Source organism: Dysgonomonas sp. HGC4 (assembly GCF_001261715.1).
Lineage (GTDB): Bacteria > Bacteroidota > Bacteroidia > Bacteroidales > Dysgonomonadaceae > Dysgonomonas_A.
Map to the genome: position 1 here is coordinate 57,672 of NZ_CVRU01000079.1, position 81,607 is coordinate 139,278.

58 protein-coding genes (1 of these 58 running past the window's edge) are annotated in these 81,607 nt (G+C 36.7%); 28 read left to right on the top strand and 30 right to left on the bottom strand.

Features of this window, described 5'->3' with window-relative positions:
- A protein-coding gene (galK, locus tag HGC4_RS07515) for a galactokinase (protein WP_050709510.1) crosses the window boundary here: on the bottom strand, positions 1-1,061 show its 5' portion. 82 nt of this gene lie to the left of the window's left edge; 1,061 of the gene's 1,143 nt are visible here — the first part of the coding sequence; its start codon is at positions 1,059-1,061; its stop codon lies off the left edge, out of view.
- 67 nt (positions 1,062-1,128) lie between these two features.
- A complete protein-coding gene (locus tag HGC4_RS18635) occupies positions 1,129-1,275 on the bottom strand; it encodes a hypothetical protein (protein WP_157258188.1) in 147 nt (48 codons plus the stop codon).
- Between the two features lie 183 nt (positions 1,276-1,458).
- On the opposite strand from HGC4_RS18635, the gene HGC4_RS07520 reads away from it, so the two are divergent.
- The 5 genes from HGC4_RS07520 to cobU all read left to right on the top strand — a co-directional run bounded on the left by HGC4_RS07520 (position 1,459) and on the right by cobU (position 6,048).
- Positions 1,459-2,937 (top strand): cobyric acid synthase, encoded by a 1,479-nt coding sequence (locus tag HGC4_RS07520; protein ID WP_050709511.1) that lies wholly within the window; start codon positions 1,459-1,461, stop codon positions 2,935-2,937.
- 1 nt (position 2,938) lies between these two features.
- On the top strand, positions 2,939-3,949 hold the full coding sequence (locus HGC4_RS07525; RefSeq protein WP_050709512.1) for an aminotransferase class I/II-fold pyridoxal phosphate-dependent enzyme: 1,011 nt from the start codon (positions 2,939-2,941) through the stop codon (positions 3,947-3,949).
- Positions 3,928-4,890 carry an adenosylcobinamide-phosphate synthase CbiB gene (gene cbiB, locus HGC4_RS07530; protein WP_050709513.1) on the top strand — a complete coding sequence of 321 codons (963 nt, stop codon included), beginning with the start codon at positions 3,928-3,930 and terminating at the stop codon, positions 4,888-4,890. The genes HGC4_RS07525 and cbiB overlap by 22 nt, the downstream gene beginning before the upstream one ends.
- Positions 4,887-5,453, top strand: a complete 567-nt coding sequence (locus HGC4_RS07535) for a cob(I)yrinic acid a,c-diamide adenosyltransferase (RefSeq protein ID WP_050709514.1) — start codon at positions 4,887-4,889, stop codon at positions 5,451-5,453. Before cbiB ends, HGC4_RS07535 begins: the two co-directional genes overlap by 4 nt.
- A gap of 82 nt (positions 5,454-5,535) precedes the next feature.
- Complete coding sequence (cobU, locus tag HGC4_RS07540; protein ID WP_050709515.1) at positions 5,536-6,048, top strand: bifunctional adenosylcobinamide kinase/adenosylcobinamide-phosphate guanylyltransferase; 513 nt, start codon at positions 5,536-5,538, stop codon at positions 6,046-6,048.
- 10 nt (positions 6,049-6,058) lie between these two features.
- Here cobU and HGC4_RS07545 read toward each other — a convergent pair whose 3' ends face one another.
- The 13 genes from HGC4_RS07545 to HGC4_RS07605 all read right to left on the bottom strand — a co-directional run bounded on the left by HGC4_RS07545 (position 6,059) and on the right by HGC4_RS07605 (position 20,584).
- Complete coding sequence (locus HGC4_RS07545) at positions 6,059-6,547, bottom strand: hypothetical protein (protein ID WP_050709516.1); 489 nt, start codon at positions 6,545-6,547, stop codon at positions 6,059-6,061.
- A 136-nt stretch (positions 6,548-6,683) separates the two neighbouring features.
- Positions 6,684-7,781, bottom strand: coding sequence for an HU domain-containing protein (locus HGC4_RS07550; protein ID WP_050709517.1), 1,098 nt, complete (start codon positions 7,779-7,781; stop codon positions 6,684-6,686).
- Between the two features lie 223 nt (positions 7,782-8,004).
- A complete protein-coding gene (locus HGC4_RS07555; protein ID WP_050709518.1) occupies positions 8,005-9,108 on the bottom strand; it encodes a DUF1972 domain-containing protein in 1,104 nt (367 codons plus the stop codon).
- The gene (locus tag HGC4_RS07560) at positions 9,105-10,298 is read right to left on the bottom strand and encodes a glycosyltransferase (protein WP_050709519.1); all 1,194 of its coding nucleotides are present in this window, start codon (positions 10,296-10,298) and stop codon (positions 9,105-9,107) included. Before HGC4_RS07560 ends, HGC4_RS07555 begins: the two co-directional genes overlap by 4 nt.
- Positions 10,295-11,449 (bottom strand): glycosyltransferase family 4 protein, encoded by a 1,155-nt coding sequence (locus tag HGC4_RS07565; protein ID WP_050709520.1) that lies wholly within the window; start codon positions 11,447-11,449, stop codon positions 10,295-10,297. Before HGC4_RS07565 ends, HGC4_RS07560 begins: the two co-directional genes overlap by 4 nt.
- 15 nt (positions 11,450-11,464) lie before the next feature.
- Positions 11,465-12,586 carry a hypothetical protein gene (locus tag HGC4_RS07570; protein WP_050709521.1) on the bottom strand — a complete coding sequence of 374 codons (1,122 nt, stop codon included), beginning with the start codon at positions 12,584-12,586 and terminating at the stop codon, positions 11,465-11,467.
- Positions 12,586-13,989, bottom strand: coding sequence for an O-unit flippase-like protein (gene wzx, locus HGC4_RS07575; RefSeq protein WP_050709522.1), 1,404 nt, complete (start codon positions 13,987-13,989; stop codon positions 12,586-12,588). Before wzx ends, HGC4_RS07570 begins: the two co-directional genes overlap by 1 nt.
- A 12-nt stretch (positions 13,990-14,001) precedes the next feature.
- On the bottom strand, positions 14,002-16,311 hold the full coding sequence (locus tag HGC4_RS07580; protein ID WP_050709523.1) for a GumC family protein: 2,310 nt from the start codon (positions 16,309-16,311) through the stop codon (positions 14,002-14,004).
- A gap of 57 nt (positions 16,312-16,368) precedes the next feature.
- On the bottom strand, positions 16,369-17,160 hold the full coding sequence (locus HGC4_RS07585) for a polysaccharide biosynthesis/export family protein (RefSeq protein WP_050709524.1): 792 nt from the start codon (positions 17,158-17,160) through the stop codon (positions 16,369-16,371).
- 303 nt (positions 17,161-17,463) lie between these two features.
- Positions 17,464-18,237 carry a zinc ribbon domain-containing protein gene (locus HGC4_RS07590; protein WP_050709525.1) on the bottom strand — a complete coding sequence of 258 codons (774 nt, stop codon included), beginning with the start codon at positions 18,235-18,237 and terminating at the stop codon, positions 17,464-17,466.
- 222 nt (positions 18,238-18,459) lie between these two features.
- Complete coding sequence (locus HGC4_RS07595) at positions 18,460-18,873, bottom strand: DUF6157 family protein (protein ID WP_050709526.1); 414 nt, start codon at positions 18,871-18,873, stop codon at positions 18,460-18,462.
- Between the two features lie 18 nt (positions 18,874-18,891).
- Positions 18,892-19,986 (bottom strand): Nif3-like dinuclear metal center hexameric protein, encoded by a 1,095-nt coding sequence (locus HGC4_RS07600; RefSeq protein WP_050709527.1) that lies wholly within the window; start codon positions 19,984-19,986, stop codon positions 18,892-18,894.
- A gap of 133 nt (positions 19,987-20,119) precedes the next feature.
- A complete protein-coding gene (locus tag HGC4_RS07605) occupies positions 20,120-20,584 on the bottom strand; it encodes a MaoC family dehydratase (protein ID WP_050709565.1) in 465 nt (154 codons plus the stop codon).
- A 250-nt stretch (positions 20,585-20,834) separates the two neighbouring features.
- Here HGC4_RS07605 and ffh point away from each other — a divergent pair, with 250 nt between their 5' ends.
- On the top strand, positions 20,835-22,169 hold the full coding sequence (ffh, locus tag HGC4_RS07610) for a signal recognition particle protein (protein WP_050709528.1): 1,335 nt from the start codon (positions 20,835-20,837) through the stop codon (positions 22,167-22,169).
- 189 nt (positions 22,170-22,358) lie between these two features.
- Positions 22,359-23,240: a bifunctional methylenetetrahydrofolate dehydrogenase/methenyltetrahydrofolate cyclohydrolase FolD gene (gene folD / locus HGC4_RS07615; RefSeq protein ID WP_050709529.1), complete on the top strand. Its 882-nt coding sequence runs from the start codon at positions 22,359-22,361 to the stop codon at positions 23,238-23,240.
- A 103-nt stretch (positions 23,241-23,343) separates the two neighbouring features.
- Here the strand turns inward: folD and HGC4_RS07620 are convergent, their stop codons facing one another.
- Positions 23,344-23,643 (bottom strand): monooxygenase, encoded by a 300-nt coding sequence (locus HGC4_RS07620; protein WP_050709530.1) that lies wholly within the window; start codon positions 23,641-23,643, stop codon positions 23,344-23,346.
- A gap of 71 nt (positions 23,644-23,714) precedes the next feature.
- Complete coding sequence (locus HGC4_RS19055) at positions 23,715-23,846, bottom strand: hypothetical protein (protein ID WP_255349825.1); 132 nt, start codon at positions 23,844-23,846, stop codon at positions 23,715-23,717.
- Positions 23,847-24,564: 718 nt separating this feature from the next.
- Here HGC4_RS19055 and HGC4_RS07625 point away from each other — a divergent pair.
- The 4 genes from HGC4_RS07625 (at position 24,565) to HGC4_RS07640 (ending at position 28,813) form a co-directional block, all read left to right on the top strand.
- Positions 24,565-26,145, top strand: coding sequence for a peptide chain release factor 3 (locus HGC4_RS07625; RefSeq protein ID WP_050709531.1), 1,581 nt, complete (start codon positions 24,565-24,567; stop codon positions 26,143-26,145).
- Positions 26,146-26,399: 254 nt separating this feature from the next.
- Positions 26,400-27,065: a DsbA family oxidoreductase gene (locus tag HGC4_RS07630; RefSeq protein WP_050709532.1), complete on the top strand. Its 666-nt coding sequence runs from the start codon at positions 26,400-26,402 to the stop codon at positions 27,063-27,065.
- Between the two features lie 20 nt (positions 27,066-27,085).
- On the top strand, positions 27,086-27,667 hold the full coding sequence (locus tag HGC4_RS07635; protein WP_050709533.1) for a Crp/Fnr family transcriptional regulator: 582 nt from the start codon (positions 27,086-27,088) through the stop codon (positions 27,665-27,667).
- Between the two features lie 177 nt (positions 27,668-27,844).
- Complete coding sequence (locus tag HGC4_RS07640) at positions 27,845-28,813, top strand: ROK family protein (RefSeq protein WP_050709534.1); 969 nt, start codon at positions 27,845-27,847, stop codon at positions 28,811-28,813.
- Between the two features lie 138 nt (positions 28,814-28,951).
- Here HGC4_RS07640 and HGC4_RS07645 read toward each other — a convergent pair whose 3' ends face one another.
- Positions 28,952-29,161 carry a hypothetical protein gene (locus HGC4_RS07645; RefSeq protein ID WP_050709535.1) on the bottom strand — a complete coding sequence of 70 codons (210 nt, stop codon included), beginning with the start codon at positions 29,159-29,161 and terminating at the stop codon, positions 28,952-28,954.
- A 199-nt stretch (positions 29,162-29,360) separates the two neighbouring features.
- Between HGC4_RS07645 and HGC4_RS07650 the strand changes: the two genes are divergently transcribed.
- Positions 29,361-29,543 (top strand): hypothetical protein, encoded by a 183-nt coding sequence (locus HGC4_RS07650; RefSeq protein WP_050709536.1) that lies wholly within the window; start codon positions 29,361-29,363, stop codon positions 29,541-29,543.
- Between the two features lie 107 nt (positions 29,544-29,650).
- Here HGC4_RS07650 and HGC4_RS07655 read toward each other — a convergent pair whose 3' ends face one another.
- The 4 genes from HGC4_RS07655 to xrtK form a co-directional block, all read right to left on the bottom strand.
- Complete coding sequence (locus tag HGC4_RS07655) at positions 29,651-30,412, bottom strand: TIGR03915 family putative DNA repair protein (RefSeq protein ID WP_050709537.1); 762 nt, start codon at positions 30,410-30,412, stop codon at positions 29,651-29,653.
- Positions 30,413-30,530: 118 nt separating this feature from the next.
- Positions 30,531-31,799 (bottom strand): putative DNA modification/repair radical SAM protein, encoded by a 1,269-nt coding sequence (locus HGC4_RS07660; RefSeq protein WP_050709538.1) that lies wholly within the window; start codon positions 31,797-31,799, stop codon positions 30,531-30,533.
- 101 nt (positions 31,800-31,900) lie between these two features.
- Positions 31,901-34,720, bottom strand: coding sequence for an MSEP-CTERM sorting domain-containing protein (locus tag HGC4_RS07665; RefSeq protein ID WP_050709539.1), 2,820 nt, complete (start codon positions 34,718-34,720; stop codon positions 31,901-31,903).
- Complete coding sequence (gene xrtK, locus HGC4_RS07670) at positions 34,704-35,231, bottom strand: exosortase K (protein WP_050709540.1); 528 nt, start codon at positions 35,229-35,231, stop codon at positions 34,704-34,706. Before xrtK ends, HGC4_RS07665 begins: the two co-directional genes overlap by 17 nt.
- Before the next feature lie 253 nt (positions 35,232-35,484).
- Between xrtK and HGC4_RS07675 the strand changes: the two genes are divergently transcribed.
- Complete coding sequence (locus HGC4_RS07675; RefSeq protein ID WP_050709541.1) at positions 35,485-38,688, top strand: TonB-dependent receptor; 3,204 nt, start codon at positions 35,485-35,487, stop codon at positions 38,686-38,688.
- A gap of 120 nt (positions 38,689-38,808) precedes the next feature.
- On the top strand, positions 38,809-40,020 hold the full coding sequence (locus tag HGC4_RS07680; protein WP_050709542.1) for an alkaline phosphatase family protein: 1,212 nt from the start codon (positions 38,809-38,811) through the stop codon (positions 40,018-40,020).
- A gap of 316 nt (positions 40,021-40,336) precedes the next feature.
- Here HGC4_RS07680 and HGC4_RS07685 read toward each other — a convergent pair whose 3' ends face one another.
- Complete coding sequence (locus tag HGC4_RS07685; protein ID WP_050709543.1) at positions 40,337-40,639, bottom strand: antibiotic biosynthesis monooxygenase family protein; 303 nt, start codon at positions 40,637-40,639, stop codon at positions 40,337-40,339.
- Between the two features lie 216 nt (positions 40,640-40,855).
- Here HGC4_RS07685 and HGC4_RS07690 point away from each other — a divergent pair, with 216 nt between their 5' ends.
- Complete coding sequence (locus HGC4_RS07690; protein ID WP_050709544.1) at positions 40,856-41,788, top strand: Ppx/GppA phosphatase family protein; 933 nt, start codon at positions 40,856-40,858, stop codon at positions 41,786-41,788.
- On the opposite strand, the gene HGC4_RS07695 is transcribed toward HGC4_RS07690, so the two are convergent.
- Positions 41,770-42,153, bottom strand: coding sequence for a DUF3037 domain-containing protein (locus HGC4_RS07695; RefSeq protein ID WP_050709545.1), 384 nt, complete (start codon positions 42,151-42,153; stop codon positions 41,770-41,772). The genes HGC4_RS07690 and HGC4_RS07695 overlap by 19 nt on opposite strands.
- Positions 42,131-42,913, bottom strand: a complete 783-nt coding sequence (locus HGC4_RS07700) for a HipA family kinase (RefSeq protein ID WP_050709546.1) — start codon at positions 42,911-42,913, stop codon at positions 42,131-42,133. Before HGC4_RS07700 ends, HGC4_RS07695 begins: the two co-directional genes overlap by 23 nt.
- A gap of 239 nt (positions 42,914-43,152) precedes the next feature.
- Between HGC4_RS07700 and HGC4_RS07705 the strand changes: the two genes are divergently transcribed.
- Complete coding sequence (locus tag HGC4_RS07705) at positions 43,153-45,549, top strand: transglycosylase domain-containing protein (RefSeq protein WP_050709547.1); 2,397 nt, start codon at positions 43,153-43,155, stop codon at positions 45,547-45,549.
- Positions 45,550-45,621: 72 nt separating this feature from the next.
- Here the strand turns inward: HGC4_RS07705 and HGC4_RS07710 are convergent, their stop codons facing one another.
- The 5 genes from HGC4_RS07710 to HGC4_RS07730 form a co-directional block, all read right to left on the bottom strand.
- Positions 45,622-46,275, bottom strand: a complete 654-nt coding sequence (locus HGC4_RS07710) for a DUF1349 domain-containing protein (protein ID WP_050709548.1) — start codon at positions 46,273-46,275, stop codon at positions 45,622-45,624.
- A gap of 23 nt (positions 46,276-46,298) precedes the next feature.
- Positions 46,299-47,072: an IclR family transcriptional regulator gene (locus HGC4_RS18410; RefSeq protein WP_082204112.1), complete on the bottom strand. Its 774-nt coding sequence runs from the start codon at positions 47,070-47,072 to the stop codon at positions 46,299-46,301.
- 229 nt (positions 47,073-47,301) lie between these two features.
- Positions 47,302-50,388, bottom strand: coding sequence for an AAA family ATPase (locus HGC4_RS07720; protein ID WP_050709549.1), 3,087 nt, complete (start codon positions 50,386-50,388; stop codon positions 47,302-47,304).
- On the bottom strand, positions 50,385-51,596 hold the full coding sequence (locus tag HGC4_RS07725) for an exonuclease SbcCD subunit D (protein WP_050709550.1): 1,212 nt from the start codon (positions 51,594-51,596) through the stop codon (positions 50,385-50,387). The genes HGC4_RS07720 and HGC4_RS07725 overlap by 4 nt, the downstream gene beginning before the upstream one ends.
- Before the next feature lie 128 nt (positions 51,597-51,724).
- Positions 51,725-55,702, bottom strand: a complete 3,978-nt coding sequence (locus HGC4_RS07730; RefSeq protein WP_050709551.1) for a hybrid sensor histidine kinase/response regulator transcription factor — start codon at positions 55,700-55,702, stop codon at positions 51,725-51,727.
- Positions 55,703-56,101: 399 nt separating this feature from the next.
- Between HGC4_RS07730 and HGC4_RS07735 the strand changes: the two genes are divergently transcribed.
- The 12 genes from HGC4_RS07735 to HGC4_RS07790 all read left to right on the top strand — a co-directional run bounded on the left by HGC4_RS07735 (position 56,102) and on the right by HGC4_RS07790 (position 81,579).
- Complete coding sequence (locus tag HGC4_RS07735) at positions 56,102-59,167, top strand: SusC/RagA family TonB-linked outer membrane protein (protein ID WP_082204113.1); 3,066 nt, start codon at positions 56,102-56,104, stop codon at positions 59,165-59,167.
- Between the two features lie 33 nt (positions 59,168-59,200).
- Positions 59,201-60,829: a RagB/SusD family nutrient uptake outer membrane protein gene (locus tag HGC4_RS07740; RefSeq protein WP_082204114.1), complete on the top strand. Its 1,629-nt coding sequence runs from the start codon at positions 59,201-59,203 to the stop codon at positions 60,827-60,829.
- 12 nt (positions 60,830-60,841) lie between these two features.
- The gene (locus HGC4_RS07745) at positions 60,842-63,226 is read left to right on the top strand and encodes a hypothetical protein (protein ID WP_082204115.1); all 2,385 of its coding nucleotides are present in this window, start codon (positions 60,842-60,844) and stop codon (positions 63,224-63,226) included.
- 128 nt (positions 63,227-63,354) lie between these two features.
- Positions 63,355-65,559 carry an alpha-galactosidase gene (locus tag HGC4_RS07750; protein ID WP_050709554.1) on the top strand — a complete coding sequence of 735 codons (2,205 nt, stop codon included), beginning with the start codon at positions 63,355-63,357 and terminating at the stop codon, positions 65,557-65,559.
- 90 nt (positions 65,560-65,649) lie between these two features.
- Positions 65,650-68,232, top strand: coding sequence for a beta-mannosidase (locus HGC4_RS07755; RefSeq protein WP_050709555.1), 2,583 nt, complete (start codon positions 65,650-65,652; stop codon positions 68,230-68,232).
- Between the two features lie 12 nt (positions 68,233-68,244).
- Complete coding sequence (locus HGC4_RS07760) at positions 68,245-70,539, top strand: GH92 family glycosyl hydrolase (protein WP_050709556.1); 2,295 nt, start codon at positions 68,245-68,247, stop codon at positions 70,537-70,539.
- Positions 70,540-70,645: 106 nt separating this feature from the next.
- Positions 70,646-72,637: an alpha-galactosidase gene (locus tag HGC4_RS07765; RefSeq protein ID WP_050709557.1), complete on the top strand. Its 1,992-nt coding sequence runs from the start codon at positions 70,646-70,648 to the stop codon at positions 72,635-72,637.
- 100 nt (positions 72,638-72,737) lie between these two features.
- Positions 72,738-75,146, top strand: a complete 2,409-nt coding sequence (locus tag HGC4_RS07770; RefSeq protein WP_050709558.1) for a glycoside hydrolase family 95 protein — start codon at positions 72,738-72,740, stop codon at positions 75,144-75,146.
- Positions 75,147-75,280: 134 nt separating this feature from the next.
- The gene (locus HGC4_RS07775; protein ID WP_050709559.1) at positions 75,281-77,509 is read left to right on the top strand and encodes a glycoside hydrolase family 95 protein; all 2,229 of its coding nucleotides are present in this window, start codon (positions 75,281-75,283) and stop codon (positions 77,507-77,509) included.
- A gap of 61 nt (positions 77,510-77,570) precedes the next feature.
- Entirely contained in the window at positions 77,571-78,713 is a 1,143-nt protein-coding gene (gene galK / locus HGC4_RS07780; RefSeq protein WP_050709560.1) for a galactokinase, read from the top strand.
- Between the two features lie 95 nt (positions 78,714-78,808).
- The gene (locus HGC4_RS07785) at positions 78,809-79,711 is read left to right on the top strand and encodes a sugar phosphate nucleotidyltransferase (protein ID WP_050709561.1); all 903 of its coding nucleotides are present in this window, start codon (positions 78,809-78,811) and stop codon (positions 79,709-79,711) included.
- 44 nt (positions 79,712-79,755) lie between these two features.
- Complete coding sequence (locus HGC4_RS07790) at positions 79,756-81,579, top strand: alpha-1,3-galactosidase-related protein (protein ID WP_050709562.1); 1,824 nt, start codon at positions 79,756-79,758, stop codon at positions 81,577-81,579.
- The last annotated feature ends 28 nt before the right edge of the window (positions 81,580-81,607 follow it).

An 81,607-nucleotide genomic window follows, 5' to 3' on the forward strand; every position in this document is an offset into this window, starting at 1 on the left:
GCACGTTTGATAAAGCCATCGTGTAATTCATCTTTTACAAGGTTGATGGTACAGCCACCGAAGCCTCCGCCCATAACACGTGAGCCGGTTACTCCGCACTGACGGGCTACGTCGTTTAAGAAGTCCAGTTCCGGACAGCTTACTTCGTATTTACGGCTTAAACCGATATGGGTTTCATACATCTTTTTTCCTACTGTTTCGTAGTCTCCTTCTTTAAGGGCTTGGCAAGCATCTAACAGACGTTGAATTTCTTCGATTACAAATTCTGCTCGGATGTAGTCTTCGGCGCTTACTTCGTTGGCTACTTCTTTGAGCATATCAAGTGTTGCGTCTCTTAGAAACTCTACTTCGGGATGGTATTTACGGATGTATGAGGCTGCGTTTTCGCATGATTCTCTGCGCTTGTTGTAGGCTGATGAGGCTAGCTCGTGTTCTACGCAGGTATTGATGAGTACTAATCGATATCCTTTGGGATCGAATGGTACGTATTCGTATTCTAAGGAGCGACAGTCTAAACGGATGAGTGATCCTTCTTTTCCGAAGCAGGATGCGAATTGATCCATGATTCCGCATTTTACGCCTACGTAGTTATGTTCGGTGGCTTGTCCTATTTTGGCTAGTTCGAATCGGTCGAAACCTAAATTATACATATCGTTTAGTGCGAATCCGAAACAGCTTTCGAGTGCTGCTGAGGATGACATGCCTGCGCCTAGTGGTACGTCTCCTGCAAAGACTACATCAAAGCCTTGTATTTTGGCTCCTCGTTTGATCATTTCAAGGCATACTCCGAAGATGTATTTTGCCCATTGTTTGATGGGTACGTCGTCTAGTTGGAATTCGTCCATTTCTTCGAGGTCTAAAGCGTATGCTTTTACGGTGTCTGTTGTTCCGTTTGGTTTGATCATGCAGTACATGGCTTTGTCGATGGCGCCGGGTAGTACGAATCCGCCGTTATAGTCGGTATGTTCGCCGATCAGGTTGATACGTCCGGGAGCAGTGTAAAGTGCGCCGCCTTCACCAAAGAGTGACTGAAATTTTTCTGTAATAGCAGTAGTTTTCATGGTTTTGAAATATTTATTTATATGGTTAATTATAATTATTTATTGTATATAATCACACTAGATCACATCATAGTATAGTATCAAATCCGAGCGAAGTATCATCTACATAGTCAATCGACAAAAAGAATACACCTCCGAATTTATTAAGTGGTGTAAAATTAACATTTATTTCTGTACTCAATAACGTTTTTCGAACAAATGAGAACTTTTTCATTCTTTTAACTATGAGATAAGTACATCTACTATACAGAATGATAATATAAGATTCTCACTTCTTTACTTAGAACAGATGAGCATCAATTGAGGATATTTTTAGATACTTAAAAAGGATATTTATTAGAAAGGATGTGCACAAATTCATACCTTTGTATCTAAATTTAGATTAGTACTTTATCCCATGGAGAAACTCCGACCAATAATGTTTGCCGGCACAGGTAGCGATGTTGGCAAAAGTGTGATTGCTGCCGCTTTTTGCCGAATATTTTTACAAGACGGTTATCACCCCGCCCCTTTCAAAGCTCAAAATATGGCTCTCAACTCTTTTGCAACTCCCGAAGGATTGGAAATAGGACGAGCACAAGCCGTTCAGGCAGAAGCCGCAGGTATTCCCTGTCATACGGACATGAACCCTTTATTGTTAAAACCAACCACCGACAAAGTTGCTCAGGTTGTGCTAAACGGAAAACCTTATGGTAACCAAAGCGCTTATCAATATTTCAAAAAAGAAGGTCGTGACGTTCTGAGAAAAGCAGTAAATAATGCTTTTGATCGCCTAGAGAAGCGATTCAACCCCATAGTAATGGAAGGTGCAGGAAGTGTTTCAGAAATTAATCTGCGCGAAACTGATATTGTAAACCTCCCCATGGCTATACACGCAGGAGCTGATGTTATATTGGTAGCCGATATAGATAGAGGTGGCGTATTTGCCAGCGTTTACGGCTCAGTAATGCTAATGACCGAAGAAGAACGCAAACATACGAAAGGCATACTCATCAACAAATTCAGAGGTGATATGAGGCTTTTCGAATCGGGTGTAAAAATCATAGAAGACCTTTGTGGCATTCCTGTTATTGGAGTTGTGCCTTATTATAAAGACATTTACATAGAAGAGGAAGACTCGGTAATGCTTCAAACCAAAAACCTGCAAGCCTCTCATGACAAGGTAAATGTAGCAGTTGTACTACTGAGACACTTATCTAATTTCACCGATTTCAATATTCTGGAACGAGACCCTCGTGTCCACCTCTATTACACCAATAATACGGATGAAATAGAGAAAGCCGATATCATACTGATTCCCGGAAGCAAAAGTACTCTTGCCGATATGTATGAACTACGCCGCAATGGTGTAGCACAAAGCATCATTAAAGCACATAAAGAGGGAACTACAGTAATGGGCATCTGCGGAGGCTATCAAATGATGGGACAAGAGGTGTGCGACCCTTTACATGTAGAGGGATCAATTGAACGACTACCCGGATTAGGGCTACTCCCAATCTCCACAGAAATGCAGGGAGAGAAAGTGACTCGACAAGTACAATTCTCATTTCTTGATTCGAATGCTTCATGCGAAGGTTATGAAATTCATATGGGCACAACCACACCTCTCGATGGGACTGAATACAAAGCCCTAAACTATCTGAGTGATGGTACTAATGATGGTTTTTACTTGGATAGAAAATGCTTTGGCACATACATTCATGGTATTTTAGATAACGGAGCATTTATAGATTTTCTACTTGAGCCCTATGCCGAAAAGTTATCAAACGAACCATTCGATTTCAAAGCATATAAAGAAGAACAGTATAACAAGTTAGCCGACCATGTACGCAAAAACGTAAACATGGATTTGGTATATAAAATATTGACTACCTGAAATGATAACAGGACATGGCGATGACGCATATCAATTTGAACATAAAATTGTAAGTAATTTCAGTTCCAATGTATATAATAAATTCGATCTGAAAGATCTAAAGGAATTTCTATGGGCTAATATCTCATCTATACACTCGTATCCCGAACCCGATGCTCTCACTCTTCGAAAGCTAATTAGTCGCAAACTGAGTATATCGCCCGAAGAAATAGGCGTTACAAATGGAGCTACCGAGGCTATTTACCTAATTGCACAGGCTTTTAGAGGAAGCAAGACCGCTGTAGTAATTCCAACATTCAGAGAATACGAAGATGCTTGCGAAATACATGAGCATAGTTTATATTTTATAGAATCGCTAAAAGACATTGAGCCTGACACACAATTGGTATGGTTATGCAACCCTAATAATCCTACGGGAAAGATATACGATAAGGAATATCTCGAAAAAGTGATCTCAAACAATCCCAACACTTATTTCATTATAGATCAATCGTATGCAGCATTTACCAATACCAAGATTTGGAGTACGAATGAGGCTCTCAAACATAGCAATGTTATCTTACTACATTCTTTGACTAAGTGCTATGCTATACCAGGATTACGCTTGGGATACATTACAGCACAAAAAGATAAGATAGATAAGATCAAACATTATAGTATGCCTTGGTCTGTGAACCAATTAGCACAATTAGCAGGTCTATATTTATTAGAAAATGTATCTTACGATTTCTCAGATTACTTATTGGAATCTCAACGTGTACAAAAGCAACTTGCAAAGGTATCGGGAATCAAAGTATATGCTTCGGATATGCATTTCTTTCTTTGTCAGTTAGAAAAAGGTAAAGCTTCGGATTTAAAAAAATTCTTGATAGAGACAGAAGGTTTTCTAATTCGTGACGCTGCTAATTTCAGAGGATTAAACGAAAGCTATTTTCGCATAGCTGCACAAGATCAACCGAATAATAATTTATTAGTAAAAGCTATTGAAGAATGGATAAGACTCTCTTTCTGATAATACCGCTTATCATTGGATGGATTGCAGATCGACTATTGGGAGATCCGCTATCGATTCCCCATCCCGTTGTCGCTTTTGGTAAAATAATAGCAAAGGGTGAGAAATTGCTCAACAAGGGAAAATCTAAAAAGTACAAAGGGGGTATATTTTCTATATTTCTAATCATAGGATGCTTTATCCTTTTCTATTACATAGACAAAGGATTAATCTACATAAATCCATATATAGCCATAGCGTTTAATGCCGTAATGGTATTCTTTTGTCTGGCAGGAAAAACACTTGCTGATGAAGTGAGAGACGTTTTCATAGCCACAGATAAATCGACCGAAGACGGACGTAAACAAGTTGCCCGAATTGTAGGTAGAGACACCTCTCAATTGTCTCCTCAACAAATACGGACAGCAGCACTTGAAACCCTATCGGAGAACCTGAGTGATGGAGTTATTGCTCCTCTTTTTTGGTACTTATTATTAGGTGTTCCTGGAATGCTTGCATACAAAATGATTAACACGCTTGATTCGATGATCGGATATAAAAACGAACGTTATAAAGACTTCGGATGCTGGGCTGCTCATATTGATGACATTGTCAATTATATCCCTGCTCGATTCACCGCTTTATTAATGCTTCTTGTTAGTGGCAGGTTATCTTTATTATCTTTCGTATCTAAATACGGATCGCAACACGCCAGCCCCAATTCGGGCTACCCCGAATCTGCTTTAGCAGGAATCCTTGATTGTAGATTTGGAGGTCCAAATTATTATTTCGGGCAGCTAGTAGACAAACCATACATAGGAATTACAGACAGGGCTATCATCACTGAAGATATGCAACTAGCTGTCAGTATAAATCAACGAACAGAGATACTAATGATTTTAATAATCATTGTGCTAAGTATTACAAATATATTCCCTTTACTTAATTTAAATTTATCATGAAAATATATACTAAAGGCGGCGACAAAGGCAAGACCGGAATACATGGAGGTCAGCGCGTTGACAAAGACGATATTCGCATCGAAGCTAACGGATGCATTGACGAATTGAATTCGATGATTGGAGTTGTACGAGCTTATCTTACACGCGAACACGAATGGCAACCTATATTATTTAAGATTCAAACCGAATTAATGGTAATAATGTCTCATGTTGCAACTCCTTCTGAGATGCGAGAAAAGAATCCTAACAAACTTCCTGAAGATTTGGCTAAATTCTGCGAAGAGTGTATGGATAACATGACCGACAGAATGGGTGAAAGTAAAACCTTTGTTTTACCGGGTGGAACGCTAGTCTCGGCTCATTTACAATTAGCTAGAACTATTGCACGCAGAAGCGAACGCCGTTTATGGACATTGAATAAACAAGATGAAGTTCCTGCAAGTATCCTTCAATTTATAAACCGTTTATCCGATCTATTCTTCACAATGGCTCGTTTCGAAATGTTTCAAGAAGGAGCTGACGAGGAACGCTGGCACGACTTTTTATACAAGAGAAGATCATAAATCTCTTCTTATTGCTATCAATTAATACAACAGCAACAGATATTATAAAATAATATCCTCATTAATAATTTGCAAAGCTTCTATGAGTAAAAAAATCATATTAATCACTGGAGGACAACGATCGGGTAAAAGTGGTTATGCTCAACAATTGGCACTATCTTTATCCGATAACCCTGTATATTTGGCAACTTCCCGCATATGGGACGAAGAGCACCAAAAGCGTATAGAGCGCCACAAGGCAGATAGAGGTACTGAATGGACTAATATAGAAGAAGAGAAACAATTAAGCCTCCATCAGCTCGAGAACCGCACTATTCTTGTAGACTGTGTCACACTATGGGCTACAAATTTTTTCTTTGATAATGATTCTGATGTAGAGCTTTCTTTATCTATGCTAAAAGAAGAATTTGATAAACTGACTCAACAAGAAGCTCAATTCATCTTTGTAACCAATGAGATTGGACTCGGAGGTACTACCGAAAACAAAGTCCAAAGACTATTCACCGATCTGCAAGGATGGATCAATCAATACATTGCCTCCAAAGCAGATCAGGTATATTTTATGGTTTCGGGGATTCCTATGAAAGTAAAGTAGGTACTATATTTCACTGTACTTTACTTAGTTGAATGCCATTTTTAGCAGCATATGCCATTTGCGCTTCTTCTAAAACAATTTCCTTTTGACCCAGTACAGTAGAAAGAGAATCGAGTGAATCATAATGAGCCACAATTTCTTCTTCAGCTAAAGCTTCCGCTTTATCCCCCAATTGCTCATACACAGATAACACGTCCAAACATGTTCTCATATAGTCAACCAATGCGGTATTCATAGGCTCGTCCCTATTCGGCGAATTAAGATCTAGTACCTCTTCAATTGAATTATTGAGATAATTTTGCCCTGTTTTAACCCTGAATTTTAGAGAAGAAAAGTCTGATGGTGATTTCACTTGCTCAGCCCAACTATATACACTCTCCATTTGTGAAACTGTGGAATTCCATTTGCTCACGTTTACATTTAAAACTTTATCACTATCGCCACATGAAAAGAAAGTAGCAGCAAAAAAGACTAAGCTCAACAAATAATATTTTCCCATAAGTAGTTTTAGTTAGTAGTAATACAATAAATTGAAGAGTACAAATATCAGATTTAATATTTACACAACCTCACTTGAATAAAAAAAGCTGCCTTTATCAGACAGCTTTTTTTATTTCTTATATAATATATTTCTCTTAATTCCTTTTAGTAAACACCCAAGCATCATCCAACTTAGGATTATTCTTTCTGAATGAAGCCAGATACTTTTCAGCCTGAGTTTTATCTTCAAAAGAAGCAATATAAATTCGGTTTCTATCCCCTGCATTAACTATATTAGCATCCTTATATCCTTGACTTTTAAATCTACCTAAAGCTTTCTCCGCTTCAGACTTGCTACCAGCACTTCCTATAATTACAAAGAACTTAGGTTCTACTGCTTTTTTCACTTTAGGAGTCTCAGCTATGGGTGTAACCTTAGTTACTTTAGCCGTTTCAACTTTTTGACTTATCGCAGGAGTCGCTTTCTTCTCTATTTTGGGTTCTTCTTTCTTTACTTCTACCTCTACCGTTGGCTTTTCAGTTTCAACTTTAGTTTCAGTAATCAAAGCAGGCTCTTCCGAAGATATAGCTAACAAGTTCTCCACAGATGTAACTTCCGCTTCGGGCTTACTAGATATTGTAGCTGATGTAGAAATAAGATCTGCAAAGAATCCCGATTTCTGTATATTAGTATTTTCATTCTCCGAAATTGGAGTAGAAGTTACAAAAAACACCAAGATAGCTGCTACTGCCGCGCCAACGCCGGCAAAGGCTCTTCTATAAAGCGAACGCTTGGTTGTAATAACTGATATCTTCTGTATTTCCTGAATATCAACTAATCTCTTAATATCTAAGGTAGATAAACCAAATGTTTCAGGATGAAATGCAGATAAGTTACTATTTGATTCGAAATGCAGACGACTTTCGGCATCTAGCGAAAGTTTACCTAATTGCCCGATCTGAACAGGTTGTCTAAGACTCAAAATAGTATTAAGTCTCTTTACTACATCAGTCAATCGTTTGCAGGCAACATCATATGAAATAGAATATGCATTCATATAAGACTCTGCCAACAAACCATCATTATACTTCAATTCGGGATTAAAACCTACGCTAACTCTAGGTGCAATAATAGAACCATCGGAAGCCATTTTTGCCACCTCACGATTCAACACAAAACCTCCAAAATCGGGTATAATCACACAGTCATGTTTCTGTATCAGGTAATCTATATGTGATGTAAATTCTTTCATATTACAAATATAAGTTATAGTATTCGACTTACCATTCTTTTAAAACTTAAAAGCAGATAGATAATTTTTATATCTATTAATCGTCTGAAATCCAATACTGATAAAGAATAGCGCAAATTTAGGGCTTGCAAAAAACACAAATAATGCTTAATAACATATAAATATAGAACACTACAAATTGAAATATTGGCTAACATTGTAGTGTCGAACCTTGAATCTAATACTATTTACTTTTCAGCACCTCATTAAACACATTTTCATATCTTAAGACTATTGATTTCCAAGAATATTCACTTCTAACCTTAGCCACGTTGTCACTAATAGATAACAATCTTTTATCCTTATTTGTTTCTGGAAATTCGTTTATAATAGTACTTATTTCATTACTACCATTAAAATAAAAAGCATTTTGCTCCAATACGGCCTTATTAAAGGGATTGTTGTGTGCTACTATAAAACTTTGCGAAGCCATAGCTTCCAAGAGCGATGGATTAGTGCCACCAACAGAGTGTCCATGAAAATATAATGCTGAGTAATGGCGAAGATTGTCTAATACTTCTTTATTATATATCCCTCCAAGAAAATGCACATCTTTAGCCTTATACTTCTGTTGAAGGAACTTACCATATTTAGTTTCGACATTACCAATAACCAAGAACGGACGAGCGTCTTTCGCTAGTACATAGCCATCCAGAATCATCTCAATATTATTCTCCGGCTCAAGGCGAGCTACTAATAAAAAATACTGATGAGCAGCAATACTATAATCTGATAGAATATTTTCATCAAATTGATCTACAACATCTGCACCATAAGCAATACAAAATGAATCAGTATTAAACTCCGCCTTGTAATATTGTTGAATGGCTAAGTTATCGGAAACTAAGTAATCTGATTTTCTAACAGCCAGTTTTTCCAATCGCTTAATTAATTGTCTTGTAAAATAATTCCATTTACTTCTCTTCCACTCTATCCCATCCATATTTGTAATTACAATAGGTGAGTCTTTCTTCAACAAATAATATGAAGGTGCATTACTATGATAACCTGCTTCATAGATAATATCAAAGTCTTGCTTTAGAGCATCCTTTAAACATAAGTAATCATAAATAAAATTGGCTGCTGCTCCTATCTGCTTTTCGGGACTATAAATTTTCTTTATTACGACACCTTTAAAATCAGGTTGATTGTATTCATGAAAATGTACATTATATACTGTAACTGAGTGTCCAAGCTTTACCAACTCCACAGACAAATACTCTGCAAATTGTTCGAATCCTCCATAATTGTTGGGGATGCCTCTTGTTCCCAGTATTGCTATTTTCATTTATAGATCAATTCATTATAAACTGTCAATAATTGTTTCAGATACTTGTCTTCTGAAAACTTAGATAAGCTTTGATATCCATTTTCAGCCATTTCCGAATATTCTTCATTTGATAATACAATTGCTTTGAGAATTGTTTCTTTCAAGCTCTGTACATTTCCTGCTTCAAATAAAAAACCATTCTTACTATGTTGTACAATCTCTGGGATTGCTCCTATATCTGATGCTATAACAGGAGTACCCTGAGCCAAGCTTTCGGTACACGATAACCCGAATGTTTCATTCCATTCAGATGGCACAATAGTATATTGCGCGTTATAGATAATAGATTGCACCTCATCTTTACTCTTAAAACCCAGCAATTCTACATTAGGCGGAATTTCAGTCAGAGACAAATCCCCTACTCCTGCAATTTTAAGTTTTAGATCAGGCAATTGTTTCATTGCCGACAATAATGTTCTAATTCCCTTTTCGCGAGAGAGTCGCCCGAAATACAGCAAATAATCACCTTTCTTTATATCTTTTGGAGTATCTACTTTAACCGGATTATAAATCACAATCGACTTATCTGATATATCTTTATTAAAGTCCTCATGCTTCTTATAGACAAAATTACTGACACAGATAAATCGATCTACATATTTTTCTGTCTTATAAAACAATCGCCGATAATACATTTCCATTGTAAGAAGACTACTTTCCACAAAGCTACCTTTGGCACATCGGGTAAACATGCAATTTAAATAATTACCATTGATACACCTTTCGCAAATCTGCAAGGTCCTATCTAATAACAAATAAGAAGGACAAATCTGCCGATACTCGTGCAAAGTCATTACTATTGGAATATTATGTTTTTTAAGAACAGGCAATATAGAATTCGAAAAACTATTCTGATATAAATGGATATGTGCAATACCCGGTTTCTCCTTTTCTATGATCAATTCCACCATTTTAGCTGCGGAATGATTATAAAAAAAAGAAGGCAGATTATATATCTTTTCAATCAGAGAAGCACTCCTTTTCGGATATGATATAGTATAAGTAGGATTATAGGCCACCTCCCCCTCATCCGTTGATAAGAGAATCACATCATGTCCATCTGCTTTGAGTAAACCTATTGTATCGAACAATACAGTTTCGGTTCCTCCTTTCAGCGATGGATATTTATTGATCTGGAGTATTTTCATTTACTATTTCCCTTAATAACCTCATTAAATAAACTAATCCATTTGGGCATAATATACTCAGGAAGAAAACGCTGTGCATTTACTTTTGCCTTTTGTCCCATTTCTATTCTTAAATCCTCATTTTCAATTAGCAATATTATCTTTTGAGCTAATCCCTCTATATTTTCAGTCTCTACTAGAAACCCATCTTCTCCGTCTTTAATTATTTCGGATGGGCCACTTGGGCAATCGAAAGAGATACAAGGTAATCCACATGCCATAGCTTCTGTAAGAACCAACCCAAAGCCTTCGTAAATGGAAGACATTACATAGACAGAACTTTTCAGATACTCCTTCACTATATTATTTGTTGGAGGATATATAGATATGCTAGAAGTTAGGTCCGCTTCCCTAATCATTCTATTGAGCATCTCCTTATCTTCTCCCTCTCCAAAGATTATAAGTTTCCATTCAGGATATTTTTTAGCAACTATTTGCCACACCTCAATTAATAACGGATAGCCCTTTTGTCGTGTTAATCTCCCAACACTTATAATCCGCTTTTCGGTACAGAGACTTTGCTCTGATGGATAAAATGATAATGAATTGGGAATTACTTTCACATTTTTAATTTCACTCCACCTTTTTCGATCTTCTTCCGTTAGCACAACAAAAGCATCGTATTTATTGATGTATCTGTGCTTTCTTTTCTCCCCTACAATAGCAATAACTCTTTTGAGTAAAGGAATAGAGTTCGACTTATATTCGATCGATTTATAAGGTTTGCTAAAATGAATTTCCGCTATTCTTTTACTACCGTCTTTTATTTCCGATAGAATAGACAATTCGTGAGTATAAGTAGATATACTTATGTCGGGTTTTATTTCATTCAGTAGAGCTTCTAGACGCAGACAATGCAGTCGTCTCTTTTTCAACTGAGTAGGCAATGCTTTGTAAATAGGTAAAGACTCTAACTCATCATAATTTATCTCTAAATCTACAAACTTAATTCGAGAAGAGAAATCAAAAAAATTGGCTTTATACTTTCTGTCAGTTGTTACTATAGTCACATCATAGCCCATAACATCCGCAAGGTAATTAGCCTTACTGCAAATGCTACGTTCCATACCTCCCGATTGAGAAGAATCTATGAGACAATATACAATTTTCATTCGTCTTGAGTATTTTCAATCAAGCTGCTTGGGGTCTGTATCGAAAAGCTCCTCCTTGTTGTATCGGTATTTGTACAAGAGTACCCAAAACAGATTATTCCCTATAATTACACTGAATAAAAGCAAAGACTCCATAAGTCCATAAACCAGAAAACTTACAACAACAGCAATAATAATGATATTCTGCTGCTTCACAATATTCCTAATTGCAAAGAAGTATAAATATATGAAATATATGAACAGAAAAACGCCTGCTTCAAAAAGCAGATGCATATAACTACTATCAATTATAATATAGTCAAATGCGGTTGTACCTAACAGATATTGTATGGGGACTAAGCTATCGAGCAATTGTTTATATAAAGTAAGGCGAGTACTAACTAACATATTCAAAGCAGGATATTCTTCAACATTCTGAGCTAAATAGATAGTCAATGCAGTAAACAACAGAGGTAATATGTAAAGAATATACCGTGAATAACCGATTCGATAATTAGGCTTTAACTTCATCCTTAGAGAATAGTAAAACAGAACTACACAGAAAGTAATGATCGTCAATATAAAACTACGGGAAACCGTCTCAGTATAAAGATAGATGGATAATAACATTAAAACACTCAGTAGAATCCAAACAAAATTTCTATATCTGGATAAATAACAATACAACAACAAGGATGTGAATAATCCCCAATAATATATTGCAGCAATATTAGGATGTCCAAACCCAAAATCATATCGTACCCGAATAAGACTAAAAGTTTCGGACTGCATCATTCGTCCCGTTCCTACAAACAAAAACATTATGAAAACAGTAGTCCCCAATATGATTATATTGTATTTCAGATAGGTTTTCAGATTCAATGTAGATACGCACTGCATCAATATTATAGGCGTGAGTACGTTCAGTTTATAGGGTGTAAATTCGGCTAGAGAGATAATTACAAACAGACCTAAGCAATACAAATACTCACGTCTCATAGCAGCATAATCGAACGACAGGAGGAAAAAAACAACTGTGAGGACGGAGAGAATCTCCTGCCTTTCACCCAATACGACCGTAAAAAGGAATCTGAAATTGAGTATCAATAACAGAATAAATATACTAGGCTTCCGTATCTTTTCTAAAACCTCATTCATCACCTACTCCTTTCTTTCCCAATCCAGTTCGAAATTCCGTATTTTATTTGTTGCCAATAATTCATACCTATTCCTTCCGAAACAGTTAATTCCCATTTCCAATTCTGATAACAAAGTTGAACAATACCAATTGCTAAAATAGCTCCCAGAACTCCTAAGTCGAAATAAAGAATCAATATAGGCATCAATATAAAGATACCCAATGCCGACCACAAGGAAGATGCAAGATAGGGAACTTTATTCTCGGAAGATATAAGATTCAGAGCCAATGCCTGATTAGAATCGAACAAATATACTATAAACAGTACTGCTAAAGGCAAAGTTGGCAAAAACGTAGTACCACTACCAATAATTGCCAGACCCAAATCTCCAAACAGCAACACAGCAACACAGCCTAGTGTATACAGCAATAAGAAGAGCACTAAGCTTTTAGAATAGATACGTCTGATAACATCAAGATCTCTTGTTACCCAACTTTGCGATATATATGTAGAATAACTATAATAGTATAATAAAGAAACAGCTGTTAATACATTTACAACCTGTATACTCAGTCCATATTTAGCAATCGTAGCCAATGGGAGAAACAGAGATGCATAAAAGAGACTTCCTTTAGTTGAAAAGTATAATGCCATATTAGCCAATCCTAATTTATAGGTATTCTGCCAGATAACACTCATCAAATCTTTAGTCTGTATTTCAGTTTCTCTTAATTTTTGCCTCAAATCATCTTTGTAAGCAAAATAATCACCCAAAGCAAAATTAACCAGAGCCGATATACAGTTGGCTATCGCAATACCCAAAATACCATAACCCGAATACAATAAGCCGAAAGTCAAAAGCATGTAAACTCCACGATTTATAATAATCAATTGGTTGTATTCCTTTATATAACCACGCCCTTGCAGAATACAACTCAAATAGAGACAATAAAAGCTAAAGACAATACTCAATGAATAAAGTATCCACGAAGTAATTATAATATTTCGATCGGGCAGTCCATCAGATAAGTAACTGATATACCAAGAGCCTACAACTATCAACAAAAAAATCATACCAATAGAAACATACCCATAGAACCGACGCATGGCATGTATCAAACTTTTGACCAAAGGATAATTTGACTCTTTCAGAACTTCGGAAAAAGAGTCTACACCATCTTTTATCAAAGAAGTAGCACCTCCGAAAGCATACGAGATATTACGGGCAAAAGTGGTTTGAAAAGCCAATCCTATAAGTGTAGCAAACATCCCCAGATTGACGAAAATATACCAGACACCTAACGTATCGGATGGAAGGTAGCGAAAGATAGCAGGCAGTATGAAAATATTAGCGCCTATATTACAACCTTGTGCTACATATCCCCATATAACGTCTTTTCGGGTAATAACTATCTTGCTCAATATTTTGTGTTGTTATGCTTTGCCTTTGTTGGCTGCTCCATAACCATAACCGTAAGCGGCTTTGGTAGTAGTTCCATTGATAACTATCGATACATTTTTCAACTTTTGTTCCTCAACAATAGATTCCGCTAATTTGAGGTACGATTTATTTGTATAATTAGCTCTGAACAGATATACCGTTGTATCGGAAACTCTATCTAAACAGAAGGTGTCGGAAACCATTCCAACAGGAGCAGTGTCAACAATAATATAATCGAAATTCTCTCGCAGATATGCAAACATCTCCTCCAAACGGTCGTTTAATAACAGTTCCGCAGGATTAGGTGGTATAGGTCCCGCAGGAACTACATATACATTTGGATGCAAATCGGGACGATGTATAACAATCTCTTCTGGCTTCATATCATCCGAAGCCAAATACATAGTCATACCATCCTTTCGGCTTATGCTCAAATATTCAGAAAGCTTAGGGTTACGAATATCCAGACCGACCAAAGCTACTTTTTTATTTTTAATCAAAGCAAATGAAAGTGCAAGGTTAACTGTAAAAAACGATTTACCTTCGCCACTCACACTTGAAGTTACCAAAATAACCTTCTGATCTTTCTTCATCAAAAATTGCAGATTAGTTCTCACCAATCGGAACAACTCCGCTGTTGAAGTATTAATACCTTCTGCTACAGCAATATTTTCGGCTGTTTTGTCGAGACATATTTCACCCAAAACGGGTACAGATGTTGCCTCTTCCAGTTCTTCTTTCGATGCTATTTTTATTTTGAATATATCAATCAAATAAATAATCAACACAGGTATCAGTAGCGCAAACAAGAAAGAAATACCCAATGTAATTATTTTGCGAGGAGCAACAGGCTTCCATATATTATATGCACCATCAATAACTTTCGCTTTGGGTGTTGTAGAAGCCAACGTTAATTGCGTTTCTTCCATCTTGGTCAGGAGAAATACATAAAGGTCTGATTTTACTTTTCGTTGACGTTCTATTTCCAAATACTCACGTTCCTGTCTGGGCATCTCAGATATTCGCGATTGCATTTCGCCTTCAAGCCCTGCCCAATCTTTCTTTCGTATACTAATATCCCTGCGGGCATTACGAATACTTGTTTCAACATTTTTCCTTAGCAAATCGATCTGTTCGTTCATCGAAATCACAACCGGGTTTTGTTGAGTACTATTCTGCAACAAGTGTGTTCTTTCCAATAAAGCACTATTGTAAGCACGTATAGCCTCTAAAGTATTGTTTGAAACAGCAGTATTAGATGGAATCAGCTCATATTTATTCTTTGGATCGGAGATAAAACCCTCAAGCATATCTGCAATACTCAATTGTATATTTATCTCTGTACTTTTCTCTTGAAGATCATTGTACTTTTCAATAAACACGGTAGACTCCGAAGTCATATCCGTTATATTATTTTGTTTCTTGAAGTTTTCGAGATATTTTTCCAAATCACTCAGTTCATTAGAGAGTAAGTTGATCCGTTCCTTTATAAAATCAGCAGTATTTTCGGCCTCTCTATTTTTATCTACTTTGGCATCATCATTATATAATTCAATGAGCTTATTTAGAATATCTTTACCCCGATCTTTATTTACATCCCTTATGCTAAGAGTTATAATATCTGAACTATTAGAGCCTGAGCCAACCATTATTTTCTCACGAAATTTCTCAGCAGCATAATCTAATCCAGCTAAAACAACGTCTAATGTATAATCCTTTTTATCGATTGGTTTGCCTGAATAATTCAATGTAAAGCTGCCATAGGGAAGTTTTACTTCGGCAGGTAAAGAAGAGAACTCAAATTCGCCTATTTTATCTCCATCTGCTTTTACTCTTACTTTAACTGCCTTACCTTCTACACTTATTTTGAATTTCAGAGGCAGCGACAAAGTATCAACAATGCTCCGCTCCACAACCAAATTTAGAGGTGAAGTATTATACATCGATTTATCGAATGGAAATTTCTTTAAGTCATAAGTAGTGTACAAACCTAACTCATAAATCATATCGCGCATATGTGATTGAGACGACATCACCGCCGATTCGTCATCTATATTATCAGAACCTCCTAATCCACCCAAACCAAAACTGCGAACCAATGAAGATGCTATTTTAGCACCCTCCTCCTCTGTTCTCAGTTTCACATTCGAAACAATCAAAAAAGTAGGATCTACCGTTTTCAGATAAGCTATTGCTATAAATAAGCAAGCAATACCCGATACTAAAAACCATTTCCAATATCGTGTGTATTTGAGGATAACGTCTCCTACATTTACAAATTCGGATTTCTTATTTACACTCATATAAAAGTAGTTTCAACTATTTACTGCCATACCTATTACTAAGTTGTCTGACCTTAATCATTTATTAGACACAGCTATTATTAATGATACTGTGGCAATTACACTGGTGATGGCTGTAGTAATCAATGTCAAGTTAAACTGTTTTTGTTGACTCATCTGTGCATCTTTCTGATGCTCTTTGTTCGACTCTACATACACAATATCGTTTTGTTGCAAGTAGAAATATTTTGAAGAAAATACATCGCCGCTTTTAGTCAGATCAAATCGTATAAACTCTTTCTTTCCCTCATTCTCGCGGATCAGCAATACATTATCACGTCTTCCATAAAGGGTTAAATCCCGAGCATTTGCAATAGCATCCAATATAGATACCCGTTGACCGGTGAAATAGAAAGGACCCGGAGCATTTACCGACCCTAAGACAGATACTCTAAAATTCAAAATCTGGATATTTACAATAGGATCTTTTACATAATCCTCTAATCGAATCTGCAATAAACTAACAGCCTCTTCAAGAGACAAACCAGCTAATCTAATTTTTCCTAAGGTAGGGAAGTTGATCTCACCTTGGCTATCAACCAAATATGTAGGAAGCGGACTTTGAGTAGGATTAAGTTGTCCCGTTACAGGAAGATTAAAGGGCGTTACAGCCTGAGGATTAACAGATGATACTACAATAGCTAGCTGATCGTCAGGCTTTATTCTTATTTCTTGTATAGAATCAGACATTACAACTTCTTTCTGCAAGTATTCATCTAGATCTTGAAAATATGAGAAGTTCTTTGTTGTTCCACACGAACTACAAAAAATAATTATTCCGATGAATAGTAAAAAATGATACCTCTTCATTTATTATATATATTTTAATACCTATATACTCCTTACCTCGATTCGAGCAAAAATGATAATTGTAGCTTGCAATACTTTCTTAAAAAGCCAAACAAACAAAAAAAAGCCGAACTAACATTATAACGTCTGTCGGGAACAGAAATTATACACTAAATGACAAAGATACTTTTTTAATGAAAAGTTAGTCTTTTTAAAAGGCAGAAAAGTATTTTTCCCTAAAAACAAAGAGCCTCTTGAATAATTATCCAAGAGGCTCCCCTTTATTTTGCTGAGTTTTTTTTATTCAGAAAAAGGTCTTAAACCTTAATCTAAAGATAAAAATCCTACATTATTGATAAGTTCAGTGTCAACCATGATACGACCGCAATATTCACATACCAAGATTTTCTTTCCTAATTTAATATCCATTTGCTTTTGTGGTGGTATTTTATTGAAACAACCTCCACAAGCTCCACGCTCAATAGATACAATTGCCAAACCATTACGTGCACTTTTACGGATACGTTTGAATGCTTGAAGAAGGCGAGGCTCTACTTCTGCTTCAATGCCTTTTATCTCATCTCTTAAAACTTCTTCTTGTTGTTTAGTTTCAGAAACGATTTCATCTAATTCTTCTTTCTTTTGTGCTAAGTCAGCAGAACGATCTGTTAGATAAGCATGACTTGTTTCGATTTGCTCTTTCAAAGTTTTTACGTTTTGAGTAAATTCTTTGATACGCTTTTCTGACAATTCAATTTCTAATGTTTCGAATTCAATTTCCTTGCTCAGGTGATCGTATTCACGATTGTTACGTACATTATCAAGTTGTTCTTTATACTTCTCAACTTTCAATGTACAATCTTGAATTTTTTGCTTTTGCTGAGCAACAGCAGCTTCAAATTCTTTAAGATCCGACTCGTATTTTCCAACACGTGTTTTAAGACCTGCAATTTCATCATCTAAGTCAGATACCTCTAAAGGCAACTCACCACGAAGGATTTTGATTTTATCTACTTCCGACAATTTTTCTTGTAGATTATAAAGCGTTCTTAGCTTATCTTCTACTGCAATTTCTTTTTCAGCTGATTTCTTTGCCATTTTATATTTTGTTATTTATTAAGTCCAATACAACTATTCGCACATTATAAGAATAAAAAAATGCAGCAAACAAAAAGCATCATATTTCGCTTTTTTATTTACTACATTGCAATATTTCGGCGGGAGTATATCACCACGTCCATACACAGAATTGCTATTTATTCGTCACAATTCAAATACAAAGATACTATTTTCAGATGAAATTACCAAAAATAGCCCCATTCATTTACGAGATGAACGCATGGCTTTCAGATGTTTTAACTCTGCATCTACTTTCAGTTTACTATATTCATCCGATTCAATGGCATAAATAGCTATTTTGCCTTCTGCATTATAATGTATTCCCCATCCGTAACGCTTTGGCAATGGAGAACAGCGAAGACAAGGCTGTCCTTTAGAGAAAAACAAAGCTTTTTCTTTTTCAATATCATCACATTCTACCGCATTCTTACTTACATAGATATCAAATACAATATCATCTGATGAATACAGATAAGGATTCTCCTTTATTTTATAGAATTGTATTGTAGCAACTGTTTTTTTATTACCTCGTTCTATAGGAATTTCAGCTTTCGTCAATAAACAATCCTCTGCAACCTCTATAAACGTATTATAATAGTTGGTCGATTTTTCCATAAATCACACTATAATAGATTATAGATATTTAACCGGATTGACATCAAATTGAGATAAATTTAATTCCACTTCAGGATGCTTTTCTGAGATAAGATCATAAAATATATCTTTTGTACAGATCTCAGATTCATAATGACCAACAGTAGCCAATAAGATTTTGTCCTCTACATCATAGAAGTCATTATATTTAGCCTCCCCTGTTATAAAAATATCAGCACCATAACCAATAGCTTGAGGCAGAAGGAAAGCTCCACTACCACCACATAAAGCTACTTCGTGAATCATAGTTCCCCGATAAGTGGAATGCTGAATACTCGACAAATGAAGTGTATCTTTCAAATAGTACAGAAAATCTTCTTCTTCCATCGGATCAGGCAAAGTACCTACAATACCACTACCTGCTTGCGACCACGAATTTTGCAAAGTGTAAAAATCATAAGCTGGTTCTTCATAAGGATGCACTGCTAAAAGAGCATTCAGAACTTCTTTTTGTTTAAATGCAGGTAAGATAACCTCTATACGCATTTCGGCTTCACGGTGTAGCTCACCTTTCTCTCCGATAAAAGGAGTCGCGTTCTCCCCTGCTCTAAAAGTTCCTTCACCTATTATGTTATAACTACAAGCATCATAATTTCCAACACTTCCCGCTCCGGCATTGAATAAAACAGTACGTACACTATCCGCATGATCCATTGGCACAAATGTGACCAATTTCATCAGACTATTTTTTTGTGGTGCAAGTATCTTCACTTGTTGTAAGTCGAGTATTTTCGCCAATTGATAATTAACACCTCCAACAGCATTGTCTAAATTAGTATGAGCAGCATATACCACAATATCGTACTTACACGCTTTTATCATACAACGCTCAACATAATTTTTACCCGTAAGAGATTTAAAACTACGAAAAGCCAGAGGATGGTGCGATACTACAAGGTTACACCCCAATCGTATAGCTTCATCCATTACATCTTCGGTAACATCAATACACAGCAAAACAGCTTTCACTTCTTGGCTGACATCACCTACCTGCACACCGCAATTATCGAAACTCTCCTGTAAAGGCAGAGGAGCCAGATGTTCTATTGTTTGTAATATTTCTTTTATTTTCATGGTCTACGCGGATTATATAATAAAATACTCTATTGTTTTCTACCCCTAAAAGGTTACAACCCTTATATTACTTACAACTAATAACAACAAGAAAATGAAACAGTAGTAAGTTCTAAGTTATATTCAGCTTATTCTACAAAAAGTTATATAGAAAAAGGACAGTTGCTTCATAAGCGTTTTTAGTGGAATCTTTAATTTCCATTGTCACCTTCATTTCAGCTTTTATTGTACCTCTAAGATTTATCAGAGAAAGAAGTTTTACACGTATACGAACCTCACTATCAACCACAACTGCCTGACCAAACTTCAGCTTATCCATACCATAGTTGATCATCATTTTAAGATTACGCACATCAATTATCTGAGACCATAGATGAGGCAATAGTGACAATGTTAAATAACCATGAGCAATTGTATTATGAAATACGCTTTCCGTTTTAGCTTTCTCCACATCAACATGTATCCATTGATGATCAAGAGTCGCATCTGCAAATAAATTTATACGATCTTGTGTAATTTTCAGATAATCGGACACTCCGATTTCTTTACCAACATATTGTTCAAACTCTTCAAATGAGTTAATTATCACTTTATCCATAATGTCTTTAATCATGTGTATAACAATAGATATTACATCCAGAGAAGGACTATTTCTTTAGTTGTAACATCTTAAAATTTTATTTGTTGTAAGCAAAGATACTTATTTTGCTCATATATTATATATAGCAATCAGAGATACAACAAGTAAGGTATCAATTAATTCTCAATTGAGATCAAAAAACTTTATTATCTTTGTACTTCTTATCAGATTAGAGTAGAAAATATAACAATAGAAGACGCTATATCATATGTTTGAAAATTTAAGTGATAGATTAGACCGATCGTTTAAACTACTAAAAGGTGAAGGCAAAATAACGGAGATCAACGTTGCAGAAACGCTGAAAGATGTTCGTAGAGCATTGCTTGACGCCGACGTTAACTTTAAAACTGCTAAACAATTTACCGAAACAGTTAAGGAAAAGGCTTTAGGACAAAATGTACTTACAGCTGTTAAGCCTAGCCAGTTGATGGTAAAAATAGTACATGATGAGCTTGCCGAACTAATGGGAGGTACATCTGTAGATATTAGTCTGGATGGCAATCCGGCTATTATTCTTATGGCAGGACTACAAGGTTCGGGAAAAACAACTTTCTCGGGAAAGCTTGCCAACCTTCTTAAAACTAAAAAAGGAAAAAAACCTCTACTTGTTGCAGATGACATATACCGTCCTGCGGCTATAGAACAGTTGAGAATATTAGGAACTCAAATAGATGTTCCTGTGTATTCGGAAGACGGAAATAACAATCCTGTTGAAATTGCCCTAAACGCAATTAAACAAGCAAAAGCAAACGGTAATGATGTTGTAATTATAGATACAGCAGGTCGTTTAGCAATTGATGAAGCGATGATGAACGAAATCGCAGCAATCAAAACAGCCGTTAAACCTAGCGAAATATTGTTCGTTGTAGACTCTATGACAGGACAGGATGCAGTAAACACCGCTAAAGAATTCAACGACAGATTGAACTTTGACGGAGTTATCCTTACCAAATTAGATGGTGATACACGTGGTGGAGCTGCTCTATCGATTCGCTCGATAGTAAACAAGCCTATCAAGTATGTGGGTATGGGCGAAAAGATGGATGCACTAGACATTTTCCATCCCGAACGTATGGCTGACCGTATATTAGGAATGGGTGATATCGTTTCGTTAGTAGAACGTGCCCAAGAGCAATATGACGAAGAAGAAGCTCGCCGTCTTCAAAAGAAGATTGCAAAAAATCAATTTGACTTTAATGACTTCCTTTCTCAAATACACCAAATCAAGAAAATGGGTAACCTTAAAGATTTGGCTGCCATGATTCCCGGTGTAGGAAAAGCGATGAAAGATATAGATATCGATGATAATGCTTTCAAAAGTATTGAAGCGATTATCTACTCTATGAGTCCAAAAGAAAGAGTTAGTCCAGAGATTCTCAACGGAAGTCGCCGTCAGCGTATAGCTAAAGGTAGCGGAACATCTATTCAGGAGGTAAACAAACTAATCAAACAGTTTGATGAAACCCGAAAGATGATGAAAATGATGACTCAGATGAAAGGCGCAGGCAAATTGATGTCGAAGATGCCTGGAATGAAAAGATAAGATAAATTGAAAGAGGGGTCGTTGTGCCCCTCTTTTTATTATAAGTAGTTTCAACTATTTATCGCCTTGTATAAGATTACACATCTTGTGTACTTATTTACTTGCACAACTTGTTAACTACTTCACGAGATTTACCAACGCAAGAAAAAAGGTCTGTGACCTTACTAAAAAATTAAACACAGAATATCTATGCAACTTATCGACGGAAAGGCTATAGCCGCTCAAATAAAAAAAGAAATTGCCGAAGAGGTAACTATTATAAAAGCAAACGGAGGAAAAACACCACACCTCGTTGCTGTTCTTGTAGGACACGATGGAGGTAGCGAAACCTACGTTTCGAACAAAGTACGTACATGCGAAGAAGTAGGCTTCAAATCAACCCTTATCAGATATGAAAGCGACGTTACCGAAGAAGAAATTCTTGCGTGTGTAGAAAAATTGAATAAGGATGCAGATGTAGATGGTTTTATTGTACAGCTGCCCTTACCAAAACATATTTCTGAAGAAAAAGTAATAGAAGCAATCGACTACCGCAAAGATGTTGACGGATTTCATCCAATCAATGTAGGTCGTATGTCAATAGGTCTTCCCTGTTTTGTCTCTGCAACACCAGCCGGTATAGTTGAGCTACTTAAACGTTATAATATACCTACACAAGGCAAGAATTGTGTTGTACTGGGCAGAAGTAACATCGTAGGTAAACCGATAGCAGGTCTTATGATGCAAAAAGGTTATCCGGGAGACGCAACAGTAACAGTATGCCATAGCCGCACTCCTAATATCAAAGAGATATGTCTAGAAGCCGATATCATTATAGCAGCAATGGGCGTTCCTGAATTTCTGAAAGGAGATATGGTAAAAGAAGGCGTAACCGTAATTGATGTTGGAACTACAAGAGTGCCATCCACAGAAACAAAATCGGGCTTTAAATTAAAAGGAGATGTTGCTTTTGATGAAGTGGTAGCCAAAGCTGGATTCATTACTCCAGTTCCCGGAGGTGTAGGTCCCATGACTATTATTTCTTTGATGAGAAATACACTCCTTGCCGGAAAAAAGGAAATCTACAAATAGATAACTACTCTCTCTTTTAATTTTGAGGGATTTAAAAATAAAATATCAGGAGTAACATTAATATTACTCCTGATAATTCAAAACGAATGAATCTTGTCAGGAATTAAATCCCGTGATTTATTATAGAAAGAGTCTCGTTTACATTGAAAAACTTGCTAGTAATATTTTTTGCCCCCATTGCTTCAACACGTTTTACATGCATTTGAGCATATTTTTCAGCAGAAGCCATATCTTTAAATAGATATATACCTCCACTTTCTTCTGTTCGAGTATTTTCTATCCATATTTTAGAAATAAAGCCTTCTTCGTTATTAATGCTTTCTGCTAATTGTTTAGCTCCATTTGTTAGTGCATCTCCCATCATCTCGGCTGGAAAATCAAAATTAATTTGTATTAGTACCATAATCGGATATATTAATGTTATTTAGATTTATAAAACGAATCGAACCATTTTTTGAAACGCCACAAATTACCTTATCGAGAAACAATGGCTTCTAATGCATTCTCATTTTGCAAACGTAGTAATTCTTTTTCAGCTTGCTGCATACTTATTTCTTCCAATATAGAAAGCTCTTTAATAATTATAGTTATACTTGTATCAATCATATCAAAAGAGACTATACATAGAAAGTATATTATATAAAAAAGGAGAAATCTATGACTTCGATCTTCAAGCAAGACGATCGGATATTTTGCAAAGTATATTTTGAGGTTTAATTTCGATTTTAGGATTGAGTATAGTTATTGATAAATAGAAAGTCTTCGAATAAAAGGAAAAAGCACAAAAAACTCATCCCAAAACAATAAAAGATATTGTCATTATAACAGTCTGAACAGGTACAAATTCAAACTTGCATTAGTCTTCATTTTTCAGCCTATTTTACATGTTATAAAACATGAAGTGGGTACAAAAAAGAAGAGGTTGTCATCCCGACAACCTACTCCTCAATTATTAACCTTAAATCTAATACTATGAAAAACACGGTGCAAATATAGATATGAATTATGAATTTCAAAACTAAATAGAGTAAATTCTGCTTAAAAACACAATTATTTAACTTTGATTAGCAAGAATGCGTTAATTAACACATCTTGTTTTAAAAAAGTATATAATTAATTAACAGAAAAAAATCACTATCGAAAAAGGAGTTATTTAATTGCTTTCTCTCTATTAGTTTATATATTATCTTTGCACATTCAAATTGAGGCGATAAACCTTCATCAAATGCTTTTATCATTGTTATTAGTAAGACTATTGAGTTTCAATCGGATGGCAATATACTAGAGAAAGCATTTTTGACGACGAAAAAGTAGATATCATTATATGAGCGAATTAGAAAAAGAGATACAAAGACGACGTACGTTTGCAATTATTAGTCACCCCGATGCCGGTAAAACAACACTGACCGAAAAACTCCTTTTGTTTGGAGGTGCAATACACGTTGCCGGAGCTGTAAAATCCAATAAGATTAAAAAAACAGCAACCTCCGACTGGATGGAAATCGAAAAACAACGTGGGATTTCGGTGGCAACATCAGTTATGGGTTTTGAATACGACGGATATAAAATAAATATTCTCGACACACCCGGTCACCAGGATTTCGCTGAAGACACCTACCGCACGCTTACCGCAGTAGATAGTGTTATTATAGCTGTGGACGTAGCCAAAGGGGTAGAAGCACAAACACGAAAGCTTATGGAAGTTTGTAGAATGCGTAACACTCCGGTGATGATCTTTATCAATAAGATGGATAGAGATGGGAAAGACCCATTTGATCTTCTTGATGAATTGGAAGAAGAACTTAAAATAAAAGTACGCCCTCTAAGCTGGCCCATAGATAGTGGTCAACAATTTAAGGGTGTTTATAATATTTTCCAAAAGAAGCTCGATCTATATACTCCAAGTAAGCAAACAGTTACAGAGTCTATCGCCTTTAGCGACATCAACAATCCTGCATTGGAGGGTCACATTGGTAACTCTCTGGCTGAAAAACTTCGCGAAGACATAGAGCTAATAGAAGGTGTATATCCTGATTTGGATATGGATCGTTATTTGAAAGGGCAAGTTGCTCCCGTATTCTTCGGTTCAGCATTAAATAACTTTGGAGTAAAAGAGTTGCTAGATTGTTTCGTAAAAATAGCACCCTCACCCCGTCCTATTGAAGCTGTTGAAAGAGAAGTAAATCCGAACGAAGAAGCCTTCACCGGATTTATATTCAAGATACATGCTAATATGGATCCCAATCACAGATCGTGTATAGCTTTCGTTAAAATTTGCTCGGGGAAATTTGAACGTAATGTCAATTACAAGCACATGCGTTTCAACCGCTTGATGCGTTTCTCTTCTCCTACAGCTTTTATGGCTCAGAAGAAAGAAACTGTTGACGAAGCTTATGCAGGTGATATAGTTGGTTTACCTGATACTGGGAACTTCAAGATTGGAGATACTCTTACATCTGGGGAAAATCTACACTTTAAAGGCTTACCAAGCTTCTCGCCTGAGATGTTCAAATACATAGAGAATGCTGATCCAATGAAGACTAAACAGCTTCAAAAAGGTATCGATCAATTGATGGACGAAGGTGTAGCTCAGCTATTTACAAATCAGTTTAATGGACGTAAGATCATAGGTACTGTAGGACAGCTTCAATTTGAGGTTATCCAATACAGATTACTTCATGAGTATGGAGCACAATGTAAATGGGAAGCAATCAACTTACACAAGGCATGTTGGATTGAAAGTGATGATGCTGAAGAAATTGAAAACTTCAAGAAAAGAAAAGCTCAATATATGGCAAAGGATAAAGAAGGTAGAGATGTATTTCTTGCCGACTCTAACTATGTGCTGATGATGGCTCAACAAGATTTCAAAAACATTCGTTTCCATTTCACGTCTGAATTCTGATAATAAATTTCAGACCTGCAATGATTCTGAATTAAGAATATATAGAATTAGAGGAGTTCAGCAGAATTCCTCTTTCTTTTTTTAGTAGAGGCGAGAACAATTTTAGAAAAGATAAGATTAAAAAACACCATATACCCTCATCCAGTAATCTTTTTCAAGAGTTAGTTGTTGTAAGTATATTGTAACAAGAGATCATAAGCATAGATAAATATCTACCTATATTGTATATATTTGATCTCTATAAATTATTTTATATGTCATTTACTCTAGCAAGCAATTTAAAGATAGAAATATGGAGCGACATTGCATGTCCGTTCTGTTATATAGCTAAGCGTCATTTTGAAGAAGCTTTGGCACAATTTCCACACAAGGATAAGGTTGTAGTAGAATGGAAATCGTTTCAACTGAATCCAAATGTACCCGAAGATACGCATGGCAAGTCGTTGATAGATTCTTTTGTAAGAGAAAAAGGAATGTCTGCGCAACAAGCCGAAGGTCTATTTACAAATGTTGTAAATATGGCAAAACAAAGTGGACTTGATTTTCACATGGATAAAGTGGTGGTTGCAAATACCATCAATGCTCATCGTCTGAGCCATCTTGCAAAAACAAAAGGAAATCAAACTCAAAACGATATAGAAGAATTACTCTTCAAAGCATATTTCACCGAAGGAAAGAATGTAAATGATAAAAACATTCTAACCGAAATAGGTTTAAGCGTAGGATTAGGAAAAGATGAACTCGAGAATCTTTTCAATAGCCACGACTTTGCCGACAAGGTTAGCTATGATATTCAAGAGGCTGGTGTATTCGGGATAACAAGTGTTCCTTACTTTGTTCTCAATCGTAAATATGCAATTTCGGGAGCACAACCCAGTTCAGCATTTCTCGATATCCTAAACCAAGCCTATAACAATTAAGTATCGAGTAACGAAAATCTATGCAAGACAAAATAAAGATAGCCGAAAAAATATCCTTAAAGTATAAGCATCCACTTTCTCCACAGGATTTGGAAAGCTTTGCTTCGATACTCGAACGTAAAGAGTTATCGAAAGGAGAGCTATTTTTAAATAACAGCCAAGTAAGCAAGTACATTCAATATGTAGATAAAGGACTGGTTAGGCAATTCTATTACAAGAATGGTCGTGATGTAACCGAGCATTTTACTTGTGAAAACAACGTTGCCGTATGTATAGAAAGCTTCTTTCGTCAAGAACCAACACGTTTGCTTATAGAAGCTTTAGAAACTACCATTTTATACTGTATTCCTTATAGCGAAATAGAAATACTGGCTTACCATAAACCCGAGATAAGCATTTTATACCGTCGCTTTTTAGAAGCAACTCTTATCTTATCCCAACAGAAAGCCGACTCATGGCGTTTTGAAACCGTTCGCGAACGCTACGAACGGTTTATAAAAGAATATCCGCAAGCAGCTAAACGAGCACCCATAGCTCATATAGCATCTTACTTATTGATGACGCCCGAGTCATTAAGTCGCGTACGATCAGGACAATGGTAACTTATTTTTCAGACTTTTAAGAGTCTCAGAATCATTACTTGATATATATCATTTTTTATTTCCAGACTATTCTTGATCTTTGACCGTTATTTTTTCGAGACTCGTTATTCTTAATAAGCTCTCTAAAAATAACAAACCTGAATACCGGAAATAAGTACCAACTTTTATATTTCAACCATGACTAAAACATACGCCATAGGTATTGATATGGGCAATAGCATCACTTCGATAGGTATTGTAGATACACAAGGTAATATCATCAACAAGAGTTCTGTTAATTCTAGCCATCAGCACATCTCCGAATATATAGACTCAATATATAATCATCTCTCTATTTTAATTGAACAACAAGGAGGCATCGACAACATAAAAGGTGTAGGCATAAGCTCGCCCGACGGTAATTACTTTACCGGATGTGTAGAGTTTGCACCCGAACACTCATGGAGTGGTAACACACCTATTGCTCAAATATTAGCAGACAAATTACAACTACCCGTTACTTTAACCAATGGTGCAAATGCTGCCGCAATGGGAGAAATGGAATATGGTATAGCACAGGGAATGAAAGACTTCATCCTTATATCTCTTGACGATGAAGTATGCAGAGGCGCTGTTGCCAATGGTGAAATAATATACGGTCACAATATTTTCTCAGGAAAGTCGGGACATATAAACGTGCATAACGACAGAGGCAGAGTCTGTAAATGTGGTAGAAAAGACTGTTTAGAAGCATATTGCTCCGCAGATGGGATAATTACTACCGCTTTAGAACTTCTGACATCAAGCAAAGAAACCAGTACATTACGAAACATACCTCAAAACGAATTAACGTTTGAAAATATATACGAGGCATCTATACAAGGAGATTCTCTTGCTAAAGAAGCTTTTCGTTTTACGGGCGATATATTAGGACAGTTATTATCTGATCTTATTGCCTACTCAAGCCCAAAAGCATTTATACTTTCAGGAAAAGTGGCAAAGTCAAATGAACACTTCATACAAGCTATTGAGAAATCATTTAAAGATAATTTGTTGCAGATATACGCTGGTAAAACAAAAATACTGACATCTGATATTGAAAATTCAGAAGCCATCATTCTTGGAACAAGCTTATTGGCTTGCAACTCCAAACTAGTCGACGCATAATTAGTATTCCATAATATTCAACGCCGCAAAAGTCCTGTAAATGAAAATTTCGGGGCTTTTCCTTTTTATAGAAACAGCTCTAACTATTTTCATTTACACATATACTATAACCTGAAAATTACAATAGAACTTATTCAATCAGATACTATCCAGAAAATCTTTGTAAGCTTGTATTTGCCTTTCTGTTAACGGTGTTGCAGGATTATTTTCTGAGTTCTCTTTAAATAAAATACTATAGAAGTTCGGATCCTTATCAGCTTGCAACTCTACAAATTCTCTGAAAGTTATATCGTCTTCTATCTCAGTATATTTGTCTCTTAATATTTGTAATGCATTCCCTTTAATCATAACAGTAAGTTTTAAGTTCGTATTTTTCTTTATCTATATAAGTAAGATACTATCTTAATGAAGGTTCGCTTTTTACATATTTTTCGACTAGTAAATTCTATTTACTCATTACTTATTAAACAATTCACTATTCTATATTGTTCTAATTTATAGTCCGATCAATAAGAATGAGGCATTTATACCCTAAAACAATACGATTATGGCACAAGAGAATGATAATACATCAAAAGCTGACTTGGATCGCAGATTAGGAGCTCCCATGAAAAAAAGTGAAGGTCTGTGTAGTGATAAAAAAAGATCTGAATCTGAACATTTGCACGCTTATCGCGAAGATGTCAATATCAGTAATCTTGATGAGAAAGTAAAAACTGAAGACTTATAATCAGTTTACACCTATATGTCAGAACCGCTCTATTTTTCAAAGAATAGAACGGTTCTGATATTTTTCAAACATAGCATTGAGAAACAACACTAAACTTTAAACTATAACTATTGCTTTTCGGTAAGATATTTCCAAAAACGTTTTGGCATATGCTGGCGGTGCAGCTTCGGATTGATTCGTTCCTTTATAGTCATCGATTTAAAATAGCCTTTCCATAATTCCTGAAACAGCTTTTCGTCCTCAGCCATGAGCGCATCATTTAGCTTTCCACTTAATAAATGCTCATCATCACTTAATGTTATTTCAACAACGGTTTGAAGATCATAATAATATCCATATTTTCGTTTCAAATCATACACTACCCATCTTTGATCCGAGAATCGATCTTTCAAATGACTTATTGCTAAAGGCAAAGCATTATAAACAGGTGAGACGGGAGCAAAATAAATACCGTCAGCCGCTTTCTGAAAACGAATAAATTGCTTTAGATACTGCTCTTCCTTAGCTACCTTTTTTGCCAGTTGATGAATTTGAAGGACATCATCATCTCCAAAATTCATTTCAATAGAATGAGCATTATCAAATACTTTACGCACATATCGGAACAAAAGATCTTCGCTGCCCTCTTCTTCCGAAAGCCAAACATAATTAAGCATATTACAAGCCGTCTTCGACAACTTCTTTTGCAGAGAAGCCCATACACGGGCAGACCTGTCTTCCTGTGTAATGACAGTATAGCTTTCCTCCATAAACATAGGGGTGATACTCCCCTCCCCTAATAATTTATCAGGGAAAGTTTTCCTACTGTATGCATCAAAAACAGCAGAAAGAAAGCCTTCGAATGTTTTATCATAAAAGAATACAATCATAAGAGAAACATCTATAAGTTTACAACCTTAAGTAAATAAACGTATTTAATTATATACTTTCAAATAAGAATAGACCACTTCTATTGAACTTAGCAAAACAAAAGAAAGGGTTGCTATCTTAATCGGGGAAGATAATAGAAAGTTGCTGCTGATCTCCCTCTCCTTTTTTCTTTTTAGTTTCAGTCAGAATCTTTCGAAGAAACTCAGGTTTTACCTCGTTTATAGTATTCATGGGTAGCTCGTTACAGGTAATAAAATATTGAGCCTTCTTCATTACTATTCCCATCTTTTTCAACTGATAAGCATTTAATTTGCCATATCTTCGGGAAGTAACAATCAGCTTTGCAGACTTCACACCAATTCCCGGAATACGGAGAATTAACGAGTAATCAGCCTTATTTACATCAACAGGAAACATTTCGGGGTGACGCAATGCCCAAGATAATTTAGGATCAATTTCGAGATCGAGATCAGGATATGCATCATCTACAATTTCATCGGCTCTGAACTCATAAAAACGCATCAGCCAATCTGCTTGATACAGTCTGTTTTCGCGAACCAACGGAGCCTGTTTCAATGCAGGTAAACGTGTATCGTAACTGTTGACGGGAATAAAGCCCGAATAATAGACCCGTTTCATACTAGGACGTCTGTATAATGCCGAAGATAAGGTAAGAATATCTTTATCACTTTCATTCGTTGCACCTACAATCATTTGAGTACTCTGTCCCGCAGGCACAAACCGTGGAGCAGACCGAAACTTCTGACGTTCTTCGATACTTTGAAGCATACCTTGTTGGATATACTTCATGGGTTTGAATACACTTAGATGATCTTTTTCGGGAGCTAGTAATTGGAGATTTTTCTCGGTAGGTATCTCAATATTCACGCTCATACGGTCGGCATATAATCCGGCTGCATTAACTAATTCCTGACTAGCGCCGGGAATACTTTTCATATGAATATACCCATTGTATCGATGAACGGTTCGTAGTTCTTTAACAACTCTCACCATACGCTCCATAGTATAATCGGGATTATTTATTACTCCCGAGCTAAGAAATAGTCCTTCAATATAATTGCGACGATAAAACTCTATCGTTAGATCAACAAGTTCTTGCACCGTGAAAGTGGCACGTCTTATATCGTTGCTCCTGCGATTGATACAATAGGCACAATCGTAAATACAGTTGTTGGTAAGCATTATCTTTAACAACGATACGCACCTTCCATCTTCCGTAAAACTATGACAAATCCCCATACCTCCGACAGTATTTCCTATACCTCCCGCAACATTCTTACGGGGAGCACCACTTGATGAGCAAGACACATCGTATTTTGCAGATTCGGCTAGTGTTTTTAACTTTTCGAGTACGTTTTCGTTCATAGTACTACAAAGAAAATTATTTCAAATGAGAGATTAGCTCAAAAAACATTAAAAGAGTTCTCTTTGTTAAAAACACACACAATACACTAAATAATAACCAATTACATTTTATATTTACTCCTTCGTTTTTTATTGAATAAATAAAGTAAACCCAATAGCAATAACATAACAAAAAGGCTGGGCTCTGACATACGTTGCGTATCATCATTCAAATCTAACGATCTGTTTCCCGACAAAGCTTCTTCTTGCTTCTTTTTCAACATTTCCTTTTGGGCTTCATTTTCTACAACAATATATGCAGTAAGCGGTGTCAATATTTTAGATTTAAAACTATTCTGAATCAATGACAACCACTGCTCATCTGCTGTTTGAGGATACAAAACTTGTAACATCCATTGCCCTTGCATCAATAACCCCGATTCCCAATCTTTTTCTTTAATAGCAGAGAGATCACTCTTCAAGACCTTACTCTTAGTATTCAACACTATGGATGGTAAACTATCATTAGGCAAATAAGCTAAAGGTTTAACCATGGAGGGCCAGACTTTAACCTTACATTCGGGAAATGCAGTCAAACCCCTTTCTAAAATACTATTCACATCTTCAAATAACGAATAAGAAGATAGACTATCTTGGTTTAAAACATAAAATTTATCATGCTCCGGATATGTAAATCTTAAATCTGCAAAATCATCATATACAATGGCTTTCTGAATATTATCACTCACCACTACAATTATAGGATAAGTATCTTTTGGATTTATATACGATTCAAACAATATCTTTTTTATCGCCCTATCCAGAAAAAAGCCTCCTTCGGAATGTTGAGACTTCAGATAATCGTCCCATCCCTCAGCCATCATCTTGGTCTTCACATAAGTTCCCGTATAGGATATTTGAGCTTCTTGATTACTTATCAGATTCTTATTAAGCAATCTTTTCATATCAGAAATATATCGCTTTTGCTTATCAACAGTTGAATTAGATATGTCTACAATAAAATGATAATAAGGTTTTCTTGATACTGTTTGCAAATCTTGTTTTTCTTGAGATGAAATGTAGACAACCTTGCGCGCCTCATTCTCTATATCATTTATTATCCGGTTTTCGGCAAGTTTACCTTGCCCCACCTCAGAATCGTTCCCCAATGCAACGGAATATCCATCAATATCAATCACAACCGGATCTTTATGAATAAACTCAATACCCGTATATCGTACCTCACCGAGCCCAAAGGGAAATACCCGAAAGTCGACTTTATTGCCTGAAAGATAATGCAGCATCCCTGGATCACGATTTTCGTTACGTATTTGAGAGAATATCCATGTTGCAGCTTTTTTCTCAGCCAAGATACCCATCTCTTTCACATCGCCCACATACAAATAGTAATCGCTTATCCAACAACCGTCGGGCAAATCTATTTGTGTTATATATTCGGAACTTTGTAGAGAAGCATTCTTATTTTCTATCGATAAATCAATCCAACTCACCCATGCCGCTTTCTCTTTATCATAGTTGCTCCGATGCTGAATATCTATTATACTTATTTCTTTACTACCCACTTTGGCTAACTCTTTTGCTTGTGGATAAGGAGATTCATTATAAGAAAAAACGTTCCTTATCAATTCTTTTTTATTAAACGACAGATTCAGGTTATCAAGTACTAGCCACTTAAAGTAGCTTGATAAATAAGGTGTCGAATTATAGAAAAACTGACTCTGTTTGTTTTCGTCAACTACTTTCAGTGTTTTCAGCACTGAACCTGCATTCAAATCATACTCTTTTGTATAATCGGGACTATACAAATACTCCAATGTATCGAATAAGACCGATCTTTCATACTGATAGCTTAGCGAAACACCTATGGGCAGAGTAATAAAGCCAATAATCATTATCGGATACAATAATGCTTTACGGTATATTGTTTTCAGAAGTTTGAAATCTTTGTAAATCAGATCTAAATGAATAATAAACAACAAAAGAGGTGTAAGCATCAAAAAACCAGTACCGATAAGCAATATAGCAAAAACAGATAGAGGAAGAAAAGGCAAAAAGACCAAGAAGAAATAGAAAGTATATAGAAAAGTAGCACATCGACCAAAGAATACAAATAGCCTAACCTTGCGATTCTCGAAAGAAGGCAAACAAATCAAAACCCCATTCAATATAGCTAATATAGGAAATGCGTAACTCGAAAAATCGCCAAATAGATTATCTACAACACTATTAACAAATAGCCCCAGTAAAGGAAAGAGCAAAGCAACAGGTATTTTCCATAACAATTCGTATTCTTCTCTGATTGTTTTATCTGAAATCAGTATATACAGAAACCGAATCAAGAAAAATAAGAAGAAGGTGACCCCTATAATCATCATGCTGATCAATATATGATGCTCACCAGATGACTTTATACTCCACAAAGGAGCTAGTAAAATACCAAATACATAGAATGAGACAGGAATAAATATTACTGCTAAAATATTAGGCCAAGCTTTCAGTTGTTTTGTATGAGGTGTGAGAATTAATACCAAGCATAATAATGAATGGATGAGTGTAGGCATCAAGAAAGTACCGACATACAAGTAAATATTACCTGAGAAGAGCCAACGAGGCACATTCCAAGAAACAAAATCGTCTGAATAGTTGGCATACACATATAAATATGTAGCATATATAACTAATGATGCAATACTATATAGAATACAGATATGCTTCTTTCTTATACTCTGAATAGTCGCATACACAAACGACAGCGCCGACAAGCCTATAAGGCTCAAAGCAAAAACCTTCCACAATGATATTTCATCAGCAGAAAGAAAGCTTTCGATAATATGAAATTCGCCCCAACCTATAAAAATTAAAAGAATTACGGGCAGTGTGTTTACAATAAAAATCCATCTGGGATCAAGCAGTTTTTTCATTATCTTTTATTTTAGTGATAGTATAGTTTAGTGTGAGAAAAAACAATATTAAAAAAGAGAGGTATACAAAAATTCCCTCCATTTGATGCAGCCATGTACCATTGGAGTCGATATACTGTGGTAGTTTACCTTTCATCAAAAGAATATATCCTGCGATTCTGGAGACATTAGCCAATATGGTAACCATATAGGATATAACTAGAGTAAGGGGTATCGTCAATAAAAAGTTGATCTTTTGTGATTTGATAAGAACGAAAGAAGCCATAAGAAAACCTATCAGCCAGAAATTATATCCTGAACACGATTTATTTATCACAATATTCAATTGCGAATGAAAGTATCCTACCCCATCTATGTACTCCCCTTTCGATCCAACAATAACCTCTATTAACTTATTTGTTGGCATCAATAAAAATTGCATCATCTCTGTATCCAGAAATGAGAAAGCAAATCTCAGACATGCAAATATCACAAAACAAACTCCTATATATATAATATCTTTCTTAACCATAAAAGAACTTTGAAACACAAAGTAAACGATTTATTTTATATATATACTACATTTTACAAATAAGAGTCTCTATATTTTTCATTTTTTTTACAGATATTTGTATCACAACTACAACAAAAAAAGATCAAATAAATTCTCATACAGGCAGGTATGACTATAAAGTTAATTAACAGGAACGTAACGTTCTGTTCGCATTAACGAAATAGTTATACTATTCTTTTGTACTAACAAAATGTATAAATTAAATTAATGTATGAAAAAATTTATTCTTTTACTCATCGTGCTTTTAACAGGTATAAACTCTTTTGTATCTGCACAAGTAACAACAGCTTCATTATCGGGCAGAGTCTCAGATGATTCGGATATTCTTCCGGGAGCTGTAATTACTGCAACTCATACTCCTTCGGGAACTACTTATTACGGCACTGCAAACGAGAGTGGACGCTTCCTTATTCAAGGAATGAGAACAGGGGGTCCATATACTTTAGAGGTTTCGTTATTAGGATTCAATAAGTATGTTCAATCCGGAATTAATTTACGCTTGGGAGAAACTTTTGATGTTCAAATCAAACTTGAGCAGGACAATCAGATGCTCAACGAGGTAGTAATTACCGGAGTCTCTCAATTTAATGCAAGCAAAACAGGAGCTGCAAGCAACTTCAACAGACAACAGATCGAAAATATGCCAACTGTATCGCGAAGTATTTATGATGTGGCAAAACTTACACCTCAGGCAGTAGTATCGGGGTCTGGACTCTCTTTTGCAGGTAGCAACAACCGCTACAATAGCTTTCAAATCGACGGTGCTGTAAATAATGACGTTTTTGGACTAGCTTCAAGCGGAACCAACGGTGGACAATCAGGAGCAAATCCTATTTCTTTGGATGCGATTGAAGAAATTCAAGTAGTTATTGCACCTTTTGATGTACGCCAAAGCGGATTTACTGGTGGAGGTATCAATGCCATTACCAAATCGGGAACAAATACTGTACACGGATCACTTTATGGATATTTCAACAATCAGGATTTAGTTGGTAAAACTGCTGGAAAGGATATTGAAAACAGAACTAAACTTACCAATCAGTCGGAAAAAACATACGGTTTTACAATTGGTGGGCCTATTGTTAAAGATAAATTGTTCTTCTTCGCTAATGCTGAAAAAGTAGAAAAAACTTACCCATCGTCTTATAATGTTGGAGCCGGTTCTAATATAACCAAAGAGCAAGCCGATCAGGTAATTAATAAATTAACCTCACTGACTGGCGGATATAACGGTGGCGGATATGGACAACAAGATATCAACACCGAAGCTACTAAATTATTAGCAAGAATAGACTGGAATATCAACAAAGCGCACAAAGCAACTGTGAGGTACAGTTATGTAGAAGCTTCTCAGTTGAACTTCTCGAACTCGGCAAATGCACTCCGCTTGAATGACAACGGATATAATATGAACAATAAAACGAATTCGTTTGTCGGAGAATTGAACTCAAGATTATCTCAAGAATGGTTCAACGAATTCCGCGTAGGCTACACACGAGTACGCGACTTCCGCGAAATTACAGGGCAACCTTTACCATATATCAAAATAAATCTGGAGAATGCTCGAAGTATCGAATTAGGTACCGAACGCTATACACCAGCCAATTCTTTAGACCAAGATGTTTGGACATTAACGAATAATACTACTTGGTACAAAGGCAATCACACCATTACATTTGGTACCCATAACGAATTCTTCAAAATGAAGAACCTCTTCATCAGAGACAATTTTGGTTCTTATATATATGACTCAATGGATGACTTTTTATCGGTAGGCACAGCCAACGAAAAAGCTCCTTACGAGTACAATTATTCATTCTCTCGCGAAGATATAACCGGAAGTAAAAACTGGGCTCCTTCTTTCGGAGCTGCACAATTGGGTTTCTACGGACAAGATGATTGGGCAGTAACAGACAGATTCAACTTAACTTACGGTTTAAGAGTAGACATACCGGTATTTCTCGATAAACCAGGTAAGAATGAAGCATTCAACGCCTCAGCTATTGCACAAGAATATCAAGTAGCAACAGACCAAATGCCCAAAACTCAGATAATGATGTCTCCTCGTGTAGGTTTCAGATGGAACATAGACGAAAAGAAAAACACATTGTTACGAGGTGGACTAGGTATCTTCACCGGACGTGTTCCTTTTGTATGGATATCAAATAGCTTCTCTAATACAGGGGTTGAATATAGCCGCACCAGATTACAAAAAGCAGATATGGCTGCAGCAATGGCAGATGGATTCAAGTTTCAAATTGATCCGAGTAAACAATTTACGCCATCAAGTGCTATGACTTCAGAAATAGATGTAGTGGATAAAAAATTTAAATTTCCACAAGTATTCCGTGTAAATCTGGCAGTAGACCAAAACTTTGGTAATGGCTTTAGAGGGTCAATTGAAGGACTATACTCTAAAACAATGAACAACATAATGTACAAAAATCTTGTAGTACAAGAAAGTGGAAAATACCTGAACAATGGAGGAGACCAACGCCTTCTATATACAAACAGAATAAATCCGGCAACCAACCAAGCATACACCAAAGAATATACAGGTATTGTATACCTTACTAATACAAGCGAAGGATATACATATAGTGTGACCGGAAAATTAGAAAAAGATTTCGATTTCGGATTAAATACCATGGTTGCTTATACTTTCGGACGTTCTAAAGGAATAAATGATGGAACATCAAGCCAAGCTTTCTCTAACTGGTCTTACAACGAAAACTGGCAAGGGCCCAATAACCCTGAGTTATCATACTCAGATTTTGACACTCCTCATCGTATAATAGGAACAATTTCATACAGAAAGGAATATGCTAAAAACTTCGCTACTTCTGTCAGCTTGTTTTATAACGGTCAATCAGGTGCTAATTATTCTGTGACTTATAAGAATAATATCAATAATGATGGAGTATCAGGCAATGATGTATTATACATCCCAACAGATACAGAATTGGCAAATATGAAGTTTCAAGACATCACCAACAGCAATAAAGTTGTAACCAGTACTGCTGACCAACAACGTACAGCATTAGGTGAGTGGATCAACAACACTAAGGATATCAGAGAAAAGAAAGGACAATATGTTGAAAGAAATGGTCTTAGAACTCCCTTTGAACATCACTTCGATTTTCATATTGCTCAAGATTTCTACTTAAATGTTTCAGGTAGACGACACACTCTTCAAGTAAACTTTGACATTCTAAATGTAGGAAACCTACTGAATAGTGCTTGGGGACTATATAACAGCCCAGGATATTCTTACTCTCCAGTAACTGTAGCAAGTGTTAGCACAGAGGGCGTTCCAACATTCCAATTTACTAAACCTGCCGGAGAAAAATTATATAATATATCAGACTATAATTCACGCTGGCGTTCTCAAATAGGGGTGAAATATATTTTCTAAATAAAGAAACTTACCTATAATTAATTACATAAGACGGATTCCTATTCATTAACTTTGCAATAGGGTATTCATGTAGAGACGTAATCTATTACGTCTCTACTAATAAAAAACAAATCAGTTATGAACAGACTTCATTCCTTATTTATCACTCTTCTGATTATAGTTTTCAGTTCTAACCTCTATTCTCAGAATAAAGAAAGTTACACCATTATAGTTTCTTTAGATGGTTTTAGATGGGATTATCCTCAAATACATGGAACACCCAATTTAGATAAGATGGCTCAAAAAGGAGTAAGTGCGGTTATGAGGCCATCGTACCCTGCATCTACTTTCCCCAACCATTATACATTGATAACAGGGCTTGTTCCCGATCATCATGGTATTGTAAATAATATATTTTGGGATAGAGCAAACCACAGACAATACAGCATGGGGGATTCATTGACTCGCTACAATCCCGATTATTATAAAGGTGAACCTATCTGGACAACAGCTCAACGACAAGGTGTAAAAGCTGCCAGCATTTACTGGGTAGGATCGGATATAAATATCAAAAATTCATACCCAACCTATTATAAAGAATGGGCAGAACAACCTCGCCTCACTTTTGAGCAACGGGTTGATACTGCACTAGCCATGCTTAATAAAAAGGAAGAAGATAGACCCCGATTAATCACTCTTTATATGGACGAACCCGATGCTTCTGGACATCATTTTGGGCCTAATGGAAAGGAAACCAAAATAATGGTGAATTACATAGATAGCCTTATAGGTAAACTAATTGATGGCATAGAGTTGCTACCGTTTGCTGACAGAATAAATCTGATAGTAACAGCAGATCATGGAATGACTTATGTTTCGAAAGATCGGTTTATAAATATTAATGATTATTTGAAACCATCGTGGTACGAGCGGGCAGTAGGCAATAACCCTACATCTATATTTGCAAGTAAAGAGAATCAAGATTCTATATATAAAGCATTATCGAACATTGATAACATTAAAGTATATCGAAAAAATAAAGTGCCGAAAAGTCTTAAGTATGGAACAAATCCTAACATTGGAGATATCGTAGTTGTCCCTGCTTGCGGATGGCAATTTGGTTTTAAACCATCACCTAACATAGGTGCACACGGATATGACCCTGCTCATCCCGATATGCAAGTAATCTTTTTTGCAATTGGTCCCGATTTCAAAGAAAATTTCAAAGGAAAAACGTTCGATAATACAGCAATATATCCTCTTCTGGCACATTTATTAGGTGTAAAACCAGCTCATAATGATGGGAACTTTAAACAAGTAAAATCATTCTTGAATAAAAAGCAAAAATAAGGTTTCAAACCTTTTCATCACTAGGTAATCTCAATAACCACAAATAGTTATAGTGATAAAATATCGTATTAAATATTTAGAGTTACTTAATTAATCCAATAGTAACAAAATAGAGCGAATACTGTAATAATTAATCTGGACATTTGTAATAGAAGATCACAATTATCTATTCCGTGTTTTAGGTTATCGTTTATTCGCTGCTTTTTTTGAAAATAACAAATTACTACTTTTATAAAAAACAAGTGCCTAGTGATTAGTCGCTTGTTTTTGTTGTCTACCATCCATAAAACGGAATAGCCTATACTCAAAGGGACGATTATTTTTCATTCTCTATCAATAATTCATAATGTTCTACCACCGGAAATGGATCGTAATAATCATGTAAAAGTCTTTTCCATTCTAAATACTGAGCTGATTGTCTAAAACCAACAGTATGAGCTTCCAAACTTTCCCAATCTACCAGCAAAATATATTTATTATCTTGCTCCAAACATTTCCTTAGAGAATGTCTCATATAACCTTTGATAGCACTAATATATTGCCCGGCAAGGAGAAAGTCTCTTTCAAATTCCTTTTCTCTCCCTTCTTTCACGTTTAATATAGCAACCTCCAATATCATATGTCTCTATTTAAAAGAATAAAGAAATCAATTATGAACTCAAATATACTTAATTCTTCAACTTTCGCTAATTATAATTTCAACCTAACCTCCTGAAAATCTTAAATATCAAGAATTTTACATGAACCAAATTAACTTCATACACTTGCAATAAGAAAGTAACACAAATGTAACTTAAGAGAAGTAATTTTCGGCTGTAAAAAATTAAACATAAATATGGATACAAAACGTTTTGCAGCAATCGATATCGGATCAAATTCCGTACGACTTTTGATTACAGATGTAGTTGACTATAAAGGGAAACCTTACTTCAAAAAAAATCAATTAATCCGCATACCTTTAAAACTAGGGGAAGATACCTTCTCAACCGGATTTATTAGCGATGTAAAAAAAGAGAAACTAACTACATTAATGCAATCCTTACAAGGCTTGATAACAGTAAACGATGTAGAGGTATGGAGAGCTTGTGCAACTTCGGCAATAAGAGAGGCTGAAAATGCAACGGAAATACTTACTCATGTGGAAAACAAAACAGGCATTCACATCGAAATGATAGACCCAATAGAAGAAGCCCATTATATCAGGCTAAATAATATTGACGAATTTCAGGAAGAAGACAGAGCCTATATTTTTACTGATGTAGGTGGAGGAAGTACCGAATTGATTCTATTCTATAAGAATCAAGAGATAGCAACGGGTTCGTTCCGCTTAGGAACACTACGTACATTACCTACCGAAGAAGAGAAAAATGAATGGGAAGCTATGAAAGACTGGATGGAAGAACATTGTAAGAACTTTCCTAAAGTATCGCTCATAGGATCGGGAGGCAATATCAACAAACTAGACTCATTGCTTCGCCGATGCGGTCGCATTAAGCGTGAAGAACTTATAGCTTATTATCGTAAGCTTCGAACCATGAGTTACGAGGAGCGTGTAATTAATCTAAAAGTAAGCCTCGACAGAGCCGAGGTAATTATGCCAGCCATAAATATCTACCTCAGAATAATGAAGCTATCGAGAGCATTAGTTATAGAAACGCCCATTATAGGAGTAGCAGATGGTATAATAAAAGACTTATATATAAAAGACTATCAATACCAATCGGTATTAAGTGAAAAGAATAAAGCCTTTTACAGTACTAACTCTTGAAAAAGGCATTCAATAGTCTGATCTAAATCGGATGAAAAACCCGAGTGAGGTCTTGAAGTCTGAATACACGAACTTCTTACTGCTGTCAACCATCTGAACCGTTCCGGAATATCGAATGTGGCAATAACTCCGCCATCCTTCGAGCCGGAGCTAATTTTCGCAAAAGCTTCCAGAATAGAATTGATCTCTTCTACATCAGCCTCATCAGAGAATAACTTCAACTTGTTTTCGTCCACCTTATAAAGTACTTTTATATACTTAGCCCGTTTCGAGAACAAGATAATGCCCACATTAATAAACTCTTCGCGCTCAACCCTTGGCAAAACACGAATTACGGCATATTCATATAAGTGTTTTCCTTGCATCTTGAGCTTCTTTTACAAATATCTGAGAATTATTTACTCTTTCAATTAAAAATTGACGGTATATATTTTTTATATCACTTGGTGTTTCATCTTCATCTCCCCACTCTAACCATTCATCAGGGATAAGATCAACAATCTCACTGATCTTTTCAGGAGTCAGTATCTTTTTGAATTCAATATCAGCCTCATCTAACATACTTGCATTTGGCAATAAAACATGATCTTTTATCTGAGTAAACGGACTTACTGCATACTTCTCCCAATTGACCCACGAATGATGAAAATACAAGGTAGCACCATGATCTATAAGCCACAGCTCCTTGTGCCACATAAGCATATTCGTATTTCGTACAGTTCTATCAACATTAGTTAAGAAAGCATCCATCCAAACAATTTGAGAAGATAGCTTTGCATCAACCTGATTTACTACGGGATCGAATGTAAATGCACCCGACAGGAAATGCAATCCAAGATTTAGTCCTTTACTATTCTGTAATAAATCCTGAATTTCCTCATCTCCTTCCGTACGTCCAAAGGCCTCATCCAGATTTACAAATACAAGTTCAGGAATCCGAAATCCCAAGGTTTGAGCAACCACCCCTCCTATCAGTTCCGAAATCAAGGCTTTAGTACCATGCCCCGAGCCTCTGAATTTAACAACATATTTAAACCCATCATCCGCATCGGCAAGAGCAGGCAAAGAGCCGCCTTCTCGCAAAGGAGCAATATATCTTGTAACATTAACCGTCCGTAATTCCATAATTATAAAATATTTACTGCTGTATTTCTAATGATAACAGACTATTGCTATAATACTCACCAAAGCAATAAAAAAGTCTACAACCTTAAATAGTAAGTAAAGATACAACAAGTACAACATATCACGCTTATAAGTGTTTATCTAAAAACAGTTCATGTAATCAAGAAAATAAAAAAGCATGATTGTGACAAACTAAATTTTATTACATTTACACTCTCATTACTACGATCAAAAAATTCATGAAGAAAATTGATTTTCAAGAACTTACCAACAAAACGAAAGATATTCTTTCATCCACAAAAGACAAACTAAAAAAATGGGCAACAAATTACAAAGCCTATTACAAAAAATCGCGCTGGTATAAAAGAATAGCTATTCTTCTAGCAACATTTATTGCAGCCCTTTTCGGTTTTTTATTTTTAGTGGATATCAACTTCCTATGGCTGTTTGGTAAATCGCCCGGACTATCGGAGGTGAATGCCCCTATACAAAACGTAGCCTCTGAACTATATAGTTCAGATGGTAAAATACTTGGTAAATATTTCAGAGAAAACAGAACTCCTGTGAAATTCGAAGAAATATCTCCCATTCTGAGAGAATCTTTAATTTCAACAGAAGATGAACGTTTTTATCGACACTTCGGTATTGACGTACAAGGCTTATTTGCTGCTGTAAAAGACATGTTCAAAGGCAATGCCCGAGGAGCAAGTACCATTACTCAACAGTTAGCTAAAAATATGTTCAAAGTGAGATCGCAATACTCTACCGGATTATTAGGATATATACCGGGAGTAAAGATGATAATCATGAAATCCAAAGAATGGATTTTAGCAGTAAAGCTAGAAGCTTTTTATAGTAAAGACGAGATACTTACCATGTATTTCAACACCGTTGACTTTGGAAGTAATACATATGGTATAAAAACTGCGAGCAAAAGTTATTTCAACACTACGCCACAAGACATAACCATAGAGCAAGCTGCCACCTTAGTAGGTTTACTAAAGGCTACCACCACATACAATCCTCGCATTAATCCCGAGAATAGTATGGAACGTAGGAATGTGGTACTTAGCAATCTTTTGAAGAAAGACTATATCACCAAAGCCGAATTCGATTCATTAAAACAACTCCCTATTATTCTGGCAAATAATACAGAGACAAACACCAATGGAATGGCTCTTTATTTTAAAGATGCCGTTGCTAGTTTTTTGAGTGATTGGTGTAAAGAAAATGATATTGACTTATACGGTGATGGACTAAAAATATACACCACAGTTGATTATCAGATGCAGCAATATGCAGAAGAAGCCGTAGATAAGCAAATGCGTATTATACAACGTAATTTCAATAGTCATTGGGGAAATGAAAACCCATGGCAGGATGAGAATCATAAAGAGATTCCTAACTTCATCGAGAATATAGCCAAGAAGACTCCTGCTTATAAAGACTTGAAACTAAAATTTCCTGATCAGCCCGACTCTATTGACTATTATCTGAACAAACCACACCGTCTCAAAGTATTCGATTACGATACTGGCACACGCGATACCACTATCAGTATAATGGACTCTATCCGATATATGGAACATTTTATGCACACGGGCTTTGTGGCTATGGAGCCTCAAACAGGATTTGTAAAAGCATGGGTAGGCGATATTAATTTCGGATCATGGAAATATGACAAAGTGACTTCCGAACGTCAACCAGGATCTACATTCAAATTATTTGTATATGCTGCCGCATTCAATAACGGACTCTCGCCATGTGATACTCGCATCGATCAATATACCGATTGGGACGTTATAGACAAAGGTAAACCGACCAAATGGGTTCCTCGGAATGCAGATGCAACTTACACAGGTGACACCATGTATCTGAAAGCTGCCTTTGCGCGATCTATAAATACAATAGCAGTACAACTTGCCAAAGAAGTAGGAATAGATGCAGTTATTAAAACTGCTCATGCAATGGGGATAAAAACGCCATTGAACGAAACTCCGTCCGTATCGTTGGGAGCATCGGATGTTTCACTATTAGAATTAGTAAATTCTTATTGTACTGTTATAAACGATGGTATGACACACGATCCGGTATTGATTACCCGCATTGAAGACAGAAACGGAAAAGTAATATATAGTTACGACCCTAAACAAACTCAGGCAATACCTTACGAAACAGCTTTCTTAATGACTGAAATGTTACGGTCGGGACTTTCCGAACCGGGAGGAACATCGCAAGCTTTATGGGGTTTTAACCTCTTTAATTTCGATACCGATTTTGGAGGTAAAACAGGAACTTCGTCCAATCACTCCGATGCATGGTTTGTAGGAGTTACCCCCAAATTAGTGGGTGGTGCATGGGTAGGTGGCGAACACCGAAGCATCCATTTCAGAACTGGGGCTTTGGGTCAAGGCAGCAGAACGGCTCTTCCTATATTTGGTTACTTTATGGAAAAAGTTCTTGCCGACAAGAATCTGACGGCTTACAGAGGTCATTTTCCTAAACCAAAGCAACCGATAAGCCGCAATTATCAGTGCCAAACTCCTAAACGAGTAGAGATCGATTCAACAGCTGTTGACAGCCTTGCAATAGAGGGTGTGGATATTGATAACCTTATATTACCTGTAAAAGAATAGATTTATAATCGAAAGAAATAAAAAAGGTAGGGTGTTTCCCTACCTTTTCTGTTTATATAAACGAATTACTATTTATTGATTATTCTTCAACCATTCCTGACGACGCATGTCGGGTAATTGGGTCACTTTGAAATTCTCAAACTTCGCATTGAAACCATCGCCATCGGGGCTTGCAGCCATTAAACCGATCATCACAGGAATATTGTCCTGAAAGGGTGCATTACGTATCATAATATAATTCTTATCATCCAATGAATAGAAAAACTCTACTGCATCGAGTCTTCTTACAGCTTTAATCCAAACAAACGAAGGGGTTTTATCCAATTGAAGAACGCTCCAGTCACTTTTCTTATCGGTAACCACAGCACTTATATTGAATTTATTGTCTACAAATTCAACACCTGCTTTAATCCATCTCTCACTGTCGATACGAAGCATTAAGCCCATCTGATCGAATCGGGTTTTATAATTTCCCGTAATTTTCACTTTCACCTCAAATTCTCCTCCATACGTTGCATAATAAAACGGAGCATCGTCTACCGTAAACCCATAATGCGAAACTCTCCAGTAATCCGATTTAGGAGTTACCTGCATATTGAGAGTATTATTTTTAACCTCCCATTTCTCAGGCTCATTAAACCATTGCATTTTGTCTAAACTTTGAGCCAAAACCGATTGACCTGCTAATGCTACTAAGCATCCTAAAAGTGCGATTTTCTTTTTCATATTTTACGTGTTATATTTATTTATTATACTTTTCTATATCCAATGTTATGCGATATCAACAATCCACATTGTATGATTTGCTGAGCTATCGTTTCTATACTTTTCTTTGGCAAACGCCCCGCAGGACCCGATGTCCACACACAGGCAATAGCATTCTTGGTTTCATCCCAGATAGGAGCCGCAATACAATGCACACCTTCTACTGTTTCGTTGATATCTGCGGCATATCCTTGTTGACGAATAATCTCAAGTTCTTGCTTTAATAACGTCTTATCTGTGATTGTATATTCATTTATTGCTTCGAGTTGCAAATTATCTACAATCTCATTTTGCTTGCTTTTATCTAAAAAAGCCAATATTACCTTACCGGGTGCTGTTGAATAAAGATTGAATTTCATTCCTTGTTTCAATGTAAATACAAAGTCCAGCGATCCTGTTATTTGCTCCAACAACACAACCTCGTCATCAATAAGAGTGCCTATCATTACCGACTCGCCCACCTCATCACGTAAGAGTTTCATGTATTCTTTGGAACGTTCAATAATATTACTGCTATTGAAAGCAGTTACCCCCAAAGTCAGTAGTTTACGAGACAAAAAATAACGAGAGCTATCCATCTCCCTCCCCAGATAACCGAGTTCCTGAAGATTAGATACAATTTTGTAAAGTGACGACTTTGGATATTGTAATTGTGTAACAATCTCCTGCAAAGTCAGTCCATACGGATTCTTTGATAGTAATTCCAAGACTTCAAATGATTTTGTAATCATCGAAATTTGCTTTTCCTCTTCACGCATAAAATAGATTTTTCATGTTTCTATATGTGAACAAAACATCAATAAATTCACATATAAAAACCCAGTTCCCATACATAAACAAATATAAGATTAATTTTATATTTGTCAAATCAACACGAAGTATATAAATAAGATTTCAGATACGAGACACTACAAAAAAAGATGCAAACATCTAATATAGATCATTTTGCATCTCGATTTTATTATATAATACCTTTAGATTTTTTTTTTACCCTACCACACTTATTTTACTTCTGCCGTTAGCCGATTTTATAACTTGTACACGTGTAGTAATTCGTTCAGTCATTTCTGCAACGTGCGAAATTACCCCAATTTTCCGTCCCTGTGTTTGTAAATTTTCCAAAGCATCCATAGCAATACTCAAAGTATCTATATCTAATGAGCCAAAGCCTTCATCAATAAATAGGGATTCTATTTTCATCCGATTAGACGATAAGGACGACAAACCTAGTGCCAACGATAAAGAAATCAGAAACGATTCTCCTCCCGACAAAGAATGCACCGTGCGAATTTCGCCCAACATATCATTGTCTACCACCTGTAAAGCCAAAGTATCCGGAATGCGTTGCAACTTATACCGCTTGCTCAATTCCTCCAGATGCTTATTGGCATATACCAATAGAATATCTAGAGTATAACCCTGTGCAATGGCTTTAAATTTGCCTCCGTCAGCAGAACCGAGCAAAACATTCAGCTTTTTCCAGTTTTCACAGAGTACAACTTTTTCATTTAGCTCCTTCTCAAAAGCTTTGATACGCTCTTTCCCTGTATTGTGGGTAGCAAATGCCACCTCAATTTCAGTAAGGCGTTTGTTTATTGCAACTGATTTATTTTCAATCTCAGACAACTTTTCTGTCAGAGTTTCTTTATTTTGCCCCTCTTCGGGTTTATCTTTTTCCTCCCCATGTTTAGTTTGTCGGGTATTCCTTTCTTTTAGAGTTGCATTAAGCGTCAGTTCTTGATTTTTAAGATCAGAAAGAGATGCTTTTTCTAGTGCAATCCACTCTCTTGATTTAGCCATCAAGTCATTTAGAATTTCAGATGATATCTGATAGTCATTATGATTAATCCAATCCTGCACCGATTCCTGTAAACTCAGTACTTGTTCCGATTCGGTATGTATCTCGCCTTTTATTTGAGATATAAATCCTCCGATCTTGGCGTTATCCGATTCCAGTTTATCTTTTTGAGTTCTCAGCCCCTCATATTTTGAGGAGAATTGTTTCTGTAAAGTTTCAAAAAGTGTTTCAACTTCCTCTACACTTTTTCCTTCCAAGAGTGTGCTTCGTTCTTTAATTAATTCTTCTTGAAGCAAAGTGACATTTTTAAATAGCTCTTCCCTTCGACTAAACTCTTCAATAATAGTTACCAGATTCTTATTTTCAGATTCTAACTTTAATGTGGTAGATTCGATGTATTTAGTGCCCTTATCTAATCGTTCCTTGCTTTGATTCCATTGATTGGCTATCTCCGAAAGTTCCGATTGAAAACTATTTTGTTCTAATTTAATTTCCCAATCCGATACATGCTGCAAATACCCACTCAATTTAGAAACCGCCTCATCGTATTGAGACTTGTAATTTTTGATTAAAGTTTCTAACTGAGTTATTTCTTTTTGTATGGCTTCTATCTGTTCTTTATCCGCTAAGATAGCTTCCGAATGTAGCTTCTTGGCTTGCTCTAATTCTTTCTCTTGAAGATTTCCTTCGTTCTCAGAATCTGTATTTTGTATCGGATGATGAATGCTTCCGCATACGGGACAGGGTGCATTATCTTCCAGTTTTAGGCGTAAAGCCAAAATCTCACTAGGCAAAAGATTATTTAGTCTTTCGTATTCTTTTTCCGATTTCTCTAGCTTTTCTTTTCGGGTCTTTAGTATGGATAGGTTCGTCTCCAAACTATTAGATGCTTTTACTGATTGTGATTTCGAGGCTTGTGCATCATTCAACAGATTCACAATCAGATCTATTCGAGGTACAATTTCTTTGTATGAATCGTGTTTCTCGAACCATTCAGTGAGAGTATTCAAAATTTGCTCGCCTGTTTTCAAATCCTTTTGAAAAGTCTGAACATGCGTTTCGACCTGCTTTTTCAGTTCCGATTGTGTCGCAAACTCTTTCTGTGCTTCAACTACTTTTTCCTTTCCCGACTGAATTTTAATATCCAATTCCTTTGCTTTTACTATATCAGGCTTAGTGGTTGTATATTTCTGCTCATGCTCCTCTAAAGCTATTTTCGAAGTTGTCAGATTCTGTTCGGCTTGCTTCAATTGATCCGAAATAACAGCCTGCTCTTTTTCCCTTTCAAAAAGATTTGACTTTTGCAATACCAGATGTTTCTGCTTATTCGAAAGTTCAATATAAGTATCTCTGATTTCCTGAGAAAGATCAATCTTCGAAATATACTCGTAACGAGGCTTAGCTTCTTCGATAAGGCTATGTACTTTTTTCAATTCGTTCTCTGCTTGCAGCACTTCTTGCCTAATCTGCTCATCCAGCTTAATCCATGCCAGCTTTTTATCAATATCTGACGATTGACTTTTTAGAGGAATTAAATCTTTATCGAGTATTATTTTCTCCTGAATTAATGCTTCCAATTCTTCATCAGTCAATAAGCGTACATCTTTAATTCGCTCATTCAGCAGATTAAGAGCCTGTTCGGCTTCTTTCGTCCGTTGATAGATCTGGGATGATATTTTAGAATAGATTTCTGTTCCTGTAAGTTTCTCTAAAAGCTCAGCCTTATCGCTTTGCTTAGCTTTCAGGAAAGTGGCAAAATCGCCCTGAGCCAATAATACGGCACGGGTAAACTGATCGAAACTCAGTCCGATAAGTTCCACTATTTTCAAAAGAATTTCGGTTTTTGTTCCTTGTTCTTCTACACCTGTAGATAGATTTTCGAGTCGCACTTCTGTCTTTTGCAAAGCACCTTCAGCCCGCCCACGAGCACGGCGCACCATCCACCTCGAACGATACTTATCGCCACTGAGAGCCATGAAATCAACTTCGGCATACCCTTCTATGGTTCCTCTACGCAAAATATTACGGCTGTCTTTCTGATTAATGGTATTATCCTGAACATCTTTAATCTGAATATTTTCGCCGGCATTATTGGTACGTGGGGTATCGTCAAAGAGCGAGAGGCAAAGAGCATCCAAAATAGTTGACTTTCCTGCCCCTGTACTTCCTGTTATGGCAAATATCCCTGCTGATTTTAGGGGATCGGATGCAAAGTCTATTTCGAATTCGCCTTCCAACGACGCCAGATTTTTTCCTCGTATAGCCAGTATTTTCATGATTGTACCTCCCTTATTACCGATTGCAAAAGTTTCGCCATTTCTTCGGGCATCTCATTATCATATCGACTGCGAAAAACTTCTTGTGCCATTTCTAAAGGATTAACGGCTTGTAATTCTTCATAAGTCATTATTTGGCTTTCCCGTTCTCTCCGTGTGGTGATGGCGGCAATACGAGTCAAACGAACCGATTTTCCTTTCAATGATTCTTCTATCTGATGACGCATAGATGGTTCGGGTTCCGTAATCGACACTTTTATTTCGAGATAAGGTGATTGTAATGTTATTTCACCATCGGGCAGAAGTTCCAATTCATCCAATACCTCCGATAAAGATTTGGGTTCTTTAGGTAAACTTAATAACAGCACAGGAGGAATAAATTCTATCCTTTCTATATTTTCGAGTATTCCATTATTCAATTCCAACAAGTTAACTCCTTGTTTGTAATTCTTTTCAGCAAAAGACATGGGCAACGGACTGCCTGCATAACGTACATTCTCACGACCCGAAACCCGTTGAGATTTATGCAAATGCCCCAAGGCTGTATAAACAATATCCTGTTTATCAAAAACTTCTGGCGATATACATTCCAAGCCACCTATAATAGTCCGTTCCGAACGATCATTATCTGATAGCTCCGATCCTGTCGCCTGCAAGTGTCCCATAGCAATCACAGGATGAGCGGGTTCTTTAACTTTCACCAATTCATCATAAAGTGCGGCATACATAGCAGCCACTCCTTTGCTGTAAGTCTCCGAAGGCGGATAATCTCCCTGCCGCAAGTAAGGCACAGCAATACACCAAGCCTCGGTAATACCATTTTTCTTTAATGGGACTAACAGGTTGTTATAATCTATTTCGCCCTCGGGTGTTCGTTTTATGATTCCTTTAATGGAAACATTCATCTCTTCCAATAATGGGCTGGGAGCTTCGAGGCGTCCTGCGGAATCGTGATTACCTGCCACAATTATAATTTGCAAATGTGGATTTGCCAGCGAAACCTGATGGAGGAATTTATAGTATATCTTTTGTGATTCAGCCGAAGGATTAGGGCTATCAAAAACGTCACCCGACACCAAAAGCACATCTGTCTGAGTTTGCTTAACCTGATCTTTGAGCCAGTTAAGAAAGAATATATGCTCTTCTTTGCGATCGTAACCGAAGAAGTTTTGTCCTATATGCCAGTCTGCCGTATGAAGAAGTTTCATTGCTTTATTTTTTGTGTAATTACACTGGTGGAAGAGGGGAACCTATCTGCTCGCCAATATTAGGCAGACACATAGGTCTACCCCTACGAATTACTTCTTACAAATTTAGCAAATTTACTTCCAAACTATTATTTATTTTGCTTCTCAAATTCTTTAGGAGTCATACCGTATTGAGTCTGAAACAATTTAATAAAATAAGACGGCGAATTAATTCCCACCAGATAACAAATTTCATTAATTCGGTATTTACCCTCTTGTATCAATTCGGCTGCTTTTTGGAGACGTACAAATCGTATAAAGTCGGTGGGAGTAGAATCCATTGTACCCTTTATTTTCCGATGCAGACTCGATCGGCTCATATAGATTAAATCGGCTAGCCGCTCGACATTAAAGTTAGGATCGGTTATATTTTCATTGATTATATCAATAATCTTATTCAAAAAATGCTCGTCAGCTTTACTCATTCCTGTTTGCTGAATCGGTAAGAACGGTTTCCTTAAGAACAATTCTATCTCCCGTTTCCTGTTGTTCAACAACGAGGTCAACAAGGTTTGCAGGTAATGAAACGAGAACGGTTTTTCCACATACGCATCCGCACCCAGTTCAAGCCCTTGTATTTTGCTCGGAAGATCGTTTCGGGCAGTTAACAAAACAACAATTATATGGCTGTATTCTATTTCTGATTTTATAAAACGGCACAATTCAAACCCATCCATTTGGGGCATCATCACATCCGTTATCACAATATCAATACTTTTCTGGCTTAATATCTTCTGAGCCTCTACACCATTGGTTGCACGCTCTACAATAAATTTATCTCTCAATTTATCGGCAACAAAATTGAGCATCTCCATATTATCTTCTACAATAAGAATAGTTTTCGTGTTCTTTATTTCATGAAATTGTCTGCCATTATCATATTCAAGCGGAATAAGATTTACTTCGCTATCGGTTTCCTCCATCTCGAAATCTATATCGTGATAAAGCGGAATTTTAAGCGTAAATGTATTCAATCCCGATTGCGAACTATAGAACAAATATCCACTGTGAAGTTCTGCTAACGAACGAGCCAAAGACAAGCCTATACCCGAACCGGAAGTTTCCTTTCGAGCCGTTTTCACTTGAAAGAAAGGCTCAAATATCCGTTCTTTTAAATCATCGGGAACTATTGCTCCATCGTTGCTTACTTCGAGCGTAAAATATTTATCATCACTGCTAAAACGAATATCTATCGTTTTATCTGAATACTTAATAGCATTCGAAAACAGATTACTGAATATTTTTGATAAGCCTTCTTTATCGGCTATTACGATTGTATGCTCATCACTTAGTGAATGCAAATTGATAGTCCTTTTTAAAGACAAAGCTTGTTGTTCGAATCGAGATATAATGTCTTTACATAATAGAGTAATATCAACTTCCCTAAAAGTCAATAAGAATTTATTACTATCTACTTTTCTAAAATCGAGCAACTGATTTATTAAGGTTAGCAAGTGCTTAGTGTTTTGTTCTATAATACTAAGATTGTGCTTAATTTCTGTACTCTGAATATCCATTTCGAGAATAGATTCCAAAGGTCCGTTAATAAGAGTAACTGGGGTGCGTATTTCATGAGCAATATCGGTAAAGAAGTCAACCTTAGCCTCATACAACTCTTTTTCTTTCTCTATTTCAAATAATCTTTGTCGCTCGTTATTCCTCTTTTTATATTTTTTCATCGAGAATCTCAAAACTATATAAGACAGCAGAACAAACAAAAGCAGATAAATAAAGTAAGCAATATTTGAAGCCCACCAAGGAGGTAGAATTTCTATTTCGATAGATGCTCCCGTTTCATTCCATACACCATCATTATTCGAACCCTTAACCATGAAAGTGTACTTACCCGGAGGTAGTTTAGCATAAGTTGCACTTCGGTTTTTAGTGGTGTAACTCCAATCCTTGTCTATATCCTCCATCTTATAGGCATATACATTTGCATGAGGGGCCGTATAACTAAGGGAAACAAAATCGAAACTAATATTCGACTGATTGTAATCTAATACTATCTTGTCGGTATGCACTATACTTTTCACCAAAGGCGAATCTCCTGTGCCGGGCACAATCTCTTTATTAAAAACAGATAATCTAGTAATATAAACTGGAGGAACAAATTGATTTTCTTTAAACTCTTCAGGCTTAAAAGCGATCAATCCTTCCAAACTGCCAAAATAAAGTTTACCCGAACTACTTACAAGTCCCGATTTATAATTGAACTGATTTGATAAAAGCCCATCATTCTGAGTAAATACTTTTACCACTTTGGTTTCAGGATTAAATCTCACTAATCCTTGATTAGTACCAAACCACAAATTATAATATTTATCTTCCAATATTTTGTAAGCAATATCATCAGGGAGCCCGTCTTTGACCGAATAAGTTCTAAATTGTTTATCTTTCTTATTAAAGACACAAATGCCTCCCCTATCTGTTGAAAACCAAATCTGCCCCAAGTGATCTTCGGTTATACTACTTACCGAATTAGAACTCAAGTCGTTCTCTCCTCCGACTTCATAATGATTTAATATGCCCCGATCTTGGTCGTACTGATAAACACCATTTCCCATAGTGGCAACCCAAATATAACCTTCGGAATCTTCGAGCAAATCATATGTATAATTGAGTCCAAATATATCCATTCGTCTGAACTTCATTTCATTTTTCTCAGCCACAAATATCCCCCAAGCATTTCCCAGCCATATTTTTCCGTACCTGTCTTCGCACAAAGCGTAGATACTTTCTTCATTCAAGCCTAACTCTTTGTCCGAAAAATGGGTTACTTTATTTTGATTCTGAATATCTATAATATCGAGATTATGCTTAAAATACCCCACCCATACTTTAGCGTCCTGAACGAGTAAAGCCAACGTCTTTTTATAAAATAGATTATCTATATTTTTAAATTTTCGTTGTTGAGGATTGAACAAGGCAATACCAGCATCTTCTGTCCCAATCCAGATATTACCGCGTGAGTCTTCACGCATCTCGCGCACCCTTTTAGACACCAAAGAATTAGATTCGCTTAAAGGGAAATACTTTTCGAACTTGTTATTGCGGTTTGGTAAGTAATTGACTCCTCCGAAGTTTGTACCTATCCAGATACCACCTTCTTTGTCCTTGTAGATTTTTTCGACAATATTATCAGACAATGCATGCGAGTTAAGAGCTTCTTCTTTTGCATGCTCTACTGTTCGTGTTTTCTCATTGAGAACATATAGTCCCGATTGTGTACCTACCCAAATTTCATCATCATTTAAGATAGTAACATGTCTAATTATCTTATAATTCACCTCAGGAAAAGGCAAATCCATCACTATATTTTTACGTTTATCTAATTTAACTAACTTACCCTCATGAATACCCACAATCAGATAGTCTCCCGAGTGACAGATCGTATATATATTCTTACCAAGCAACGACTCGCCTCCCTCTTTGTCTCCCAAATACTCAATAAAAGAATCGTTCTCTTTATTATACAAGAAAAGTCCCGAGCCATTTGTACCAATCCACACACGACCACTCTTTTCAATAGCAATACATTGCGGATTACTAATACTGGGACGAAGTTCTTTTACTACCGTATATAAAAAAAGCTTATTAGATGCCCTGTTGTATTTAAATACACCTTGATTTGGGACCACAATCCAAATATTATTATCTAAGTCCTGTTGAATATCTGCTATCCATTGAGTTATACCTACGCCCTGCGCAGTCTTAACTTCAAACGAGCTGAACTTTTCGGTGATAGGATCAAAAATAAAGATTCCATTATCAGTTCCCACCCACATTTTTTTATCAACATCTTCGAACAGAGACGAGATATTATTGTTTCTTTTCTTAGTCTTTTGATCATTGCAATCAAAAACCTTCAAAGTTATCCCGTCATATCGGTTTAATTTATTTCTGGTACCAAACCACATAAAGCCATAGCTATCTTGAATGATAGATTTGACATTGTTGTGAGACAAGTTCATTTCTCCGTCAATGATCGAGAAATAATAATCAGAAGGAACGACCTTTGTAGGGAAATACAGTAAAAAAATCAGAATTATAAATATGCGATTCATATTGAAGCTATGGTATGAAATAGGATATAGCAAATATAACAAATGTTCCAGTTACAATTGTCGCAATAAATACAACATATGTCCCACAGTAGACTCAGAAAGCTAATTTTGCGACAGATATTACACTTTTTGGATAAATTAAGACCACCTCCTTATTGCTTTAAGGTATACATTTGCTTTTGCCGAAAAATCAATATTTAATAATATACATAAAAGAATTATAATACCTAAAGCTTCGATTTCTAATACCAAAATAAGAAAGCTTCCCGTATTTATCAAGATTCCAAAATTGTATTTACAACGACTTGCTAAGCATAGTGCTTTGAATAAGCATGTCTTATTATCTGGGAACGACTGTTAACTAATTCCATACTATAAAAAAACTTAAACATCTATTTTATGAATAAGAAAACAAGCATTTGTTTTAAACAAAAGATGGCACTACTATGTATGCTATTCTTTATGTCAGCACTCACAGCTTTTGCTCAGAATTTCACAGCAAATGGAGTTATAATTGATAGTTCCACAAAGGAGACTCTGCCTGGAGTTTCTATTACAGTAAGAGGAACCACAATAGGAACAATATCTGATCTGGATGGAAAATTCTCCTTATCAGTACCACAAAACGGAACCTTAGTATTCTCGTATCTGGGTTATAAAACCTTAGAAATAAGAGCAACTAATGGTGTAGGTAATATTAGCCTAGAGCCTTTATCGTTTGCCATTGACGACGTAATCGTAGTAGGTACACGAATGAAAAAAAGCGACCTCACAGGTGCTGTAGGTGGTATAACTAAGGAACAACTACAAGAAATACCTACAACAGATTTAACGACGGCTATGCAAGGTAAAGTTCCGGGACTTAATATCTCACGAACAAACGCTGCTCCGGGTAGTGATATATCAATGAAAATTCGTGGAACAAACTCCATATCATATGGCACTAACCCTGTATTTGTTATTGATGGTATTGTAGCAGAAGAAGGTCTTAGACTTATAAACCCTGATGAAATTGCATCGATCGAAGTATTGAAGGATGCCTCATCAACAGCCCTTTACGGATCTAAGGCTTCTAATGGTGTAGTAGTTATAACTACCAAAAGAGGTCAAAAAGGAGAAGGTAAAGTTTCTTACAGTGGCTTTGTAACCACAAGCAGATTCCAAAACAGATTAAAAACTCTGAATGCTTTCGAGACCATGAATGTCCGTAAAGATGCATATGCCAATGCATATATGGACGCTAATCCAAACGCAGATAGAAATGCATACATTAACGATTTCGTATTTGGTACAGATAAAGTATTCTCTCCTGAAGAACTTGAAAACGGTATGAACAACCGCACATCTGATTGGATTGACGAGCTTACCCGCACAGGTATAGAACAAAATCACTCTCTAAACTTCTCGGGAGGTTCCGAAAATTCTACCTATTTCTTAGGATTCTCTTACTCTAATAACGAGGGTATACTTCAAAACTCATCTTACGAGAGATTTAATGGTAGAATCAATTTCGAAACTCAGGTTAAACCGTGGTTGAAAGTAGGTACAAACACAAGTGTATCAAGAGGTACAAAAAATAGATTGGATGATAATGCTTATGAAACGGCTCTATTAGGAAACAGATTACAAACTATTGATACAGATAGACTTTATATGTACTATCAAGGAATTGCCCAAATGGGAATGTACAATCCAATCCTAACAAAATCTATAGACAGTAAGGAAATACATGATCGTGTACTGACTGCAAACTACATGGAGATAAACCCAATCAAAAATCTATATCTACGTACTACCCTTTCGGCAGATATATATAATAAACAAGACAGCAAATATACACCTAGTTATATCGGACAGTCGATCAGAGATACCAATAACGGAATAGGATGGCAATGGAGAGGTCAGACCAAATATTACCAATGGGATAACTCGGTAAGCTACGAAAAAACTTTTGCTAAGAAACATCGTGTATTTGGTTTACTAAGTTCTAGTATCTCTAAAAGCAGAAGTAATAACATCGAGATGACGGGATACAACTATCCAACTGATGCACTTAGCTACAAAAACATGGGAATGGCAGCAGATAAAGAAAGAAATAGTATGGGCTCCGATTACAAGACCAATACACTTGTATCTGTAATTGCACGTGCCAACTATTCTTACGAATATAAATATCTACTTACTGCTACCGTAAGACGCGATGGCAGCTCAAAATTTGCAAATGAAAATCAATGGGGAACATTTCCATCCGTATCGGCTGCATGGACTATATCAGAAGAATCGTTTATGGAGAATGCCGATTGGTTGAATTTATTGAAACTAAGAGTAGGTTATGGAGTATTAGGAAATCAGAACATACCTGAATACGGATTCTTAACTATATACTCTCCTAATTATAGTAATGGAGAAATAGGCTTTGTACCCGAAGATGGCAGATTTGGAAATAGTAACATCAAATGGGAAAAACAAAAACAATGGAACTTTGGTATAGATGCAACAGTTTGGAATGACAGAATCTCTATGTCTGCTGATATGTTCTTCATGAAAAACAGCGATCTGCTGATGAGAATGAGCATGTGGCCTTCATTTGGATACAGCTACCAAATTGCGAATATTGCAGAATTAGAAAACAAAGGTGTTGAATTCAGTTTCAATGCACTATTGGTTAAATCAAAAGATTTTAAATGGAATGTAAGCGGTAATATTGCTCATGACCAAAATAAAATAACCAAACTATACGGAGGTGTAGATGTACTTTGGAATGGTGGTAATACTATGTCTCGCGATGGAAACTTATTTGTAGGTAAACCACTAAATACTATTTATGGATTCCAAGTAGACCGATTGGCTCAAGAGTCGGATATGGCAATGGTAAACGGTTGGACATCTATTTACAACAACTTGGTAGTTAGACCAGGCGATTTACTTCCGGTAGATTTGGATGGTGATGGAAAAATCACAGCAGAAAACGACATGAAAGTGCTAGGAAACAGTAACCCTAAATTTTATGGCGGATTTTCAACCAATCTTAATTACAAACAACTTGTTTTAGATGCAGTATTTGTTTATTCGTATGGAGCCAAGAAAACAGACTGGGTATACGAGCGAACAATGGATGGTACAGCCACTATAGGACCAGCCCATGAAGAAATGCTGAAACGCTGGACTCCTGAAAACACCAATACAAGTATTCCTCGTGCGTATCGTGGTGACGGAACAAGTCGATTTGGCTACGGTAACACCAGTTACGGACTTATGGATGCTTCATTCTTACGTTGTGCAGCCTTGACGTTAACCTACAACTTCCCTAAAACATTAGTTGGTAAAGCTTTTGATCACCTCAGTGTCAATGCCTCCGGTAACAACCTGTTTATTGTAACTCCTTACAAAGGTTATGATCCTGAGTCGGGACAAGGATACCCATTGACCAGAAGTTTCACTTTTGGCTTAAATCTAACTTTCTAACTATACCTCTAATACATAAAATACAATAGCAATATGAAAATAAATAAGATACTATCCATATTTATGGTGGGCATAGCTTTATTCACCACCTCATGTTCTGATTTTCTAGATCAAGATCCGGAATCAAAGCTATCGGAGGACAAAATATTCTCTAATGTAAATACAACTAATGCATATGTATTAGGATTATATAACTCGTGGCGCAATGGTCATAAAGGACGTGTAGACACTTACCTCGGAACAGATGAAGCTGTGGTAGGAGGGTTTCAATACGACGATATAGACAGACGCGGGCTCGACACATATTCGGAAGGGATGAATAGTACTAACGGAAGAATCAGGGGCATCTGGACAAATCGTTACGAAGTAATTTCGCGTGCAGCTCCTGCTATCGCCAATCTAAAAAAACGCCAAGATTCAGGCAACGACGAATTAAACAGATTATTAGGAGAAGCTTGTTTTCTTCGTGCTCAAAACAATTGGGAACTAGCTATGCTGTTCGGTCCGATACCTCTTATCGATCATAATAACCTAGACTTTGGCGGATTTCGTCAACCACTCAATGTTGTTTTCGCAAATATAGAAGAAGACCTATTGATCGCAGAAAAATACTTGCCAGAACCGGGTGAGGTTGCAAATCCAGGGCGTGTAAGCAAAGCTTTAGCACAAGCCTTTTTAGGAAAACTATACTTGTATGCACCCGAAAGTTCAGGATATCGCGATTACGCAAAGGCTGCAGAGCATTTCAAAAAAGTAGTAGACAATCCCTATTTTGGAGGAACAGGAGCTACAAACTTCCCTATTATATTTGATGCTTACTCTGAAAGTTCAGCAGATTATAGAAAAGAAATGGTTTATGCATTTCAATACAATGTAGGTTCACCCAACAATTCTGCAACACAATGGGAACTAGGTTCTCGTGCTGTTGCAAATATGACTCCCGATTTAGGCGAAGCAATGGCTCCATGGAGCGGATTTGATGGTATGATGCCATCTAAATATTGCTATAAACCAACCTCCGAAGGTGGTGTTTGGGAAGAAGGAGATGTACGCAAAAACGAAAGTGTACGCTACGATTTCAGATGGAGCAAGTACACTCCTAACTTGAACGGATATGCTTGGGGTGACGAACTTGAGCCTCACATCAAGAAATATGAAGACCCTCGTACCGTAGACAAAGGTTTAAGCACATACCACAGTGGTAAGAGTATACCCTTCATTCGCTTTGCAGATGTGGTACTTTGCTATGCAGAATGTCTTTATATGACAGGCAAACAAGCGGAAGGAATCAACTTGATCAACAATGTCGTTCGTAAACGTGCATTCGGAGGAACTCTACCTGCTGACAAAGCATGGTCTACAGGAATGGGTAAAGAAGAATTCATCACTAAACTAATGGACGAACGTATGCGTGAACTGTGTTTTGAAGGATGGCGTAAGTTTGACTTACTTAGAACCGGTCTTGTAAAACAATATGCCGAAAAGAGAAACAGATGGCTTGTTGGAGGCACTTTCACTAACAGCTTTGGCGATACCAAAGAGTTAGGCGCACCCAAAACAATACAAGAATATAAGCTTCTTTGGCCTATTCCATTGGATGAGTTAAGACAAAATCCAGACTTGACAGAAAGTGATCAAAACCCCGGATATACCACAAACTAAAACAAATAAGACATGAAGGCTAATCATATAAAGAAAAGTCTGATATTATTTATTTGCACGAGTTGCCTATGCCTTTCGGCATGGGCTTCTCCTGCCTCCGAAAATAAAGATATCAGTTATGGAAAGTGGAAAATTGCCTACAAAGGTGATACCCGAAAAGTAAATTTTGTTCGTGACGGAAACAACGTGCTTACAGATGTATATGTAAAAGCCAAAGCTGGAAATGATACTATTAATAGTTTCGAATACTCTGATGTCACATTATCAAAAGAAACGGTTTCAGATGTTTTCGGATCTGGCGAAAAATATACCCTAAGTTACTCAGGTCTTGCAGGGAAACCATCATTGCTTCAGATATTTTATTTTTACAGTGGTCGTGATTACGTTCTAACCGAAGCACAAATTATTTCTGATACCGAAACATCTAGTAATTATATAGCTCCTGTATATACAACAGCAGAGAATACTTTTTTACCTGCTGACAACAGTAACAGAGCACTACGTGTGCCCTTCGATAATGATGGCTTTGTACATTATTTGTCGTCTCCTTTAACTCTATCAGATGTATCTTTCGAAGTAACATCGATATTCAATGGAAGAAACCGCAAAGGGTTAGTAATAGGATCAGTAGAACATGATACTTGGAAAACAGGTATAAAATATACAGGAAAGGACAACAAGTCTATAACTAAACTCGAATGTTATGGAGGTATTACTCATGAATTAACAAGAGATATAAGTTCCGATGTAAACAAACCTTCGAAAGAACACGGTAGTATAAAAGGAAAAGACCTTAAGTCGCCTAAAATACTTATTGGATTGTTTGACGACTGGCGTAGAGGTATGGAACAATTTGGAGAAGCAAATGCTTTGATAGCACCTCCCCGCAAATGGGATGGAGGAACACCTTTTGGTTGGAATAGTTGGGCAGGAATGGTTCAATATGTAAATCCAGAGGGAGTAAATGATGTTTCGGACTTCATCAAAACTCAGTTACAACCAAACAATTTTGAGAATGACAATACAGTCTATATAGGATTAGACTCGTGGTGGAACGAAAATTTCACAGAAAACGAGCTCCGTCTTTTTGTAGAACACTGCAAAGCTAACGGACAAAAAGCAGGAATATACTGGGGGCCTTTCTCTGAATGGGGAGGAAACGGAGAGCGTTATGTAGAAGGAACAAGTGGAGAATATCAATACAAAGACATATATCTGTATGCAGATGGTCGTCCTCGTAAAATCGAATCATGGGCTTTAGACCCAACCCATCCGGGAACAAAGATGCTGATTGATTTTTATGTAAAGAAGTTTAAGTCTTTTGGTTTCACTTACATCAAACTCGATTTCATAAACAGTGGTATCCTCGAAGCCGATTCGTTTTACAACCCCAAAGTAACAACGGGAGTACAGGCTTACAATGAAGGTATGAAATATCTTTCCGATGCATGCGGCGACGATATGTTTCTAGCCCTGTCTATTGCGCCTACTTTCCCTGCACAATACGGAACATCTAAACGTATAAGTTGCGATACATGGGGGGCGATGACCGAAGGTGAATACGGAACGACGGGCTATATGCTTAATAGCCTTTCTTTCGGTTGGTGGCTCGATAGAGTATATCCTTTCAATGATGCCGATCACATTCTGCTTTATAATCCCGATGAAGCTAATGACTACAAAGATGGTTCTAACAGAGCCCGTGTAACCTCGGCAGTTATTACCGGCATATATATGTTAGGAGATAATCTTAGCCTGAAAGGTAGCCATCAAGGCAATTATAATGCTAGAGTAAAAAATAAAGCCTTTGTTACCAATAAAGACATAAACGATATAGCTCGTATGGGCAAATCGTTTTATCCAGTAGAAGGATATACAGCTGCTGCCCCAAGTAAGGCTGAAACTTTATATATGCTAGAAACAGATGCTTATCTCTATTTTGTAGCCTTCAATTTTGATGCTTCTCAGATAAAAAAGGGAGACATCGAATTATCAAGACTAGGAATATCATCTGATGGAATAAATGAAATAAAAGAGCTATGGTCGGGTACCGTTTCTCAAGCAAATGGAGAGAAATTAGCTTATACTGTAGCACCTCAGGATGTTTCTGTTTATCGTATCAAGAAAGGAAGTGGAAATCCTAGCGGAATAGAGCAAAACAAGGTAAAAAAATCGTTGACCAGCTATGTAGAAAACAACTCGAAGTTATACCTCAAGAGTGAGAAAGCCATGAAAAACATACAGATATTATCTGTTGACGGCAGAATTATAACCAAGAGAAGTGTTGACAACGAAACCGATTATCAGTTTGCCGTTAACTCCTTTCCAACCGGTGTATATATCGTTTTGGTTGAAACCATAGATGGCGAGAAACTTCAAGATAGGTTTATCAAATAAAACCTCCGACTATTTATTGCTTTTCTGTAACTTGTAGGTCAAATAATAATTTGCCTTATAGATAGATACCGTAGAGGGTGGATACTATTCACCCCCTATAAATCATTAACTATTTTATAATACTTATTATGAAGATTTCATTAATAACTGCTTTTTTACTCTTCTTAGTATCGGCTAATGTGTTTAGCCAGAAAAAGGAAATCATAGAGGTATCAACTAACGATCAGTCTATGGTTTTCAGTGCAACAGCCAACGATAAGGTTATCTTTATGTATTGGGGCGAAAAGATAAATGACGCTTCATCATTCCTCAATAAGAGATTCAAAGGACAACCCGATACGGATCAAGATTTTGCTCCACAATTGTATCCTGCTTACGGGGGACGCTACTATCTGAATCCTGCACTAAAGCTGACACATACCGATGGAGTTTTAACCACCGAACTGGTATATACAGGCTCTAAGAAAAAAGTTTTAGATGCAAACAGAACAGAAACTGTTATCAGTCTTAAAGATAAGTTATATCCCATCTTTGTAGATATTCATTTTGTTACCTATGCCAAAGAAAATATCATAAGCCAATCGGTAACTATATCTCACAAAGAAAAAGGCAATATAAAAGTAGAAAATATAGCATCTTCATATATTCCACTTCATGCAGAATCGTATTACCTGACGCATTTTCACGGAACTTGGGCAGCAGAAATGCAAATGGAAGAAGAAAGACTTACACATGGTGTAAAAGTAATAGAATCGAAAAAAGGAGTAAGAGCTACTCAAGCCGAAAATCCATCTTTCCTTCTATCTGTAAATGGTCCTTCTTATGAAGATTTCGGTGAGGTGTATGCTGGATCATTAGCATGGTCGGGCAATTATAAACTGTCTTTCGAATTAGATGAAACAGGAACTCTTAATATTATTAGCGGATTGAATCCTTTTGCTGCAACTCATACTCTAAAACCTCAAGAAGAATTCAAAACACCCGAAATGATATTAGCATATAGTGCCAATGGTAAAGGTCAAATTTCAAGAAACTATCACGATTGGTCTCGTAAATATGCACTTGCACACGGCGATATTGCACGTCCAATTATATTGAATAGTTGGGAGGGTGCCTATTTCAATTTCGACGAAGCAACAATTACCAACATGATTGATGACGCTGCAAAATTCGGTGTAGAAATGTTTGTTCTGGATGATGGATGGTTTGGCAATAAATATCCTCGTAATGGCGACAATGCAGGACTTGGAGACTGGCAAGTAAACAAAACCAAATTACCTAGGGGTATCAATTATTTGGCAGACTATGCAGTAAGCAAAGGTGTAAAATTCGGTATATGGATAGAACCTGAAATGGTAAATCCTGATAGTGAATTGGCACACAAGCATCCCGAATGGATTGTAAAAAGCGGCAAACGCGATATTCTGCCTATGCGTAACCAATGGTTATTGGATTTAAGTAACCCTAAAGTACAAGATTTTGTATATAATACATTTGACGAAGTAGTCTCTATGTCTCCAAACATTAGCTATATTAAATGGGATGCTAACAGACATGTGGATAATGTAGGTTCGGAATACTTATCGAAAGACGAACAAACTCATTTCTGGTACGAATACGTAAAAGGATTATACAATGTATATGAAAGAATCAGAGCTAAATATCCAAATATCGAAATACAATTGTGCTCTTCGGGTGGAGGTCGTGTTGAGTTTGGTGCTTTAAAATACCATGACGAATTTTGGGCTAGCGACAATACAAATGCGCTGGATCGTATCTATATTCAGTACGGAACAAACCTGTTCTTCCCATCTATAGCTACTGCTTCTCATGTATCTACAAGTCCTAACCATCAAACGGGTATGATGATTCCTCTGAAATTCCGTTTCGATGTTGCTATGTCAGGACGTTTAGGTATGGAACTTCAACCGAAAGATATTACAGGTGACGAATATGAGTTTGCTAAAAAAGCAATTGAAAGCTACAAACAAGTAAGACCCATTATCCACTTCGGAGATTTGTATCGTTTGATTTCTCCTTACGATGGCAATTCGTGGGCATCTCATATGTATGTATCTAAAGACAAAAAACAATCAGTATTCTTTGCATATAGTCTCAAATATCATGGACGTACTACATTCTTCGAAACTAAATTAAATGGTTTAGATCCGAATAAGAATTATAAGATTACCGAATTGAATATGACTTCCGATCACTCGTCATTCTCTGGAAATGGAGAGGTTTTCAGTGGTGATTATCTGATGAAAGCCGGAATCATTTTAAATATAGGTAATCCGTTTGATAGTACAGTATTGCTGATAAGTGAGCAATAAGATCAACCTTATTACTGCTTTGCCAAGTATGTCAAAATATCTTAGCTCACTGAAAAAAAAGGATGATACCCTATATCAAAAACAGATAACATGAAAAACAATCTAGTAAAACTTTGTATTATTATATTGGTTGCATTATGGTCGGGGCAGTTACAAGCTGCCCCCATCATAACAGAACTGAACTCCAACTGGCGATTCAAACAGCATCGCCTCAACAATTGGTATCCTGCCACAGTTCCAGGAACAGTGCATACCGACCTTATAGCAAATGAGATTATCGAAGATCCTTTTTTCAGGCTCAACGAAAGAAGTGTACAATGGGTAGACAAAGAAGACTGGATGTACGAAACTCATTTCGATATGAGTGACGAAATGTTCAACAAAAAAAACATACGTCTCTATTTCAAAGGACTCGACACTTATGTGCATGTTTATCTGAATGGAGAAAGAATACTTGAAGGCGACAACATGTTCCGTGAATGGAAAATAGATATAAAGGATAAGGTTAAAGCAAAGGACAACAAATTAGAAGTGTTCTTTCTTTCGCCCATCAAAGTAGATATTCCTAAATGGGATGCCCTACCCTATCATTATCCAACGGGGCCCGACCAATCTCAGCAAGGAGGTATATTTGACAAAACTGTGAGTATCTTTGCCCGTAAAGCCGGTTATCATTACGGTTGGGATTGGGGGCCTCGTTTAGTTACTTCGGGAATATGGCGACCTGTTTTTATTGAAGCATGGAACGATTTACGTATCGAAGATGTTTTCTTCCAACAAAAAGAAGTAAATAAGCAAAAAGCCGTCATAGCTGTAAATACTGAGATATTAGCCGATAGTGACATAAAGAATGCCAAAGTTACGGTAACCGATAAAACAAGCGGAACAGTTTACGGAACAACAACTGCCGACCTCACAAAAGGAAGCAACAATGTAACAGCAAATTTCACCATCAATAATCCTAAACTTTGGTGGAGTAATGGATTGGGTGAAGCTCATCTGTATGAATTTCAAACTGATGTTACAGTTGATGCTAAAACAATAGACACCAAAGACACCAAAACAGGAATACGCTCAATTAAGGTTATAAACAAGCCCGATAAAGACGGCTCTACTCTTTATTTCGAACTGAATGGAGTACCTGTATTTGCCAAAGGAGCAAACTACATTCCTTCAGATAATTTCCTTCCTCGAGTTACCAAAGAGATATACGAAAAAACGATACTAGATGCTGTAGATGCCAACATGAATATGTTACGTGTTTGGGGTGGAGGTACATATGAGAACGATATTTTCTATGATCTATGCGATAAATATGGAATCATGGTTTGGCAAGATTTTATGTTTGCATGTAGTATGTATCCTTCCGAAGGTGCATTGTTAGAAAATATAAAACACGAAGCAATCGACAATATCAAACGCCTTCGTAATCATCCCTCTATTTCAATCTGGTGCGGCAATAACGAAGCCTATGACGGGTGGTTCGGATGGGGACGTAAAGAGGAGTTCACAAAACAAAACCCTGAATATGCTCGTGTAATGTGGAAGCAATATGCCGATTTGTTTCATAAGCTATTGCCCGAAATGATAGAGCAATACGATCCTGAAGCATTTTATTGGCCATCGTCTCCTTACGGACTTCCTGGCCAAGGTTGTGACGACAAAAACGGCGACCGCCACTATTGGGATGTATGGCACGGACGTAAACCCATTGCTGAATATAATGTGGAGAGAAGCCGCTTTTTTAGTGAATATGGTTTTCAATCATTCCCTGAATTCGAATCAGTGAAAAAATATGCTCCTCATCCTAAAGACTGGGCAATTACGTCTGAGGTTATGATGGAACACCAACGTGCAGGAGCTTATGCAAATAATCTAATCGAAGAGTACTTATTGAATGAATACCAGAAACCTAAAGATTTTGAATCGTTCCTTTATATGAATCAGGTTTTACAAGGGGATGCTATCAAAATTGCGATGGAAGCACACCGCCGTGATATGCCTTATTGTATGGGAACTTTATTCTGGCAACATAACGATTGCTGGCCTGTAGCATCATGGTCGAGTCGTGACTATTATGGTCGTTGGAAAGCTCAGCATTATTTTGCTCGTGAGGCCTATAAAGATGTACTGGTTTCTCCTATCTCGAAAGATAATAAACTGGATATTTATATTATTTCCGACAGATTAGAAGATTCGAAAGGTACACTTTTAGTAAAAGTCATCAAACTGGATGGAACTGTAGTAGATGAAAAGAAAATCTCTGTAAAAATAGCAGCCAACACCAGTAAAAATACATTTACAACCCAAATTGATAAACTTCTGAAAGGAACACCCAAAAGCGATGTTGTAGTACATACTCAACTGACCGATAATGCAGGTAAAGTATATACTAACAATTACTTTTTGTTACAACAAAAGAATATTAACTTCCCTAAAACAACAATCACTAAAAACATAAAAGAAATTGTTGACGGATATGAAGTAACACTTCAATCGGACAAATTTGCACGTGCCGTTTTTATGTCAATTGAGGGAATAGATAACTTCTTCGAAAATAATTACTTTGACCTGTTGCCTAACCAATCAGCAGCTATAAAGGTGAAATCTTCGCTTTCTCAGAAAGACTTTGAAGACCAACTGAAAGTGGTTTCATTAAGTGATGGTTATTAATTAAAGACAAATATGAAATATTTATTAATACTGGCTACGATGTTAATGGTTCCGTTAGGAATCTTAAATAGCCAAGATCGTCCTAATTCAAAGTTAACATCGTATGTCAATCCTTTTATTGGGACAGGAGCTGTAGCAGCAAGCCTCTCGGGAAATAATTACCCGGGGGCTACAGTTCCTTTCGGTATGATTCAGCTAAGCCCCGATACCCGAAATGCGCCCGATTGGGCACAAGCATCAGGATACGATTACAATGATAAAAGTATCTTCGGGTTCAGCCACACACATTTAAGCGGAACGGGTGTTGCCGAATTTTTCGATGTCCTGCTTATGCCCGTAACAGGAGATATTGCCATAAACAAAGATGCAACCACCGATTCGATGGAGGGATGGCAATCGACTTTTTCACACGATAACGAGAAAGCTCATCCCGGATATTATCAGGTGAATTTATCCCGTTACAATATCAATGCTGAATTGACGGCAACTACTCATGCAGGTTTTCACCGTTATACTTTTCCGAAAGATCAGCAGTCGAGAGTAATTTTAGATTTAAACCATTCACTCAATAAAAACAGTTGGTCTACACGTATTATTAATTCTCAAATCAAGATAGTCGATCCATATACAATAGAGGGATACCGACTTATAACAGGTTGGGCAAAACTAAGAAAAGTATATTTTTACGCCAGATTTTCGAAGCCTATCGTAGCTAATAAAATGGTGGATGGAAATACTACTTATCCAAATAATGGGGTACTGAATGGTAGTGACGTCAGAGCTATTTTTGATTTCGAGAATAAAGACAATAACCCGTTACTTATTAAAGTGGGATTATCTTCAGTTAGTTCTCTAAATGCAAAGCTGAATCTCGATACCGAAATTTCAGACTGGAATTTTGATAAAATAGTAACCGATGCTGATAATACTTGGGAAAAGGAATTAAGCAAAATAAAAATAGAGGGAACCGATTTACAGAAGGAAATATTCTATACTTCATTGTATCATGTTTCCGTACAGCCTAACACGATGTCGGATGTAAACGGTGAATATACCGATATTGATTACACAAAACGAACCCTTTCAGAAAAAGACGGAAGGCAATATTCTACATTCTCCTTATGGGACACCTATCGTGCTGCACATCCTTTATACACATTGCTTCAACCCGAAAGAACCTCCGATTTTGTCAATAGCATGTTGAGGCAATACGATTCGTACGGCTACCTGCCTATCTGGCAATTATGGGGGCAAGAAAACTATTGTATGATTGGTAACCATTCTATTCCTGTTATTGTAGATGCTGCATTAAAGGGACTAAAAGGTTTTGATGTTGAAAGAGCTTACGAGGCTATTAAAACCTCATCTATGACTCCTCACCTGAACTCACCGTTCGATATTTGGGAAAAGTATGGTTATATGCCTGAGAATTTACAAACTCAATCGGTGTCTATTACTTTGGAAATTGCTTATGACGATTGGTGTGTAGCTCAATTAGCAAAGAAACTAGGCAAAGAGGATGATTATAAACACTTCACCAAACGATCGCTATTTTATAAGAACCTCTACAATAGCCAATCGGGATTTTTTCAGTCAAAAAACGATAAAGGTGATTGGATAGAACCTTTCGATCCCTTTAAGTATGGAGCAAACGGAGGTTATCCATTTACGGAAGGTAACGCATGGCAATATTTCTGGTATGTTCCGCACGATGTAAATACCCTCGTGAAAATGGTAGGAGGAAATGAGGCTTTCACCAAAAAGCTGGATGATTTCTTTACTTTGGAACATCAAAGCGGAGAGTTGAACGACAATGCTTCGGGATTTATTGGGCAATATGCACATGGTAATGAGCCAAGTCATCACGTAGCTTATTTATACAATTATGCATGTCAGCCTTGGAAGACTCAATACTATGTATCGAAAATTCTCACCGAATTATACAATAATACTTCGGCAGGATATGCCGGAAATGATGACTGTGGCGAAATGTCGGCATGGTATGTTTTAAGTGCAATCGGTTTTTATCCAGTAAATCCTGCGAACGGAATTTTTGTTATCGGAACTCCACATGTCGAAAGTGCCCATATTGAATTGGCATCGGGAAAAGTATTTAAGATACTGGCTAAAAAACAATCTTCAAAAGATATTTATATACAATCGGTTTTATTAAACGGAAAGAAATACGACCAGACGTACATTACATACAATGATATTGTGAATGGCGGAACTCTGGAATTCAAGATGGGAAGTAAACCTTCTAAGTGGGGAAGCAAACCTCAGAATATACCTCCCGATGGAATCTAAGTAGGGGGGAACCGATGTGTTCACCCATAGAGGACAGACACATAGGTCTGCCCTACAACAAAACATCCAATAAAAAATATACATAAATAAAATACCTGAAAACATTATGAGAATATTTAAACCTCTCTTTTTATTTACGTTATCCATATTACTATTATCATGTAGTAACAACTCGGTTTTGAATCAGGGCAAATGGAAAATAAGTTATAATGATGAAAGCAAAACAATAAACATCGAGAAAGAAGGAAAAGCCCTTTTTGAAAATGTTTATCCATCTTACAAGCTAGGCGATAAGCTTATTACTGCTAAAGAATACACAAGTTCGAAAGTTGAACAGAATGCCCTATCCGATCAGTTCGGAAAAGGAACCGTTCTCAGCATTACATACACAAGTAAAGAACTTCCGACTTTAGTACAATCGTTTTACGTATATACGGACAGAGACTACATTCTAACCGATTTCACTTTATCGGGAGACAGCAATGTTTCGTCCAATTATATGGTTCCAATAAACGTAGAAAAAATGCTTCCCGTTTTAGAGAAAGGTGATAACAGAGCGTTATTTATTCCTTTTGATAACGATGCATGGGTTAGATTTCAGTCTCATCCATTAACTTTCGATAAACTGAGAAGTTACGAAGTAGCTACTGTTTTCAATAACAATACACGTAATGGTATCGTGATTGGCTCTGTAGAACACGATAACTGGAAAACAGCTATCGATATGACTAAAGGCGATGACAGCAATATCGGTTCTTTGGTATGCTACGGAGGTATTGCCGATTCACTGACTCGTGATTCAAAACCTCACGGAACATTATCAGCTAAAACAATCAAATCGCCAAAAGTACTTATCGGAGATTTCGCCGATTGGAGAAACGGAATGGAAGAGTACGGAAAAGCAAATGCAATAGTTACACCTCGCAGAGCATGGGATAAAGCAATGCCTTTCGGATGGAACAGTTGGGGAGCATTGCAATTCAATCTTACTTACCAAAAAGCATTGGAAGTGTCGGACTTCTTTAATGATAACCTGCAAAACAATCATTTTATAAATCCTGACAATACAGTATATATTGGTCTCGATTCGGGTTGGAACAGTTTCACCGAAGACGAACTAAAATCGTTCGTAGCCAAATGTAAAGCAAACGGGCAAATAGCAGGTATTTATTGGACTCCATTTACCGATTGGGGTAAAAATCCTGACCGTGCAGTAGACGATGTACCCGAATATAAATACAAAGATATATACGTGTATGCCAATGGAAAACCTCAGGAATTTGACGGGGCTTATGCAGTAGATCCTACTCATCCTGCGATTGAACAAAAGATGAAAATAACATCAGAATTGTTTCGCCGTTGCGGCTTCGAATATGTGAAGATGGACTTTATGACTCACGGAGCAATGGAAGGCGACAAATGGTACAAACCTGAAATTCAAACAGGTATACAAGCCTATAATTATGGTATGCAATTACTCGATAAATATTTCGGAGATATGTTTATCAACTTGTCAATTTCACCTATTTTTCCTGCACAATACGCACAATCGCGTCGTATAGCTTGTGATGCGTGGAACAAAATAAAAGATACCGAATATACTATGAATGCCGTTTCATACGGTTGGTGGATTGATAATATTTACCAATTTAACGATGCCGATCATATTGTATTGAGAGATGCTACCGAGGGAGAAAACAGAGCCCGTATAACTTCGGCAGCTATCACAGGATTATATATTGCAGGTGACGATTTCAGCAAAGCTGGTCCAACAGATGCAAAAGAAAGAGCTAAAAAATTCCTGACCAATGCAGATGTAAATGCAGTTGCACAAGGTCGTTCTTTCCGTCCCGTTGAAGGAAACGGTACTAAATCGGAAAATCAATTTATACATACCGATGATAAAGGAAATATGTATTATGTAATCTTCAATTATCAGGAAGAAGACGCTACAGTTAAAGTTCCACTTGAAAGAATAGGACTGGATGCTACCAAAGAATATACAGCAAAAGAACTTTGGAGCGGAGCAAATGTGGATATGAAAACTCCATTAACCGTTCCTGCCAAAGATGTAAAACTATTTAAGATCAACAAATAGTACACCACTACCATATGGGCGAACACATAAGTTTGCCCATATACATTGAGGGCAGACTCACAGGTCTGCCCCTACCAAACAAAATACAATAAACAAAATTATGAAAAAGATAAAAGGATTAGCACTTACACTCCTACTATTGATATTCATGAATGTACAGGTATCTGCATCGCCCAATAACAATCGCCATAGGCTATGGTACAAACAACCAGCTAAGGTGTGGATGGAATCGAGTCCTTTGGGTAATGGTCGTATAGGAGCAATGGTTTATGGAGGAGTCGAAACCGAAACAGTTGCCCTCAACGAGGTAACTATGTGGTCCGGAGAACGTGACAAATTTCAGGAACGTCTCTGCGGAAAAGATATACTAAATGATATCAGACAACTCTTTTTTGCAGGAGATTATTCGAAAGGTAATAGAATAGCATCAGAATATCTATCGGGAACTCCCCATTCTTTTGGCTCACATGTGCCTTTGGGCGACATGAAAATAAACTTCAAATACCCTCAGGGAAATATATCTGATTACAAAAGAGAATTAAATCTGGAAAATGCAATTAACACCATTACATTCAAGGTTCGAAATGTAAAATATACCAGAGAATATTTTTGTAGTAATCCAGATGAAGCTTTAATTATCAAATTATCGGCAAGTAAAGCAAAAGCTCTAAACTTAAATCTATCCTTTGATCTCTTGCGTGAATCTGAGATGCGGACTACGAATAATGGTCTCGAATTTTCTGGACAAGTTTCTTTTCCCAAACAAGGACCGGGAGGCGTTAACTTTCTCGGAAAAGTAGGAGTAACCATCAAAGATGGAAAAGTTACAACTAAAGATGGAAAAATCGAAATTACGGATGCAACGTCTATTGTAATCGCTTTTGATGTAAGAACAGATTATAGTAATCCCAAGTACAAAGAAGATTGCGTAAAAACAGTCGATAATGTTCTGGCTCAAAACTATGATAAAGTTAAGCAAAATCATATTGGAGATTATTCAAATCTTTACAAAAGAGTTGATCTGTTTTTAGGAAACAGCGAAACCGATAATCTCCCTACAGATATAAGATGGAAAAAGGTAAAAGACGGAGCAAATGATGTAGGTCTTGATGCTTTATTCTTCAACTATGCACGCTATCTGCTGATTGCGGCATCGCGAGAGAACTCTCCTCTTCCCGCTAATCTACAAGGAATCTGGAACGATAATCTGGCTTGTAACATGGGATGGACTAACGACTATCACTTAGATATTAATACTCAACAAAACTATTGGTTATCTAATATCGGAAATCTAGCCGAATGTAATAAACCATTGTTCAATTATATCAAAGACCTCTCTATTGAAGGTCAAAGAACAGCTAAAAACGTATACGGTGCACGTGGATGGACAGCACATACCGTAGCTAATGTATGGGGCTATACTTCTCCGGGAGCGGGACCCAACTGGGGATTATTTCCTATGGCTAGTGCATGGATTGCTTCGCATCTATGGACACATTATAATTATACATTAGATAAAGATTTCCTCAAAGACAAAGCTTATCCTATATTGAAAAGCAATGCAGAGTTTTTGTTGGATTATATGGTCGTAAATCCCAATAATGGATACCTGATGACGGGACCAAGCACCTCTCCCGAAAACTCATTCATATACAAAGGTGAAGAATTGTCGTTATCTATGATGCCTACCGCCGATAGAGTTTTAGCTTTCGAAGCATTAACTTCGTGTATCGAAATATCCGATATATTAGGAGTTGATAAAGAGTTTCGTGATAGTCTTAAAAATGCATTAGCAAAACTTCCTCCTCTCAAAATCGGAAAGAATGGAGGAGTACAAGAGTGGTTCGAAGACTTTGATGAAGCTCAACCCAACCACCGCCACACCTCACATCTATTGGCATTATATCCATTCTCTCAAATATCGCCAGTTAAAACTCCTGTTTTGGCAGAAGCCGCTCGTAAGACAATGGAATTGAGACTTGCCGCAGAAGGTTGGGAAGATGTAGAGTGGAGCCGAGCAAATATGATTAGCAACTATGCACGCTTACTAGATGCCGAAAAAGCTTACGAAAGTGTAGTATTATTAGAACGTAATTTCTCCAGAGAAAATTTGCTTACCATATCACCTGAAGGCATAGCAGGAGCACCATACGATATATTTATTTTTGATGGAAACGAAGCTGGCGGAGCAGGTATTGCCGAAATGTTGTTACAAAGTCACGAAGGATATATTCAGTTTCTTCCAGCCTTACCTAAAGAATGGAATACCGGTTCCTTCAAAGGGTTACACACCCAAGGAGGTGCAGAAATAGATCTGAAATGGGCAAATGGTGAAGTGACAGAAGCTAAACTTAAAGCCATAAGTGCAAATACTTTCAAATTAAAAGTTCCACAAAGAACTAAAAAAGCACAATTCTCTAAGAATGGAAAAGCCTTCAATTTAACTCCTGATGCAAATGGATTTGTTGAAGTTACATTGAGTGCAAATGATTTTATAGAATTAAAATAAGGTTTCAGAACTATTTATGACTTTGGCAGGTATACTTATAAAAGACTCAGAAATAGAGGGATTAAATACTATCAGTTATATGCATATTTGCCAAAGCAATAAATAGGTTTAGAACCTTACTAAAAACGTGTATTATGAAAAAATTACTTATCGCTTTCATTGCGATACTTCTTCCACTTTCATCTGTGATATCACAGAAACAACCCGAGCTTAAACTCTGGTACGACAAACCGGCACTTAACTGGATGACTTCGGCACTACCTCTAGGGAACGGTCGTCTCGGAGCTATGATATATGGAACTGTCGAGAAAGAACATATCCAATTCAACGATAAAACTTTATGGACGGGCAGTAAGACCGAAAGAGGTGCATACCAAAACTTTGGAGATGTATATATAGAGTTTGATAATCATGCGAATTATAGTAACTATAGACGTGACCTGAGTATTGATGATGCAATTGCTCATGTAAATTACAAATCAGCCGGGGTACAATATTCACGGGAATATTTTGCCAGTTATCCTGACAATGCTATTGTTATGCACTTTTCAGCAAACAAAAAAGGAAAGGTAAATTTCAAAGTCAACTTACAGGATTCTCATCAAGGAAAAATGAATGTTAATGGTAATTCTATATCCATTGATGGAAAATTAACTCTATTGTCATACGAAGCATCATTAACTGTTGTAAGCGACGGCGGAGAGGTTTCTGCAAATGGAAATTCAATTCAGGTTAGCAATGCTAACAATGCTACTATTATATTGGTAGGAGGTACTGATTATGACCCTGCCAGCCACAACTATCTAACAAAAAAAGATTGGAGAGAATCTATCAAGTCAACAAAGGAAAAAGCCATTTCGAAAGGCTATCAAGCACTGAAAAGCAATCATATAAAAGATTATCAGTCACTTTTCAGCCGCGTTTCATTAAACATTGGAAATACTAAGCCTACAATTCCAACTAATGAACTTATCAGAAAATATACAATGGGGGAATATAACCCAGCTTTGGATGTACTGTTTTTTCAATATGGACGTTATCTTGCCATAGCATCATCCAGAGAAGGGCTCGATTTACCATCTAATTTACAAGGTGTTTGGAACAACAGCAATACTCCTTCGTGGGAATCGGATATACATTCTAACATCAATGTTCAGATGAATTACTGGGCAACAGAAGTTGCTAATCTTGCCGAATGTCATATGCCATTTATCAATTATATCTACAACGAAGCTGTTATACAAGATTCGTGGAAGAATATGGCATCTGAGCTAGAAGCCAGAGGATGGGCTATGAGAACTCAGAATAATATTTTCGGATATTCGGATTGGAACTGGAATCGACCTGCAAATGGTTGGTACTGCTTGCATTTATGGGACAAATACCTATACAATCCTGACAAAGAATATTTGAAAAACGTGGCTTATCCCGTTATGAAATCAGCTTCCGAATTTTGGTTAGACCGCTTATTTTTTGATGATAATGGACAGTTACTAGCTGTGAACGAGTGGTCACCCGAGCAGGGTCCATGGGAAAATGGAGTAGCTTATGCACAACAAATAGTTGCAGACTTATTTAGTAATACCATTCAAGCAGCCAAAATATTAGAAACCGATTCTTCTTTAACAAGCGAACTAGAAGGGAAATTATCTAAAATGGATCATGGTCTCAATATTGGAAGTTGGGGACAATTACGAGAATGGAAGTATACGGATGACGATCCGGAAAACAAGCACAGGCATATCTCACATTTGTTTGCTTTATATCCTGGAAAAGCAATTTCGCCTATTTATACCGACAAATATGCTAATGCAGCCCGAAAAACTTTGGATGCAAGAGGTGATAGCGGAACAGGTTGGAGCCGTGTTTGGAAAATAGCCTTTTGGGCACGAATGCTTGACGGGAACAGAGCATTTAAACTGCTAAACAGTTCGTTGGAATTAACTAGCGATACGGGTACAGATTATATGGCTAAGGGCGGTGTTTATGAGAATTTGTTGTGTGCACACCCACCTTTCCAAATTGATGGGAATCTAGGTGTGACAGCCAGTATGTCAGAATTATTACTACAAAGCCATTTAGGAGAAGTGCATTTGTTACCTGCTTTACCCGACAAATGGCCACAAGGTGAAGTTAAAGGTCTTAGAGCAAGAGGAGGTTTTGAAGTAGATATTAAATGGAAAAACAATCGAATTGAGATGGCAAATATCAAATCTAATCAAGGTGGTATTTGTAAACTAAGAACCAGTACTCCGATAAAGGTTATGGGGCAGGAAGTTAGTTCTCAAAAAGATGATAAAGGATATTACATTACAATCATAAATACTAAACCTAAAACTAGTTATCAGATAAAGGCATCTTAATTAAGGTTTCAGATCGATCTATGCCTTTTTTAATATAACACTCAACATAAGAAAAAACAAAATGGATTTACAACGAATAAAGAACAAATTCCAATCACTCTTTGGTGAAGGCGGTGCACTTTACACTGCTCCCGGACGTATCAACCTGATCGGCGAACATACCGACTATAACGGCGGATTCGTACTACCCGGCGCCATCGACAAAGCCATGTACTGCATGATCAAACCAAACGGAACAACAGACACCGTAAAAGCATACGCTTTAGACCTCGAAGAAATGGACGAATTCCAACTAGACGACGTACCCATCAAACAATGGGCAAAATACATCTTCGGAGTCTGCCTTGAAATGATCAAACGAGGAGCCAAAATACAAGGCTTCGACGTAGTCTTTGCAGGAGACGTACCACTAGGCGCAGGCATGTCATCCTCAGCAGCACTCGAAAGCTGTTTCGGATTCGCACTAAACGATATGTACAATTTAGGTTTCGACCGATTCGAACTAGCCAAAATAGGACAAGCCACCGAACATAACTACGTAGGCGTAAAGTGCGGAATCATGGATCAATTCGCATCCTGCTTCGGAAAAGAAGGATCACTCATCCGTTTAGACTGTCGCTCCTTAGAATACGAATACGTACCATTCGATCCCAAAGGATACCGATTAGTACTCATCAATACCTGCGTAGAACACGAGCTAGCCTCATCAGCCTACAACAAACGCAGAGAATCATGCGAAAACGCAGCCTCATACATCCGTAAATACCATCCCGAAGTAGAATTCCTAAGAGACGCAACACTTGATATGCTCAAAGAAGTAGCCAACGAAGTAAGCGCCGAAGACTACATACGAGCAGAATTTGTAATCGAAGAAATTCAACGTCTGTTAGATGCCTGCCAAGCCCTTAAAGAAGGAGACTACGAAACAGTAGGAAAAAAGATGTATGAAACCCATATCGGTTTAAGCCGTAAATACGAAGTAAGTTGTCCCGAACTGGACTTCTTAAACGATGTTGCCCGGCAGTGCGGAGTAACCGGCTCTCGTGTTATGGGTGGAGGTTTCGGTGGCTGTACCATCAACCTTGTAAAAGATGAATTACACGATGGCTTTATCAAACGTGCTACCGAAAGCTATGAGCAAAAGTTCAAGATCAAGCCTAAAGTGTACGATGTCATTATTAAAGATGGTGCCCGAAAATTATAAGGCTACAAGTCTTATTGTTACCTGAGTTCACACATAGAGGGCAGACAAATAGGTCTGCCCATACCTATAAAAAGAAAAGAAATTTAAATAAAAACATGAAACCAACATTATTTGTACTTGCTGCCGGTATGGGGAGCCGATATGGAGGATTAAAACAATTAGACGGATTGGGTCCTAATGGCGAAACTATTATGGACTATTCGATTTACGACGCTTTACAAGCGGGATTTGGCAAAATTGTATTCGTTATACGTCAATCATTCGAAAAGGAATTCAGAGAAAAAGTAGCTTCAAAATACGAAACTAAAATTCCTGTTGAAATAGTTTTTCAGGAGTTAGACAACCTTCCCGAAGGATTTGTATTGAATCCCGAACGTGAAAAACCTTGGGGAACAAACCATGCTTTACTGATGGGTAAAGACGTGATTAATGAACCTTTCGGAATCATAAACGCAGATGACTTTTATGGACGAGAAAGTTATCAGATACTTGCCGGGCAGCTCAAAAAGATGGGTGGCCACACAAAGAATTATTGTATGATTGGCTACCTCTTAGGAAATACATTATCGGAAAGCGGAAGTGTGGCTCGTGGTGTTTGTGAAATTGATAATGAGAATTATCTCACAAAAATAGTAGAACGGACAAGTATTGAGAGAATTGATGGTGTACCTTCTTATAAAGATGAAAACAACGACTGGAAAAGTCTTACAGATACAACACCCGTTTCTATGAATATGTGGGGATTCACTCCCGATTATTTCGAACTATCGAAAAGCTCTTTTGTTGATTTCTTAAAAGAAAATCAAGATAAGCCAAAATCGGAGTTTCTTATTCCAACTCTAGTTAATACCTTAGTAGAGAAAAACGAGATAAAAGTTAAACTTCTCAATACCCCTTCTGTATGGTTTGGTGTAACCTATGCAAAGGATCGTCCGGAGGTAGTACAAAAAATTAAAGATCTGGTAAAAGCAGGAAAATATCCTGAGAAACTATTCTAATATATTAGAACAATTTCTCTTACAATAACCTTATATACTCTATTATGAAAAGACTCTCTTTTATTATAAGTCTGTTATGTTTTAGTATTTGGACACAAGCCCAAATACTAAACGTTTCGGATTTTGGCGTAAAACCCAATACTTTTGTTGATGTAACAGAAAGTGTTCAACAAGTTATAAATGCTTCGTCCGAGAATGAAAATACAACTATTGTTTTCCCTAAAGGACGTTACGATTTCTGGCCTGACAAAGCTGAGAAGAGAGAGTACTTTATAACTAACACATCATCCGAAACCGATTGCCCATCGAAAATAAAGAGTGTCGGATTATTATTCGAAAATAAAAAGAATATCACTGTCGAAGGCAATGGCTCTCTATTTGTATTTCATGGAAAGATGACTTGCTGGGCTATTAACAAATCGGAGAATATAAAATTTAAAAATATAAGTGTAGACTTTGAACGCCCAACAATGTCTGAAATGACATTTCTCGAAGTTTATCCCGATTCCATCATAGCAGCCATACACCCCGACTCCAAATATGCAGTTATTGATAATAAATTAAAATGGTATGGCGAAAAATGGGGTATGAATACATATTTCACCCTTTTGGTAGATACAATACAGGGTACAAATATGTATAGCTCGTCCGATCCTATCCAACAAAGTAAAGCAACCGTTCTCAATCCCTTAAAAGTGAAATTTGAAGGAGACTTTTCGAATACTAATTATAAGGCAGGGAAAATATTCACATTGAGAGATCACATCAGAGATCATGTAGGAGTATTTGTAAACTTGTCAAAGAATGTACAATTCGAAAATCTGAATATGCATTATATGCATGGGTTGGGTATTGTTTCTCAGTTCTCAGAAAATCTATATTATAAAAATATAACTATCGTACCATCTCACGGTCGTGCTATTGCTGCCTTTGCAGACGGTATGCATTTTTCGGGATGTAAAGGAAGTATAAAAATTGAGAGTTGTCATTTTAAAGGACTACATGACGATCCGGTAAACGTTCATGGAACCTATTTACAAATAAAAGAGATTAATACTCCTAATTTTATCACTGTTAAGTTTATGCATGCTCAAACTTATGGTATGCCCGCTTTCTTTGAAAACGACTCTATTGCTTTTGTACACTCTCCTACACTCCAAACAAAAGGTTTTGGCATTATTAAAAGCGTGAAACGACTATCAGATCGAGAGATTCAACTCGAATTAACGAAACCTCTACCTAAAGAAATAAATAAAGGTGATGCTATCGAAAACATTACATGGACACCTTCTCTTGATATACGTAACTGCAAATTTGAGATGACAAATACCAGAGGGTTACTTGTAACAACACCGAAGAAAGTAATTATAGAGAATAATCATTTCTACCGTACAGGAATGTATGCAATTATGATTGCTGCAGATGCAGGAAGTTGGTATGAATCGGGAGCTGTGAACGATGTTCTGATCCGTAATAATGTATTCGAAGAATGCGGATACAATATACCCTCTAAAGATTATGTAATTGCCATAATACCCGAAAATCATGAATATGCAAAGAATGACTGGGTACACAGAAATATCAAAATTGAAAATAATACATTCAAAATTAATGGTAATCTTATACTGAAAGCTAAAAGTACACAAGGACTGATTTTCAAAAATAATCTGATTGAATATGCTCCTTTTGTTTCACCATTAGATAAAGATCTGCCTAAGACTAACGCGTCATTCGATTTAGATAATTGTTCGAAAGTTATAATCAGTAATAATATATATAAGTTGCCATCTCAAATATCGGTAAACTATAATAGAATGAAGCAAACTGATATTAAGTCTGACAAAAAAGAAAAATTAATATTTAATTAACACATTCACTTCATACAATAAAATAAAG

Excerpts from the sequence above, each read along its gene's own strand:
- HGC4_RS18635 (WP_157258188.1), bottom strand. The coding sequence starts at position 1,275 with ATGAAAAAGTTCTCATTTGTTCGAAAAACGTTATTGAGTACAGAAATA.
- HGC4_RS07520 (WP_050709511.1), top strand. The coding sequence starts at position 1,459 with ATGGAGAAACTCCGACCAATAATGTTTGCCGGCACAGGTAGCGATGTT.
- HGC4_RS07525 (WP_050709512.1), top strand. The coding sequence starts at position 2,939 with ATGATAACAGGACATGGCGATGACGCATATCAATTTGAACATAAAATT.
- cbiB (WP_050709513.1), top strand. The coding sequence starts at position 3,928 with ATGGATAAGACTCTCTTTCTGATAATACCGCTTATCATTGGATGGATT.
- HGC4_RS07535 (WP_050709514.1), top strand. The coding sequence starts at position 4,887 with ATGAAAATATATACTAAAGGCGGCGACAAAGGCAAGACCGGAATACAT.
- cobU (WP_050709515.1), top strand. The coding sequence starts at position 5,536 with ATGAGTAAAAAAATCATATTAATCACTGGAGGACAACGATCGGGTAAA.
- HGC4_RS07545 (WP_050709516.1), bottom strand. The coding sequence starts at position 6,547 with ATGGGAAAATATTATTTGTTGAGCTTAGTCTTTTTTGCTGCTACTTTC.
- HGC4_RS07550 (WP_050709517.1), bottom strand. The coding sequence starts at position 7,781 with ATGAAAGAATTTACATCACATATAGATTACCTGATACAGAAACATGAC.
- HGC4_RS07555 (WP_050709518.1), bottom strand. The coding sequence starts at position 9,108 with ATGAAAATAGCAATACTGGGAACAAGAGGCATCCCCAACAATTATGGA.
- HGC4_RS07560 (WP_050709519.1), bottom strand. The coding sequence starts at position 10,298 with ATGAAAATACTCCAGATCAATAAATATCCATCGCTGAAAGGAGGAACC.
- HGC4_RS07565 (WP_050709520.1), bottom strand. The coding sequence starts at position 11,449 with ATGAAAATTGTATATTGTCTCATAGATTCTTCTCAATCGGGAGGTATG.
- HGC4_RS07570 (WP_050709521.1), bottom strand. The coding sequence starts at position 12,586 with ATGAATGAGGTTTTAGAAAAGATACGGAAGCCTAGTATATTTATTCTG.
- HGC4_RS07580 (WP_050709523.1), bottom strand. The coding sequence starts at position 16,311 with ATGAGTGTAAATAAGAAATCCGAATTTGTAAATGTAGGAGACGTTATC.
- HGC4_RS07585 (WP_050709524.1), bottom strand. The coding sequence starts at position 17,160 with ATGAAGAGGTATCATTTTTTACTATTCATCGGAATAATTATTTTTTGT.
- HGC4_RS07590 (WP_050709525.1), bottom strand. The coding sequence starts at position 18,237 with ATGGCAAAGAAATCAGCTGAAAAAGAAATTGCAGTAGAAGATAAGCTA.
- HGC4_RS07595 (WP_050709526.1), bottom strand. The coding sequence starts at position 18,873 with ATGGAAAAATCGACCAACTATTATAATACGTTTATAGAGGTTGCAGAG.
- HGC4_RS07600 (WP_050709527.1), bottom strand. The coding sequence starts at position 19,986 with ATGAAAATAAAAGAAATATTACAAACAATAGAACATCTGGCTCCTCTG.
- HGC4_RS07605 (WP_050709565.1), bottom strand. The coding sequence starts at position 20,584 with ATGGATAAAGTGATAATTAACTCATTTGAAGAGTTTGAACAATATGTT.
- ffh (WP_050709528.1), top strand. The coding sequence starts at position 20,835 with ATGTTTGAAAATTTAAGTGATAGATTAGACCGATCGTTTAAACTACTA.
- folD (WP_050709529.1), top strand. The coding sequence starts at position 22,359 with ATGCAACTTATCGACGGAAAGGCTATAGCCGCTCAAATAAAAAAAGAA.
- HGC4_RS07620 (WP_050709530.1), bottom strand. The coding sequence starts at position 23,643 with ATGGTACTAATACAAATTAATTTTGATTTTCCAGCCGAGATGATGGGA.
- HGC4_RS19055 (WP_255349825.1), bottom strand. The coding sequence starts at position 23,846 with ATGATTGATACAAGTATAACTATAATTATTAAAGAGCTTTCTATATTG.
- HGC4_RS07625 (WP_050709531.1), top strand. The coding sequence starts at position 24,565 with ATGAGCGAATTAGAAAAAGAGATACAAAGACGACGTACGTTTGCAATT.
- HGC4_RS07630 (WP_050709532.1), top strand. The coding sequence starts at position 26,400 with ATGTCATTTACTCTAGCAAGCAATTTAAAGATAGAAATATGGAGCGAC.
- HGC4_RS07635 (WP_050709533.1), top strand. The coding sequence starts at position 27,086 with ATGCAAGACAAAATAAAGATAGCCGAAAAAATATCCTTAAAGTATAAG.
- HGC4_RS07640 (WP_050709534.1), top strand. The coding sequence starts at position 27,845 with ATGACTAAAACATACGCCATAGGTATTGATATGGGCAATAGCATCACT.
- HGC4_RS07645 (WP_050709535.1), bottom strand. The coding sequence starts at position 29,161 with ATGATTAAAGGGAATGCATTACAAATATTAAGAGACAAATATACTGAG.
- HGC4_RS07650 (WP_050709536.1), top strand. The coding sequence starts at position 29,361 with ATGGCACAAGAGAATGATAATACATCAAAAGCTGACTTGGATCGCAGA.
- HGC4_RS07655 (WP_050709537.1), bottom strand. The coding sequence starts at position 30,412 with ATGATTGTATTCTTTTATGATAAAACATTCGAAGGCTTTCTTTCTGCT.
- HGC4_RS07660 (WP_050709538.1), bottom strand. The coding sequence starts at position 31,799 with ATGAACGAAAACGTACTCGAAAAGTTAAAAACACTAGCCGAATCTGCA.
- HGC4_RS07665 (WP_050709539.1), bottom strand. The coding sequence starts at position 34,720 with ATGAAAAAACTGCTTGATCCCAGATGGATTTTTATTGTAAACACACTG.
- xrtK (WP_050709540.1), bottom strand. The coding sequence starts at position 35,231 with ATGGTTAAGAAAGATATTATATATATAGGAGTTTGTTTTGTGATATTT.
- HGC4_RS07675 (WP_050709541.1), top strand. The coding sequence starts at position 35,485 with ATGAAAAAATTTATTCTTTTACTCATCGTGCTTTTAACAGGTATAAAC.
- HGC4_RS07680 (WP_050709542.1), top strand. The coding sequence starts at position 38,809 with ATGAACAGACTTCATTCCTTATTTATCACTCTTCTGATTATAGTTTTC.
- HGC4_RS07685 (WP_050709543.1), bottom strand. The coding sequence starts at position 40,639 with ATGATATTGGAGGTTGCTATATTAAACGTGAAAGAAGGGAGAGAAAAG.
- HGC4_RS07690 (WP_050709544.1), top strand. The coding sequence starts at position 40,856 with ATGGATACAAAACGTTTTGCAGCAATCGATATCGGATCAAATTCCGTA.
- HGC4_RS07695 (WP_050709545.1), bottom strand. The coding sequence starts at position 42,153 with ATGCAAGGAAAACACTTATATGAATATGCCGTAATTCGTGTTTTGCCA.
- HGC4_RS07700 (WP_050709546.1), bottom strand. The coding sequence starts at position 42,913 with ATGGAATTACGGACGGTTAATGTTACAAGATATATTGCTCCTTTGCGA.
- HGC4_RS07705 (WP_050709547.1), top strand. The coding sequence starts at position 43,153 with ATGAAGAAAATTGATTTTCAAGAACTTACCAACAAAACGAAAGATATT.
- HGC4_RS07710 (WP_050709548.1), bottom strand. The coding sequence starts at position 46,275 with ATGAAAAAGAAAATCGCACTTTTAGGATGCTTAGTAGCATTAGCAGGT.
- HGC4_RS18410 (WP_082204112.1), bottom strand. The coding sequence starts at position 47,072 with ATGCGTGAAGAGGAAAAGCAAATTTCGATGATTACAAAATCATTTGAA.
- HGC4_RS07720 (WP_050709549.1), bottom strand. The coding sequence starts at position 50,388 with ATGAAAATACTGGCTATACGAGGAAAAAATCTGGCGTCGTTGGAAGGC.
- HGC4_RS07725 (WP_050709550.1), bottom strand. The coding sequence starts at position 51,596 with ATGAAACTTCTTCATACGGCAGACTGGCATATAGGACAAAACTTCTTC.
- HGC4_RS07730 (WP_050709551.1), bottom strand. The coding sequence starts at position 55,702 with ATGAATCGCATATTTATAATTCTGATTTTTTTACTGTATTTCCCTACA.
- HGC4_RS07735 (WP_082204113.1), top strand. The coding sequence starts at position 56,102 with ATGAATAAGAAAACAAGCATTTGTTTTAAACAAAAGATGGCACTACTA.
- HGC4_RS07740 (WP_082204114.1), top strand. The coding sequence starts at position 59,201 with ATGAAAATAAATAAGATACTATCCATATTTATGGTGGGCATAGCTTTA.
- HGC4_RS07745 (WP_082204115.1), top strand. The coding sequence starts at position 60,842 with ATGAAGGCTAATCATATAAAGAAAAGTCTGATATTATTTATTTGCACG.
- HGC4_RS07750 (WP_050709554.1), top strand. The coding sequence starts at position 63,355 with ATGAAGATTTCATTAATAACTGCTTTTTTACTCTTCTTAGTATCGGCT.
- HGC4_RS07755 (WP_050709555.1), top strand. The coding sequence starts at position 65,650 with ATGAAAAACAATCTAGTAAAACTTTGTATTATTATATTGGTTGCATTA.
- HGC4_RS07760 (WP_050709556.1), top strand. The coding sequence starts at position 68,245 with ATGAAATATTTATTAATACTGGCTACGATGTTAATGGTTCCGTTAGGA.
- HGC4_RS07765 (WP_050709557.1), top strand. The coding sequence starts at position 70,646 with ATGAGAATATTTAAACCTCTCTTTTTATTTACGTTATCCATATTACTA.
- HGC4_RS07770 (WP_050709558.1), top strand. The coding sequence starts at position 72,738 with ATGAAAAAGATAAAAGGATTAGCACTTACACTCCTACTATTGATATTC.
- HGC4_RS07775 (WP_050709559.1), top strand. The coding sequence starts at position 75,281 with ATGAAAAAATTACTTATCGCTTTCATTGCGATACTTCTTCCACTTTCA.
- galK (WP_050709560.1), top strand. The coding sequence starts at position 77,571 with ATGGATTTACAACGAATAAAGAACAAATTCCAATCACTCTTTGGTGAA.
- HGC4_RS07785 (WP_050709561.1), top strand. The coding sequence starts at position 78,809 with ATGAAACCAACATTATTTGTACTTGCTGCCGGTATGGGGAGCCGATAT.
- HGC4_RS07790 (WP_050709562.1), top strand. The coding sequence starts at position 79,756 with ATGAAAAGACTCTCTTTTATTATAAGTCTGTTATGTTTTAGTATTTGG.